The sequence below is a fragment of the uncultured Neptuniibacter sp. genome (genome assembly GCF_947498015.1).
Lineage (GTDB): Bacteria > Pseudomonadota > Gammaproteobacteria > Pseudomonadales > Balneatricaceae > Neptuniibacter.
Genome location: NZ_CANMIR010000005.1, coordinates 1 through 112110 on the forward strand (window position 1 = coordinate 1; position 112110 = coordinate 112110).

At 48.2% G+C, this 112110-nt stretch carries 121 protein-coding genes (1 of these 121 only partly in view); 90 read left to right on the top strand and 31 right to left on the bottom strand.

Annotation, left to right across the window (positions count from 1 at the left end):
* From Q0882_RS07555 to rplQ, 29 genes are all read left to right on the top strand, one after another.
* Positions 1 to 828: elongation factor Tu (locus tag Q0882_RS07555; RefSeq protein WP_299179646.1), on the top strand; the 828-nt coding region annotated here is incomplete at its 5' end.
* A 217-nt stretch (positions 829 to 1045) separates the two neighbouring features.
* Positions 1046 to 1357 (top strand): 30S ribosomal protein S10, encoded by a 312-nt coding sequence (rpsJ, locus tag Q0882_RS07560; protein WP_067984205.1) that lies wholly within the window; start codon positions 1046 to 1048, stop codon positions 1355 to 1357.
* Between the two features lie 120 nt (positions 1358 to 1477).
* Positions 1478 to 2116, top strand: coding sequence for a 50S ribosomal protein L3 (rplC, locus tag Q0882_RS07565; RefSeq protein WP_299179651.1), 639 nt, complete (start codon positions 1478 to 1480; stop codon positions 2114 to 2116).
* Between the two features lie 11 nt (positions 2117 to 2127).
* On the top strand, positions 2128 to 2733 hold the full coding sequence (rplD, locus tag Q0882_RS07570) for a 50S ribosomal protein L4 (protein ID WP_299179653.1): 606 nt from the start codon (positions 2128 to 2130) through the stop codon (positions 2731 to 2733).
* Positions 2730 to 3026 (top strand): 50S ribosomal protein L23, encoded by a 297-nt coding sequence (gene rplW, locus Q0882_RS07575; RefSeq protein WP_299179655.1) that lies wholly within the window; start codon positions 2730 to 2732, stop codon positions 3024 to 3026. Before rplD ends, rplW begins: the two co-directional genes overlap by 4 nt.
* Positions 3027 to 3041: 15 nt before the next feature.
* On the top strand, positions 3042 to 3869 hold the full coding sequence (gene rplB / locus Q0882_RS07580) for a 50S ribosomal protein L2 (protein ID WP_299179657.1): 828 nt from the start codon (positions 3042 to 3044) through the stop codon (positions 3867 to 3869).
* A gap of 12 nt (positions 3870 to 3881) precedes the next feature.
* A complete protein-coding gene (gene rpsS, locus Q0882_RS07585) occupies positions 3882 to 4157 on the top strand; it encodes a 30S ribosomal protein S19 (RefSeq protein WP_299179660.1) in 276 nt (91 codons plus the stop codon).
* Between the two features lie 11 nt (positions 4158 to 4168).
* Positions 4169 to 4498 carry a 50S ribosomal protein L22 gene (rplV, locus tag Q0882_RS07590; RefSeq protein WP_286241004.1) on the top strand — a complete coding sequence of 110 codons (330 nt, stop codon included), beginning with the start codon at positions 4169 to 4171 and terminating at the stop codon, positions 4496 to 4498.
* Between the two features lie 23 nt (positions 4499 to 4521).
* The gene (gene rpsC, locus Q0882_RS07595) at positions 4522 to 5202 is read left to right on the top strand and encodes a 30S ribosomal protein S3 (protein WP_299179663.1); all 681 of its coding nucleotides are present in this window, start codon (positions 4522 to 4524) and stop codon (positions 5200 to 5202) included.
* Positions 5203 to 5213: 11 nt separating this feature from the next.
* Positions 5214 to 5627: a 50S ribosomal protein L16 gene (rplP, locus tag Q0882_RS07600; protein ID WP_292949294.1), complete on the top strand. Its 414-nt coding sequence runs from the start codon at positions 5214 to 5216 to the stop codon at positions 5625 to 5627.
* Positions 5627 to 5818 carry a 50S ribosomal protein L29 gene (gene rpmC / locus Q0882_RS07605; RefSeq protein ID WP_299179666.1) on the top strand — a complete coding sequence of 64 codons (192 nt, stop codon included), beginning with the start codon at positions 5627 to 5629 and terminating at the stop codon, positions 5816 to 5818. Before rplP ends, rpmC begins: the two co-directional genes overlap by 1 nt.
* Before the next feature lie 2 nt (positions 5819 to 5820).
* Positions 5821 to 6084 carry a 30S ribosomal protein S17 gene (rpsQ, locus tag Q0882_RS07610; RefSeq protein ID WP_292949289.1) on the top strand — a complete coding sequence of 88 codons (264 nt, stop codon included), beginning with the start codon at positions 5821 to 5823 and terminating at the stop codon, positions 6082 to 6084.
* 73 nt (positions 6085 to 6157) lie between these two features.
* Positions 6158 to 6526, top strand: a complete 369-nt coding sequence (gene rplN, locus Q0882_RS07615; protein ID WP_007021360.1) for a 50S ribosomal protein L14 — start codon at positions 6158 to 6160, stop codon at positions 6524 to 6526.
* A 103-nt stretch (positions 6527 to 6629) separates the two neighbouring features.
* Entirely contained in the window at positions 6630 to 6944 is a 315-nt protein-coding gene (rplX, locus tag Q0882_RS07620; RefSeq protein ID WP_299179671.1) for a 50S ribosomal protein L24, read from the top strand.
* 14 nt (positions 6945 to 6958) lie between these two features.
* Positions 6959 to 7498, top strand: a complete 540-nt coding sequence (gene rplE / locus Q0882_RS07625; RefSeq protein WP_299179674.1) for a 50S ribosomal protein L5 — start codon at positions 6959 to 6961, stop codon at positions 7496 to 7498.
* Positions 7499 to 7510: 12 nt separating this feature from the next.
* Positions 7511 to 7816, top strand: a complete 306-nt coding sequence (gene rpsN, locus Q0882_RS07630) for a 30S ribosomal protein S14 (RefSeq protein WP_299179677.1) — start codon at positions 7511 to 7513, stop codon at positions 7814 to 7816.
* Between the two features lie 77 nt (positions 7817 to 7893).
* Positions 7894 to 8286 carry a 30S ribosomal protein S8 gene (gene rpsH, locus Q0882_RS07635; protein WP_299179680.1) on the top strand — a complete coding sequence of 131 codons (393 nt, stop codon included), beginning with the start codon at positions 7894 to 7896 and terminating at the stop codon, positions 8284 to 8286.
* An 11-nt stretch (positions 8287 to 8297) separates the two neighbouring features.
* The gene (rplF, locus tag Q0882_RS07640; RefSeq protein WP_299179682.1) at positions 8298 to 8831 is read left to right on the top strand and encodes a 50S ribosomal protein L6; all 534 of its coding nucleotides are present in this window, start codon (positions 8298 to 8300) and stop codon (positions 8829 to 8831) included.
* A gap of 13 nt (positions 8832 to 8844) precedes the next feature.
* On the top strand, positions 8845 to 9195 hold the full coding sequence (gene rplR, locus Q0882_RS07645; RefSeq protein WP_299179685.1) for a 50S ribosomal protein L18: 351 nt from the start codon (positions 8845 to 8847) through the stop codon (positions 9193 to 9195).
* Between the two features lie 11 nt (positions 9196 to 9206).
* A complete protein-coding gene (gene rpsE, locus Q0882_RS07650) occupies positions 9207 to 9707 on the top strand; it encodes a 30S ribosomal protein S5 (RefSeq protein WP_299179687.1) in 501 nt (166 codons plus the stop codon).
* A 6-nt stretch (positions 9708 to 9713) separates the two neighbouring features.
* Complete coding sequence (gene rpmD / locus Q0882_RS07655; RefSeq protein WP_067983812.1) at positions 9714 to 9893, top strand: 50S ribosomal protein L30; 180 nt, start codon at positions 9714 to 9716, stop codon at positions 9891 to 9893.
* Positions 9894 to 9909: 16 nt separating this feature from the next.
* Positions 9910 to 10344, top strand: coding sequence for a 50S ribosomal protein L15 (gene rplO, locus Q0882_RS07660; RefSeq protein ID WP_299179689.1), 435 nt, complete (start codon positions 9910 to 9912; stop codon positions 10342 to 10344).
* Positions 10345 to 11664: a preprotein translocase subunit SecY gene (gene secY, locus Q0882_RS07665; protein WP_299179692.1), complete on the top strand. Its 1320-nt coding sequence runs from the start codon at positions 10345 to 10347 to the stop codon at positions 11662 to 11664. It abuts the gene before it with no gap.
* 26 nt (positions 11665 to 11690) lie between these two features.
* On the top strand, positions 11691 to 11807 hold the full coding sequence (rpmJ, locus tag Q0882_RS07670; RefSeq protein ID WP_007021200.1) for a 50S ribosomal protein L36: 117 nt from the start codon (positions 11691 to 11693) through the stop codon (positions 11805 to 11807).
* Between the two features lie 145 nt (positions 11808 to 11952).
* Entirely contained in the window at positions 11953 to 12309 is a 357-nt protein-coding gene (gene rpsM, locus Q0882_RS07675) for a 30S ribosomal protein S13 (protein ID WP_299179704.1), read from the top strand.
* Between the two features lie 25 nt (positions 12310 to 12334).
* Positions 12335 to 12724, top strand: a complete 390-nt coding sequence (gene rpsK / locus Q0882_RS07680; protein ID WP_286240348.1) for a 30S ribosomal protein S11 — start codon at positions 12335 to 12337, stop codon at positions 12722 to 12724.
* A gap of 15 nt (positions 12725 to 12739) precedes the next feature.
* Positions 12740 to 13360: a 30S ribosomal protein S4 gene (gene rpsD / locus Q0882_RS07685; protein ID WP_299179759.1), complete on the top strand. Its 621-nt coding sequence runs from the start codon at positions 12740 to 12742 to the stop codon at positions 13358 to 13360.
* A gap of 24 nt (positions 13361 to 13384) precedes the next feature.
* Positions 13385 to 14389: a DNA-directed RNA polymerase subunit alpha gene (rpoA, locus tag Q0882_RS07690; protein ID WP_299179761.1), complete on the top strand. Its 1005-nt coding sequence runs from the start codon at positions 13385 to 13387 to the stop codon at positions 14387 to 14389.
* A gap of 39 nt (positions 14390 to 14428) precedes the next feature.
* The gene (rplQ, locus tag Q0882_RS07695; protein ID WP_299179763.1) at positions 14429 to 14818 is read left to right on the top strand and encodes a 50S ribosomal protein L17; all 390 of its coding nucleotides are present in this window, start codon (positions 14429 to 14431) and stop codon (positions 14816 to 14818) included.
* Positions 14819 to 14931: 113 nt separating this feature from the next.
* On the opposite strand, the gene Q0882_RS07700 is transcribed toward rplQ, so the two are convergent.
* Together Q0882_RS07700 and uvrA are read right to left on the bottom strand one after the other, a co-directional pair.
* Entirely contained in the window at positions 14932 to 15408 is a 477-nt protein-coding gene (locus tag Q0882_RS07700; RefSeq protein WP_299179766.1) for a hypothetical protein, read from the bottom strand.
* Positions 15409 to 15562: 154 nt separating this feature from the next.
* Positions 15563 to 18382: an excinuclease ABC subunit UvrA gene (gene uvrA / locus Q0882_RS07705; protein WP_299179769.1), complete on the bottom strand. Its 2820-nt coding sequence runs from the start codon at positions 18380 to 18382 to the stop codon at positions 15563 to 15565.
* Positions 18383 to 18555: 173 nt separating this feature from the next.
* Here uvrA and ssb point away from each other — a divergent pair, with 173 nt between their 5' ends.
* Both ssb and rfbD read left to right on the top strand, forming a co-directional pair.
* Complete coding sequence (ssb, locus tag Q0882_RS07710; protein ID WP_299179772.1) at positions 18556 to 19086, top strand: single-stranded DNA-binding protein; 531 nt, start codon at positions 18556 to 18558, stop codon at positions 19084 to 19086.
* A 5-nt stretch (positions 19087 to 19091) separates the two neighbouring features.
* Complete coding sequence (rfbD, locus tag Q0882_RS07715; protein ID WP_299179775.1) at positions 19092 to 20012, top strand: dTDP-4-dehydrorhamnose reductase; 921 nt, start codon at positions 19092 to 19094, stop codon at positions 20010 to 20012.
* On the opposite strand, the gene Q0882_RS07720 is transcribed toward rfbD, so the two are convergent.
* Positions 20001 to 20384 carry a SirB2 family protein gene (locus Q0882_RS07720; protein ID WP_299179778.1) on the bottom strand — a complete coding sequence of 128 codons (384 nt, stop codon included), beginning with the start codon at positions 20382 to 20384 and terminating at the stop codon, positions 20001 to 20003. The genes rfbD and Q0882_RS07720 overlap by 12 nt on opposite strands.
* A 115-nt stretch (positions 20385 to 20499) precedes the next feature.
* Between Q0882_RS07720 and moaA the strand changes: the two genes are divergently transcribed.
* The 7 genes from moaA (at position 20500) to Q0882_RS07755 (ending at position 25998) form a co-directional block, all read left to right on the top strand.
* On the top strand, positions 20500 to 21504 hold the full coding sequence (moaA, locus tag Q0882_RS07725; RefSeq protein WP_299179781.1) for a GTP 3',8-cyclase MoaA: 1005 nt from the start codon (positions 20500 to 20502) through the stop codon (positions 21502 to 21504).
* Positions 21505 to 21562: 58 nt separating this feature from the next.
* A complete protein-coding gene (gene moaB, locus Q0882_RS07730) occupies positions 21563 to 22099 on the top strand; it encodes a molybdenum cofactor biosynthesis protein B (protein WP_299179784.1) in 537 nt (178 codons plus the stop codon).
* 9 nt (positions 22100 to 22108) lie between these two features.
* Positions 22109 to 23329: a gephyrin-like molybdotransferase Glp gene (gene glp / locus Q0882_RS07735; protein ID WP_299179787.1), complete on the top strand. Its 1221-nt coding sequence runs from the start codon at positions 22109 to 22111 to the stop codon at positions 23327 to 23329.
* 80 nt (positions 23330 to 23409) lie between these two features.
* Positions 23410 to 24519 carry a 1-acyl-sn-glycerol-3-phosphate acyltransferase gene (locus Q0882_RS07740; RefSeq protein WP_299179790.1) on the top strand — a complete coding sequence of 370 codons (1110 nt, stop codon included), beginning with the start codon at positions 23410 to 23412 and terminating at the stop codon, positions 24517 to 24519.
* Between the two features lie 2 nt (positions 24520 to 24521).
* The gene (gene moaC, locus Q0882_RS07745; RefSeq protein ID WP_299179793.1) at positions 24522 to 25004 is read left to right on the top strand and encodes a cyclic pyranopterin monophosphate synthase MoaC; all 483 of its coding nucleotides are present in this window, start codon (positions 24522 to 24524) and stop codon (positions 25002 to 25004) included.
* Entirely contained in the window at positions 25001 to 25255 is a 255-nt protein-coding gene (gene moaD, locus Q0882_RS07750) for a molybdopterin converting factor subunit 1 (protein ID WP_299179795.1), read from the top strand. The genes moaC and moaD overlap by 4 nt, the downstream gene beginning before the upstream one ends.
* 2 nt (positions 25256 to 25257) lie before the next feature.
* The gene (locus tag Q0882_RS07755; protein ID WP_299179797.1) at positions 25258 to 25998 is read left to right on the top strand and encodes a 1-acyl-sn-glycerol-3-phosphate acyltransferase; all 741 of its coding nucleotides are present in this window, start codon (positions 25258 to 25260) and stop codon (positions 25996 to 25998) included.
* Between the two features lie 70 nt (positions 25999 to 26068).
* Here Q0882_RS07755 and fabB read toward each other — a convergent pair whose 3' ends face one another.
* Together fabB and fabA are read right to left on the bottom strand one after the other, a co-directional pair.
* Entirely contained in the window at positions 26069 to 27286 is a 1218-nt protein-coding gene (gene fabB, locus Q0882_RS07760) for a beta-ketoacyl-ACP synthase I (RefSeq protein WP_299179800.1), read from the bottom strand.
* A 146-nt stretch (positions 27287 to 27432) separates the two neighbouring features.
* Positions 27433 to 27948: a 3-hydroxyacyl-[acyl-carrier-protein] dehydratase FabA gene (fabA, locus tag Q0882_RS07765; protein WP_299179803.1), complete on the bottom strand. Its 516-nt coding sequence runs from the start codon at positions 27946 to 27948 to the stop codon at positions 27433 to 27435.
* Between the two features lie 131 nt (positions 27949 to 28079).
* On the opposite strand from fabA, the gene Q0882_RS07770 reads away from it, so the two are divergent.
* Entirely contained in the window at positions 28080 to 28694 is a 615-nt protein-coding gene (locus Q0882_RS07770) for a thiopurine S-methyltransferase (RefSeq protein WP_299179805.1), read from the top strand.
* Between the two features lie 46 nt (positions 28695 to 28740).
* On the opposite strand, the gene ispB is transcribed toward Q0882_RS07770, so the two are convergent.
* Positions 28741 to 29709: an octaprenyl diphosphate synthase gene (gene ispB, locus Q0882_RS07775; RefSeq protein ID WP_299179808.1), complete on the bottom strand. Its 969-nt coding sequence runs from the start codon at positions 29707 to 29709 to the stop codon at positions 28741 to 28743.
* A 244-nt stretch (positions 29710 to 29953) separates the two neighbouring features.
* On the opposite strand from ispB, the gene rplU reads away from it, so the two are divergent.
* From rplU to proB, 4 genes are all read left to right on the top strand, one after another.
* The gene (gene rplU / locus Q0882_RS07780) at positions 29954 to 30265 is read left to right on the top strand and encodes a 50S ribosomal protein L21 (RefSeq protein ID WP_007021223.1); all 312 of its coding nucleotides are present in this window, start codon (positions 29954 to 29956) and stop codon (positions 30263 to 30265) included.
* 26 nt (positions 30266 to 30291) lie between these two features.
* Positions 30292 to 30549, top strand: a complete 258-nt coding sequence (gene rpmA / locus Q0882_RS07785; protein WP_297308368.1) for a 50S ribosomal protein L27 — start codon at positions 30292 to 30294, stop codon at positions 30547 to 30549.
* Positions 30550 to 30688: 139 nt separating this feature from the next.
* Positions 30689 to 31888, top strand: a complete 1200-nt coding sequence (gene cgtA, locus Q0882_RS07790; RefSeq protein ID WP_299179813.1) for an Obg family GTPase CgtA — start codon at positions 30689 to 30691, stop codon at positions 31886 to 31888.
* Positions 31889 to 31941: 53 nt separating this feature from the next.
* Positions 31942 to 33066 carry a glutamate 5-kinase gene (proB, locus tag Q0882_RS07795; RefSeq protein WP_299179816.1) on the top strand — a complete coding sequence of 375 codons (1125 nt, stop codon included), beginning with the start codon at positions 31942 to 31944 and terminating at the stop codon, positions 33064 to 33066.
* A 72-nt stretch (positions 33067 to 33138) separates the two neighbouring features.
* On the opposite strand, the gene rpsT is transcribed toward proB, so the two are convergent.
* Positions 33139 to 33405, bottom strand: coding sequence for a 30S ribosomal protein S20 (rpsT, locus tag Q0882_RS07800; protein WP_299179819.1), 267 nt, complete (start codon positions 33403 to 33405; stop codon positions 33139 to 33141).
* A 173-nt stretch (positions 33406 to 33578) separates the two neighbouring features.
* Here rpsT and murJ point away from each other — a divergent pair, with 173 nt between their 5' ends.
* From murJ to Q0882_RS07825, 5 genes are all read left to right on the top strand, one after another.
* Positions 33579 to 35144, top strand: coding sequence for a murein biosynthesis integral membrane protein MurJ (murJ, locus tag Q0882_RS07805; protein ID WP_299179822.1), 1566 nt, complete (start codon positions 33579 to 33581; stop codon positions 35142 to 35144).
* A 104-nt stretch (positions 35145 to 35248) separates the two neighbouring features.
* On the top strand, positions 35249 to 36181 hold the full coding sequence (ribF, locus tag Q0882_RS07810) for a bifunctional riboflavin kinase/FAD synthetase (protein WP_299179825.1): 933 nt from the start codon (positions 35249 to 35251) through the stop codon (positions 36179 to 36181).
* A gap of 17 nt (positions 36182 to 36198) precedes the next feature.
* A complete protein-coding gene (gene ileS / locus Q0882_RS07815; protein ID WP_299179828.1) occupies positions 36199 to 39015 on the top strand; it encodes an isoleucine--tRNA ligase in 2817 nt (938 codons plus the stop codon).
* Positions 39015 to 39545, top strand: coding sequence for a signal peptidase II (gene lspA, locus Q0882_RS07820; protein ID WP_299179831.1), 531 nt, complete (start codon positions 39015 to 39017; stop codon positions 39543 to 39545). The genes ileS and lspA overlap by 1 nt, the downstream gene beginning before the upstream one ends.
* Positions 39542 to 39970: a peptidylprolyl isomerase gene (locus Q0882_RS07825; RefSeq protein ID WP_299179833.1), complete on the top strand. Its 429-nt coding sequence runs from the start codon at positions 39542 to 39544 to the stop codon at positions 39968 to 39970. Before lspA ends, Q0882_RS07825 begins: the two co-directional genes overlap by 4 nt.
* Before the next feature lie 4 nt (positions 39971 to 39974).
* Here Q0882_RS07825 and Q0882_RS07830 read toward each other — a convergent pair whose 3' ends face one another.
* Positions 39975 to 40397: a type IV pilin protein gene (locus Q0882_RS07830; RefSeq protein WP_299179835.1), complete on the bottom strand. Its 423-nt coding sequence runs from the start codon at positions 40395 to 40397 to the stop codon at positions 39975 to 39977.
* A 128-nt stretch (positions 40398 to 40525) separates the two neighbouring features.
* Here Q0882_RS07830 and Q0882_RS07835 point away from each other — a divergent pair, with 128 nt between their 5' ends.
* The 5 genes from Q0882_RS07835 to thiO are packed head-to-tail and all read left to right on the top strand — an operon-like array spanning position 40526 to position 46130.
* Positions 40526 to 41056: a GspH/FimT family pseudopilin gene (locus Q0882_RS07835; RefSeq protein WP_299179838.1), complete on the top strand. Its 531-nt coding sequence runs from the start codon at positions 40526 to 40528 to the stop codon at positions 41054 to 41056.
* Complete coding sequence (locus Q0882_RS07840) at positions 41050 to 41670, top strand: PilW family protein (protein WP_299179841.1); 621 nt, start codon at positions 41050 to 41052, stop codon at positions 41668 to 41670. The genes Q0882_RS07835 and Q0882_RS07840 overlap by 7 nt, the downstream gene beginning before the upstream one ends.
* A complete protein-coding gene (locus Q0882_RS07845; protein WP_299179844.1) occupies positions 41660 to 42904 on the top strand; it encodes a pilus assembly PilX N-terminal domain-containing protein in 1245 nt (414 codons plus the stop codon). Before Q0882_RS07840 ends, Q0882_RS07845 begins: the two co-directional genes overlap by 11 nt.
* A 10-nt stretch (positions 42905 to 42914) precedes the next feature.
* On the top strand, positions 42915 to 44996 hold the full coding sequence (locus Q0882_RS07850) for a prepilin-type N-terminal cleavage/methylation domain-containing protein (RefSeq protein WP_299179846.1): 2082 nt from the start codon (positions 42915 to 42917) through the stop codon (positions 44994 to 44996).
* A 48-nt stretch (positions 44997 to 45044) separates the two neighbouring features.
* Entirely contained in the window at positions 45045 to 46130 is a 1086-nt protein-coding gene (gene thiO, locus Q0882_RS07855) for a glycine oxidase ThiO (protein WP_299179848.1), read from the top strand.
* A 27-nt stretch (positions 46131 to 46157) separates the two neighbouring features.
* Here thiO and nadE read toward each other — a convergent pair whose 3' ends face one another.
* Together nadE and Q0882_RS07865 are read right to left on the bottom strand one after the other, a co-directional pair.
* Positions 46158 to 46991 carry an ammonia-dependent NAD(+) synthetase gene (nadE, locus tag Q0882_RS07860; protein ID WP_299179851.1) on the bottom strand — a complete coding sequence of 278 codons (834 nt, stop codon included), beginning with the start codon at positions 46989 to 46991 and terminating at the stop codon, positions 46158 to 46160.
* 100 nt (positions 46992 to 47091) lie between these two features.
* On the bottom strand, positions 47092 to 48030 hold the full coding sequence (locus Q0882_RS07865) for an outer membrane protein assembly factor BamD (RefSeq protein ID WP_299179853.1): 939 nt from the start codon (positions 48028 to 48030) through the stop codon (positions 47092 to 47094).
* A 150-nt stretch (positions 48031 to 48180) separates the two neighbouring features.
* Between Q0882_RS07865 and rluD the strand changes: the two genes are divergently transcribed.
* From rluD to Q0882_RS07920, 11 genes are all read left to right on the top strand, one after another.
* The gene (gene rluD, locus Q0882_RS07870) at positions 48181 to 49149 is read left to right on the top strand and encodes a 23S rRNA pseudouridine(1911/1915/1917) synthase RluD (RefSeq protein ID WP_299179855.1); all 969 of its coding nucleotides are present in this window, start codon (positions 48181 to 48183) and stop codon (positions 49147 to 49149) included.
* A 5-nt stretch (positions 49150 to 49154) separates the two neighbouring features.
* Complete coding sequence (gene pgeF / locus Q0882_RS07875) at positions 49155 to 49886, top strand: peptidoglycan editing factor PgeF (protein ID WP_299179858.1); 732 nt, start codon at positions 49155 to 49157, stop codon at positions 49884 to 49886.
* A gap of 17 nt (positions 49887 to 49903) precedes the next feature.
* Complete coding sequence (locus Q0882_RS07880; protein ID WP_299179861.1) at positions 49904 to 50530, top strand: M15 family metallopeptidase; 627 nt, start codon at positions 49904 to 49906, stop codon at positions 50528 to 50530.
* A gap of 273 nt (positions 50531 to 50803) precedes the next feature.
* On the top strand, positions 50804 to 51760 hold the full coding sequence (locus Q0882_RS07885; protein WP_299179865.1) for an ATP/GTP-binding protein: 957 nt from the start codon (positions 50804 to 50806) through the stop codon (positions 51758 to 51760).
* The gene (locus Q0882_RS07890) at positions 51757 to 52107 is read left to right on the top strand and encodes a hypothetical protein (RefSeq protein WP_299179868.1); all 351 of its coding nucleotides are present in this window, start codon (positions 51757 to 51759) and stop codon (positions 52105 to 52107) included. Before Q0882_RS07885 ends, Q0882_RS07890 begins: the two co-directional genes overlap by 4 nt.
* Before the next feature lie 98 nt (positions 52108 to 52205).
* Positions 52206 to 53162: an ATP/GTP-binding protein gene (locus Q0882_RS07895; RefSeq protein WP_299179871.1), complete on the top strand. Its 957-nt coding sequence runs from the start codon at positions 52206 to 52208 to the stop codon at positions 53160 to 53162.
* The gene (locus Q0882_RS07900) at positions 53146 to 53469 is read left to right on the top strand and encodes a hypothetical protein (protein WP_299179874.1); all 324 of its coding nucleotides are present in this window, start codon (positions 53146 to 53148) and stop codon (positions 53467 to 53469) included. Before Q0882_RS07895 ends, Q0882_RS07900 begins: the two co-directional genes overlap by 17 nt.
* Before the next feature lie 178 nt (positions 53470 to 53647).
* Positions 53648 to 56227, top strand: coding sequence for an ATP-dependent chaperone ClpB (gene clpB / locus Q0882_RS07905; RefSeq protein ID WP_299179877.1), 2580 nt, complete (start codon positions 53648 to 53650; stop codon positions 56225 to 56227).
* 156 nt (positions 56228 to 56383) lie between these two features.
* A complete protein-coding gene (locus Q0882_RS07910) occupies positions 56384 to 57157 on the top strand; it encodes a hypothetical protein (RefSeq protein WP_299179880.1) in 774 nt (257 codons plus the stop codon).
* Positions 57158 to 57315: 158 nt separating this feature from the next.
* Positions 57316 to 57996 carry a hypothetical protein gene (locus Q0882_RS07915; RefSeq protein ID WP_299179883.1) on the top strand — a complete coding sequence of 227 codons (681 nt, stop codon included), beginning with the start codon at positions 57316 to 57318 and terminating at the stop codon, positions 57994 to 57996.
* An 87-nt stretch (positions 57997 to 58083) separates the two neighbouring features.
* Positions 58084 to 58866, top strand: a complete 783-nt coding sequence (locus Q0882_RS07920) for a response regulator (protein ID WP_299179886.1) — start codon at positions 58084 to 58086, stop codon at positions 58864 to 58866.
* A 41-nt stretch (positions 58867 to 58907) separates the two neighbouring features.
* Here Q0882_RS07920 and Q0882_RS07925 read toward each other — a convergent pair whose 3' ends face one another.
* The gene (locus tag Q0882_RS07925; RefSeq protein WP_299179889.1) at positions 58908 to 59174 is read right to left on the bottom strand and encodes a hypothetical protein; all 267 of its coding nucleotides are present in this window, start codon (positions 59172 to 59174) and stop codon (positions 58908 to 58910) included.
* Positions 59175 to 59635: 461 nt separating this feature from the next.
* Between Q0882_RS07925 and Q0882_RS07930 the strand changes: the two genes are divergently transcribed.
* The 3 genes from Q0882_RS07930 (at position 59636) to Q0882_RS07940 (ending at position 62548) form a co-directional block, all read left to right on the top strand.
* Positions 59636 to 61357 carry an acetolactate synthase 3 large subunit gene (locus tag Q0882_RS07930; RefSeq protein WP_299179892.1) on the top strand — a complete coding sequence of 574 codons (1722 nt, stop codon included), beginning with the start codon at positions 59636 to 59638 and terminating at the stop codon, positions 61355 to 61357.
* Positions 61358 to 61359: 2 nt separating this feature from the next.
* Positions 61360 to 61854, top strand: a complete 495-nt coding sequence (gene ilvN, locus Q0882_RS07935; RefSeq protein ID WP_299179895.1) for an acetolactate synthase small subunit — start codon at positions 61360 to 61362, stop codon at positions 61852 to 61854.
* Between the two features lie 76 nt (positions 61855 to 61930).
* Positions 61931 to 62548, top strand: a complete 618-nt coding sequence (locus tag Q0882_RS07940) for a flavin reductase family protein (protein ID WP_299179898.1) — start codon at positions 61931 to 61933, stop codon at positions 62546 to 62548.
* Between the two features lie 72 nt (positions 62549 to 62620).
* Here the strand turns inward: Q0882_RS07940 and Q0882_RS07945 are convergent, their stop codons facing one another.
* The 4 genes from Q0882_RS07945 to Q0882_RS07960 form a co-directional block, all read right to left on the bottom strand.
* On the bottom strand, positions 62621 to 63784 hold the full coding sequence (locus Q0882_RS07945) for a cytochrome c peroxidase (protein ID WP_299179900.1): 1164 nt from the start codon (positions 63782 to 63784) through the stop codon (positions 62621 to 62623).
* 120 nt (positions 63785 to 63904) lie between these two features.
* Entirely contained in the window at positions 63905 to 64186 is a 282-nt protein-coding gene (locus Q0882_RS07950; RefSeq protein WP_297309876.1) for a peptidylprolyl isomerase, read from the bottom strand.
* Positions 64187 to 64420: 234 nt separating this feature from the next.
* Positions 64421 to 65254, bottom strand: a complete 834-nt coding sequence (locus Q0882_RS07955) for an NAD-dependent protein deacetylase (protein ID WP_299179902.1) — start codon at positions 65252 to 65254, stop codon at positions 64421 to 64423.
* 108 nt (positions 65255 to 65362) lie between these two features.
* A complete protein-coding gene (locus tag Q0882_RS07960; protein ID WP_299179904.1) occupies positions 65363 to 67540 on the bottom strand; it encodes a malate synthase G in 2178 nt (725 codons plus the stop codon).
* A gap of 268 nt (positions 67541 to 67808) precedes the next feature.
* Between Q0882_RS07960 and Q0882_RS07965 the strand changes: the two genes are divergently transcribed.
* Positions 67809 to 68780 (top strand): alpha/beta hydrolase, encoded by a 972-nt coding sequence (locus Q0882_RS07965; RefSeq protein ID WP_299179907.1) that lies wholly within the window; start codon positions 67809 to 67811, stop codon positions 68778 to 68780.
* Between the two features lie 35 nt (positions 68781 to 68815).
* Here the strand turns inward: Q0882_RS07965 and serA are convergent, their stop codons facing one another.
* From serA to Q0882_RS07980, 3 genes are all read right to left on the bottom strand, one after another.
* Positions 68816 to 70048 carry a phosphoglycerate dehydrogenase gene (gene serA, locus Q0882_RS07970; protein ID WP_299179909.1) on the bottom strand — a complete coding sequence of 411 codons (1233 nt, stop codon included), beginning with the start codon at positions 70046 to 70048 and terminating at the stop codon, positions 68816 to 68818.
* 231 nt (positions 70049 to 70279) lie between these two features.
* A complete protein-coding gene (locus Q0882_RS07975) occupies positions 70280 to 70561 on the bottom strand; it encodes a pyrimidine/purine nucleoside phosphorylase (RefSeq protein ID WP_299179911.1) in 282 nt (93 codons plus the stop codon).
* A 62-nt stretch (positions 70562 to 70623) separates the two neighbouring features.
* Positions 70624 to 71502, bottom strand: coding sequence for a LysR family transcriptional regulator (locus Q0882_RS07980; protein WP_299179914.1), 879 nt, complete (start codon positions 71500 to 71502; stop codon positions 70624 to 70626).
* Between the two features lie 91 nt (positions 71503 to 71593).
* On the opposite strand from Q0882_RS07980, the gene Q0882_RS07985 reads away from it, so the two are divergent.
* Genes Q0882_RS07985 through Q0882_RS08000 form a run of 4 tightly spaced genes read left to right on the top strand, consistent with a single transcriptional unit; the run spans position 71594 to position 74698 of the window.
* Complete coding sequence (locus Q0882_RS07985; RefSeq protein ID WP_299180476.1) at positions 71594 to 72799, top strand: MFS transporter; 1206 nt, start codon at positions 71594 to 71596, stop codon at positions 72797 to 72799.
* A 31-nt stretch (positions 72800 to 72830) separates the two neighbouring features.
* Complete coding sequence (locus tag Q0882_RS07990) at positions 72831 to 73493, top strand: fumarylacetoacetate hydrolase family protein (protein ID WP_299179917.1); 663 nt, start codon at positions 72831 to 72833, stop codon at positions 73491 to 73493.
* A 7-nt stretch (positions 73494 to 73500) separates the two neighbouring features.
* Positions 73501 to 74274, top strand: coding sequence for a DUF2927 domain-containing protein (locus Q0882_RS07995; RefSeq protein WP_299179920.1), 774 nt, complete (start codon positions 73501 to 73503; stop codon positions 74272 to 74274).
* Positions 74275 to 74284: 10 nt separating this feature from the next.
* Positions 74285 to 74698, top strand: a complete 414-nt coding sequence (locus tag Q0882_RS08000; RefSeq protein ID WP_299179923.1) for a CopD family protein — start codon at positions 74285 to 74287, stop codon at positions 74696 to 74698.
* Here the strand turns inward: Q0882_RS08000 and Q0882_RS08005 are convergent, their stop codons facing one another.
* The 9 genes from Q0882_RS08005 to Q0882_RS08045 form a co-directional block, all read right to left on the bottom strand.
* Positions 74699 to 75025 carry a hypothetical protein gene (locus Q0882_RS08005; RefSeq protein WP_299179926.1) on the bottom strand — a complete coding sequence of 109 codons (327 nt, stop codon included), beginning with the start codon at positions 75023 to 75025 and terminating at the stop codon, positions 74699 to 74701.
* An 80-nt stretch (positions 75026 to 75105) separates the two neighbouring features.
* Complete coding sequence (locus Q0882_RS08010) at positions 75106 to 75723, bottom strand: SCP2 sterol-binding domain-containing protein (RefSeq protein WP_299179928.1); 618 nt, start codon at positions 75721 to 75723, stop codon at positions 75106 to 75108.
* Positions 75724 to 75754: 31 nt separating this feature from the next.
* Positions 75755 to 76513 (bottom strand): bifunctional demethylmenaquinone methyltransferase/2-methoxy-6-polyprenyl-1,4-benzoquinol methylase UbiE, encoded by a 759-nt coding sequence (gene ubiE / locus Q0882_RS08015; RefSeq protein ID WP_299179929.1) that lies wholly within the window; start codon positions 76511 to 76513, stop codon positions 75755 to 75757.
* Between the two features lie 84 nt (positions 76514 to 76597).
* The gene (locus tag Q0882_RS08020) at positions 76598 to 76981 is read right to left on the bottom strand and encodes a DUF971 domain-containing protein (RefSeq protein WP_299179931.1); all 384 of its coding nucleotides are present in this window, start codon (positions 76979 to 76981) and stop codon (positions 76598 to 76600) included.
* Between the two features lie 14 nt (positions 76982 to 76995).
* Positions 76996 to 78330, bottom strand: a complete 1335-nt coding sequence (hslU, locus tag Q0882_RS08025; RefSeq protein WP_299179934.1) for an HslU--HslV peptidase ATPase subunit — start codon at positions 78328 to 78330, stop codon at positions 76996 to 76998.
* Between the two features lie 21 nt (positions 78331 to 78351).
* Positions 78352 to 78882, bottom strand: coding sequence for an ATP-dependent protease subunit HslV (gene hslV, locus Q0882_RS08030; RefSeq protein WP_299179936.1), 531 nt, complete (start codon positions 78880 to 78882; stop codon positions 78352 to 78354).
* Between the two features lie 165 nt (positions 78883 to 79047).
* Positions 79048 to 79680 carry an SPOR domain-containing protein gene (locus Q0882_RS08035; RefSeq protein WP_299179938.1) on the bottom strand — a complete coding sequence of 211 codons (633 nt, stop codon included), beginning with the start codon at positions 79678 to 79680 and terminating at the stop codon, positions 79048 to 79050.
* A gap of 4 nt (positions 79681 to 79684) precedes the next feature.
* Positions 79685 to 81370: an arginine--tRNA ligase gene (argS, locus tag Q0882_RS08040; RefSeq protein ID WP_299179940.1), complete on the bottom strand. Its 1686-nt coding sequence runs from the start codon at positions 81368 to 81370 to the stop codon at positions 79685 to 79687.
* A 135-nt stretch (positions 81371 to 81505) separates the two neighbouring features.
* Complete coding sequence (locus tag Q0882_RS08045) at positions 81506 to 83701, bottom strand: primosomal protein N' (protein ID WP_299179942.1); 2196 nt, start codon at positions 83699 to 83701, stop codon at positions 81506 to 81508.
* Between the two features lie 166 nt (positions 83702 to 83867).
* Here Q0882_RS08045 and rpmE point away from each other — a divergent pair, with 166 nt between their 5' ends.
* The 3 genes from rpmE (at position 83868) to Q0882_RS08060 (ending at position 86292) form a co-directional block, all read left to right on the top strand.
* Positions 83868 to 84083 carry a 50S ribosomal protein L31 gene (rpmE, locus tag Q0882_RS08050; protein WP_299179945.1) on the top strand — a complete coding sequence of 72 codons (216 nt, stop codon included), beginning with the start codon at positions 83868 to 83870 and terminating at the stop codon, positions 84081 to 84083.
* A 96-nt stretch (positions 84084 to 84179) separates the two neighbouring features.
* Positions 84180 to 84893 carry a thermonuclease family protein gene (locus Q0882_RS08055; RefSeq protein WP_299179947.1) on the top strand — a complete coding sequence of 238 codons (714 nt, stop codon included), beginning with the start codon at positions 84180 to 84182 and terminating at the stop codon, positions 84891 to 84893.
* A 151-nt stretch (positions 84894 to 85044) separates the two neighbouring features.
* Positions 85045 to 86292 (top strand): malic enzyme-like NAD(P)-binding protein, encoded by a 1248-nt coding sequence (locus Q0882_RS08060; protein WP_299179949.1) that lies wholly within the window; start codon positions 85045 to 85047, stop codon positions 86290 to 86292.
* A 69-nt stretch (positions 86293 to 86361) separates the two neighbouring features.
* Here the strand turns inward: Q0882_RS08060 and Q0882_RS08065 are convergent, their stop codons facing one another.
* Positions 86362 to 88719 carry a penicillin-binding protein 1A gene (locus Q0882_RS08065; protein WP_299179952.1) on the bottom strand — a complete coding sequence of 786 codons (2358 nt, stop codon included), beginning with the start codon at positions 88717 to 88719 and terminating at the stop codon, positions 86362 to 86364.
* 159 nt (positions 88720 to 88878) lie between these two features.
* Here Q0882_RS08065 and pilM point away from each other — a divergent pair, with 159 nt between their 5' ends.
* The 12 genes from pilM to can all read left to right on the top strand — a co-directional run bounded on the left by pilM (position 88879) and on the right by can (position 105087).
* A complete protein-coding gene (gene pilM / locus Q0882_RS08070; protein WP_299179955.1) occupies positions 88879 to 89940 on the top strand; it encodes a type IV pilus assembly protein PilM in 1062 nt (353 codons plus the stop codon).
* A 5-nt stretch (positions 89941 to 89945) separates the two neighbouring features.
* Complete coding sequence (locus Q0882_RS08075) at positions 89946 to 90494, top strand: PilN domain-containing protein (RefSeq protein ID WP_299179957.1); 549 nt, start codon at positions 89946 to 89948, stop codon at positions 90492 to 90494.
* Positions 90491 to 91087 carry a type 4a pilus biogenesis protein PilO gene (locus Q0882_RS08080; protein WP_299179959.1) on the top strand — a complete coding sequence of 199 codons (597 nt, stop codon included), beginning with the start codon at positions 90491 to 90493 and terminating at the stop codon, positions 91085 to 91087. The genes Q0882_RS08075 and Q0882_RS08080 overlap by 4 nt, the downstream gene beginning before the upstream one ends.
* Before the next feature lie 31 nt (positions 91088 to 91118).
* Complete coding sequence (locus tag Q0882_RS08085) at positions 91119 to 91655, top strand: pilus assembly protein PilP (RefSeq protein ID WP_299180481.1); 537 nt, start codon at positions 91119 to 91121, stop codon at positions 91653 to 91655.
* A 29-nt stretch (positions 91656 to 91684) separates the two neighbouring features.
* On the top strand, positions 91685 to 93775 hold the full coding sequence (gene pilQ / locus Q0882_RS08090; RefSeq protein WP_299179961.1) for a type IV pilus secretin PilQ: 2091 nt from the start codon (positions 91685 to 91687) through the stop codon (positions 93773 to 93775).
* 7 nt (positions 93776 to 93782) lie between these two features.
* Positions 93783 to 94313: a shikimate kinase AroK gene (gene aroK, locus Q0882_RS08095; protein ID WP_299180483.1), complete on the top strand. Its 531-nt coding sequence runs from the start codon at positions 93783 to 93785 to the stop codon at positions 94311 to 94313.
* Positions 94314 to 94323: 10 nt separating this feature from the next.
* Complete coding sequence (aroB, locus tag Q0882_RS08100) at positions 94324 to 95418, top strand: 3-dehydroquinate synthase (protein ID WP_299179964.1); 1095 nt, start codon at positions 94324 to 94326, stop codon at positions 95416 to 95418.
* A 26-nt stretch (positions 95419 to 95444) separates the two neighbouring features.
* Positions 95445 to 96962, top strand: a complete 1518-nt coding sequence (locus Q0882_RS08105; RefSeq protein ID WP_299179966.1) for an AAA family ATPase — start codon at positions 95445 to 95447, stop codon at positions 96960 to 96962.
* Between the two features lie 195 nt (positions 96963 to 97157).
* Positions 97158 to 101609, top strand: coding sequence for a glutamate synthase large subunit (gene gltB, locus Q0882_RS08110; protein ID WP_299179969.1), 4452 nt, complete (start codon positions 97158 to 97160; stop codon positions 101607 to 101609).
* Positions 101610 to 101692: 83 nt separating this feature from the next.
* Complete coding sequence (locus Q0882_RS08115; protein WP_299179972.1) at positions 101693 to 103114, top strand: FAD-dependent oxidoreductase; 1422 nt, start codon at positions 101693 to 101695, stop codon at positions 103112 to 103114.
* A gap of 129 nt (positions 103115 to 103243) precedes the next feature.
* Entirely contained in the window at positions 103244 to 104311 is a 1068-nt protein-coding gene (hemE, locus tag Q0882_RS08120; protein WP_299179973.1) for a uroporphyrinogen decarboxylase, read from the top strand.
* A gap of 47 nt (positions 104312 to 104358) precedes the next feature.
* A complete protein-coding gene (gene can, locus Q0882_RS08125; protein ID WP_299179974.1) occupies positions 104359 to 105087 on the top strand; it encodes a carbonate dehydratase in 729 nt (242 codons plus the stop codon).
* 47 nt (positions 105088 to 105134) lie between these two features.
* Here the strand turns inward: can and Q0882_RS08130 are convergent, their stop codons facing one another.
* Entirely contained in the window at positions 105135 to 106412 is a 1278-nt protein-coding gene (locus Q0882_RS08130) for an aminotransferase class I/II-fold pyridoxal phosphate-dependent enzyme (protein ID WP_299179975.1), read from the bottom strand.
* A 151-nt stretch (positions 106413 to 106563) separates the two neighbouring features.
* Here Q0882_RS08130 and radA point away from each other — a divergent pair, with 151 nt between their 5' ends.
* Positions 106564 to 107943 carry a DNA repair protein RadA gene (radA, locus tag Q0882_RS08135; RefSeq protein WP_299179976.1) on the top strand — a complete coding sequence of 460 codons (1380 nt, stop codon included), beginning with the start codon at positions 106564 to 106566 and terminating at the stop codon, positions 107941 to 107943.
* On the opposite strand, the gene Q0882_RS08140 is transcribed toward radA, so the two are convergent.
* The gene (locus Q0882_RS08140) at positions 107940 to 108323 is read right to left on the bottom strand and encodes a PilZ domain-containing protein (RefSeq protein ID WP_299179977.1); all 384 of its coding nucleotides are present in this window, start codon (positions 108321 to 108323) and stop codon (positions 107940 to 107942) included. The two genes, radA and Q0882_RS08140, sit on opposite strands and share 4 nt — an antisense overlap.
* A 216-nt stretch (positions 108324 to 108539) precedes the next feature.
* On the opposite strand from Q0882_RS08140, the gene Q0882_RS08145 reads away from it, so the two are divergent.
* Positions 108540 to 109634: a diguanylate cyclase gene (locus Q0882_RS08145; RefSeq protein WP_299179978.1), complete on the top strand. Its 1095-nt coding sequence runs from the start codon at positions 108540 to 108542 to the stop codon at positions 109632 to 109634.
* A 51-nt stretch (positions 109635 to 109685) separates the two neighbouring features.
* On the opposite strand, the gene ettA is transcribed toward Q0882_RS08145, so the two are convergent.
* Complete coding sequence (gene ettA, locus Q0882_RS08150) at positions 109686 to 111353, bottom strand: energy-dependent translational throttle protein EttA (RefSeq protein ID WP_299179979.1); 1668 nt, start codon at positions 111351 to 111353, stop codon at positions 109686 to 109688.
* Positions 111354 to 111762: 409 nt separating this feature from the next.
* Here ettA and glyA point away from each other — a divergent pair, with 409 nt between their 5' ends.
* A protein-coding gene (gene glyA / locus Q0882_RS08155; protein WP_299179980.1) for a serine hydroxymethyltransferase crosses the window boundary here: on the top strand, positions 111763 to 112110 show its start. 909 nt of this gene lie beyond the right edge of the window; the window shows 348 of its 1257 coding nt (coding positions 1-348); it begins with the start codon at positions 111763 to 111765; the stop codon falls past the right edge of the window.

Genomic DNA, 112110 nt, shown 5'->3' on the forward strand with positions numbered 1-112110 from the left:
GTATTCCTGAACAAAGCAGATCTGCTGGCTGAAGATTGTGGCGGTGCTGACTCTGAAGAATACGAAGAGATGCTTGAACTGGTAGAAATGGAGCTGCGTGAGCTTCTGGACCAGTACGAGTTCCCAGGTGATGACACTCCAATCATCCCAGGTTCTGCTCTGATGGCGCTGAACGGCGAAGACGACAATGAGCTGGGCACTACTGCTGTTAAGAAGCTGGTTGAGACTCTGGATTCCTACATCCCAGAGCCAGAGCGTGCGATCGACGGTGCATTCATCATGCCTATCGAGGACGTATTCTCTATCCAGGGTCGTGGTACTGTAGTAACAGGTCGTGTTGAGCGCGGTATCGTAAACGTTGGTGACGACGTAGAGATCGTAGGTATCAAAGAGACTACGACGACTACTTGTACTGGTGTTGAGATGTTCCGTAAGCTGCTGGACGAAGGTCGTGCAGGTGAGAACATTGGTGCGTTGCTGCGTGGTACTAAGCGTGAAGAAGTTGAGCGTGGTCAGGTTCTGGCTGCTCCAGGTTCTATCACTCCTCACACTCGTTTTGAGGGTGAAGTATACGTACTGTCCAAAGAAGAGGGTGGTCGTCACACTCCGTTCTTCAAAGGCTACCGTCCACAGTTCTACTTCCGTACAACTGACATCACTGGTGCATGTGAGCTGCCAGAGGGTGTAGAAATGGTAATGCCAGGTGATAACATCCAGATGGACGTTACCCTGATCAACCCAGTTGCGATGGAAGAAGGTCTGCGCTTTGCGATCCGTGAAGGCGGTCGTACAGTAGGTGCAGGCGTTGTATCTAAAATTGTTGAGTAATTAATACTCTTCATTGAAAAGCCCTCCTTGTGAGGGCTTTTTTGTGTCTGTAAAAGCTAATAATCGTAATGTAGCTCGTGTGCTGTGTAGTATTTGTACAAAATTTTACTGCTTGCTGTTGACCTCAGTGGTAGGTATCAGTAGAATTTGCGTCCCCCTGATATTAGGGGGAGGTCGGCTATGCCGTTAAATAATTTTTTGGAAATGTGTGATCGAAATGCAGAATCAGAAAATTCGTATTCGTCTGAAAGCCTTTGATCATCGCTTGATCGACTCTTCTGCGCAGGAAATCGTAGATACTGCAAAGAGAACTGGCGCTCAAGTACGAGGTCCGATCCCACTTCCTACCCGTAAAGAACGCTTTACCGTTCTGATTTCACCTCACGTGAACAAAGATGCACGTGATCAGTATGAAATCCGTACACATAAGCGTGTTCTGGACATCGTTGAGCCAACTGAAAAAACAGTTGATGCATTGATGAAGCTGGATCTTGCTGCGGGTGTTGAAGTGCAGATCAGCCTCGGCTAAAGGCAACTGCGCAGAATTAATTTTAATTAATGAAGCGCTTATTAAGTGTGGAATGCTCTGGAAAGGGCAGCCGTAGTGGGTAACAGCCCCGTACACAACTGGCAAGAGGTTTTAAAAGAAATGTCTGTAGGTCTTATCGGACGTAAAGCGGGTATGACTCGTGTCTTCACTGAAGACGGCGTATCCGTGCCAGTCACCGTCATCGAAGTGGAACCGAACCGTGTTACTGCTGTGAAAACAGAAGAAACAGATGGTTATGCAGCTATACAGGTTACTGTTGGAGCTAAGAAGGCAAATCGCCTTTCTAAGCCTGAAGCGGGTAACTTTGCGAAAGCAGGTGTAGAAGCGGGCCGTGGTTTGTGGGAGTTCCGCCTGTCAGGTGGCGACGAAGTCAACGTTGGCGAAGAGCTGACTGTTGCGCGCTTCGAAGCTGGTCAGAAAGTAGATGTAACGGGTCAATCCAAAGGTAAAGGTTTCCAGGGCGGCGTTAAGCGCTGGAACTTCTCCATGCAGGATGCGACTCACGGTAACTCTCTTTCTCACCGTGCTCCGGGTTCTATTGGTCAATGTCAGACTCCTGGTCGTGTTTGGAAAGGCAAGAAGATGGCAGGTCAGATGGGTAATGAGCGTGTGACCGTTCAGACCCTGGAAGTCGTTCGCGTTGATGCTGAGCGTAACCTGTTGTTGATCAAAGGTGCTGTTCCAGGCGCAACTGGCGGCGACGTAATCGTTAAACCAGCTGTTAAAGCTGGCGCCTAAGGGGGTTTGAAATGAATCTGAATTTAGCTGGAGCTAATGGTTCGGTTGAAGTTTCCGACCTGGCTTTTGGTAAAGAATTCAACGAGACGCTTGTCCATCAAGTTGTTACAGCTTACATGGCTGGCGGTCGTCAAGGCACTAAAGCTCAGAAAAACCGTTCCGCGGTTTCTGGTGGTGGTGCTAAACCATGGCGTCAAAAAGGTACAGGTCGTGCGCGTGCGGGAACAAGTCGTTCTCCAATCTGGCGTGCCGGTGGTGTAACTTTTGCGGCTCAGCCGCGTGACTACGCTCAGAAAGTAAATAAGAAAATGTACCGCGCAGCTATGCGTTGCATCTTCTCTGAGTTGGTACGTCAGGAACGTCTGGTTGTTGTTGAAGATTTCGCTCTGGAATCTCCAAAAACAAAACAGTTTGTGGCTAAGCTGAACGAGCTTGAGCTGACTAACGCACTGCTGATTACTGAAGATGTAGAGCAGAACTTGTACCTGGCTTCACGTAACGTTCCACACGTTGATGTTCGTGATGCTGCTGGTGTTGACCCGGTTTCCCTGGTTGGCTTCGACAAAGTACTGGTTACTGTTGCTGCTCTGAAGAAGATCGAGGAGAAGCTGGCATGAAACAGGAACGCATTTATCAAGTGCTGCTGGGTCCGCACATCTCCGAGAAAGCTACTATCGTAGCTGATGGTTCTCAGCAAGTTGTTTTCCGTGTGGCTAAAGACGCTACTAAACCAGAAATCAAACAAGCAGTTGAAGAGCTGTTTAACGTCAAAGTTAAAGGCGTAAACGTTCTTAATGCTAAGGGCAAAACCAAGCGTACACAGCGTGGTTTGGGCAAGCGTAGCGATGTGCGTAAAGCATACGTTGCTCTGGCTGATGGCTCTGAGATTGATTTCCTTGGTGGCGAGTAATAGAGGGTATATAAAATGGCAGTGACTAAAACTAAGCCGACCTCTGCTGGACGCCGTCATGTAGTTAAAGTTACTAATACTGAACTGCATAAAGGCAAGCCTCATGCAGCTCTTGTTGAAAAGAAAAGCAAGAGCGGTGGTCGTAACCACCACGGTCGCATCACGACTCGTCATATTGGCGGTGGTCACAAACAGCAGTACCGTATCATCGATTTCCGTCGTAACAAAGACGGTATTCCAGCGACTGTAGAACGCCTGGAATACGATCCTAACCGTTCTGCGCATATTGCACTTGTTGTATATGCAGACGGTGAGCGTCGTTACATCATCGCACCTAAGGGTGTATCTGCAGGCACTAAGATTATCTCTGGTGAGTCTGTTGATATTAAACCTGGTAATACTATGCCTCTGCGCAACGTACCAGTGGGTTCTGTTATCCACTGTGTTGAGTTGAAGCCTGGTAAAGGTGCACAGATTGCTCGTTCTGCGGGTACATCTGCACAGTTGGTTGCACGTGAAGGTGCTTACGCGACATTACGTCTACGTTCTGGCGAAATGCGCAAAGTGCTGGTCGAATGTCGTGCGACTCTGGGTGAAGTGAGCAACAGTGAACACTCCCTGCGTCAGCTGGGTAAAGCTGGTGCTACGCGCTGGCGTGGTGTTCGTCCTACTGTTCGTGGTGTTGCGATGAACCCAGTAGACCATCCACATGGTGGTGGTGAAGGTCGTACTTCCGGTGGTCGTCACCCAGTGACACCATGGGGTGTTCCGACTAAGGGTTATAAAACTCGTAAGAACAAGCGTACTGACAAGTTGATCGTACGCCGTCGTAACGCTAAGTAAGAGGATACAGCTGTGCCACGTTCACTGAAGAAAGGTCCATTTATCGACCTTCACCTGTTGAAAAAGGTAGAAGCTGCGATTGAAAGCAACGACCGTCGTCCAATCAAAACTTGGTCTCGTCGTTCTACGATCTTCCCGAATTTCGTAGGTTTGACAATTGCAGTACACAACGGCCGTCAGCATGTCCCAGTATTTGTTACTGAAGACATGGTTGGTCATAAACTGGGCGAGTTTGCCGTGACCCGTACTTACCGTGGTCACGTAGTAGACAAGAAAGCCAAGCGATAAGGAGTTAGATGATGGAAGTTGCCGCTAAGCACAAAGGCGCCCGCATCTCTGCACAGAAAGCACGTCTGGTTGCTGATCAGATCCGTGGCAAGTCTGTGGGTGAAGCTCTGAATATCCTGGCGTTTAGTCCTAAAAAAGGTGCGGCGCTTGTTAAGAAGGTACTGGAGTCTGCTATTGCTAACGCAGAGCATAACGAAGGTGCTGATATTGACGAGCTGCGCGTTTCAACTGTTTTTGTTGATGAAGCAATGACAATGAAGCGTATCAAGCCGCGTGCGAAAGGTCGCGCTGATCGTATTTTGAAGCGCTCCTGTCACATCACTGTAAAAGTGGCCGACTGAGCTGACTGCTAGGAGATTCCGTTATGGGTCAGAAAGTACATCCGACGGGTATTCGTCTCGGTATTGTCAAGGATCACACTTCTGTGTGGTACGCAGACAAGGGCGAATACGCAAGCAAGCTGCAGAATGATCTGCAGGTGCGTGAGTACCTGGATAAGCAGCTTGAGAAAGCATCTGTAAGCCGCATCGAAATCGAGCGTCCTGCACAGAATGCAAAGATTACTATTCACACAGCTCGTCCGGGCATCGTGATTGGTAAAAAAGGCGAAGATGTTGAGAAACTGCGTAACACTGTATCAGAGATGATGGGTGTTCCGGTTCATATCAACATTGAAGAAATTCGTAAACCAGAACTGGACGCGCGCCTTGTAGCTCAGGGTGTTGCCAGTCAGCTTGAACGTCGTGTTATGTTCCGTCGTGCTATGAAGCGCGCTGTACAGAATGCGATGCGTCTAGGTGCCAAGGGTATCAAGATTCAGCTGGGTGGTCGTCTAGGTGGTGCCGAGATCGCTCGTAGCGAATGGTATCGTGAAGGTCGTGTGCCATTGCACACCCTGCGTGCTGATATCGATTACGCTACATATGAAGCGCACACTACATACGGTGTGATCGGCGTTAAAGTCTGGATCTTCAAGGGTGAAGTTCTTGGTGGCATCGAACAGGTGCGCGCTGAGAAGAATGCACCTAAGAAGAAAGGTAAGTGAGGTAGACGTCGATGCTACAACCAAAACGTCTTAAGTTCCGCAAGATGATGAAAGGCCGCAACCGCGGTCTGGCACAACGCGGTAGCACTGTAAGCTTTGGTGAATTTGCACTGAAAGCGACCGGTCGCGGTCGCATCACTGCACGTCAGATCGAAGCAGCGCGTCGTACCATGACACGTCACGTTAAGCGTGGTGGTAAAATCTGGATCCGTGTTTTTCCAGACAAACCAATCTCCAAGAAACCGCTTGAAGTACGTATGGGTAAAGGTAAAGGTGCGGTTGAGTACTGGGTTGCTCAGATTAAGCCTGGTAAGGTTCTGTTCGAAATGAGCGGTGTACCTGAAGAGCTAGCTTCTGAAGCGTTCACCCTGGCTGCTGCTAAATTGCCTGTTGCAACAACCATTGTTAAACGGACGGTGATGTAATGAAAGCAACTGAACTACGTGAAAAGTCCGTTGATGAGCTGCAGCAAGAACTGCTGGGTCTTCTGAAGGAGCAGTTTAATCTGCGTATGCAGAAGACTACTGGCCAGTTGGCTCAGAATCATCTGCTAGGACAGGTTCGTCGCGATATCGCTCGTGTGAAGACAGTACTCAACGAAAAGGCAGGTAACTAAGTATGAGCGCCGAAAAACGTACTCGAACTGTTACTGGTCGCGTTGTTAGCGACAAGATGGATAAAACCATCACAGTTCTGGTTGAGCGCAAAGAGAAGCATCCGATTTACGGAAAATTCATGAAGCGCTCTTCTAAACTGCATGCTCACGATGAGAAAAATGAGTGTCAGCAAGGTGACCTGGTTACCATCGCAGAAACTCGTCCTCTGTCCAAGAATAAATCTTGGGCGCTTGTTCGTATTGAAGAGCGTGCAGCAAAGGTGTAAACTATTGCGCCTTTGCTCCATTAGCCGGTCCGTCCGTTTAACGGGCGGCCCCATAATGTTTTTGGAGTAGACCATGATTCAGACTGAATCTATGCTTGATGTCGCTGATAACAGCGGTGCTAAGCGAGTGCAGTGTATTAAGGTCCTGGGTGGTTCTCACCGCCGCTACGCTTCTGTAGGTGACATTATTAAAGTCACTGTTAAAGAAGCGATTCCTCGCGGTAAAGTGAAGAAAGGCCAGGTTCTTAACGCCGTAGTGGTACGTACCCGTAAAGGTGTTCGTCGTCCTGATGGCTCAGTAATCCGCTTTGATACAAACTCAGCGGTTCTATTGAACGCAAGTGACGCACCGATCGGTACTCGTATCTTCGGCCCAGTGACGCGTGAACTTCGCTCAGAGAAGTTCATGAAAATCATTTCCCTGGCGCCTGAAGTGCTATAAAGACTGAACATTATAAAAGTTCAGTTTATGTAAAAACGCTAACACCGGAAGGTGTTGGCGTTTTTGAGCATGAGAGGGTAGCAGGAAGCGATATAGGTAAATTATGCGCAAGATTAAACGTGACGATGAAGTAATTGTCATCGCAGGAAAAGACAAGGGCAAGCGTGGCACTGTCATGCGTGTTCTGAACGATCGACTGATCGTTTCTGGTATCAACATGGTGAAGAAGCACACTAAGCCGAACCCAATGCTGGGTAAAGCAGGTGGAATCGTTGAGAAAGAAGCAGCTATTGCTGTATCTAACGTAGCTATCTTCAACCCGCAGACTGGTAAGGGCGATCGTGTAGGCTTCAAAGTACTTGAAGACGGCACAAAAACTCGCATCTTCAAGTCTACCGGCGAAATCATTGGCGGATAAGGGGAGCAGATATCATGTCTAGATTAAAAGCGCTTTATAACGATTCCGTTAAGCAGCAGCTTAAAGATGAGCTGAACTGCCCTAACGTTATGGCTGTTCCACGCTTAACTAAAATCACTCTGAATATGGGTGTTGGTGAAGCGTTGGGCGATAAAAAAATGCTGGAAAATGCAGTTGCAGATATGACTGCTATCGCTGGTCAGAAACCAGTGGTTTGCCTGGCACGTAAATCTATCGCGGGCTTTAAGGTTCGTGAAGGCTGGCCTATTGGCTGTAAAGTAACACTGCGTGGCGAGCGTATGTGGGAGTTCTTGGATCGTCTGGTAGACATCTCTATTCCACGTATCCGCGACTTCCGTGGCCTGAACCCGAAATCTTTCGATGGTCGTGGCAACTACAGCATGGGTGTTAAAGAGCAGATTATCTTCCCTGAAATCGAATACGATAAGGTTGATAAACTGCGTGGTATGGACATTACGTTCACTACGACTGCTCAGAACAACGATGAGGGTCGTGCCTTGTTGGCTGCCCTGAACTTCCCGTTCCGTAAGTGATAGGCGTACATCATGGCTAAAGAATCAATGAAGGCACGTGAAGCTAAACGTGCAAAGTTAGTTGCAAAGTTCGCCGGTAAACGTGCTGAACTCAAAGCAATCATTAACAATCCTAACTCATCAGAAGACGAAGTTTGGGATGCGACTATGGCGCTGCAGAAGCTGCCACGCGACTCAAGCAAATCCCGTCAGCAGCGTCGTTGTCAGCTGACTGGTCGTCCACATGCTGTTTACCGCAAGTTCGGCATCTGCCGTAACAAACTGCGTGAAGCTGCAATGCGTGGTGATGTTCCAGGTTTGAAAAAGGCTAGCTGGTAATCCAGTTAGTAAAACGGTAAGCACGGCGGACAAGGCCTTCGGGTACCGCGTCGTGCTGCACAAGAGGAAGTAAATGCATGAGCATGCAAGATACTCTAGCGGATATGTTTACCCGTATCCGTAACGGTCATATGGCTGAAAAGCAGGCCGTATCTATGCCGTCTTCCAAAGTAAAAGTATCTATTGCCAAAGTTCTTAAGGACGAAGGTTACATCACTGACTACTCCGTAGAAGGTGACGTAAAACCGGTTCTGAACGTTGAGCTTAAATACTTTGAAGGTAAGCCGGTAATCGAAGAGATTAAACGCGTTAGTCGTCCAGGTCTGCGTATCTATAAGAACGCAAACGAACTGCCAAAAGTATCTGGCGGTCTGGGTGTAGCGATTATCTCTACCAGTAAAGGTGTAATGGCTGACCGCGCAGCACGTAGTGCTGGTGTGGGTGGCGAAGTAATCTGCACGGTATTCTAAGAGGTATTTCAATGTCACGTATTGCGAAAAGCCCCGTAGTTGTACCTGCAGGTGTCGAAATTAAGATTGATGGTCAGTCCATCAATGTTAAAGGTAAAAACGGTCAGCTATCTCTTGATGTGCACCCTTCTGTAGGTGTTGCACAGGAAGAAGATGGTCTGAAGTTCACCGCGCGTGAATCTTCAAAGCTGTCCCGTTCCCTGTCTGGTACTACTCGTTCTCTGGTTAACAACATGGTTGTTGGTGTTACTGAAGGCTTCAAGAAAACTCTTGAGCTTCAGGGTGTAGGTTATCGTGCTGCTGCTAAAGGCAACACTTTGAACCTGAACCTGGGTTTCTCCCACCCAATCGATTATGACCTTCCAGAAGGCATCAAAGCAGAAACTCCTAATGTAACTACTATCGTACTTACCGGTGCAGATAAGCAGGTACTAGGCCAGGTCGCTGCTGAGATTCGTGCGTTCCGTCCACCAGAGCCATATAAAGGCAAGGGTGTTCGTTATGCTGATGAGTATGTTCGCCGTAAAGAAGCGAAGAAAAAGTAAATAGGGCAGGGTTATGAACGCTAAGAAACAATCTCGTATTCGTCGTGCTCGCCGCTCCCGCCTTAAAATGCGTGAGTTAGGTGCAACACGTCTGTGCGTTACTCGCACACCGCGTCACATCTACGCTCAGGTTATCTCTGCAGATGGTGCAAAAGTCCTGGCGGCTGCTTCCACTGTAGAAAAAGATCTGCGTGAAGCTGCAGGTGGTAACGTTGCTGCAGCTGAAAAAGTTGGTGCGTTGATCGCTCAGCGTGCTAAAGAAGCTGGCGTATCTGAAGTAGCATTCGACCGTTCTGGTTATCAGTACCACGGTCGCGTTAAAGCTTTGGCTGATGCAGCCCGCGAAGGCGGCCTGGAATTCTAAAGGGATCGAATATGTCAAATCATGAACAGAAAGACGGCGATCTGCAGGAAAAGCTGGTTCAGGTTAACCGCGTCGCTAAAGTTGTTAAAGGTGGTCGAATCTTCGGCTTTACAGCACTGACTGTAGTTGGTGATGGTAAAGGTCGTGTAGGTTTCGGTCGTGGTAAAGCACGTGAAGTTCCTGCGGCTATTCAGAAAGCTATGGAACAGGCTCGTCGTAATATGGTTTCAGTTGAACTGAACGGCGACACACTGCAGTACCCAATCAAAGCACGTCACGGTGCTTCAAAAGTTTACATGCAGCCTGCATCTCAAGGTACTGGTGTTATCGCAGGTGGTGCGATGCGTGCGGTACTGGAACTGGCAGGTGTCCATAACGTACTGGCTAAGTGCTATGGCTCAACTAACCCGGTAAACGTTGTTCGTGCGACTGTTAAAGGTCTCGCTACAATGAAATCTCCGGAAGATGTTGCTGCTAAGCGCGGTAAGTCCGTAGACGACATTCTGGGGTAATCGACAATGGCTAAGACTGTTAAAGTAACATTGGTACGTAGCCCTATCGGTACTCTGCCTAACCACAAATTGTGCGTTAAGGGTCTGGGTCTGCGCCGTATTGGACACACAGTTGAAGTAGAAGATACTCCATCTGTACGTGGCATGATCAACAAAGTTAACTACATGGTTCGTGTAGAAGACTAATAAGGGAGTTCACAACATGCGTCTGAACACTCTGAGTCCAGCTGAAGGTTCTCGTAAAGCGGCTAAACGTGTTGGTCGTGGTATCGGTTCCGGTCTGGGTAAGACATGTGGCCGTGGTCACAAAGGTCAGAAATCCCGCTCTGGCGGTTCCGTAAAACCAGGTTTTGAAGGCGGTCAGATGCCTTTGCAGCGTCGTCTGCCAAAATTCGGTTTTACATCTCGTATTGCCCGTTACGTTACAGAGATTCGTCTGAACGAACTGGCTAAGATCGAAGCTGAAGTAATTGATCTGGATGCTTTGAAAGCTGCGGACATCATCAAGCAGGAAATCAAATCTGCAAAAGTGATTCTGTCTGGTGAGATCAACAAGGCTGTCACTGTAAAAGGTCTTCGTGTGACCAAAGGTGCACAGGCTGCTATCGAAGCTGCTGGCGGTAAAGTCGAGGCGTAAATGGCTAAAAAAGGACCAATACCGGCTGGTGTACAGAGCGGACTAGGTGAGCTTAAGTCTCGTCTAATCTTCGTTCTGTTGGCGATCGTTGTATACCGTATCGGTGCTCATATACCGGTTCCGGGTATCAACCCAGATCGACTGGCTGCATTATTCGATCAGAATCAGGGTACGATCCTGAGTCTGTTTAACATGTTCTCTGGTGGTGCGTTGGAGCGGATGAGTATCCTCGCACTGGGTATCATGCCGTATATCTCTGCATCGATTATTATGCAGTTGATGACGGTTGTTAGCCCTACATTGGCGCAGTTGAAGAAAGAGGGTGAGGCTGGTCGTCGTAAGATCAACCAGTACACTCGCTACGGTACTGTGCTTCTGGCTACTGTTCAGTCCTTCGGCATGGCTGTAGGTCTGGCAAATCAGGGTGTCGCTTTCAGCGCTGATATCAGCTTCTATTTCGTTGCTGTTGTTACTCTGGTTGCTGGCGCTGTGTTCCTGATGTGGCTCGGTGAGCAAGTTACAGAACGTGGTATCGGTAACGGTATCTCAATTCTGATCTTTGCCGGTATTGTGGCTGGGTTGCCAAGTGCAATCGGCCAGGCCTTTGAAGCAGCGCGACAGGGTGATCTTAATATCCTGGCGCTGCTGGCTATCGCATTCCTCGCGATTGCTACTGTCGGTTTTGTTGTGTTTATGGAGCGCGGTCAACGCCGTATCACCATCAACTACGCAAAACGCCAACAGGGTAATCGTGTGTTTGCGGCCCAATCAAGCCATCTGCCTCTTAAGGTGAATATGGCTGGGGTTATTCCGCCGATTTTCGCGTCCAGTATATTGCTTTTTCCTGCCTCAATGGGCCAATGGTTTGGTCAGACTGAAGGTATGGATTGGCTTCAGAATGTAGCATTAGCGCTTGGCCCAGGTCAGCCGCTTTACATTCTACTGTTCTCGATCGCTATTATCTTCTTCTGTTATTTCTATACTGCGATTGTTTTCAATCCTAGAGATGTAGCAGATAACCTGAAAAAATCAGGTGCTTTTATTCCAGGTATTCGTCCGGGTGATCAATCAGCACGTTACATCGATACCGTGCTGGGTCGGTTGACACTGTTTGGCGCGCTATACATTACCGCAGTATCTTTGATGCCGCAGTTTCTTGTTGTAGCCGCTAATGTCCCGTTTTACTTCGGTGGAACCTCGCTACTAATCGTCGTCGTTGTTGTGATGGATTTTATGGCGCAGGTTCAGTCTCATCTGATGTCACATCAGTACGAGTCCCTGATGAAGAAGTCTAATCTCAAAGGTGGCCGCGCGAATTAATGCGCCAAGGCTACATGGAGTAGATCATGAAAGTACGTGCATCTGTTAAGAAGATCTGTCGTAACTGCAAAATCGTTCGTCGTAACGGTTCAGTACGTGTGATCTGTAAAGTAGAGCCGCGTCACAAGCAGCGTCAGGGTTAATTTATCCTGATTTGGGCGTAGATGGCGTGCAACACTTGATTTAATTTTGATCAACGTGTAATATTGCGCGCCTTCTGCGAACAGAACAAATTTTTTATGGTGTTTGTTAATAGTTTCGAACACCTTTTATGAACGGAGTAAAAGAATGGCCCGTATAGCTGGCGTCAACATTCCTGACAATAAGCATGCGGTAATTTCTCTGACTTACATTTACGGTATTGGCCGCACGACAGCGTCCAGCATCTTAGATACTTGCGGTATTGCACCGACAACTAAGATTGCTGATTTGTCCGATGAGCAATTGGACATCGTTCGTGGAGAAGTTGCTAAATTTACTGTTGAAGGCGACCTGCGTCGTGAAGTTTCCATGAGCATCAAACGTTTGATGGATCTTGGTTGTTTCCGCGGCATTCGCCACCGTCGTAACCTTCCGGTTCGCGGTCAGCGTAGTAAAACAAACGCGCGCACTCGAAAAGGCCCGCGTAAGCCGATCCGTAAATAAGTGGTAAGCGATAGGAATTCCGAATATGGCAAAGCCAGGTAATCGCACACGCAAAAAAGTGAAGAAGCAAATTGCGGATGGGTTCGCCCACATCCACGCTTCTTTTAATAATACGATCATTACAATTACTGATCGACAAGGTAATGCTCTTTCTTGGGCAACTGCAGGTGGCTCCGGCTTCCGTGGTTCTCGTAAGAGTACACCTTTCGCTGCTCAGGTTGCGGCTGAGCGCGCTGGACAGGCTGCTTTAGAGTATGGCCTGAAAAACCTCGACGTATTTGTTAAGGGTCCTGGACCCGGCCGCGAATCTGCTGTTCGTGCACTGAACGCATGTGGCTACAAAATTGCAAATATCACTGACGTGACGCCAATCCCTCATAATGGTTGTCGTCCACCGAAGAAACGTCGCGTTTAATCTGGAGACGGTAATATGGCTCGTTATCTTGGACCTAAGTGCAAGCTGTCTCGTCGGGAAGGTACAGACCTTTTCCTGAAGAGCGGCGTGCGTGCACTGGACAGCAAGTGTAAAGCTGAGACTGTCCCTGGTGTTCACGGCGCTCGTCGTGGTCGGTTATCCGACTATGGCCTGCAGCTGCGTGAAAAACAGAAAGTTCGTCGTATGTACGGCGTGCTGGAACGTCAGTTCCGTAGTTATTATAAAGAAGCGGCTCGTCGCAGTGGTGCAACAGGTGAAAACCTTCTGCAGCTACTGGAAGGTCGTTTGGACAATGTTGTATATCGTATGGGATTCGGTTCTACACGTGCAGAAGCACGTCAGATCGTTTCTCACCGCTCCATCACTGTTAACGGCCAGGTTGTGAACATCGCTTCCTACCAGGTAAAAGCAGGTGATGTAGTTGCAGTACGTGAAAAGGCTAAGTCACAGTTGCGTATTAAAAGCGCTCTGGAACTTGCTGGTCAGCGTGCAGCAGTTGAGTGGGTTGACGTTGACGCTGCAAAAATGGAAGGCACATACAAGGCCACTCCGGAGCGTTCTGATCTGTCTGCTGATATCAACGAACAGCTGATTGTAGAGCTGTACTCGAAGTAATTTTAACTTTAATTTGGTGGAAATATGCAGCGTTCGGTAAATGAGTTTCTAAGTCCACGTCATATTGACGTACAGGAAATCAGCAAAACGCGTGCTAAGGTGACTCTTGAGCCACTTGAGCGTGGATTTGGCCATACGCTGGGCAGTGCATTACGCCGCATTCTATTATCTTCTATGCCGGGTTGTGCCGTAACAGAAGTTGAGATTGATGGCGTTTTGCATGAGTACAGCACAATTGAAGGTGTTCAGGAAGATGTAATTGAGATCCTCCTGAACCTGAAAGGGGTTGCAGTATTACTGCACAATAGTGATGAAGTAACCCTGACTCTGAGCAAATCTGAAGCAGGTCCTGTAACTGCTGGCGATATTCAACTGAATCAGGATGTTGAAATTGCTAACCCGGACCACGTTATTGCTCACCTTAACGAAGGTGCGAGTCTTAACATGCAGCTGACTGTAGGTCGTGGCCGTGGCTATGTTCCTGCTGATCTGCGTGTCTCTGATGAAGAAGAGACTCGTGCAATTGGTCGTCTACAGCTGGACGCAACTTTCAGCCCTGTACGTCGTGTTTCCTACGTAGTAGAAAGCGCACGTGTAGAGCAGCGTACTGATTTGGATAAACTGGTTATTGATATCGAATCTAACGGTACCATTGATCCAGAAGAAGCCATCCGTCGCGCAGCTACTATTCTTCAGCAACAGCTAATTGTATTTGTTGACCTTGAAGATGGTGCTGATCAGGCTAAGGATGAACCAGAAGAGCCGGAAATTGATCCGATCCTTCTGCGTCCTGTAGATGATCTGGAGCTGACTGTACGTTCCGCCAACTGTCTGAAAGCAGAGCAGATCTACTATATTGGTGATCTGATTCAGCGTACAGAGGTTGAACTGCTTAAGACTCCGAATTTGGGTAAGAAGTCGTTGACAGAAATCAAAGACGTGCTTGCATCTAAGGGCTTGTCCCTGGGTATGCGTCTTGAGAACTGGCCACCGGCTAGCCTTAAGAACGACGATAAAGTCGCTTCCTGATTCGGCGATAAACACTGACTGGTTTGGTAGGGATTTATCATGCGTCATCGTAAATCTGGTCGTAAATTAAGCCGTACCAGTGCGCACCGCAAAGCTATGTTTAAAAACATGGCAGTATCTTTGTTTGAGCACGAGTTGATTCGTACAACTCTGCCTAAAGCTAAAGAGCTGCGCGGCTATGCAGAGCCACTGATTACACTGGCTAAAAACGACACTGTTGCGAACCGCCGTCTGGCATTCGCACGCACTGGCAGCAAAGTAGCTGTTGGTAAATTGTTCAATGAGCTGGGCCCGCGTTATAACGCTCGTCCTGGTGGTTACGTTCGTATCCTGAAGTGCGGTTTCCGCCCAGGCGACAATGCACCAATGGCTTATGTTGAACTGGTTGATCGTCCAGCTGTTGAAGCTGAAGACGAAGCCGAAGATTAAGATTTCTTGATCATCAAAAAACCCGGCTTCGGCCGGGTTTTTTATTGCGTGTAATGTATACCGATTTGACTAAAGACTTCAGTTTTACAGCATACCGATTAAGTTTTGGATGATTACTTACACCAGCTAGGATCATCAGACCATGAATCGTTTTTATATCTTCTCTGCTCTAAATCAACAGCAACAATGCCTGTTTGATTCCTTCCATATGCTTTGACCGTACATCTTTCATTGGTAAAGGTGTAGGTCGCATAATATGCCGTGTTTGCTTGCGGCGTGAATGTACCGTAAAGATTGCAGTTTAGATTATTATGACGTTCAAGCGTAAAGGATGTAATCGAGAAAGATAATGGGGATTCTGACGATACTGCTAATTTTTGTTGCCCACCAGGTTGCATGAATCCAGCTATTTGCTTGCCCTTACAGCGTTCTGCATCTTTATATATGTGAATCAATGCAACTTTCCCATCTCCTTCAATCTTTGATCTCTCGTATTGCAGAATGAGTGACGCGTTGCTATTTGACGGAGCTAGATATTTCACGGGTTTGGCGGTAGTAATACACCCTGTTAGGGTGACGGTTAAACACAAGGCTGGTCTCCTTTTCATTTCATGATGTCATTACGACTTTCAGCATGAGTCTGGAAAACAGCTCAGTGTATGTTCCTGGCTGACATTGCTCTAAGTAGTGATATGGTGCGCAACTCTCACGTCAGCCAGTTACGTTTGGCGTTTAGTAGGGCTGTTAAAGCATGCTGCGTAAAAACCTGCCTGTATGAGATTCTTGTGATTGAGCAACCGTTTCCGGTGTCCCTTCAGCAATGATCTGCCCACCTTTGATACCACCTTCGGGACCCAAGTCGACAATCCAGTCTGCGGTTTTGATCACATCTAAGTTGTGTTCAATCACAACAATGGTATTGCCGTGGTCTCGGAGGCGGTTAAGGACATTCAGAAGTTGCTGAATATCGTAAAAATGGAGCCCTGTCGTTGGTTCGTCCAATATATATAAGGTTTTACCTGTGTCGCGTTTGGACAGTTCTTTAGCTAGTTTTACACGTTGAGCCTCACCGCCTGAGAGTGTTGTAGCAGCTTGCCCTAAGCGTATATAGGAAAGGCCAACATCAATTAATGTTTGAAGGCGTCGTGCAAGGGCAGGTATCGCATCAAAAAAGGTGCGCGCATCTTCAACGGTCAGGTTAAGCACTTGATGGATATTCTTGCCTTTATACTTAATCTCAAGGGTTTCACGGTTATATCGCTTTCCTTTACAAACATCGCAAGGGACGTAGATATCTGGAAGGAAGTGCATCTCAACCTTTATAACCCCATCACCCTGACACGCTTCACAGCGCCCACCTTTAACATTGAAGCTGAAACGTCCAGGTTTATATCCTCGCGAACGCGCTTCCTGCGTACCCGCAAATAGTTCTCTTACAGGGGTGAAAATCCCAGTGTACGTCGCCGGGTTGGATCGTGGGGTTCTACCGATTGGGCTCTGGTCGATATCAATAACTTTATCAAAGTGGTTTAGACCCTTGATCTCTTTATACGGTGAGGCATCAAGTGTGGTTGCATTATTAAGCTCGGTTGCTGCCACTGGATAGAGCGTGTTGTTAATCAGAGTGGATTTACCTGAGCCTGATACGCCTGTGATGCATGTGAGCAGGCCTACAGGAAGCCTTAAATTAACGTCGTTCAGGTTGTTACCTGTAGCACCTTCTAATTCTAGCCAGCGTTTAGCATCGGGCTGATTTCGTTGGCTTGGTATCTCTATCTTTTTAATCCCACTTAGGTACTGCCCTGTGATGGATTCAGGGTTATTCATTACCGCTTGCGGCTCGCCAGCCGCTATGACTTCTCCTCCATGTACCCCGGCTCCTGGTCCGATATCGATAACATAGTCTGCAAGACGGATCGCATCTTCATCATGTTCAACCACGATCACGGTATTACCCAGATCTCTAAGATGGACGAGTGTTTTAAGTAAGCGCTCATTATCCCGCTGGTGCAGGCCGATTGAGGGTTCATCGAGTATATACATAACACCGACAAGACCAGCGCCTATCTGGCTTGCTAGGCGGATACGCTGTGCTTCCCCTCCCGATAATGTATCTGCATTACGTTCAAGTGATAGATACTCCAGACCAACATTGACGAGGAAAGCCAGGCGTTCGCGGATCTCTTTGAGTATCTTTTCAGCGATTTCACCCTGTTTTCCAGTTAGATGAAGCTGGTTGAAATAATCAAGGCTCTCTCCAATTGGTTTGGTAACAATCTGAGGGAGTGTATGTTCATTGATATAAACGTGACGAGCATCTCTACGCAGCCGGCTCCCCTTGCACGATGGGCAGGGTTGCATATTCAGGTATTTGGCCAGATCTTCACGAACGGTGTCTGATTCTGTTTCTCTGTAGCGCCTTTCAAGGTTATTGAGTACACCTTCAAACGGATGCGCTTTATTTATGATGTCTCCACGATCATTCAGGTACCTGAAGGTTACTGCCTCTGAACCGGTACCTTTCAGAATCAACTGTTGATGCTCTTTAGATAGCTCGTGGAATGGGCTATCCATACTAAAACCATACTGTTCGGCAACCGCCTTCAGCTGTTGGTAGTAGTAAAGGCTCCTTCGATCCCATCCTCGTATTGCCCCCTCTGAAAGTGTCAGTTTGTCATCATGCACCACTTTTGTAGGGTCAAAATATTGCTTTACACCCAGGCCATCACAGCTTGAACAGGCTCCATGGGGGTTGTTAAACGAGAACAGGCGCGGCTCTAATTCCTGAATACTATGGCCGCATTGGGGGCATGCGAATCGTGCCGAGAAGATCAGTTCATTCTGCGCTTCATCCATATGGGCGACTTTGGCAATACCATCAGTCAAATTGAGTGCTGTCTCAAATGATTCTGCTAGGCGGGTTTGAAGATCTGGGCGAACTTTAAATCGGTCAATGACTACTTCGATATCGTGCTTCTTGTTTTTATCGAGCTCAGGCGGAGAATCCAAATCCACAACGATGCCATTAATGCGGGCGCGTATAAAACCCTCTGCTCTTAAATTATCAAACGTATGTAAGTGCTCACCTTTTCGACCTTGTACGACAGGTGCCAGTAGCATCAATTTACTTCCTTCTGGAAGTGCTAGTACCTGATCAACCATCTGGCTGATAGTTTGTGCGGCAAGTGGTAGATCATGGTCAGGGCAGCGCGGCTCACCTGCACGAGCAAATAACAGTCGCAAATAATCGTAAATCTCCGTGATGGTGCCAACGGTTGAGCGTGGGTTATGCGATGTTGATTTCTGTTCAATTGAAATGGCAGGTGAAAGCCCTTCGATATGATCTACATCTGGCTTTTCCATCATGGAAAGGAACTGTCTTGCATAAGTAGACAGGGACTCTACATAACGGCGCTGACCCTCCGCATATAGTGTATCAAAAGCTAATGATGATTTTCCCGATCCTGACAGGCCTGTAATGACGATCAGCTTATCCCGTGGAATTTCTAGATCGATATCTTTGAGATTATGGGTGCGGGCACCTCTGACCAGAATCTTATCCATGTTGCCTCAGATGTAGAAAACAAAACGTATCATTATAAAGACTTTTCATGATGCCTGTAGTGATATATTCATGACGTAACTTTGCTATGGGACTGAATAGAATCGCATGGTAAGCTTTGCGGTAATACACACGGTATGAATATCGCTGTGTGAAGCAATTTCTGGAGAAAAAAATGGCACGTGGTGTTAATAAAGTAATTTTGGTGGGTAATCTGGGTAGTGACCCGGAAGTACGTTATATGCCGAATGGCAACGCAGTGACTAATGTCACGATCGCGACCTCTGAATCCTGGAAAGACAAACAGACAGGCCAGCAGCAGGAACGTACTGAATGGCATCGTGTCGTGTTCTTTAATCGCCTGGCCGAGATTGCGGGCGAGTATATGAAAAAAGGTGGTAAGGTCTACGTCGAGGGTTCGCTACGTACTCGCAAGTGGCAGGATCAGAGTGGTCAGGATCGTTATACCACTGAGATTGTAGCCAGTGAGATGCAACTGCTCGATAGCCGCGGTGGAAATGATGGTGGTTATCAGCCTCAACAGGGTGGTTATGCGCCTCAGCAAGCGGCTGCTCCCCAGATGGCCCCAGCGCAGCAGCAAGCCCCTCAGCAGATGCAGCAGCGCCCTGCGCCCGCACCGCAACAGGCTCCTGCCGGTCAGCCTGCAGCAGGGTTTGATGATTTCGATGATGATATCCCGTTCTGATTCGAATGGATGTAGAACTACTCCTCAAGCCAGTTAAGATTCTGATTACCGGTGCTCATGGTCAGGTGGGCACCGCGTTGGCACGATTGGCTGAACACGATGATTTTTTTCAGATCATCGCCTTAGATAAATCTAAGTTGGATATTACAGACGTTGCCCAGGTTCAAGAGCAATTGGCTGAGTATCTGCCCGACTATGTCGTCAACTGCGCTGCGTTTGATCATATCGATGAAGCGGAACATAAATCTGAGTTATGTTATGCAGTTAACTGTACAGCCGTAGAAACGCTTGCACTGGCGTGTGGCGATCTATCGATACCGATGTTTCACCTTTCTACTGACTACGTATTCGATGGTCACTATGCCAGTGGCTATGCTGAGGAGGATGAAGTTGCTCCGCTTGGTGTTTACGGTGACAGTAAGTGGCAGGGTGAGGAACGCTTACGTCAGGTATTACCCAAGCATATTATTCTCAGGGTTAGCTGGCTGTTTAGTGAGCAGGGGAATAATTTTGTTCTTCGTACCCTTGAATCTGCTCGCAGCCAGAAAGAGTTATCTGCGGTGAGTGACCGCCGTGGTTGCCCAACTGCAGCATCAGATGTGGCTCGTGTGATTCTTGCGATGTTGAAGCAGATTCATAACGGTGCAGATGCATGGGGTACCTACCACTATTGTGGAGCAGAGATCACCAATCGCTATGATTTTTGTAAGGAGATCCTCATCGCGGCTGGAAGTTATGAAAATTTTGAGGTCGAAAAATTAGTCCCAATCTCAAGTAAGGATTATGTGACCGAAGCACAGCGCCCCAATACTTCCGTGCTAACCTGCAAAAAACTACTTAGCGTGTTTGGTATCAGGCAAAGAGCTTGGCGGCAGGAGCTGCAGTGGTTGATGCGACTCATCTACCAGCAGGACTCAGGTCGTTAACCAAGGCGTGGCTGAATGGTTAATGGCAACCAGTACGATGTAGGCAAAGCAGACCAGTGCTGCTGCAAATGCCATCAGCTTAACCGGTTTGCTTCTTGCGCGTTTAATGACCATGGTGCCAAAACCGATATAGGCGAATAAAGCGATCACCTTTGCGGTTAGCCAGTGGTCAATAAAAGGGTATTGTCTGAGTAAAACTGCCAGTGTGATCGCGCTTGCTAACAGAACAGTGTCAATTACATGCGGTAAGATCTTCACCCAGCGCTTTTCCAACTGGGCCGGATAGTATAGAGCCCATACCCCCCGAATTAAGAAAAATCCCAAGCTTAAAACGATACTTGTCAGGTGAATGTGTTTGATTGCCAGATACATAATTTTCACTTTTCATGGAGCAGTTGGGAAGGAGAGTATACCTGTTGCGCAAGGCATTTTATGCTATTTTAGGGTTTCCTTTATTAAGTTTTGTGCGTTAATGCACACTTTTTGTATGTCTGATAATAAAAATAAAAGCCATTCATTGACCGATCGCTACGGTCGCACTGTCGATTATATTCGGCTCTCTGTGACCGACCGATGTGATTTTCGCTGCGTTTACTGCATGGGCGAAAATATGAAATTTTTACCCCATGAACAAGTGCTTACGCTGGAAGAGTTGGAGCAAGTGGCTGCGGCATTTGTTGGACTGGGCGTGCGGAAAATTAAGCTCACAGGCGGAGAACCGCTGGTCCGTCGTGATGTTATCAAACTGATTCAATCTCTGGGGCAGCTTGATGCTGAGCTATCGATTACAACAAATGGTTCTCAACTGACAGAGATGGCTCCAGCTCTCAGACAAGCTGGAGTGAACCGTCTCAATATCAGTATCGATAGTCTGCAGGAGAGTCGCTTCAGGGAGATGACCCGTATCGGGAAATTACCTAAGGTTCTCGCAGGTATTGATGAGGCGATTGTTCAGGGCTTTGATCGTATCAAACTTAACGCGGTGATTATGAAGGGGCGGAATGATGATGAGATTCTGGATCTGGTACATTTTGCCCGCGAGAAAGGTGTTGATGTTAGCTTTATTGAAGAGATGCCATTGGGTGTAATTTCAGAGCATGATCGTGCTGATGTTTATTGCTCAAGTGATGAGGTTAAAGCGGTCATTGAATCACACTATCCTCTCCATGCGACGACAGAAAAAACTGCTGGCCCATCCCGTTACTATCGCATGAGTGATTGTGAATCCCGGGTGGGTTTTATCTCTCCACATAGCCATAACTTCTGTTCTGAATGTAACCGTGTGCGGGTGACGGTAGAGGGCAGGTTACTTCTCTGTTTAGGCAATGAACATTCAGTCGACCTTCGTGAAACATTAAGAGCGTTTCCCAATGATCAATCTCGGTTACAGGATGTGATTGTTAAGGCGATGGATCTTAAACCGGAAAAACATGAATTTGACCTAGAAGATGAACCACAGATCGTCCGTTTTATGAATATGACTGGCGGATAACTCGTGGTACTCAGTTGTGGATAACTTAGTTAATACCCCGAAAGAATAAGGAATACCCATGTCCCATACGCCAAATGATGCGGATTTCGTGCCGCTGAATATTGCGGTTCTAACTGTTTCAGATACGCGCACATTAGAAAATGATACCTCGGGTCAGACCCTGGTTGATCGGCTTCAGGCAACAGGTCATCAGTTGGGGGCTCGTGAGATCGTTATAGATGATGTCTATCAGATGCGGGCTGTCGTATCACAATGGATCGCAGATCCTGGTATTCATGTCATTATTACAACGGGGGGTACCGGTTTCTCCGGTAGGGACTCAACTCCTGAGGCGATGGCTCCGCTGTTTGATAAAACTATTGAGGGATTTGGTGAATATTTCCGCCATGTGTCTGCCTCACAGATCGGTACATCAACTATCCAGTCTCGCGCACTGGGCGGTCTTGCTAACGGTACAGTTATTTTCTGCCTTCCAGGTTCGACAGGGGCTTGTCGGACGGGATGGGATGAGGTTATTGCTGAGCAGTTAGATCACCGTCACCGTCCTTGTAATTTTGTAGCAATGATCATGAAGCATCTTTCAGATAACCGTTAGGGAAAGATTATGGCTGGATGTGATAATCAGCAGAGTTTGATCCCTTTTGAGAGTGCGTTGAGTCTGTTGCTGGAAACTGCGGAAACCTCACTCATAGTGGAAACGGTACCGCTGGAGGCGGCTGTTGGTCGTATTCTGGCTGAATCACCCGTGGCTAAGGTGGCTGTTCCTCCTGCAGATAATAGTGGGATGGATGGTTATGCAGTCAATACCGCTGACCTCAGCAGTGTTGCTCCTACGCAGCTTCCAGTGAGTCAGCGTATTCCAGCCGGTACTGCCCCAATGGGTTTAGTCTCAGGGAGTTGTGCGCGTATCTTTACCGGAGCTGAGATTCCAGAGGGCGCTGATGCTGTGGTGATGCAGGAGGATGTTGAGCTGCTGGAAAATGACGTCCTATTTCCCGCTGCGATCAGAGCGGGCGCGAATATTCGTCGTGCCGGTCAGGATATAAAGTCCGGTTCTCAGTTGTTTGCCTTAGGTGTCAGGTTGCAGCCAACTGATCTGGGTGTGCTGGCCTCTGCTGGGTTGGCCAAAGTGAGTGTCTATCGCCGGCTTAAGGTTGCAATTATGTCGACCGGCGATGAGCTGGTAGAGCCTGGGAATGCCCTGAGTGCCGGGAAGATCTACAACTCCAATCGATATATTCTGCAAGGCCTGTTGCGCAAGTTGGGGATGGACGTAATTGATATGGGGCGAGTTGAGGACAGTGCTGTTGCGACACAGGAGGCACTGAGGCGGGCGGCTGAAACCTCTGATGTTATTGTTAGTACGGGGGGAGTCTCTGTCGGAGAGGAGGATCATGTTAAATCTTCAGCTGAGGCACTGGGCTCGCTCAAACTATGGCGGGTCGCAATTAAGCCGGGCAAGCCGGTCGCATATGGCGAGGTTCTAGGAACTCCATTCATAGGTCTGCCGGGAAATCCTGCTTCTACATTAGTGACCTTCTGCCTGTTGGCAAGGCCCTTTTTAATGAAGCTGCAAGGCGCGGAGTATAAGCCTCCATTGAAACTTATTGTCGCTGCTGGGTTTAGTCGAAGCCGGGTAATGAAACGGCAAGAGTATCTTCGGGTTCGAGTTGAAAGTGATCGGTTGGTTCCTTATGTAAATCAAAGTTCCGGGGTGCTCTCATCAGCCAGTTGGGCGGATGGTTTGGCAGTTATACCGCCCGGAATTGTGGTATCAGAGGGAGATCCGCTAGGGTTTATTCCTTTTTCAGAGCTTCTAGGGTAATACCTCCTAATTTCTCTGCATTCAGCATAGGAAAACGGTAAAATAAGGGCTTATTTTTAAGAACTGTTTCCGAGGAACGAATGTCAGAGCAGCAGGACCCGTACAAAGAGATCAGGCCCTACAATGATAGTGAAGTCGCAGATACACTGACCAACATTCTCCATAATGATGAGTTTTTAACTGCGGTCACCCGTTATCAGTTCCCTAAGATGGCAGCTCGCTTTGGTTGGCTGCTAAAACCATTTGTTCGTATAGCGCTCGCGGCAAAGGTTGGTGAAGTAGACAGTATCTATGATTTTCAGATGCTGGTGGCGAACTACATGAAGAAAATGATCGCTCGTACTACAACGAAACTGAGTTGTAGTGGTATTGACCTGCTGGATCCTGAAGAAGCCTATCTGTTCATCTCGAATCACCGCGATATAGCGATGGACCCCGCTTTTGTGAATTGGGTACGTCATCAGTACGGCATGGATACAGTCCGAATTGCCATTGGTGATAATCTGTTACAAAAGCCCTATGTCTCTGACATCATGCGTCTGAATAAAAGTTTTATCGTCAATCGCTCCGCTACCGGGCGCGAAATGATGAAGGCGCTGACACAACTATCCTCTTATATTGATCACAGTATTCAGAGTGGTCAGTCCATCTGGCTGGCGCAACGGGAAGGGCGGGCCAAAGATGGCAATGATGCTACGGATCCTGCGCTGCTCAAAATGCTCTATATGGCTCACCGAAAAGCGCGTAGCTTTGCTGAACAAGGTAAGCGCTTGAATATCGTACCAGTCTCTATCTCCTATGAGTACGATCCTTGTGATTACCTGAAAGCTAACGAGTTATATGCAAAAGCCACTGAAGGTGGTTATGAGAAAGCGCAATTTGAAGATATCTCCAGCATCGTTAAGGGAATTACCGGTGATAAGGGCCATGTTCACATCGCTTTTGGTGATCCGATTGAGGATGATTTTGATAGTCCTGAAGCATTGGCTGAAGAGATCGATCGCCAGATTATCTCCAATTATTATCTCCACCCTTCTAACCTTTTGGCTGCCGGTCAGGATGGCGAGATTAGTTCTGAACAGCGCGAAGGATTTGAATCCCGTTTAGCGAGTGTGAGTGAGGGCGCTCGGGATATCTTGCGCCAAATGTACGCTAACCCTGTTGCGAATCAGAAAAATTTGCAGGAGTAATTATGAGTCAGTTAACGCATCTGGATGATCAGGGGCATGCCAATATGGTGGATGTCTCCGAGAAAGCGGTCAGTTTTCGCGAGGCAACGGCCTACGCTGAGGTGCAGATGCAACCTGCAACCCTAAGCTTAATTACCGAGGGTGGGCATAAAAAAGGGGATGTACTGGCGGTGGCGCGTATTGCGGGCATTCAGGCTGCAAAAAGAACCAGTGAGTTGATTCCATTGTGCCACCCGCTCATGCTGAGCAAAGTAGCCGTTGAACTGCAGCCAGATGAACAGCGTTCCTTGATTGCAATTACTGCAACCTGCAAGCTTTCCGGACAGACCGGTGTTGAGATGGAGGCCTTAACGGCGGCTTCGGTGGCTGGCCTGACAATTTATGATATGTGTAAGGCCGTGGACAAAGGCATGGTGATCAGTGCAGTTAAATTGCTGGAGAAAAAAGGTGGCAAAAGTGGCCACTGGAAGGTGGAGGAATCGTGAATATTAATGTTGTTTATTTTGCCAGCCTTCGTGAACGGTTAGGTCTATCAGAAGAGCAGGTCGAAATTTCTGGTGAGGTGACTGTGGCTTCCCTGATCGATCTTCTGGTCGAACAGCATGGGGATAAGTGGTCTGAATTTCTACGTGAGAGTCAGGTGCTGGTGGCGGTTAATCAAGAGATGGTAGAGCGGGATCAGATGCTCTCTGGTGACGATGAGGTGGCTTTTTTTCCACCGGTGACAGGAGGGTGAGTATGTCTCAGAAACGGGCAGGTCTAGGGCATAAAATACGTGCTGGGATCTATTATCTTGGATTTTATCCGTTGACGATTGTGCACGCCTCACTGAGTCTATTGTTATCGCCGCTGATGAATTTCCAGCAGCGCTTTCGGTTTGTCACCTTGATCAATTACTTCTATATCTTCTGGTTGAAGCTATGTTGCGGAGTAGGGGTAAAGGTTTCAGGGAGAGAAAACCTTCCCAAAGAGGGAGCCTATGTTGTCGTTGCGAACCATCAGAGTGAGTGGGAAACGCTGTTTTTACAAACCTTAGTTCGCCCACAATGCACTGTATTAAAAAAGGAGCTGTTGAAAATACCTTTCTTCGGTTGGGCGCTAGGCTTGTTGAACCCGATTGCTATCGACCGCAGTCAGCGCCGAGGGGCTCTGAAACAGCTGCTGACTGAAGGAAAATCACGATTGCAGGATGAGATTCCGGTGATTATCTTTCCTCAAGGTACGCGAGTGCCTGTGGGTAAAATGGGTAAGTTCAATAAAGGCGGTGCGATGCTGGCGTTGAGCGCGGGTGTCCCTGTGGTGCCAATGATCCATGATGCGGGCCTTTACTGGCCAGGTAAAAGTTTTGCGAAATTTCCAGGCACTGTTCAGCTTCATGTGGGAGAGCCTATCCCTGTTGAGGGGCGAAGTGTAGATGAGATTCATGCCGATATGGTTGACTGGTTGGAAACGCATATGAAGCAGTTAGAGATTGCATAAGGTTTCCTGCGGTAGAGCAGGCATTAAAAAACCGCCATATGGCGGTTTTTTTATTAGGTGAGGTAACAGCTTAGCTATCTAGCTTTTCGAAAACCAGGGTGCAGTTAGTACCACCGAAACCAAAGCTGTTAGACATAACACGCTTCAGGTCTACATTTTCCTGTTTCTCAATCGCAATCGGCATACCTTCTGCGTCAGCATCAAGTTCATCGATGTTTGCTGAGGCTGCGATGAAGTTATTTTCCTGCATAAGCAGAGAGTAAACCGCTTCCTGAACACCCGCAGCACCCAGAGAGTGACCAGACAGAGACTTGGTGGATGTTACGGTTGGCATGTCACTGCCAAACGCTTCTTTCATCGCTTTCAGTTCCTGCATATCACCTGCTGGTGTAGAGGTCCCGTGTGCGTTGATATAATCGATCTTACCATCAACAGTTGCCATCGCTTGCTTCATGCAGCGTGCAGCGCCTTCGCCTGAAGGAGCAACCATGTCGTAACCGTCAGATGTTGCGCCGTAGCCAACCAGCTCAGCGTAGATCTTAGCGCCACGAGCTACAGCGTGCTCGTACTCTTCGATAACCAGAATGCCTGCGCCACCAGAGATAACAAATCCGTCTCGGTTAGCATCGTATGCGCGGGATGCTTTTTCTGGGGTCTCGTTGTATTTGCTGGAGAGTGCGCCCATCGCATCAAACATCGCAGTCTGCACCCAGTGCAGCTCTTCACCGCCACCGGCAAACACGATATCCTGTTTGCCCAGTTGGATCTGCTCAGCAGCGTTGCCGATACAGTGTGCACTGGTCGCACATGCGGACGTGATGGAGTAGTTAACGCCCTTGATTTTGAAAGGGGTTGCAAGACACGCAGAGACAGTAGAACCCATTGTGCGAGTAACACGGTAGGGACCTACACGCTTAACACCCTTCTGACGAGTGATGTCCGCTGTTTCTACGATGTTGTCAGCAGATGCGCCACCAGAGCCTACAATCAGGCCGGTCCGCTCGTTGGATACCTGATCTTCAGCTAAGCCTGAGTCAGCGATCGCTTCCTGCATTGCGATGTAAGTGTATGCTGCTGCATCACCCATGAAACGTAACAGTTTACGATCGATCTTCTCAGAGAAATCGATATCAATGCTGCCGGCTACCTGGCTACGGAAACCGCGCTCTTTGTAATCTTCCTGGAACTTGATTCCAGAACGACCCTGCTGCAGTGATTCCAGAACAGCTTCTTTATCTGTACCCAGACAAGAAACGATCCCCATACCAGTAACAACAACGCGACGCATGTGCTTCTCTCTCTTTTTCTAAATTGAGGTGCTTATTTTCCGTGAATCCTGAGCGTTTTGCTACCTGAATCGTGAAAAACAGCGTGGAAAATATACGAAAGGCCCTGAAATCAGAGCCTTAGTAGTTCATAAATCCCGATTAAGGATTAGAAATTATCAGTGGAAGTGAACAGGCCTACGCGCAGGTCTTTAGCTGTGTAGATCTCACGACCGTCAACAGACATGCTGCCATCAGCGATACCCATAACCAGCTTGCGCTCAATTACGCGTTTGAGCTGGATGTGATAGGTCACTTTTTTCGCGTTTGGCAGAACTTGGCCAAAGAACTTAACTTCTCCAGAGCCCAGGGCGCGTCCACGGCCAGGATTGCCTTTCCATCCCAGATAGAAGCCAACAATCTGCCACATCGCATCAAGTCCAAGGCAGCCAGGCATAACAGGGTCTTCTTCAAAGTGACAGCCAAAGAACCAAAGGTCGGGATTGATATCGAGCTCGGCGATAATCTCGCCCTTGCCGAATTCGCCACCGTCTTCAGTGATTTTCAGGATGCGATCCATCATCAGCATATTGCCAATTGGCAGACGCGCATTGCCAGGTCCAAACATGTCGCCGTGGCCGCAAGACAGCAGCTCATCGCGATTAAAAGAGGAAGGTCTTGTCATTAGCTTCTGTTTATCCGGGTTTTTTTATAAGTAAAAATATCGCGCAATTATACAGACTTAAGGGCCTCTAGGCACGATCTGTGTCATATTAATTGAGCAAAATGTTTACGACTTAGGGTGTAATGGGCGTTATGGAGCATGATTTTTGGCATCAGCGTTGGTCTGAAGGGCGAATTGGTTTTCATCAGGCAGAGGTCAATACCTTCCTGAAAGATTATTGGTCGCAGTTAGAGTTGGGTGGGCAAGGGGGCGTTTTTGTGCCTCTTTGCGGTAAAAGCCGGGATATGCTCTGGCTGAAGGAGTTGGGCCATGATGTGCTGGGTGTTGAGTTAAGCAGGGAAGCCTGTGAATCGTTTTTCGCAGAGATGGGTGCGGTAGGCAGTGTGGAGCGGAGGGAGGCTTTTGGGGCGCATTACAGCGAGGGTATTACGCTGTTATGTGGAGATTTCTTTGCATTATCAGAGTATGAGCTGAACGCGGTGGTAGCAGTTTATGATCGTGCGGCTTTGGTTGCACTGCCTGAAGAGATGCGAAAGAGATACGCGGTTCTGCTCAACCGGATTTTACCCAAAGGTGTAAAACTATTGCTGGTGACGCTGGAATTCGATGCGCTCACCGGTCCCCCTTTCAGTGTTTCCGAGACTGAGGTGAGGACGCTTTTTTCGCAACGTTTTGATATTCAGCGGCTGGGCTCGGGTTGTGATGGTGATAAGACTGAGGTTGTGTGGCTGTTAAGGGATAAATAGGAAAGGTGATCAGTACCTGAGTGCAACAGGTACTGATCTGATTAGCTTAGCTTTTACGTTTGACGGCCAGATGCGCAAGTTGAATTAAGGTTTCTTTAAAGGAGCTGTCGCTGAGTGCATTCAGTGCGTCAATTGCTTTGTCTGCTTCTGCCTGGGCCTTCTGTTGAGTGTACTCTATGGCGCCAGTGTCTTTGACAATATCAAGAATTGGCTGGAGGTCATCGAGGCCGCCCTTACGAATGGCCTGGCGAACAAGTTGGCGCTGCTCTTCTGTGCCTGCCCGCATGGCATGGATCAGTGGGAGGGTCGCTTTCCCCTCTGCGAGGTCATCACCGACATTTTTTCCCATCTCTTCAGCGGTCGAGAGGTAATCCATCACGTCATCAATGAGCTGGAATGCTGTTCCCAGATGTAACCCGTATAGACGGAGGCCTTCGCGAACTTCGCTGTCTGTATCTGCAAGAATGGCTCCCGCTTCTGTAGCGGCTTCAAATAGCATGGCCGTCTTACCCAGAATCACCTGCATATAAGCGTCTTCAGTGGTATCGGGGTTGCGGGTGTTCAGTAGCTGGAGAACTTCTCCCTCTGCGATGATATTAGTTGCATTGGAGATGACGTTCATGATCTCCATTGAGCCGATCTCGACCATAATCTGAAAGGCTCTGGAGTAGAGGAAGTCGCCTACCAGTACACTCGGAGCATTACCCCATTTTGCATTGGCAGTATCTTTTCCTCTGCGCAGCTCGGAGTTATCCACAACGTCATCATGCAAAAGTGTAGCGGTGTGGATGAATTCAATAATGGCTGCCAAGGAGATATGGTTCTGTCCCTGATAGCCAGCGGCATTAGCTGCAAGGAGTACCAGCAGAGGGCGTATACGCTTACCACCACTTTCAACAATATAGTGGCCAATTTTCTCCACCAGAGGAACATTGGAGCCGAGGTGATTGATGATGTAATCATTGACGGCTTCAAATTGGGGCTCTACTACGGGGTTGAGTTGGTGTGGCTGCATAATGATGACTGCTGTCTGACAAATTTTATAATGTAAGCGCGAATGCTAGGGGGCAGGTAAGTGACTGTCAAGAAATGAACACAAGGCGGTACATCACCCTAGTGGATTAAAGTTGTGCTGTATTGGGGTTTGCTATATAATCGCGCGCCCTGACCCATCCAATAATGGCTCCCTACCATATGGTGAAACCATTAGAAGTAGGCCTTTTTCATAGTAGCTGGGTGGGCAAATAACGGAGATTAAAATGTACGCAGTAATCGTAAGCGGTGGTAAACAGTACCGTGTCCAGGAAGGTGAAACCCTTAAACTGGAAAAACTGCAGGCTGAAGCGGGCGCAAACGTTGAGTTTGACCGTGTTCTGCTGGTTGGCAACGGCGATGACATCAAAATTGGTGAGCCTGTTGTAGATGGTGCTAAAGTGACTGCTGAAGTTGTTCAGCACGGCCGCGCGAAGAAAGTTGAGATCATCAAATTCAAGCGTCGTAAGCACCACATGAAACGTCAGGGCCACCGTCAGTGGTTTACTGAAGTTAAAATTACTGGCATTTCTGCCTAATATTAACCGAGTTAGGAGTTAGATAGATGGCTCATAAGAAGGCTGGTGGTTCTACTAAGAACGGTCGCGATTCCGAATCGAAACGACTGGGCGTCAAGCGCTACGGTGGTCAGGCAGTTATTGCTGGTAACATCCTGGTTCGTCAGCGTGGTACTAAATTCCACGCAGGTGAGAACGTAGGTTGTGGTAAAGACCACACTCTGTTTGCAAAAGCAGACGGCGTTGTTAAATTTGAAGTTAAAGGCCCGCAGAAGCGTCAGTACATCTCTGTAGTTGATGCATAAGCGAAAGCTTTAAGCTTCTAAAAAGCTCCGCCAAGGCGGAGCTTTTTTGTTTATGATTTATAGGGAATCTACCAGTAAGTTTTGCTTGTGCTCAGAGCTTTCTTGTAGATTCCCTGATGGTGATTTTTGGGGAGATTAAATGAAATTTGTCGATGAAGCAGTCATCACGGTGGAAGCCGGCAAGGGTGGCAATGGTTGCATGAGCTTCCGGCGCGAGAAGTATATCCCTAAGGGTGGGCCTGATGGGGGTGACGGTGGCGATGGTGGTTCTATCTTTTTTGAAGCAGATGAGAACCTGAATACGCTGATCGATTATCGTTTTACGCGTCATTATAAGGCTGATAATGGTCAGTCTGGTATGGGGCGAAACTGCACCGGTGCAAAAGGTGAGGATCTTGTGCTGCGCGTTCCGGTCGGCACAACGATTATAGATACTGATACGGATGAGGTTTTAGCTGATTTAACAGCAATCGGTCAGGTAGAAAAAATTGCTCAGGGTGGATTTCATGGGCTAGGAAATACCCGTTTTAAGAGCAGTGTAAATCGTGCGCCGCGACAAACAACAAAGGGTTCTTTTGGTGAAACTCGTAATCTGAAGCTGGAGTTGAAGGTACTGGCTGATGTTGGCCTGCTGGGTCTGCCTAATGCTGGCAAATCCACGTTGATTCGAGCGGTATCAGCGGCTAAACCGAAAGTGGCAAATTACCCATTCACAACGCTGGTGCCGAATCTGGGTGTTGTGCGCATCGAGAAGCACCGCAGTTTTGTAATTGCTGATATTCCGGGGATTATCGAGGGTGCTGCTGAAGGTGCGGGTCTGGGCATTCGTTTTCTTAAGCATCTGGCGCGTAACCGTATTCTGCTACATCTTGTCGATATGGCGCCCTGGGATGAGGTAACACCTGCTGAGGCAGCGACAGTTGCAGTGGGTGAGTTGGAGAAATTTAGTCCGACTCTGGCAGATCAGCCTCGTTGGCTGGTGCTTAATAAGTTGGATATGGTTCCTGAAGAGGAACGAGAAGAGCGCTGTCAGGCGGTGATAGATGCGCTGGACTGGCAGGGGCCGGTTTACAAAGTGTCTGCCCTGGGTCAGCAGGGTACGGATGAGATGATGCGTGATATTCAGGCCTTTCTTGATCAGCGCCTTGAGGCGATTGAGGAGGATCCGTCAATTCTTGAGCGTGAGCAAGAGCTGCGTGAGCAGGTGGACGCTGAGGCGCGTGAGCGTATAGAGCAGATGCGTGCAGAGATGCGTGCTCGGAGAGAAAAGGATGACCTGGATGACGACGACTTCGATGACGATGATTATGATGTAGAGGTTGAGTGGGTTCGCGAGTAATTCGTGATGCTTTTTGTGTTGAGCCTTGCAGTTGGGTGGCAGAGGTAGAGTAAGTGGCAGTAGGTAGGGATAAGCTAAAACGCAGCAAGCGTTGGGTGGTGAAGATTGGTAGTGCGCTTCTGACGAATGATGGTCAGGGCTTGGATCTTCAGGCGATCAGCCGTTGGGTTGATCAGATTGCCGCTCTTAAAGCGTCAGGCCTTGAGGTAGTGCTGGTCTCATCAGGTTCAGTTGCTGAAGGGATGTCGCGCTTGGGCTGGAATAGTCGCCCCCATGAGATATATAAGCTTCAGGCTGCCGCTGCTGTGGGTCAGATGGGGTTGGTTCAGGCGTATGAAGCAAACTTCAGGCGGCATGAAACTCATACGGCTCAGATACTGCTGACTCATGAGGATCATTCGAATCGTAAGCGTTATCTGAATGCGCAGGCGACGCTGCGTACCCTGCTTGATATGGGTGTTGTGCCCGTCGTTAACGAGAATGATACGGTGGTCACCAAAGAGATTCGTTTTGGTGATAATGATACTTTGGGAGCGTTGGTGGCCAACCTTGTGCAAGCTGATGCGCTGATACTTCTGACAGACCAGCAGGGCTTGTTTACGGCAGATCCGCGGCATGACCCTGATGCGGAGTTAATATCCGAAGCTCGCGCTGGAGACGAAGCGTTAGCTGCAATGGCTGGTGGCGGAGGTAAGCTGGGTCGAGGTGGTATGGCCACGAAAGTGCGAGCAGCAAAGCTGGCAGCGCGCTCAGGAGCTGTAACCATGATCGCTAGCGGTCGTGAAGAGGATGTGCTGCTGCGCTTGCGTGATGCGGAGCAGCTGGGAACGCTGCTGGTGCCAGAGAAAGGGCCTATGGTTGCCCGCAAGCAGTGGATTGCTGGGCATCTTCAGGCGCGTGGAAACCTTGTGCTTGATGAGGGTGCTGTGAGGGCGCTGCGTGAACGTGGTAAAAGTTTGCTGCCTGCAGGTGTGCGAAGTGTGAGTGGGGATTTCTCGCGTGGTGAGATGGTGATTCTGAGTGATGAGCTAGGTCGGATTGTTGCGCGGGGTCTGGTGAATTATGGTGTTGAGGATGCCGGGAAAATTATTGGGCGTCCAAGTGGTGAGATCGAATCTGTGCTTGGCTTTATGGGTGAAGAGGAGTTGGTTCACCGGGATAACCTGGTATTGGCGTAGGTTTGAATAGTAGGGCTGAATAGCAAGCATAAAAAAACCGGCCATGGCCGGTTTTTTTATGCTTGGCTGTGCTTATGCAGCCATGCCAGCAATCTGCTTGCTCAGGCGGCTCTTAGTGCGGGCAATCTTATTCTTGTGGAAGATGCCTTTGGATACAGAGCTGTCCAGAATTGGCTGTGCAGTTTTGAATGCTTCCTGTGCAACAGCCTGATCGCCAGCTTCTACAGCAGCGACTACTTTTTTGATGTAGGTACGTACCATGGAACGCAGGCTAGCGTTATGCTGGCGACGCTTCTCTGCCTGGCGAGCACGTTTACGAGATCCTGCGGAATTTGCCACAGTCCGGCTCCTTAAATTTAGTTAATCATATTTTGGCGGAGTGCCAAAAAATTAGAGGCGAGATTATTCATATTTGTGCGGCTGCTGTCAATAAAACAGCAGAAATTTTCTTGTTTAAGCATTAATATGCCTCTTCTCATGAGCCATATTCATAAACTATCGGATTAAAAGTCGTGTCAGAACAACAGTCAAAAAGCGGTAAGTCTGTAGGATTGTTGCGATCGAGCGCCATCGTAGGGGTGATGACGATGTTATCTCGGGTGCTTGGGTTGGCGCGAGATGTCGTGGTGGCGAGTTATTTTGGAGCCAGTGGCAGTGCAGATGCCTTTTTTGTGGCCTTTAAAATACCCAATTTTCTGCGCCGTTTGTTTGCAGAAGGTGCGTTTTCTCAGGCATTTGTGCCTGTGTTATCGGAGTATCGCAGTCAAAGGGATCTAAAAGCGGTTCAACAGCTGGTCAACTATGTCGCCGGAACTCTGGGGAGTGTGTTGATCGCAATAACCGTTCTGGCAGTGGTTGGTGCACCCATGCTAACGGCTATGTTCGCGCCCGGTTTCTATATGGGGGATACGGCGAAATTTGAGCTGGCTGCAGAGATGCTTCGGATTACATTTCCTTATCTTCTGTTGATTTCGCTGACTGCGTTTGCTGGTGCGGTGCTGAACAGTTATGAGCGTTTTGCGATCCCGGCCTTTACGCCGGTGCTTTTGAATATCTCGTTGATCTGCTCTGCTATTTTCCTCAGTCCGTTGTTTGATCCGCCGGTGCTGGCGTTGGCCTGGGGAGTAATGATTGCTGGGGTTGTTCAGCTGGTTTTTCAGCTGCCCTTTATGGCTCGAATCCATCTACTGCCAAGGCCTGCCTGGGGGTGGAAGGATGAAGGCGTACGCAGAATTCTGAAGCTGATGGTTCCGGCCCTGTTTGGGGTTTCGGTTACACAGATAAACCTTCTGCTAGATACTGTGCTCGCTTCATTCCTGCAAACCGGCAGTGTGTCGTGGTTGTATTACTCGGACCGTTTGGCAGAGCTGCCGCTGGGAGTGTTCGGAATAGCTATCGCAACGGTGATTCTTCCGAGCCTTTCTCGCAAGCATGCAGAGCGTACCGGTGAACAGTTCTCTTCGACTCTAAACTGGGCGATGCAGATGGTTATGTTGATCGGTATTCCTGCCGCGGTGGCGCTGTTTGTTCTGGCAGAGCCGATGCTGATCACATTGTTCCATTATGGCGCGCTGACGGAGCGCGATGTCATGATGGCTTCTATGAGTTTAAGGGCCTATTCTTGTGGGCTACTGGCTTTCATGTTGATCAAGGTTTTGGCAACAGGTTACTTCTCGCGGCAGGATACTAAAACGCCGGTCAAAATTGGTATTCAGGCTGCTGTGGCAAATATGGTGTTCAATCTGATACTGATCGGACCGCTGGCGCATGTAGGGCTGGCTGCGGCAACAGCAATGTCGGCTTTTCTGAATGCAGGATTGCTTTTGCATGGTTTGTTGAAGTCAGGAGTGTTCTCCTGGGCGGCTGGCTGGTGGAGTCAGCTGTTACGCATGCTGATTGCAAACCTGTTGATGGGTATCACTATATTCTGGTTGATGGCTCCGGGCGCTGAGTGGTTGCAGATGGGGCTCTGGCAGCGAATTGGGGAGATGTCTCTGTTGGTCGTAACCGGGGTTCTGGTGTATGTGGTCGTGATGATTGTGTGTGGTCTTCGGGTTCGTCATTTACGTCATGGCTAAACTATTTTGCTGATCCGTGAATTAGGGTGTTTCTCAGCTCTACAGGTTGGGTACTATCTGAGCTATAATGCCGCGTTTATTTTTGGTGATGGCATAACTACCTGATGGAACTGATTCGCGGATTACATAACCTGCGTGAAAAACACCGGGGTTGCGTAGCAACGATCGGGAATTTCGATGGCGTCCATCTCGGGCACCGTCAGGTTCTGGCTCAGGTGAAAGCCAAATCAAAAGAGCTGGGGCTGCCCTCAGTCGTAATAACATTTGAACCGCAGCCTCAGGAGTTCTTTGCGGGCTTGAATGCCCCACCACGTTTAACTCGTTTCAGTGAAAAATATCGTCTGCTGCAGTCAGAAGGCATTGATCGGCACCTCTGTCTGACTTTCAATGACCGCCTGAGGGCGATGACAGCGGAGCAATTTGTTGAAGAGCTTCTCCTTCGTGGCCTTGCTGTTAAGCATTTCGTGGTGGGTGATGACTTTCGCTTTGGCTGTGATCGTTCAGGTGACTATGCGATGTTACGCGCGGCCGGTGAAACGCATGACTTCACAGTCGTTAATACAGAAACTTTTCTGAATGCGTCTGAGCGTGTTAGCAGTTCTAGGGTGCGGCGGGTGCTCGAACAAAATGATCTTGATGCTGCTGCTGAGTTGCTCGGTCGAAGATATACGGTGAGTGGGCGCGTAATGCATGGGCAGAAACTGGGCCGTCAGCTTGGCGTGCCGACGGCTAATGTCAGGATGCATCGTTTCCCATGTCCTCTACGGGGTGTCTATGCTGTCGAGGTAACAGGGCGAGGCTTAAGCTGCCGGGGTGTCTGTAATGTGGGGTTGCGACCGACCGTTTGTGGACAGCAGCCTGTATTAGAAACCCACCTTTTTGATTTTGATGAAGATATTTATGGCCAGTTGCTCACTGTTGAATTTAAGCGATTTATTCGCGACGAGCGTAAATTTGACGGTATAGACCAGCTGAAAGAACAGATTTTTAAAGATATTGAAGAAGTGCGGGCCTATTTCTCCCGTACCAGTCGTTAATTCGGAACTTAAAAACCATGACCGATTACAAAGCAACACTGAACCTTCCGGAAACAGCTTTCCCAATGCGAGGCAATCTGGCTCAGCGCGAGCCACAGATGCTGAAAGATTGGCAGAAAATGGATCTGTACCAGAAAATTCGTGAAGTGAGTGCTGGCCGTAATAAGTTTACGCTGCACGATGGCCCTCCCTATGCCAATGGTGATATTCACATTGGTCACGCGGTTAATAAGATTCTGAAAGATATAATTATCAAGTCCAAAACCATGAGTGGTTTTGATGCACCCTACGTACCGGGCTGGGACTGTCATGGTCTGCCAATTGAGCACAAAGTAGAGACTAAACACGGCAAAGCGGGTGTGAAACTTTCCCATAAGGATTTTCGTCAGAAGTGCCGCGACTATGCTGCTCGTCAGGTTGAAGGTCAGAAGAAAGACTTTATCCGCTTAGGCGTGTTTGGCGACTGGGATAATCCCTATCTGACGATGAACTTCGATACCGAAGCGAACATCATTCGTGCGCTGGGTAAGATTGCTGAAAATGGGCATCTGGTAAAAGGTTTTAAGCCGGTTTACTGGAGTGTTGTGGGTGGCTCAGCTTTGGCAGAAGCGGAAGTTGAGTATCAGGATAAGACTTCGACAGCTATTGATGTTCGCTTTACGCCGGTTGATCAAGAGGGTTTCCTGGCAAACTTTAATGAGCTGTCCGGTGAGGGTGAAGCGTCCGTAATTATCTGGACAACAACGCCTTGGACCCTGCCATCCAATCAGGCGGTGTCGCTGGGTGGTGAGCTGGATTATGTACTGGTGCAGCTGGATCTAGGTTTGGGCGCTGAGCGCATCCTTCTGGCTGAAGGGCTGGTTGAAGATGCGATGAAGCGTTATGGCGTTGAAGAGTACAGCATCGTGGGTCATTGTCAGGGTCTGGCACTTGAGAATGTTGCGCTTCAGCATCCGTTCTATGAGCGTACTGTCCCAGTCATTCTGGGCGATCATGTCACTCTGGATGCAGGTACCGGTGCAGTCCATACAGCACCAGACCATGGTGTGGAAGATTTTGAGGTTGGCCGTAAGTACGGTATCGGCACAATGAACCTGGTGAATGCTTCCGGTGTGCTAGGTGAGGGTGCTGGCGTATTTGCCGGCGAGCATGTTTACAAGGTGGATGATAAAGTTGTCGCTCTGCTGACCGAGAATAACAAGCTGGTGCTGGAGCACAAATTCCAGCATAGCTACCCGCATTGCTGGCGTACTAAAACGCCGTTGATCTACCGTGCGACGCCTCAGTGGTTCGTTAGCATGGAAGAGAAAGGTCTGAAAAAAGACGCTCTGGATGCGATTAAAGGTGTGGAATGGTTCCCAGGCTGGGGCCAGAACCGTATCGAAGCGATGGTTGAGCAGAGCCCTGACTGGTGTGTTTCCCGTCAGCGTACCTGGGGTGTACCGATTGCCCTGTTTATCCATAAAGAAACTCAGCAACTACACCCGAATACGCCTGAGCTGATCGAGAAGGTTGCTCTGGAAGTTGAAAAAGTAGGCATGGATGCGTGGTTTGATCTGGATGCTAACGAACTGTTGGGTGATGAAGCGGATCAGTATGAGAAAGTCACTGATACGCTGGATGTGTGGTTCGATTCCGGTGTTACTCACTATTCAGTCATCGATCAGCGTGACAATCTGGAGTTCCCGGCCGATATGTATCTGGAGGGTTCTGACCAGCATCGCGGCTGGTTCCAGTCTTCGTTGAAAACGGGTATCGCAATCAAAGGTTGTGCGCCATATAAGCAAGTATTGACTCACGGCTTCACCGTTGATGGTCAGGGCCGCAAGATGTCTAAGTCTGTGGGTAACGTGGTTGCGCCGCAGGAAGTGATGAATAAGTACGGTGCGGATATTCTGCGCCTATGGGTGGCTTCAACCGACTATAGCGGAGAGATGACTTGCTCCGATGATATTTTGAAGCGTGCGGCTGATGCGTATCGACGTATCCGAAATACAGCTCGCTTCCTGTTGGCAAACCTGAGTGGTTTTGAACCAACAGAGCATATGGTAAAGCCAGAAAGTATGGTGGCGCTGGATGCGTGGGCGGTTGACCGTGCGGCACGCTTGCAGGATGAGCTGGTTGAGCACTATAACCAGTATGAGTTCCTTCAGGTATTCCAGAAAGTGTCCCATTTCTGCTCACAGGATATGGGCGGTTTCTATCTGGATATCATTAAGGATCGTCAGTACACCGCTGCGACAGACTCACAGGCACGTCGCTCTGCGCAGACTGCGCTTTATCATATCGTTGAAGCGCTGGTTCGCTGGATTGCACCGATCTGTAGCTTTACTGCAGATGAGATCTGGAAAACTCTAGCGGGTGAGCGTTCAGTATCTGTTCACCTGGATACCTGGTATGACGGGCTGGTTAAGCTGCCTGAAAGTAGTGAGCTGGATACTGCATTCTGGGAGCAGATTATGTCTGTGAAAACAGCTGTGAATAAACAGCTGGAGGAGCAGCGTAATACCGGCAACGTAGGTGGTAGTCTGGAGGCTGAAGTGACTCTGTACTGCGATGACGCGCTACTGGCACTTTTGAGTAAGTTGGGTGATGAGCTGCGCTTTGTTCTGATTACATCTAAAGCAGCTGTAGCGCCGATCTCTGATGCTGAGGGTGCGGAAGCTACGGACCTTGAAGGATTGCAGGTAAAAGTTGCTAAGAGTGATGCTGAAAAATGCCCGCGCTGCTGGCACTATAGCAAGGACGTTGGTCAGAGTGCTGATAATCCAGAGCTTTGTGGCCGTTGCGTAGAAAACGTAGAGGGTGAAGGCGAAAGTCGCGAATTTGCATAATGTCTGATCTTTCTGAAAACCAAAAACCAGATCAGGGTCACTGCCTGATCTGGGGATGGCTCTCCCTACTGATTGTATTGCTTGATCTGGGATCAAAGCAGTTAGCTGTTAATTACCTGCAATACGGTGATCCAAACCCAGTCATTCCGTTTTTTGATCTGACTTTGCTTTTTAATACCGGCGCCGCGTTTAGCTTTCTCTCAGAAGCGGGGGGGTGGCAACGTTGGTTTTTTGTGCTGATTGCGGTTGTTGTCAGTGTTGTGCTGGTGGTGTGGCTGCGACGTACGCCGCGTATCCATTGGTGGTTGGGGTTAGGACTGGCACTGATTTTAGGTGGAGCCATCGGTAATCTCTATGACAGAGCAGTGCAGGGCTATGTGATTGATTTTATCTCTCTGCATTATGGGGATTACTATTTCCCTGCCTTCAATCTGGCGGATACCGCGATCACTATCGGTGCTTTCATATTAATTCTGGATATGTTGTTCCTTGAGAGGAAGCGTAGCCACTCACAAGAGAAGAGTGAATGAGTAAATTAATTGGGCCGGGTAAAACAGTCACCCTGCATTTCGCAATCAAATTCGAAGATGGCCAGATTGTGGACTCAAACTTTGACGGCGAACCCGCTACATTTACCGTAGGGGATGGTAACTTGCTGGAAGGGTTCGAAAAAGCTTTGTTCGGTTTAGAGGAAGGTACGCAACACGTGCTGAAGATCCTTCCCGAAAATGGTTTTGGAATGCCCAACCCAAGTAATATTCAGAATATCCCTCGGAGTCAGTTTGAAGGTATGGAGCTGGAGCAGGGGCTGGTCATCTCATTTGCAGATGCAGCCAACGGAGAGTTACCCGGCGTGATCGCCGAATTCGATGATAAGATGGTCTCCGTTGACTTTAATCACCCTCTGGCGGGCAAAAATATCCTGTTTGAGGTGGATATTATCAGCGTTGGTTGATGGGTTAATTCTTCCAGCAAGCCGCAGGTGTTTGGTTGTTAGCTTCATCTATCTCTAATGGGGAGCAGGCTACACCTCCCTCTGTATCGTCTGCTTGAGGTGTTCCGGCGATAACTGTAGCGGTAACCGTGTAAGTATTGGCCGCTCCTGAGGTAGTTATGTTGTAATAGGTACTGGCAGCTAGACCAAGGTTTGCGGCGGCAAGTGATGCGGCTGAAGGGGAATAGGTATTGTTGTAGCTTCGATAGCGTTCCTGTTTTAGCTGGGCATCAAGTAACAACGATTGAGCATCTACGCGTCGGGCTTCTTTTACGTAGTCTTGATATGCGGGATACGCAAATAAAGTTATGATGCCAACAATTGCTACAACAATCATGACTTCGATAAGAGTAAAACCATTTTCGTTACTTTTCACTTTATATTCCATCACTGCTATCCTTAGGTGTAGAGTAAGTATTAAAGATGTAGTATTCCAAGTCTAGAAAATTATGACGTAATTGCCTTTCAGAAAACGGTGAGGGGTGGTTATGTCATTTGTGGTTAAAAGGAACGTAGATGTTGATAGGGACTAAACAGCAAGGCGTTACTTTGCTCGAGCTGTTAATCACAATAGTTGTTTTAACTATCGTGGCAACGATAGGTGTGCCAGGTCTTTTTGATCATATGGATAAAAGGCGTATTGATGGCGCCGCACATACTTTCCTTTCTGATGTCCAATATGCCCGCGCAGAAGCGCTGAAACAAAGCGAGACGATCTATATCGAGGTAGACACTGCCGACTGGTGCTACGGAATTACTGATTCCGCTTCAGCTGCTACCTGTGATTGCTCTGCTGGAACCGGGTGTACGGTCAATGGAGTGGATCATTACACTTCTTCTGATAGTTTCCCTAATGTTACCTTCGCTTCATCGTTGGCCGGATCAACTATTACTTTTGATCCTGTAAGGGGCACTATAGGTCCAAGTGGATCTTTGTTCTTTTCTTCTACAAAAGGGACCTCTGCGCTCAGGGTAATTTTGAGTCCATTAGGCCGGGCTAAGTTGTGTGCAACATCAGGCTCATCTTGGGGGTATAACGAATGTTAAAACGCCAGCAAGGCCTAACGCTCATAGAGATGATGATAGCACTGGTGCTATCTACGCTGGTCATGGGCATTGTGATCTCAATGTTTACCTCTTCAATTGGTGGTCATGCGCAGGCCATCAGAACTATGCGACTGAATCAGGATCTTCGTATTGCAATGGATATGATGGTCAGGGATATACGACGTGCCGGATATTGGAATGGATCCAATCCTGCCAGCAATCCGCATGCATCAGCTATTAGCGGAAACATCCCTGTCGGTGTATTTGGGAATTGTGTGATCCTAAGTTATGACTTGGATGAAGATGGGAGCGCAGGTGTTGAGGAGTTCTTTGGTTATCGTCTCAATGGTGATGATCTTGAGACAATAGCATTAAATGCACTGGCATCTGGAGCCGATTGTAGTACACCTGCTGCGTCATCTTGGAATGATTTAACTGATGAAGAAACGGTAACCATCAATAGCTTAACATTTGTGACCTATCCGGCAACGGCGGCCTCTTTTGCTGCCGCTAGCAACCGTACGATTACAATTACTTTAGATGGCTCCTCGAGTTTGGATGCTAATATCAGGACGGTGCTCACAGATGAGGTGAGGGTTCGTAATGAGCTATAAAAACAGATCGTTGAATATGCGTACATTGGGCCAAAATACAAAACAATTTGGTGCAGCAACACTTTTGGTGACGGTGGTGCTGTTGGCAATGATCACTCTGGTATCAATCTATATTACGAAGATAGGCCTACTGGAATCGAGAACTGCAGCTAATGCTAATCGTGCTAAGGAAGCGTTGCATAATGGTCAGGCAGGGTTGGATTATGGTGCTCTCATGTTTTTGGATCAAGGAACTAGCTGGGCAGATGGAACCATATATCCGGTTCCAATGGCTAATGGGGCGAGTGTTGCTGTGCGAGGGGTTATCAATAGTGACATCGTTACGATTCAGGCGATTGGCGAATCATTAGATCAAACAGGTTCCGCGAATGTTTCTGAAGGGTACGGGCGTTTTCCCTTAGTCGCTTTTGGTGAGCTTCCCCCTTTGATGAGTAATGGTAACTTTCCTCCTAGCGGTACATTCTCTATTGTGGCAAACCCTAATGGTGGAGGGACAGGGGTGCCGGTCTCTGCATGGGTGAACCAGGGAACCACAACGGGAGGTGCATCTTGGCAGACCTGTAATATGGATGAGTTCCTCTATGAAGGGAATAATAGCACGGAGACCAAAATAACCCATTCTGATGGCTTTATACAGTGTGATGACTGTCGATGCCAGCAGGCAGATAATACAATTTGCGAAGCTGGGGATGTATCGGACCCGTCAGAATGCGTAGATGTTGTAGAGGATACGGGGATACCCGATGTATTCCAAAATACTTTTGGGCATCCCGGAACAGATTGGGTGACATTTAGGGATAGTTATGCCAATCAAATGAGCTGTGCAGCGCTGAATGCTCTAGGTGCGAATGCAGGTAGTGTGTTTGCGAGTGGAGAGTTGCCATTGATCTGGGTGGAGGGCAATTGTTCCCTCGATAGCGTGGGTAGTTATGATTCACCAGTTATTATTGTCGTGCATGGTGACCTGACAATTAATGCGAATCAGAAAGTTTTTGGGATTGTATTCGCATTTTCAGATACTTACACAGTCTCTCCTGTTGAAGATTTCGAACTCAAGATTAATGGCAGTCCGACAGTTTATGGTGTGATTTTAGTTAATTCTGATGTAAATCTCCCCAATGGTAGTTTTACCCTTGTTTATTCCCAGAATATTCTCGAGAAATTATCAAATGTCGCCGGTAATGAATTCTTTGGGATTGGACGTAGGGCAGGTAGTTGGACGGATTTCAACTAGGTATTGAATTATGAAAATGAATAGTATGAAAAATCGTAGTTCTGCAGGCTTTACCCTGATAGAGGTTCTACTGGCTCTCGTGGTTGCAGTTGTGGGCATTCTGGGAATGATTCAGCTGTCATCAGTATTTCTTCAGACCGCATCTGAATCGGATCGGCGGGCAGTAGCAACGACAGTTGCTGAGCAAACATTAGAGAACTTGAGAGGCTTTGATAATCTTTCAGGAAGTACGGCAGGACAGTCATACTTTTCAGATATTTCGAGCTCATCTACAGCGGTATCAGTCAACTCTGGATTGTCGACGTATGATTTCAATGTTGCCTGGAATGTGACGGATTACACCGTTTCAGCAGGAACACCTTCAGCAGGTGTTAGTGGTCCTCTTTACAATGTCTATAAAGATGTGACAGTAACGGTGAGTTGGACGGAGCCCACAAATGGGAATGTGCAGTTATCTTCGATCATTGCTGGTATCGATCCTAATGCATCAGCTTTAGCTCTGAATGATACGTCCTTAGGGGGATCGACCCCTGAAGTTGAATATAACCCGGGTGTTGCTCCTGATGTAATCGCAATAGATGTGGCAGATGGAAAGTTGAAAGAGACGACAAAGCCACTGCCAGAAGTGGCTAATAAAAGCCAAAGTACTCAAGTCCGCTTTGAAACAATTACTTATACGGATACAAATACAGAGGTCCAACTGATCCAAGAGGACTTTGTTACCGTTAACTGTCGATGCATTTTAGATACTGATTTAGGGGTGGGTATTTCACCTGCTTATCAAAAATTTATTGATGCTGATACTCCCTTGATCGAGGTTTTAGGAGGTGTTGTCAGTGCAGCGAGGGGAACAGAAGCCAGTATCGGGGGTGGTAAAAGTCAGTCAGATTTTTGTGGGCGTTGCTGTGCCTATCACCATGATTCAGCTTCATCGAATGTAAAATATAGTCCGTATGCGGGAACAGCTTCAACTGGAGGCGAAAGTGACGGTATTGACCATCCACATTATAAAATAGCTGATGCGTCAAGTGATCCAATTCTGCTAGAGGAAGCTGGTGACGGGGATGAATACCTTGAAGCTTGTCGATTTAAACGAATAGACGGTATATATCGTTTGGTTCAGGATTGGAATCTAAGGGCAGTGAATGTATTTCCAAGTACCTATTTGGCAAGTGTCGCGGGAAGTGGCTTAAGTGATTACAAAGAGTATGTGAAAGATTATGTTAAGGCTCAGATTTTTAATGTTGATCTGGCAGCGTCGGCGTCATCGGTCTCTGTTCCTACACTGACAACTAGTCCATCCTTGACCCTGACTTTATCTGATGATGATGAATCTATTTCTCGATCATTATATCTAGATAATATCCAATCAGTTGATGGCTTGGCAGATTATCTATTGACACTAAGTGCAGCTTCCATAGCTGAAGATACCTGGTTGGAATTTGTGCCTTTTAATGAGGTGAATACAACTCAACTAAGTTATTGGAGTGAGGCTGATCCTGCAACCGCAACTGTGACGAATCAAACAATTGATTCAACCTACAACCGTGGATTGATTGAGGCTGTGGCAACAGGCACTACGTCAGTGACAGCTTCAATGGCACAGGGTAATACCGGGATTTTGGGGAATACATACAATGCAGAAAATGATTACCCTGGTTGGCAAAACCATATTACGGATATCAGTGGTGGGCGTGACTGGATAGGCGGGGCTTATAATCCTCTGCCTGTAGTTGTATCTGGGGCCTCAGGTAGTGGCACTACATACACCGCCATCATATCAGGTAATGTTACTTTTTATGGGCAGGATAATTTAGCAACCCCTACCTGCGGTTCTTCTACAGGGCATGGCGCGAATTTAACGATGACGTATGTTAGTGGTACCGATCCTTATTATTACACCTACAGTTGTGTGATAGGGCCCGTCACAACGGGGGATTTATATGAGGCTGCGATCTCCGTTTCAGTCAATGGGCAGAAAGCAATATGTCCGTCAGGGCAATTTAAAACTTACACTTTTGGTCCTACTAACGTGACTTCTTATTCCAATAATGATTTCGTAGTAGGTAAGAAAGTAGCTAATTGCCCGTAGCTTTATATGATCTGTTTATACGTTGTGTGATTGTATTACAGGGGTTAGATGGAAGATTACCTAGTTATTGGTGCCGGTGTTATCGGTATGATGCTGGCCCGCGAGCTTTCGCAGGCGGGAGCAAATGTTACTGTTCTGGATCGCAAGGCTTGTGCTCAGGAGTCCTCCTGGGCGGGTGGTGGGATTGTTTCCCCTTTATATCCCTGGCGCTACCCTGAGGCAGTAACTCAGTTGGCGACATGGTCCCAGAGTAGTTATGTGCACCTGGCACAAGAACTCATTGAAGAAACCGGATATGACCCTGAACTGAGGCAGAAGGGGATGTTGATGGTTTCAGTAGATGATCAGAAGAAAGCACTCGACTGGGCGCAAAAATTTCATCGCCCTTTGCGTAAAGTTGATGCGGATTTTCTCTATCAGAAAGAACCTAATCTGAAAGCGGGATTAACAGAAGGACTATGGATGCCGGAAGTTAGCAGCATTCGTAATCCTCGGTTAGGTCGCTCCCTTCGTGAAAGTTTGTTGCAAAATCCTCGTATCAATCTGCTGGAACATCAGGAAGTGACAGCGATTGAGACTGATGGAGAGGTCGTGACTGGGGTGAGAACCTCGCAGGGTACCTTTTCAGCCGGTCAGGTGGTTATTGCGGGCGGTGCCTGGAGTGCGGAACTTTTACAGTTGGTGGGTAGAACACTGCCGGTTGAGCCGGTTCATGGGCAGATGATGCTGTTTAAGGCAAAGCCGGGTTTGGTAAACAGAGTTGTACTCAAGGATGGACGCTACGTGATCCCGCGTAGTGATGGGCGCGTATTGGTAGGCAGTACCCTTGAGCATATTGGGTTTGAAAAGCGGACGACAGAAGAGGCAGCCAAGTCGCTTTATGAGACCGCTTTAGATATTGTGCCTGTACTGTCAGAGTATCCGATAGAGCATCACTGGTCGGGGTTAAGGCCGGGTTCCCCGGAGGGAATTCCCTATATTGGCCAGGTCACCGGTTATCGCAACCTTTATATTAATGCGGGTCAGTATCGCAATGGTTTGGTACTGGCGCCGGCTTCAACCAGGTTGTTGGCGGATATCCTGCTTAAGCGTGAAACGATTATCTCACCTGAGCCTTACCGCATGGATAGATAATAAAAAGGCCGCAATCTGCGGCCTTTTTTAATCATACAGGGTTGGGATAGGGGTGCGTTTATGCTGAGTTCTCAGGTAGATACTTGTGAGCTTCTCTGTGACCTGAGCTTCTACAGCTTTACCCTCTAAGAAATCGTCAATCTGATCGTAAGTGAGTCCTAAGGCCTGTTCATCAGCCTTCTGCGGCTCTAAACATTCAAGATCTGCAGTGGGTGTTTTCTCAACCAGAAGGGCGGGTGCGCCGAGTGCTTTGGCAATTTGTCTGACCTGACGCTTACTTAAGCCAAATAGTGGAGCCAGATCACATGCACCGTCCCCCCATTTGGTATAAAAGCCGGTGATGTTTTCGGCAGAGTGATCGGTTCCCAGTACTAAGGCGCCAACAATCCCCGCAACTTCATACTGTGCAATCATCCGTGCACGCGCTTTGACGTTGCCCTTGGCAAAATCGACTGCGGCTTCTGATGCGGTATTTAGATGAGTATTCAGGAGGGATGAGAGGACCTCTCCATGCATCCCTTCGACACTGGGTTTTACATTGACCGTAATGTTGTGGCTAGGTTGGATGAAGCTCAGAGCGGTTTGGGCATCCTCTTCATCCTGCTGGATACCATAGGGCAGTCTCATCGCAATAAACTGATAATGGGCTTCATCAGCTTCCTGGTTGAGCCCGTCAACAGCCAGCTGGGCTAGTCGACCACAGGTCGAGGAATCCACCCCTCCGCTAATTCCCAGCACCAGTGATTTCATACCTGATTTTTTTAGGGTGTTTTGAATAAAGAGGATCCGGCGTTCAATCTCGTAAGCAGGATCAATTTCAGGTAAAACCTTCATCTCTTTAATGATTGCTTCTGCCTGCATCGTTCATCTCTCAAATTATCTTTTGGGTCGCTAATCTGTTGGGTAGCACAGTGAACATGGGGTAAATGAAAAAAGGCACCTTAGGGTGCCTTATAATCGCTTACTGTGAATCACGCTTTTCGTTCTCATCGTCATCAAATGCGCCGAAGGTGATTCGACTGAAGAGAGAACGTTCAGGTGCTGGTGCACTACTGCCCATCCGTACGGGGGTGGTCACTGGAGGTTCCTTGTTATCGCTGAACAGATCAAAGGTGGCAGCATCAAACAGAGTCTTCTCCCCTTTAAAGATCGGTGTGTATTGATAATCAGGGTAGTTGGCCTGTAATACAGATTGTGCATCGGCCGCCAGATCTTGCTGACCTAAGTGTGTATAGGCTTCAACCATGACCGCAAGGGCATCCGGTACAGCGGGTGTCTCCTGCATGTTTTCGATCACATAGCGGCCACGGTTAGCCGCAGCCATGAAAGCTTCACGCTGGATATAGTAACGTCCCACATGCACTTCATACGCGGCCAGACGGTTTTTGAGGTAAACCATACGCTTCTGTGCATCAGGGGCATACTGACTTTCTGGATAGCGGTTAACCAGTGTAGCGAAGCTTTCAAAGGAGTCGAGTGCGGCACCAGGATCTCGTTGGGTCTCATCAATCGGCAGGTACTGAGTGATCCAGGAGATATCCTGTTCAAATGCAGTCAGCCCCTTGAGATAGTAGGCATAGTCAATATTGTCATGATTAGGGTGCAGTCGGATAAAACGATCAGCAGAAGCACGGGCAGCTTCCGGTTCATAGTTGTTGAAATATGCGTAGATCAGTTCCAGTTGCGCCTGTTCTGAGAAGCGACCGAATGGATAACGCGCTTCCAGTAGTTGCAGCTTTTCAATGGCAAGGTCATAGTTGGATTCATCCATGGCCGTCATCGCTTCATCGAATAACTGCTGCTCCGGCACATCAGGATATTTTTCAACATCCTCAAACCACGAGCAGGCTGCTGTCATTATGCAGAACAGAGCGATAACGAGAGTCTTGGTAATACGCATCTTTATTTTTATCCCGGTGTAGTCTCCGGCCTGAACAGTTATACTGAACGCACAGAGGCTAAATGCAATTTAACGGCCTATTTAAACACAACTGATTGGGCCTGTTAACAGACCCGGACGTAACAATTCACAAAGTTCTGACAGGTTCTGATGTCTGACCAAATACAACTAGAAGCACAAGTCGATGAAAGTCTGGTAGGCAAGCGGCTGGATCAAGCTGTAGCCCAGCTGTTTCCTGATTTCTCTCGCTCTCGTCTGCAGGGATGGATAAAGGATGGTTCCCTGAAAGTGGATGGCGAAGCGAAACGCCCCCGTGACAAATTATTAGGGGGAGAGCGTATCGAGATCGATGCCGAGCTGGAGGTGATCGAAGATCACAAGCCCCAGGGTATTCCGTTGGATATTGTTTATGAGGATGAGCATATTCTCATTATTAATAAACCGGCGGGTTTGGTGGTTCACCCTGCTGTTGGTCATCGGGATGGTACCCTGCTCAACGCACTGCTGTTCCATTGCCCTGATATCGCTCAGGTTCCACGTGCCGGTATTGTTCATCGTCTTGATATGGATACAACCGGGCTTATGGTTGTTGCTAAGACGATCGCAGCGCAGACAGAGCTGGTGGATCAGCTGCAGGAGCGCTCTATGGGGCGTGAGTATGAGGCGATCGTTCACGGTGTAATGACCGGCGGTGGCATTGTTGATGAGCCGATGGGACGGCACTCTAAAAACCGTCAGAAGATGGCGGTTGTGGGGGTGGGTAAAGAAGCGGTCACTCACTATAGAATACTGAAAAAGTTCAGGGCTCATACACATATCCGACTGAAGCTGGAGACCGGACGAACTCACCAGATTCGTGTCCATATGGCACATATTAATTACCCTTTGATTGGTGATCAGATGTATGGCGGTCGTTTTAGACTGCCTAAAGGGTGCAGCGATGAGATGATTGAAGCGTTGCGTGATTTCAAACGGCAGGCGCTGCACGCTAAAAAACTGGAGCTATGGCATCCCCATACAGGGGAACAGATGTCCTGGGAAGTGGATCTTCCTGATGATATTCAGCATCTATTGGGGGTCCTTGAACAAGATGCGGCTCAGCAAGAGAGTGAGGTGTAATCCGCGTGGAATTTATCACTGCTAATTGGGATGCGCCTATACGGGTAAAAGCGGTGACAACGACGCGGTCGGGTGGTTTCAGTACAGGGGGGTACGCGGGGCTCAATCTGGGGGATCATGTACAGGATCACCCAGAGATTGTTTCTCAAAATCGTGCCCTGTTACTCGCTGAACTGGGTTTGGAGCGTCAACCCCAATGGCTAAACCAGGTCCACGGTACCTGTCTGGTTAAGGCTAGCGATGATGGTTCAGTGCCAGAGGCGGATGCTTGCTGGTCAGATGAGCAGGGACTTGCCTGCATCGTGATGACGGCGGATTGCCTGCCGGTTTTCTTTGCCGATGATCAGGCTAAACAGGTGGCCGTTGCTCATGCCGGTTGGCGGGGGTTGCTTGATGGTGTTGTGGAGAAAACGCTGGAAATTTTTGCTGATCCAGCAAAGGTGCATGTCTGGCTTGGCCCAGCGATCGGTCCAGATGCCTTTGAGGTAGGTCCAGAGGTGCTGGATTCTTTTACTCGTCAGATGCAACAAGCCGATTCAGCATTTACCCCTGTTCCTGATACACCGGAAAAGTATATGGCTGATCTGTATGCTTTGGCGCGATTAAAGTTAGAGCAGCAGGGGGTGGTGCATATCAGCGGTGGGGATCTGTGTACCTATACGGATTCTGAACGTTTCTACTCCTATCGACGAGATGGGCAAACAGGGCGAATGGCCAGCTTGATCTGGATCGAGTAAGTAATAGGGATAACGAATTGAAAAAGCACGCAGCGTTGCCTGACTTTTTTGTTGATCTGCACGACATCGATGCTTCGATCCGGTTGGATATGAAGTATTTTACCGGGGATAACTTTGTAGGTGCTGTGATCAATGGGTATCTGGCAGAACGCTGCCTGCTCACGAAGCCTGCGGCTCTGGCGCTGCAACGCGTGCAACATCAATTAAATACATTTGGCCTTGGCTTAATGGTATTTGATGCATATCGCCCCCAAAGGGCTGTTGATCATTTCATCGAGTGGTGCGGTTCTCCGGGTGAATGCCCTACACAAGGCCGGTTTTTTCCGGGGCTAAACAAGAAAGATCTCTTTAATCAGGGGTATCTGATCAAGCACTCCAGTCATTCGCGTGGAAGCACTGTGGATCTGACAATTATTGATCTTGCGGATGGTTTACCGCTTGATATGGGGACCGAATTTGATTTCTTTGGCCCTGAATCCTGGTTTGACTATGAGCATCTGTCCGGCCAGGTGCGTGCGAACCGACTCTTGCTGCAAACCGTGATGATGCAGCATGGTTTTGTCCCTTTTCATCAGGAGTGGTGGCACTTTACTCTGGATGGTGAACCCTTTACCGATCAGTATTTTGATCTGCCGATTACTTGATGACCCCCTAGGTTATAAGAGGCTTTTTTGCTGAAAAGAACATTCAAAAATATTGATTTGGTTCATATCAAGGCGGTTGTAACGAGTTGAAGTTTATTAACAGGGTTGCAACTTGTAGGGTTTAGGCTAAGAATTACATTTACCCCAAACGTATATCCCGCTTTAGTATGTGCCGTATCAACTCAGCGCGGTTGCGGCTTCAGGAAGCGTTGCTTTCTCAAGGAATAGATAGTCCATTGCCTTACAGACGTAAGATGCAATGAGGGATTTAGAATGTCAGATTATAAAGTTCTTTTCACAGGGTCTGTGTGCTCAGGTAAAACCACAGCGATCAAATCGTTGAGTGATATCGAAACAGTCGATACTGATGCCAGCGTGAGTGACTCAGCAATACGGCGTAAGCAAAAAACGACCATTGCGATGGATTACGGTGTTTTGGACCTCTCCGAAACTGCTCGGTTGCATCTCTACGGTACCCCCGGGCAGGAGCGCTTTAAATTCATGTGGCAGCTCATGATGAGCGATCTGGTCCATGATGCTGAGGGGCTGGTGCTGCTGGTCGATAACACCCGAAATGATCCCTTCAAAGATATCCGCTTCTATGTTGAAGAGTTCAGAGACTTTATTGTTCGTCGCCGATTGATCATAGCGGTGACTCATTCTGATGAGCAAGCCGATCCTGATTATGATTTCTATATGAATGAACTCAAATCGATGGGTTTGTTTACCACCGTTTTATTTATTGATGCGCGTGACCCCTCCTCTGTATTAAATGTAGTTAAAGAGCTGGTAGGGCTACGAGAGCGGGACATAGATTGGAAAACCCTCGAGGAGCGCTTGGCGGTTAACAGCACCATGCCGAATGCAAATGAGGACGAAGATGATGATAGCCCAATCGAGAAAGTATCTCTGCTGGATGCAGCGATGAATACTCGTGGTATTACCGGGGCAATGCACCTTGGGCCTGATCGCAAGGTGATCAGTTCAAACGTGGAGAACAATCAAAACAAGGAGTTGTTAAAGTCTATGGTTAATCTGGTTGCTGCTTTAGAAAACAAAGCTGCCTTTATGGGGCATATAGATGATCTGGTGTTGTGTGGTCCTCAGCAGGAAACCTTATCGGTCTTCGTGGAAAAGGAACAGGCACTGGGTTTATGTTCCGATAAAGAGCTCAGCATCACCGTCGTTAAACAACAGGCATCAGACCTTCTGCAGTGGAGCCGTCAATGATTGAGCTGCTCGATAAAGTAGATAAGCCCAATGTGATAGAGAATAGTTGCTTGCTACAGGGTAAAGAGGTGTTGGCTTCATCGTTTACCCCAGATAAAAAAAATCATGAAACCATCGCCAAGCAAGCATTCAATTATGTGTTCCTGAATGTTGCCAGAATGAACGCGAAGCATAACGAAGCGCATCTGGAAATTGGTGATAAGCGCCTGAGTGGTTTTATATTAAAGCCTGAACTTGTCTTGGTGTGTATGTCCGATAAAGCGTGCAATATAGCATTGGTTCGGGATCATGTTGCTGAAGTTAAGAAGCTCTTTCTGCAGGAGCAGGTGAACAGGATGTTGGCCTGATCAGGCGGCGACAACGAAAGCTGTGAGGCAAGTAAATTGATGAGTAGCGATAAATTTATTGGCGAGATGATAACTGATGTTCGAACAGGGAAGTGCATATGAAGGATCATAAAATCCTGTTTACCGGAGCGGTCTGTGCTGGCAAGACAACCGCGATTCGGTCGCTAAGTGATATTGAAACACTGGATACAGATGCCAAAGCCAGTGATGTTACGGTCAGACGTAAAAAAAACACAACTATCGCCATGGATTACGGTGTCTTGGAGTTGGCGCAAGACTCTCGCGTGCATCTATATGGCACGCCAGGCCAGGAGCGTTTCAGTTTTATGTGGGAGATGCTGGCCAATCAGTTTGCCCATGATGCTATCGGCCTGGTTCTGCTGGTGGACAATACGAGGAAGGATCCTTTCCGAGATGTCCGCTTCTATGTGAAAGAGTTCGGTGAATATATTCGTAAACGCCGCTTGATCATCGCTGTTACACACTCAGATATTGAACCCAACCCTGGCTATAACGACTATCTGGCGTGTATACGTGAGTTGGGGCTGATGGCTACAGTGATGTTTGTCGACGTACGCAACCCAAAAACGGTGCTGAGTATTGTTGAGGAGCTGATTTCAGCGGTTGAGCTAGAGATCAATTGGGCTGAGGTGGGTGAACGCATACTGGACCATAATGGTTTTTCGCTCGATTTCTATAAACCGATCTATGAAGAAACACTGCTGGATGCAGCCATGAACAAACGTGGCATTCTGGGAGCGATGCACCTGGGGGCAGAGCAAGAGGTACTCAGCTCAAATATTGATGAACAACAAAGCGTTGCCCTTCTGAAAAGCATGCACAAACTGTCCTCTGCGATTGCACAGAAATCTGAATTGGTAGGCGAGGTGAGTAATATTGTTGTTGGGGGACCAGCAGTGAGGACTTTATCGATGTTTTCTGACGATGATCAGGCGCTCTGTTTATGTTCGGAGCGCGATGTCTCATTGCCTGTTTTGAAGCAACAAGCCAGCGATCTTTTGCAGTGGAGTCGAGAAAATGACTATTTGGCATGAGATGGCAGAGCAGCGGTTGCTGCAGTATGGATGCGTTCTTGATAACGGAGAGGTCAAGCACTCCTCATTTCCCAGCGAGTACCGCAAACACCTAGCCGTTGCCCGGCAATCCCTGATCTATATTTTTAAGAATGTAGGTAAGCATGTGGATGGCTATGATGAGGCTCATATGGAGGTGGGTGATACACATTTTAGTGGCTATCTGATCGATGAAAACCGGATACTGGTCTGTCTGTGTGCAGCTGAGACTAATCAGCATGATGTCAGGGCGTTCATTGAGAGCAATAAACAGCGTTTCTCTTCATAGGGCTGTTTTATTGGTTCTGTAGGTTTGATTTATATAAGAAATTGCTAATTTTATGCCCGCAGCACTTGAAGCGGGCAGTTTTTACCCCCATACCTCTGTTGTAACGCGAAATCATCAAACCCCGCAGTCGGCCAAGCAGGCAATTCAGGCGGGTAAGTGAACGCTTTGTGGAGGTTATATGCGCCCAGATAAATTTACATCCAAACTTCAGGAAGCGCTGGCTGATGCACAGTCGTTGGCGGTAGGCCTGGATCATAACTACATCGAACCCATTCATCTCTTAAGTGCACTACTGGATCAGCAGCAAGGCTCATCTATCCAGCTATTATCACAGGCAGGAGCGGATAGTGCTCGTTTAAAGGCTGCGGTCGAGAGATCACTGCAGCAACTTCCGCGAGTTCAGGAGCCTGATGGTGAGATCAGACTGTCGCAGGATGTCGCACGAATTTTCAACAAAACCGATAAGATCGCCCAAAAAAGGGGAGATCAGTTTATAGCCAGTGAGTTGATTCTGCTGGCTATGGTCGATGACAAATCAGATGCGGGTAAGGCGCTGCGAGAAGCTGGAATTAACGCACAGCGGCTGGAAGCGGTCATCAATCAGGTCCGAGGAGGTGAGTCAGTGCAGGATCCGAATGCAGAAGGTAATCGTCAGGCTTTGGCTAAATATTGTATCGACCTGACCGAGCGGGCGGAGTCTGGAAAGCTTGATCCGGTCATCGGTCGGGATGATGAAATTCGTCGCACCATTCAGGTATTGCAGCGTCGTACGAAGAATAATCCTGTTCTGATCGGTGAACCTGGAGTGGGTAAAACCGCGATTGTGGAAGGGTTGGCTCAACGTATCGTGAACGGTGAAGTACCGGAAGGGATCAAGAATAAAACGGTTCTCTCCCTGGATATGGGGGCTTTAATTGCCGGTGCAAAATTTCGGGGTGAATTTGAAGAGCGGCTGAAGGCTGTTTTGAATGAACTTTCGAAGCAGGAAGGACAGATTATCCTGTTTATTGATGAGCTTCATACCATGGTTGGCGCGGGTAAAGGCGAAGGGGCCATGGATGCAGGGAATATGCTGAAACCAGCGCTGGCACGCGGTGAGCTTCACTGTGTTGGTGCAACTACGCTGGATGAGTACCGACAGTATGTTGAGAAGGATGCTGCGCTTGAGCGTCGTTTTCAAAAAGTTATCGTTGATGAGCCGGATGAGGAGTCCACGATCGCAATTTTGCGAGGCCTGAAAGAGCGATATGAGGTGCATCATGGTGTGGATATTACCGATTCTGCCATCATCGCCGCAGCCAAACTTTCACAGCGCTATATCACGGATCGGCAGCTACCGGATAAAGCGATCGATCTTATAGACGAGGCCGCATCCAGAATCCGTATGGAGATGGATTCCAAACCGGAAGATATGGATCGCCTGGAACGTCGTTTGATTCAGTTCAAAATGGAGCGTGAGGCACTGAAGAAAGAGAAAGATTCAGCAGCGCAGCAGCGATTACAAGAGCTGGAAGAAACGATCAGCCGTGTCGAGAAGGAGTTCTCTGATCTGGATGAGGTCTGGAAAGCGGAGAAGTTATCGCTTCAGGGTTCCCAAAAGATTAAGGAGGAGCTGGATCAGGCGCGTATAGAGCTTGAAAAGCATACCCGAGCAGGCGATCTTCAAGAGATGTCCAAGCTGCAGTATGGACTGATTCCTGAGTTGGAAAAACAGTTGCAGGCAGCCTCAGAGGCAGAAGAGAGCGGAGCACAGGAAACCAAACTACTGCGTAATAAGGTTTCTGAAGAGGAGGTTGCAGAGGTGGTCTCCCGCTGGACTGGCATCCCGGTTAGCAAAATGCTGGAAGGGGAGCGTGACAAGCTCTTGCGTATGGAGGAGGCTCTGCATGAAAGGGTGGTAGGCCAGGAGGAGGCTGTTACCGCCGTATCTAATGCGGTACGTCGTTCCCGTGCCGGCCTTGCCGATCCGAATCGCCCCAACGGCTCATTCCTGTTTCTGGGGCCGACAGGGGTGGGTAAAACGGAGTTGTGTAAAGCGCTTGCCAGCTTCCTGTTCGATACAGAAGAAGCGATGGTCCGGATCGATATGTCTGAGTTTATGGAGAAGCACTCTGTGGCTCGACTGATTGGTGCTCCTCCGGGATATGTTGGTTATGAAGAGGGGGGCTACCTGACAGAAGCTGTCAGACGTAAACCGTACTCTGTGCTGCTTTTGGACGAAGTGGAAAAAGCCCATCCGGATGTGTTTAACATTCTGTTGCAGGTGCTGGAGGATGGGCGCCTCACTGATGGTCAGGGGCGCACGGTTGATTTCCGCAATACTATTGTGGTGATGACCTCTAATCTGGGCTCGGATCTGATTCAGAATTTCAGCGATGATGATGACTACCAGTTGATGCATGCGGCCGTGATGGATGCCGTTGGAAACCATTTCCGACCAGAGGTGATCAACCGTATTGATGAGGTTGTGGTCTTCCACAGTCTGAAAAAAGGGCAGGTTGCCGGCATTGCAGGCATTCAGTTGCAACGGCTACAGAGCCGTCTGGCTGAGCGGGATCTTGAGCTGACACTCACCTCTACTGCGATGGATAAGCTGGTGGATGTAGGGTTTGAGCCAGTGTATGGGGCCCGTCCACTTAAACGTGCAATCCAGCAGTGGATCGAGAATCCCTTAGCGCAGGAGATTTTATCTGGACGATATACAGCCGGAGATGAGATCGCCGTTGATGTGGAGCAGGGTGAGTTTACCTTCCGTTAAGAGTTGATTTCAGACAAACCTGGAAGGCTGTTGGCATCCGCTAACAGCCTTTTTCTTTTGAGAGTACGAGTAATTAAAACGGCTGTTTGAGTTTTGGTGGGTGAATGTTATTCTGTTGATTACTGAAGGGGCGTTCAGATTTGAGGCAGGTGGTTATTGGGTAATAAACCGGGGTTAGTTGCACTGTGTTTTGTGGTTCTGTCGCTATGTGGATTACAAGCTCAGGCTAAATTGACTGCATCGCCAGCGGCTGAGCAAAGCTTGCTGAAAAACGAACGGTCTTTCTCCGCTTTCAACGGAGTGGAGGTCCGTCCTCTAACCCTTAACCTCTCTGCGAATGGACGCTTTAGTCCCTATACGGATTACCTGATCCCCTTACTGACGACATTGTCTGAGCAATCGCTCTATCGTATCAAGAACGGCCGGAACCTGTTGAGAAGCTACCACTATAAGGGACGGATCTATTCACCGGATAAGCAGAAAACAGTGCTTTCAATGCAGGATTCCCGCTCCTCTCGCTGGGGGTACGTGATTACAAGCATTGGGCGTCAGGGTGTTGCTAATGCTTTTATGTTGGAGCGTGAGAACGGTGAGCGCCAATATGCATTAGTCATTAAGCAGATGAAAATCTGCCTTGTCAGCCAGGCTCGATCTGCACCCGTCTGGCGTTCAGGTCAGTGGTCATTTTCTCAGCAACCTGGTTATTTTGAATGCTCAGGTTCAACTCGTAGTAGCTTCTTTAGGGTCTCTTCTGGATTTCCGCAGAAATTAGGCCCCTACTACAGTGATACAGACACGCTGCTGGTATTTGACCGCTCAGATCAGCTGAAAAGTATGGCGAGAGCGCTTAAGGAGCAGTTTCCCCAACTAAGTTTTCCAAAAGTGTTGAATCTCCCAACCGCTGTACAGCGGTATGTCCAGCTAAATTAGCTCATCTTTTCTTCGTTAAATGTCGCTCCATCTTCTTTTTTGCTATCAATCTGCTCTGTAGGAAAGAGTGGAATAAGTTTCTCCAGAAAATTCGACTTACTAATAACAGGGTAAATCGGGTAAGCTTCTGTTAAATGAGAAAAAAATGAGGGATTAGAATGCGCATTTGGCTGCTGATATTTGTCACGCTGTTAGCGGGTTGTGCGGGGCAGGCTCCTGTTGTGAAACCGGAAGCACCTAAGCTGGTCGATCGTGTCGAACCGATCGCTATCTCCCTGCCTCAACAGTATCGCTTCTCCGCATATCCCGATTATCTGAGCCCTCTCTTGGAAAACCTGACACAGGAGTCGGTTTATACTCTGATCAACCCTCGGTTGCTGAACGGGCAGTATCAATTTTCCCATGAAGTGACTTCTACTGACCCGCGAAAAACGGTCTATGCCTATCGCAATGATGGAGGTCAGTGGGGATATGTGACGACTGGGATTGGACGTAACCCGGTTGCTAACGCTTTTATCGTTGAGAAGCCGGCTCTGGGGTTGGCTTACGCATTGGTGTTAAAACAGTTGAAGGTCTGTTTTGTCACCCAGGCTAATGGCGTGCCGCAATGGTCCGGTGCTAAATGGCGTTTCCCATCCCAGCCCGGTTATTTTGAATGTACCGGTATGACCAATAAAAATATTTTCCGTTTAGGTACCGGAATGCCTTTAGCGCTTGGGGTTTATTACGGTGAAAAGGATACGGTGTTTCTCTTTCGAACCCAGGGGCAGCTACAGCAGGTCTTATGGGCGTTAAAACGTCAATTTCCTACAATCGTGATTCCAGTAATAGACCGATAAGCTAGATCTTGCTAGCGTATTAGTGATAGATCTATGACGTATTGAATAGATGACAGTGGAACCAAACAGAAGTACCTGAGGACCCTCATGAGCCAGATTAAAGTCCTGATTGTTGATGATGCGCGTTTTATTCGTGACCATGTTTCTCGTATTGTAAAAGAACATTTCCCTGAATATCAGATTGATTCCGCTGAAGATGGAGAAGCGGGCCGGGCTCAAATGAGCAAGGAGGAATATGATCTCGTACTCTGCGATTGGGAGATGCCCGGGCTTTCTGGATTGGAGTTGCTGCAGTGGGCAAGGCAGCAGTCACATTACGTAGATATCCCGTTTGTTATGGTGACCAGCCGTGGAGAGCGTGATTACGTATTGCAGGCGATTCAGGCAGGTGTGAATGACTATATGGGTAAACCTTTTGAAGACCAGCAACTGGTTGATAAGGTTAAAAAGTATATCGGTAAACGCATCGAAACGAGCGCCGATTCTCGCCGTAAAGCGGCACAGATGCTAGCTGCGGGTAAAACTGCGGCGGCGAAGAAAAATACAAAGAAACCTAAAGGTCTGGCGCAACTGCGTGTCTCGGCGGGGATGTTACGTTGTGCGATCAAAGAGATAACGTTGCAGGCTGTTTCGGTCGTAGTTAAGCGGGAAGATGGGATTCCTCATCTTCTTGAACAGGTGGTTGTGGATATAGAACAGGCATCGGGCGGGAGTGTTGCTCAGATGAATGGCTTTATCAGTGGGTTGCAGGTAAATGAGAAGAGCCTTCAATCCACCTTTGTCACTGTGGATGTCCAGTTTGTGGATAACGACCCCTCTAAGTTAGAGGTGTTGACCGGTTTCATCGCCGGGCTTAGTAAAAAAGGATAGATTTAAGGCTGCATTTGCAGCCTTTTTTATGCCTGGCACTCTTAGTAGAGTGCCTGCTCATCTTTGATCACTTCGAGCAGAACCTGAAGGAAAAGGCGATCTGCTTCACTGTGCTCAATCGGGATCTTAATATTGGTGGTCGCCGATAACTTATCCGCGATGACTGTCTCTGCATGTTCATCATTCAGGTGTTCACGTGCTATCTCAAGCGCTTTCTCACAAATATCCGGTTCAACCAGAACCTTGCGGATGAATGACATCAGCTCGTTAATGACACGCTCTTTGTTTTTAATCTCAGCGATACTCATAGGGATCTCCTGTAAAGGTATATTCAGAGCCAGTTTTGGGTTGGTTGCTGGCTCTAACCTGAGTTATGTATGACAAAACTATAACCCGATCCTCTGAATGAGAATAGGTTTTGTAGCAGATCCCTGACAATGCCGCAGGTGCAATATGTTTTTGTTGAAAAAATAAACGTCTCTTGCGACAATTACCGCCTCGAATTTTGAGGCCTTGAGTGTGTAGGTAACCCCGAAACTCAGGGAGACAGCTTTCTGAGGGCCGTTTCTCAAAGGTCTGTCGGTTGGGCGATCCCCAGCTCCGGCACACACCCGAACGTGAACCTGCAGCTCTACCCCTGGAATGGTTCAGAGTGAGACCGCTAGAGATTCAACAAATTTTGTCTGGTACAGGCACGTTCAACGTTACAGAAACAAAAACTGTTAATTTCGTCAGTGATGAGCACTGACGTCGTTAGAGGGTGATAAAAGTGGAATTACTTTCAGGCGCAGAGATGGTTGTTCGCGCGCTTCGTGATGAAGGCGTTAAATATATCTACGGCTATCCTGGTGGAGCACTCCTCCACATCTACGATGCGATCTTTACGCAGGATGAAGTCGAACACATTCTGGTCCGCCACGAACAGGCTGCCACACATATGGCAGACGCGTATGCGCGAGCTACCGGTAAAGCGGGTGTAGCGCTGGTAACTTCAGGTCCTGGTGCAACCAATGCCGTAACAGGTATTGCGACTGCATATATGGATTCAATCCCGATGGTTGTTATTACAGGTCAGGTTATGTCACACCTGATCGGTGAAGATGCCTTTCAGGAAACCGATATGATCGGTGTCTCTCGTCCTATCGTTAAGCACAGTTTCAGTGTTCAACGTCCGGAAGAGATTCCAGAGATCATCAAAAAAGCGTTCCACATCGCTGAAAGCGGTCGTCCGGGTCCGGTTGTCGTCGATATTCCTAAAGATATGACTACGCCGACCGAACGCTATGAATATGAATACCCTAAGAGCGTTAAAATGCGCTCCTATAATCCGATCATGAAAGGTCACACCGGACAGATCAAAAAAGCTGTGGATATGTTGCTGGCCGCTAAACGGCCGGTTATCTATGCCGGTGGTGGTGTCATCATGGGTGATGCCAGCGAGCAGTTGACTGCCTTGGCACGTGAACTGGGTTATCCGGTAACGAATACCCTAATGGGTCTGGGCGGATATCCGGGCACAGATAAACAGTTTATCGGTATGTTGGGGATGCATGGTAGCTATGAAGCTAATATGGCGATGCATCACAGTGATCTGATTCTGGCGGTCGGCGCACGTTTTGATGATCGCGTGACCAATGGTACTGACAAGTTCTGCCCAACAGCCAAAATCGTACATGTTGATATCGATCCGGCTTCGATCTCCAAGACGATTAAAGCAGATGTGCCGATCGTAGGTCCGGCTCAAGCTGTTTTGAAAGAGATGCTGGATCAGCTTCATGCTGCAAAGAAAGCTCCTTGTGCGGATAGCTTAAAAGCGTGGTGGGAGCAGATTGAAGAGTGGCGTGGTCGTCATGGTGGTCGTTTTAAAACTGACGACTCTGAGCTTATGAAGCCTCAGCAGGTTATCGAGATGCTGAGCAAGGTCACCAACGGTGATGCTTATGTGTGCTCCGATGTTGGCCAGCACCAGATGTTCGCTGCACAGTATTACAAATTCAACAAACCCAACCGTTGGATCAATTCAGGCGGTCTGGGCACAATGGGATTTGGTCTGCCAGCTGCGATGGGTGTAAAACTTAACTTCCCTGAAGAGGAAGTGGTTTGTGTTACCGGTGAAGGCAGTATTCAGATGAATATTCAGGAACTGTCGACGATCAGCCAGTACGATATTCCAGTGAAGGTTATCTGTTTGAATAACCAGTCTCTGGGTATGGTACGCCAGTGGCAGGACATGAACTATGAGTCTCGCCATTCTCAGTCTTACATGAAGTCTCTACCTGACTTTATGAAGCTGGTTGAATCTTACGGTCATGTGGGTATCAAAGTTGAACGCTATGAAGATCTGGAAGGCGCAATGCGCGAAGCATTTGCACTGAAAGATCGCATGGTATTCATGGATATCGCGGTTGATCCGTTTGAGCACGTTTATCCGATGCAGGTACCTCGTGGCTCTATGCGTGACATGTGGCTGAGTAAAACGGAGAGAACATAATCATGCGTCATATAATTTCGGTATTGATGGAAAATGAGCCTGGTGCTCTGTCCCGTGTTGTTGGCCTGTTCTCTCAGCGTAACTTCAACATTGAATCTCTCACCGTTGCGCCGACTGAAGATGAGACACTCTCTCGTCTGACAGTGACTACGGTGGGTGATGATCGTGTCGTTGAGCAGATCACTAAGCAGCTGAATAAGTTGATTGACGTGGTAAAAGTGGTTGACCTGACTGAGGGTGATCATCTTGAGCGTGAGTTGATGATGATCAAGATGAAGGCAAACAATGGTACGGTGCGTGCTGAGATTAAGCGTACTGCGGATATATTCCGTGGCACCATCATCGATGTAACGCCCAACACCTTTACCGTTCAGTTGGTGGGCTCAAGCAGTAAGCTGGATGCATTCATTGAGGCGTTAGGCACTTCGAATATTATGGAAGTGGTTCGCTCAGGTGTATCGGGTATTGCCCGGGGTGAGAAAGTTCTGACTCTGTAAGTCGAACTCTCCCTGTGAGATCATAAGCCGCGCACTGGAAACAGTGGGCGGCTTTTTTGTGTCTGAGGAGATAGATGTGATTTTAGAAATGTCCGAAATGAGTAAGCTTCAGGCTTACCACACTTTGACACAGGTTGTGGTACCCCGTCCCGTAGCCTGGGTTTTATCTGAGAACGGTACCGGTGATTACAACCTGGCACCTTTCTCCTTTTTCTCTGTGGTATGCAGTGACCCTCCCGTCATTATGATCTCTGTGGGTGCAGCAAAACCGGATGGGAGTGAAAAAGATACCTATCGGAATATTATCGGGCAGGAAAAGTTTGTTATTCATATTGCAGGGTCTGATCTGGCGAACGAAGTCACCCAAAGTTCTGCGTCACTTCCTCACGGCCAATCTGAAATTGCGCATTGTGGCCTTGAACTTGTTGAGGTTGAGGGCTTTGCTCTGCCGCGGGTAAAGGGGCCGAAAATAGCTTTGGCCTGCTCCCTATATCAGCATCAGGAAGTAGGTAACAGTAACCAGCACCTGATCTTTGGTGAGATCGAAAAGGTATGGGTCGATGAGTCAGCGGTCACTGAAGATGAGAAAGGCCGTATGAAGATCGATGCAGCGAGTGTTGATCCCCTCGGAAGGCTGGGCGGAACTGAGTATCAAACCTTTGGCGAGGTTATTTCGATCCCTCGGCCGGCTTAATCTCGTTGTTGGCAGCTAGCCAGAGAGCAGATCTGGAGCAAAAGGCATCACGCCTTTTGCTCAACTCGTTCACTATTGATCCAGCAGGTGTTCATAGCGCTTGTCTGTTAAGGTTTTCATAAAGGCTACCAGAGCATCGATTTTTTGCTCTTTCAGAGCAGGGCCCGTTTCCAGCTCTTTCAACGAAATATTTTCTTCAACTTCAGGTTTCCCCCAAGGTCCCCCTGTTTCAGGGTTGATCTGACGCTGATCACTGCGGCTGTTGTATTTGTCGTAGAACAGAACAACTGTTCTCAACTCTTTGAAGACACCATTGTGCATATAGGGGCCGGTGACCGCGATATTCCTTAAGGTTGGTACCTTAAATTTACCGGCGTGCTCAGGAGTAGTCACTTGAGGATGGTTCAACAATCCCAGATCTTTTTTCGATATATCGACCCCATTTTTTTTGCGGCCGGCAATATTGGTTGGGATGCCTATGTTGTGGTACTCGTAGTTCGTAAATGTCTCTTGGGCGTGACGTTGTGATCTGTTTAGCTGGTGGCATAGATGACAGTTGGTAAACTGTTGCGAGAAGAATAGGGTACGGCCCAGCTCCTCCTGTTTTGTCATCGTGTATTCACCACGAAGATAGCGATCATATTTTGAATCAAAAGGGGCAAATAACTCGGTGCGTTCAAAATGAGCAATACTATCAGCCATCGCGGCATATGCTTTAGCACTATCAGAGAAGATGGATTCACCGTAAAGCGCTTTAAATGAACGGATATAGAGAGGGTTTTCTCTCAAGCGATCAACGGCAGCGTGCTTAGAGGGTAGTCCCATCTCTACCGGATTCAGTGGTGGCCCACCTGCCTGTCCTGTCAGGTCTGATGCGCGACCGTCATGAAACTGTCCGCCCACATATTCACCCTCACCGTTGAGATGAAACTCTGGACTGAACATGGCGTACGTGGCTGTAGGGGTATTTCGGTCACCGAGAGATTGACCATCATCTCCTAATGAGAAGGCACCTTCGACACCATTATCGCGTGGATCTACAAAGCCATGAGTGGGGGAGTGGCAGGTGGCGCAGGCTTGAGTTCGATTCACTGAGAGGTTTGTGTCGAAGTAAAGTTGTTGGCCCAGTTGCGCTTTGCTTAATGTTGTCAGAGATGTGTGATTTTCATTTTTTGTGCAGGCACCGAGAAGCACAGAGGTGAGAACAAAACTAAGTTTGATAGATTTTGAAATCATTTTCGTTCGCCTATGAGAATTTAGCGCATAAGTTAATGAGAATGATTATACATAACTGTTTAATGAATAGCTTGATAGTGGTCAAGCTTTCGAGTGCATGTAATGTTTAGGAGGACGCAACTATTTACGGTAGATGGTTTCGATCAGGTGCCAGCCAAAACGAGTTTTTACGGGGCCATGGACGACATGTAGAGGTTTTTTGAAGACAACATCTTCAAACGGTTTAACCATCTGACCACGACGGAACTCACCTAGATCACCAAAACGTTTTCCAGAAGGGCAGAGGGAATATTTTTTAGCAAGTTTGCCAAAATCATTTCCCAGTTTTAAACGTTTTTTGAGCCTTTCAGCTTCATCACGGGTTTTAACAAGAATATGTCTGGCGCAGGCTCGGTTAGCCATCGGGTTACTCCAAGTATAAAAGGTGATTCTACCTCAGCAGGGTTGTCCATATAAAGAAGAGCGTGTATGTCACAGTGCCGAATAGATCTGTGAACTGAGTTTAGGGGTCTATGGGAGCACTCAATAGCACTGGATTTGATGTTTGAAAAGGGGATGCAACTACGGGGCTAGGCAGTTGAATCCGACTGCTGATGACGAACTCTTTTTTATGATGATAGCGATGGTTGCAGTTGCTTAGTCGTTTGGTTGAATCTGCTGCAATGCTTCCGTCAGTGTCTCTGCAATTGGGGCATCCAGTTTCAGGTCCAGTAATGGATCTGCGCGGGTGACCCCCAGATTCAGGGCGCAGATCGGTTTGCTCCAGTCATGTGCTTTCTTGCAGAAACGAAAGCCGGAATAGACCATCAATGAGCTACCAACTGTTAGAAGCGCATCAGCTTGTTCCAGTTGGTCTAGTGCTGAAAAAACCGATTCTTTAGGAACGTTATCCCCGAAATAAACTACATCCGGTTTCAGGACGCCGCCGCAGCTTTCGCAATCTAATACCTTAAAGGTGTTGAAGGCTTCTGTTTCCAGATCCGCATCACCGTCGGGGCGAGCTACCGCCTCGGTGATTGTAAATTGTGGGTTTTGTTGAGCGATCCGCTCATGAATTTTGATTCGATTGTATCTACGTTCGCAACTCATGCATCGAACCTGATCTGATCTGCCATGCAGATCTAGTACGCTTTGGCTGCCTGCACGTTGATGTAGTCGGTCAACGTTTTGCGTGATTAGCAGTCGGATATAGCCCATCTGCTCCAGTCGGGCGAGAGCGAAGTGAGCGGGGCCCGGTTGTGCATCGCGTATTAGCGGCCAGCCTATCAGGCTTCTGGCCCAGTATCGCTGCCGGGCGTAGTGACTTTCCATAAACTCTTTATGCTGAACCGGAGCAGAGTGCTGCCAATCCCCTTTTTGATCACGATAAGCGGGAATACCTGAATCTGTACTCACACCTGCGCCTGTGAGAACGACCAGATTTGGATGGCTGTGGATAAATTCAGCCAGAAGCTCAGCGGGTGAGGCCATAGGGTGCCCTGCATTGATGGAGTCAGTTGTAGTGTACCTAAAACAAAAAAGCCGTGCTTAAGGTAAGCACGGCTTTTTACGAGGTGTAGACTGAATCAGATCTGTAGATCAGGCACCGAATTTAGCTTTTGCTTCGATACGGCGGCGGTGTAGAACCGGTTCAGTATAACCATTGGGTTGGACGCAGCCCTCGATGACCAACTCGCAAGCCGCAGCGAACGCAATGCTGTCATCAAAGTTAGGCGCCATCGGGCGATACAGAGGATCGCTGGCGTTCTGACGGTCAACAATCGCGGCCATACGTTTCATCGTCTCCATGACCTGTTCCTCTGAGCAGATGCCGTGACGCAACCAGTTCGCGATATGCTGGCTGGAGATACGCAGTGTTGCACGATCTTCCATCAGGCCTACATCATTGATATCAGGAACTTTAGAACAGCCTACACCCTGATCGACCCAGCGTACTACATAGCCCAGGATACCCTGTGCGTTGTTGTCGAGTTCCTGCTGGATCTCTTCAGCGGTCCAGCTTGGGTTCGGCTCAACAGGCACTGTCAGAATGTCGTCTAGATTAGCACGATCACGTACCTTCAGTTCGTCCTGACGGGCAAACACGTCTACCTGATGGTAGTGAGTAGCGTGCAGTACTGCAGCGGTCGGAGATGGAACCCACGCCGTGTTAGCACCTGACATTGGATGGCCAATCTTAGCTTCCAGCATGTTTGCCATCTGGTCAGGGATAGGCCACATACCTTTACCAATCTGTGCGCGGCCCTGTAGACCACAGAGTAGACCGTTATCCACGTTCCAGTTCTCGTAAGCCCCGATCCAGGCAGCGGCTTTCATATCGCCTTTGCGGATCATCGGACCCGCTTCCATGGAGGTATGGATCTCATCGCCGGTACGATCAAGGAAGCCAGTGTTGATGAAGACAACACGCTCTTTAGCAGCACGGATACACTCTTTCAGGTTCACCGTCGTACGGCGTTCCTCATCCATGATCCCCATCTTCATGGTGAAGCGTTCCAGTCCCAGCACATCTTCGATACGGCCGAACAGCTCGTTAGCAAATGCAACCTCTTCAGGTCCGTGCATCTTAGGCTTAACGATATAGGTTGAGCCTGTCACGGTATTGCTGTACTTGCCGTTGCCCTTAATGTCATGGATAGAGATCAGGGTTGTGACCATGCCATCCATGATGCCTTCAGGAACTTCGTTACCCTCTTTGTCCAGAATCGCTTCGTTGGTCATCAGGTGACCTACGTTACGAACGAACATCAGACTACGACCTTTCAGGGCCAGAGAGGAGCCGTCGAGAGCTGTGAATTCACGATCACCGTTAATGGTACGTGTGAACGTTTTACCGCCTTTACTCACCTCTTCAGTCAGGTCGCCTTTCATCAGGCCTAACCAGTTGCGGTAGATAACGACTTTATCAGCACTATCAACGGCTGCGACAGAATCTTCGCAGTCCATGATGGCGGTCAGGGCAGCTTCCATGACGATATCTTTGATGCCTGCAGCATCATCTTTACCAATCTGGCTGCTACGGTCGACCTGAATTTCAAAGTGCAGGCCGTTGTTGACCAGCAGAATAGATTCGGGAGCGGACTGATCGCCATTGAAGCCCACCAGTTTTTCAGCATCGGCTAATGTGGTGGTGCTGCCATCTTTCATCGTTACAGCTAATGCGCCTTCAGCGATGCTGTAACCGGTAGAATCTTTGTGTGAACCTGCGGTCAGTGGTGCGGATTGATCCAGGAAGTCACGGGCGGCTTCAATTACTTTTGAACCGCGGACAGGGTTGTAGCCAGCCGTTTTCTCTGCGCCATCTGCTTCAGAAACTGCGTCAGTGCCATACAGCGCATCATACAGGCTACCCCAGCGTGCATTGGCAGCGTTTAAAGCAAAGCGTGCATTCATAACAGGCACAACCAACTGCGGGCCTGCCATCGTTGCCATTTCAGGATCAACATTAGCTGTAGATGCTTCGAAATCTTCGCCTTCTGGCAGAAGGTATCCGATCTCGCTCAGGAAGCCTTTATATGCATCCAGATCAAATGCCTGACCCTGACGCTCTTGATGCCATGCATCGATCTGCGCCTGTATTGAATCACGTTTTGTCAGCAACTCACGGTTTTTTGGTGCCAGATCATGAACAATAGCATCAAAGCCTGCCCAGAACTGTTCACTGGAAACGCCAGTGCCTGGCAGAGCTTCATTGTTAACGAATTCGTAAAGAGCCTTTGCAACCTGCAGGCCGCCACTCTGTACCCTTTGACTCATAATAAAATGCCCCAGTTATATATTCTGTCAGTTCAGGTGCGAGGCAACCGTGAACCGAATGATTAGTTGCTGCAGTATTGGGTAGGCAGCAATCTTTGTGCAATGCAACAGTAGCGCAATGCTATTCAATTGTCGCCCAACTCGACCCAAAAGTATGATAACCAAGCCTTATGTTCGCTATAAGCTGAGCGAATACTGTAGGGTTTGACTAGAGTTAAGGGTATGAATTGAATGTGTTTCTGTCGGGTAATCGGTCAGAGGAGTGCTGATGTTTGACCGTGATTGTCTAGTTAAAGGCCTGCCTCTGTATAAGGCTGCGCTTCCAGGGATACCCTGTCAAAATGCCAGAGGGTATCTGGCACATTATGCACTTCTCGAACTGGCGGAATCATCTGAGTATCGAATCGGCCGGATGGTGTTAGATGAGCTTTCTGTAACCTTACAGAGCTTCGCGCATACTGATGACAACCATAGTCGGGGAACGGTTGTAATTGTTCATGGCTATATGGACCATATGGGGCTCTACCAGAAGCTGATCACGACCCTGTATAAAACAGGATATGATCTGCTCTGTTACGATCTCAGCGGTCATGGGCTTTCCGATGGTAATCCCCTTGCCGTGGATGATTTTAAACACTACGCAACGCAACTGTCTGAATTGATCTCTAAAGTAGGGCCTTCACTGAACGGGCCATTACATATGATTGGGCAGAGTACCGGAGCTGCTGTATTGATCGCTCATCAGCTACTTTTCTCCAGTCAATCGATGCCTCAACAGGGGGTGCAAGTGATGTTGGCGCCACTGATTCGCCCGAATTTATGGCGATCGATTAAACGTAAGTTCAGTCTGTTGAAATATGTCCTCAAACGGGTCCCGCGGCAGTACAGTCAAAACTCACATGATGCTGCTTTCATCCGCTTTATCGAGGAGAGGGATAGTTTGCAGCATCGACAGATTCCGGTTAGCTGGATCGGGGCAATGCTATCCTGGGGTGACTGGGTAGAGCAGCATCCACCGGTGAAGGGAAGGGTGTATATGATTCAGGGCACCGACGACAGCACGGTGGACTGGCAACATAATCTGGGTGTGATGGGGCGGTTGTACCCAGATCTGGATCTGACCCTGATCGAACAGGCTAAACACCATCTTGTTAATGAGAGTGATCGTTATCGGTTACAGGTGTTTCAGAGAATATTGCAGATTCTGGCTGAGTGGGAAAACAAAAACGGGCAACCTTAGGCTGCCCGCTTCAGTGATAAGTCCTTAAGGGCTTATCAGAACAGACGGCGGCAACGAATAGTGCCATCGATCTGTTTCAGGTTCTGCAGTGCTACTTCAGAGCAATCTGCATCAACGTCAACCACTACATAACCAACCTTATCATTGGTCTGCAGGTACTGACCGCTGATGTTCACGCTGTTTTCAGAGAACACGGTGTTAATCGCGGACATGATGCCCGGCACGTTGTTATGAACATGTAGCAGACGGTGAACGTTTGGATGCTCAGGCAGTGCAACTTCAGGGAAGTTAACGGAGGTAATAGAGGAGCCGTTATCACTGTACTTGATCAGTTTTTCCGCCACTTCATAACCGATGTTTTCCTGCGCTTCCATAGTGGAACCGCCTACATGCGGTGTCAGAATCACATTGTCGAACTCGCGTAGAGGCGAGATAAACTCATCGTTGTTGGTGCGTGGCTCAACTGGGAAAACGTCAACGGCTGCACCGAGAAGGCGGCCTGAACTCAATGCACTACATAGCTCATCAATCACCACAACCGTACCGCGAGCTGCGTTTATGAAGATAGAGCCCTGCTTCATCTCTGCAAACTGAGCTTCACCCATCATATCTTTTGTTGATGGTGTTTCAGGCACATGCAGGGAGACGATATCGCTGATATTGAGTAGCTCTTTGAGCGACCCTACCTGTTTCGCATTGCCCAAAGGCAATTTTGTCACCACATCATAGAAGTACACATCCATGCCTAGGGACTCTGCGATTACGCTCAGCTGTGAACCGATGCTGCCATAACCTACAATGCCCAGCTTCTTACCACGGATCTCATATGAGTTCTTAGCTGATTTCTGCCATTCGCCACGGTGTGCTTTAGCGTTTTTCTCTGCAACACCGCGAAGAAGAAGAATCGCTTCCGCGATTACCAGTTCTGCCACTGAGCGTGTGTTAGAGAAAGGCGCGTTGAACACGGCAACGCCGCGCATCGTAGCAGCTTCCAGATTGACCTGGTTTGTTCCGATACAGAAGCAACCAACAGCAACCAGTTTCTCAGCTGCTTCGAAGACGTCAGGTGTCAACTGCGTACGGGAACGGATGCCGATAAAGTGAACATCTTTAACGCGTGCGATCAGCTCTTCTTCAGGCAGGGACCCTGTCAGAAATTCGATGTTGGTGTAACCATTCTGATTAAACGTGTCCACCGCAGACTGGTGTACACCTTCCAGCAGCAAAATCTTAATTTTGCTTTTATCAAGAGAGGTTGTTTGGCTCATGGTGTGCAGCTCTTTATTTGTGTGGTCATATCCTAACAAGGGGCGCCACAGGTTTAATCGCTAAAAATAAAGCGCGAATATTATCACAGGCAAAGTTGAAAAGGATGAATGTTCTATACAGATTGGTGGAAAAATATTCATCTTCAGATGAGATCTGCTGTAGATGCGCTGAGGAGCTATTCCAGAGCTTCAGTTAAAGCGCAGAACCTCTGGAATATGGAAGCGGAGTGATTAGCTATAGAAGCAGAGGTAAGCGGTTGGCTGTTCTACTTTAAGCTGGAAGCTTTGATTGGCTGCTACCTTAAACTCTGTACCTGTTGGGTAGGATTGGAAAGCATCTGAACCAGGTAGTTTCACGATCAGTTCACCGCTGACTACTTTCATCAGTTCATCTTCACTGGTGCCAAACTCATACTCACCTGGCGCCATGACACCAGAGGTGACTTTGCCTTCACTATTCTCAAAGCCGATGGATTTTACTTTGCCTTCAAAATATTCATTTACATTCAGCATTATGTGATCTCCTAAAATTTGCGCGAATCATAAAGTTAAAAGCAGATCGCTGCAAATTAACGTTACTTCGGTTCGCTATGTTCAAGTAGAAACTCCACAAATGTCATGTTGGCCTGTGAGAGATAACCCTCTTTTCGCCATGCGATCGACAGATCCAGCCATACCGGAGTCGCAAAAGGTCGCGCGACAAGCTCAGGATCATCAAGGATTGTCATCTCAAGAAGGGTTGAGATAGCGAAGCCCTGCTTAACAATTGATTTGATCAGGGGGATCAGATTGGTTTCGAAGTTAATCTTTGGTGTTATCTCGGCCTCTTTTGAAAGTTGATCCACCACGTTACGGTGGAAATAGCCGCTGTTGAACATCACCAGATCTTCAGCAAAGAACTGTTCACTGCTGATATTTTTCTGCCTTGCAAAAGGGTGATCGGTGGGGCAGATCACCATCATCTGTTCCCTAAGGAATACCTGATGTTGCAGTGTTGCAGGCATGGATTGGTCGACAATGACCGCCAGGTCCAGCTCTCCACTCTCCAGTAGTTGCTGTAGCTTGCTGGAGCCACCATCAATCACTGAGAGATTGAGTTGCGGGTATCGTTCTCTGAAGGCCATCAATAGCGGAGGGAAGTGGTAAGACCCCAGCATACTGGGGATACCCACCCGTACTTCGCCTCGCAGCAGGCCTTTGAGTTCCTGCATCTCGAGTAGGGCATCTTCGGTGGCCTGAAGAATACGCGCGGCATGTTTATACAGTTGTACCCCTTCATCCGTCAGGCTTATGGAGCGGTCTTTACGGTGAAATAGGGTGAGTTCCAGCTCCACCTCAAGGTTTTTGATCGCCATGCTGATCGCCGGTTGCGCAATGTGCAGCCGGGCAGCTGCTTGAGTAAAGCTGTTCAGGTCGGCGACCGTTTTAAAGTATTTCAGGTGTTTGATATCCATGCATAAGATTTTCTTATGAAATCCATAATAAGTATATATTTTTATGATCGCCTCTGGGCTGATACTCTCCCAGCCTCTAGTGAGGTGTATGATGATTGAATCTGGATCTAAACAGTTTTGGCGTGCAACATTGGCATTGAGTTTGGGCTCATTCATGATTTTTACCAATGTATATGTGACCCACCCTCTGCTGCCTATGCTGGCCTCTGAATTTCAGATTTCCGCTCTGCAGGCCGGGTTGAGCCTTACGCTCACGACATTAATGCTGGGCTTTTCTCTGCTTCTGTTCGGCCCTCTTTCTGATGCTATCGGTCGCACTCGACTGATGATTGGCAGTATGTGTGGTGTGGTGCTATGCAGTTTTCTGCTCTCTCAGGTGGAACAGTTTGAATGGCTCCTTCTGCTCAGGGCTGTACAGGGGGTCTGTCTGGCTGGATTACCTGCAATAGCGATTGCATATTTGGGAGATGAGTTCAGTAACCGAGCCCTGGTAGCAGCTGTCGGGATCTACATTAGTGGTAATACGCTGGGGGGGATCGGTGGACGCCTTCTGGGAGGTTTTATCGGTGAATGGTTAGGTTGGCAAGCGGCCTTTGCTATCACAGGTGTTTTAGGCACCCTGTTGTTGACCCTGTTTGTCTGGCTTCTGCCTGAGTCCCGGCAGTTTAAAGCAAGGCCCCTCCAGCCTAAGGGGATGCTGTCGGATATCATCGAACATCTGAAGAACCCCATGCTGATGCTGGCGTACCTCATTGGTGGTCTTAATTTTTTCATCTTTATCAATCAATACAGTTATGCGACATTTTTATTGTCGGAGGCGCCTTATAACCTGCCTGCAAGCCTGTTAGGAATGTTGTTTTTGACCTATCTCAGCGGTACGTTGGGGTCAGCGATATCAGGGCGTATTGCGCAAAAAATGCCTCAGCCTGCGGTGATAGCAAGTGGCGTTGTGTTGATGATGGTAGGGAGTGCTGTCACTCTGACCGGCTCAATCGTAGGGATCATATTGGGTTTTCTGATCAATGCGTTTGGGTTTTTTGTGGCCCACTCTTCTGCCAGTAGTTGGGTGAGTCATACGGCGCGACATGCTCGTGCAACAGCCTCTTCGCTCTATCTGGTTTTTTATTATCTGGGTGCCAGCACAGGTGGTTTTTATCTTGATCCTTTCTGGCAGTTGGCAGGCTGGAATGGGGTGATTGTCGGATCCTTTCTGGTGCTCTGTGTCACTCTGTCGCTCTCGCTGCTTCTGCTCAGAAGAAAGTTAAATTTTCTGGAGCCCTCCAGGGCAGCCAGTTAAACTGCAGCTATCGAAAGCATAAGGAGTAGGTATGGGGTATCAGCATCAATATATCGATGGCTCTATGGTCGGTCTGCCCACGGGTAAGGTGATCTGTGTGGGGCGTAACTATGCAGATCACGCGGCAGAACTAAACAATCCGATCCCAACGGAACCGATGCTGTTTATTAAGCCTGCGAGCAGTGTGGTTGATCTGGCGAAGCCTTTTTCTGTTCCTCAAGGCCATGGCAGTGTTCATTTCGAGACTGAGATGGCTATTCTGATCGGTCAGCCTTTAAGTCATGCTTCGGAGGCGGAGGTTGAAGAGGCGATTATCGGTGTGGGTGTCGGGTTGGATCTGACCCTGCGCGATCTTCAAAGTCAGTTGAAAGAGAAAGGCCACCCTTGGGAAAAGTCTAAAGCATTTGATGGTGCTTGCCCGCTGTCAGCTTTTGCGCGTCCGGAGGTCTTTCCAGATCTGCAGGATGTCGATCTGCGTCTAACGGTAAATGCAGAGATCAGGCAGCAGGGGAATAGCCGCTATATGTTGAATCAGGTGATTCCGCTGATCAGTTACAGCAGTGAATTCTTCACGCTGGAACCGGGAGATGTTGTGATGACCGGTACCCCGGCAGGGGTGGGGCCGGTTGTCGCAGGTGATCAACTTAAGGTTGAACTGTCTGATCGGATCGTTGTAACAACAGAAGCGGTTTGAGCTAAGGATGCTTTCCTCTCGAATCATCCTATTTCTTTTTATGACCATTGCGGCAGGAGCTGTCTACGGGCAATCCTGGCATAATCCAAAGTTCCTCTTGACTGCGTTTCAGGAGGTTGCGCTTAAAAATGAATACGCTTCTGGGGGAGGGTATGTGCGCCGCTGGGAGCAGCCGGTCAGGGTGTGGATCGATCATCAGGTGGCTGACAGGGCACTGCATACTGAGCTGGTTTCAAAACACATAGAGCATCTGTCCGAGATCACCGGACTCTCTATTATATTGGTACAGCAGAGAGCAAAATCTAACCTCCAGATCATGTTTACCCGACAATCAGCCTGGGCTCATCAGGTTGAAAGCATGTTTGGTTCAGCTGCGAAAGGTGTGGTGCATGGTGCTGTCTGTATGGCCAATATCCGAGAAAATAAACAGCATGAAATTGTCCAGGCGGGCATTATTATCCCCGTCGATCAGGCGCGGATGCATGGCAAACTTGTCAGCTGCGTTGTCGAGGAGTTAACTCAGGTCTTAGGGCTGCCAAACGACTCTGAGCGGGTATACCCTTCGATCTTTAATGACAAAACGCCTGATGTACTTTTGACCGGATTGGATTATCTGCTGTTAAAAATGCTTTATCACCCCAAACTCCATTCCGGAATGGATTCCGAGCAAGTTTCAGCACAGTTGCAAACAGTTATTCGCCAGTGGCAGAGTGCGGGTACAATTGCTACCGCCAGCCGCGATGTGAAAAGTGGTCAGCTCTACACTCTTTTGGGATATTAGGATTAGTTCTATGTTATGGATTAAAGCGTTCCATATATTGGCAATGACCAGTTGGATGGCAGGAATCTTCTACCTGCCGCGTATTTTTGTGCATTACGTTGAAGGTCGAGAGGCGGGGCAGGATGTCGCGCGTTTAGAGATTATGGCGGGTAAGCTCTATGGCTTTATGAGCATTATGGCCCTGTTTACATTAGCTTTGGGGCTTTGGCTCTGGCTGGGGTACGGTTTCAGTGGTGGTTGGCTACACGCTAAGCTGGCGTTTGTCCTGCTTCTGATCGGTTACCACTATTGGTGCAAAGCCTACCTGACAAAGATGCGCGCAGGGGAACTGGATAAAAGTGGGCGTTATTTCCGCCTGTTTAACGAGCTTCCGCTGCTGATCTTTATCCCTATTTTGATCTTTGTCGTGGTGAAACCTTTTTAATCACGAGGCCAGAGATTGGCGTAGTTGCTTGATCTTCTCCTCGGAGTAGTCGATATCTATCTGGATCTGTTTGTCAGTTTTTCTGCGTCCTAACGGCTTGGCGGACCGCTTGCCGTTACGCTGCTGTTCTGGAGGGCGTTGGTTGCGTCGACGATCAACGATTCGACGTCGTCGGTCTCTGCCTTTGTAGCCTTCAGCTTGGTGGATGGCGAGCCAGTCCTCAGCATGTGTCAGGGTTGGGAGATCGGGACTGACCTTTTGGTTGGTTTCATCTAGCCAGTAATAGATAACCTGAAAATCTTCGAAATCTTTAACAAGTTTTAACATGGAGCCTACGGAGTATATTACTTCAAAGGTGGGCGAATTACGGGGCGCAATGTACTAAATTTTGACCGGATAAGATACTGCTATTTTGATGAGGTAACCGCATTTGAAATTCGAGCTGAGAGGCGGTCTACCCTTTCCTGCAACTGATCAATCTCGTCAAAAAAGTGCTCAGCCTCTGGGCGGGTTGGGATTAGTCGGGCCTCCTCTTTCATATATTCATCTAGATTGAGGATCAGGCTGTCAGCTGTATTTTTATACCATTGTGCTTTCCAGTGGGTATAGAGTGCAACCTGGTGTGCAGGTAATTCACCGATAATCTCACTGAGCATCGCTTCCCAGTCGATACGGGCGTCAGCGACAATCTCCTGAAAACGAGTTGCTAAAGTACTATCCCCCGATATCCGAATCGTTTTTCCGAACATAGCATCAGCCTTGTCCTGACTGCTGAGAAGTGTCAGGAAATCCGCGACTGTACCCGACAGCGTGGTTTGAGGCTGATTGTTATAGATCGACTGAATCTGTAGCCCGTCGGTATGAGGAAGCAGATAGATCTTGAGAGCAGGGGAGGTGAGTTCAATCTCGATCACCTGGCCGTTCAGGGTTGCGAGGTGCTGCAACGTGACCGGGTCTCTGCGCAACAGTTGGTTGCAGACCTCTTCAGCTGTCGTGAATAGTCCCGCTTTCAGCATCTCGATCATCGCTTTTTACCCTTTGTTGTGGAGTGATCGATTATGGTTTGATGCCTGTATGCAATGCGACGATGCCGCCGGTCATATTCTGGTACTTACAGTTGGTCAGGCCTGCATTCTGCATCATCGACTTCAGTGTTTCCTGGTCAGGGTGCATACGGATCGACTCAGCCAGGTAACGATAGCTATCCGCATCACCGGCAATCATTGAACCCATCTGAGGAAGGATATTGAATGAGTAAAAATCATAAGCTTTGGTAAGTAACGGGTTATCCGTTTTGGAAAATTCCAGCACCATCAGCTTGCCGCCTGGCTTTAATACCCGGGCCATAGAGCACAGCGCTGCGTCTTTATCTGTCACATTACGCAGACCAAAGGCGATGGTTATGACATCAAACGTGTTATCTGGAAAGGGCAGGGCTTCGGCGTTGGCCTGAACAAATTCGACATTGCCGGTGACTCCTTTATCCATCAGTTTGTCACGGCCTACTTTAAGCATCGAATCATTGATATCTGCAAGCACTACCTTTCCGGTCGGACCAACCAAGCGGGAGAAACGCATGGTTAGGTCTCCGGTGCCGCCGGCTATATCCAGAATGGTCTGGCCGCTACGGACACCGCTCTGCTCAATCGTGATCCGTTTCCACAGGCGGTGTACACCGCCAGACATTAGGTCGTTCATCAGGTCATATTTGCCAGCGACGCTGTGGAAAACATCGGCAACACGTTGCACTTTCTCCTCTTTTTTGACGTTTTCGAAGCCAAAGTGAGTGGTGTTGTCGTTGTGTTGGTCAGTCATGTGGAGATGTCCTGAGTCTGTTCTTTAAGTGGATAGGCAGATTGTACCGGTAAGGCAGAGGCTTGTCTTGGTTCTGCAGATGAATCAGCCTCGGTCGATCGCAATCAGGCCGCCATCCCGGTTCGCACCGGCCTCAGCCAGCTTTTGCAGATATAACTGCCAATAGTGGTCGTGATTTGTTGCCAGATCATAGAGACAATCCCATGTATAGATTCCGCTATCATGACCATCATCAAATACGATTTTGAGAGCATAGTTGCCGCTGGGAACAAGTTCCTTGATTCCAACCAGCTTTTTTCCGGTTTGAAGTACACCGTTACCTATCCCATGACCTCGTACCTCCGCAGAGGGGGAGTGAACACGGAGATACTCTGCTGTTAACTCATAAGAACCTTCAGGGTAGCTTAACTCCAGCGTACGCGATCTCTTATGCAGCTTTATCTGTGTGGGTAACGGTGCAGTTGACATATAACTCTCCGGATTTAGAGGATGTAATGGCTCAGATCTTCATCCTGGCTTAGTTCGCTGAGCTGCTGATCAACGAACGCTTTGTCCACAATGATGGTCTGTCCTGAGCAATCGGATGCGGCAAAGGAGAGTTCTTCAAGTAGGCGTTCCATCATGGTATGCAAGCGACGGGCGCCAATATTTTCAGTGCTTTCATTCACCTCAAATGCCAGCTCAGCAATGCGGTGGATCCCTTCGTCAGCGAACTCGACAGTGACCCCTTCAGTGTTCAGCAACGCTTTATACTGTTCGGTCAGGGAGGCGTTAGGTTCTTTCAGAATTCTTCTGAAATCATCAGGTGTCAACGCGTTGAGTTCTACGCGGATTGGCAAACGGCCCTGCAGCTCGGGGATGAGGTCAGAGGGTTTAGACAGATGGAATGCACCGGAGGCAATAAACAGAATATGGTCTGTTTTGATCATGCCGTATTTGGTGCTAACGGTGCAGCCCTCAATCAGAGGAAGGAGATCACGCTGAACGCCTTCACGGGATACATCTCCGCTGCTGTTTGAACCACCTTTGCAAACTTTGTCGATCTCATCGAGGAAGACGATGCCGTGTTGCTCAACCAGTTCAACAGCTCTCTGTTTTAGTTCATCTTCTTTAACCAGATTTGCCGCTTCTTCATCGGCAAGCATCTTGAAAGCATCTTTAATTTTCAGACGGCGGCTCTGTTTCTTTCCACCGCCCATACCGGAAAACATGCTTTGTAGCTGGTTGGTCATCTCCTCCATGCCTGGAGGGGCCATGATCTCTACCCCAACCTGCGGTTGTGAGACTTCGATATCGATCTCTTTGTCATCCAGTTGGCCTTCGCGAAGTTTCTTACGGAATACCTGGCGGGTAGCGCTGTCTTCGCGAGGCTGCTCTGCTTCACCAAAACCGGCCTGTCGTGCGGGAGGTAATAGGGCGTCAAGAATGCGCTCCTCAGCGGCCTCCTCTGCGCGGAAGCGAACTTTTTCCATCTCCTGCTCGCGCAACATTTTGATCGACATGTCGACAAGATCGCGAATAATAGTTTCAACATCGCGCCCTACATAACCCACTTCTGTGAACTTTGTGGCTTCCACTTTAATGAAAGGAGCGTTGGCGAGTTTTGCCAGGCGTCGAGCGATTTCGGTTTTACCAACGCCGGTTGGACCGATCATCAGGATATTTTTTGGGGTGACTTCGACACGCAGCTCTTCGTTAAGCTGCATGCGTCTCCAGCGGTTGCGAAGGGCAATTGCGACGGAGCGCTTGGCTTCATCCTGACCGATAATATGGCGATCCAGCTCGGAAACGATTTCACGTGGGGTCATATTGGACATAGGGAAACTCCTTAAGCTGGATTAAACGGCTGAGTCGAGTTCTTCGACGGTCAGGTTGTCATTGGTAAATACACAGATACCTGCTGCGATATGCAGGCTTTTTTCAACGATCTCTTTAGCACCAAGTTCGGTGTTGTCAGTCAGTGCGCGGGCGGCTGCCAGTGCAAAGTTGCCCCCTGAGCCGATAGCGATCACACCGTCTTCAGGTTCAATTACATCGCCGCTCCCTGAGATCAGGTAGGTCTTCTCCTTATTGGCAACCAGCATGAGCGCCTCAAGTCGGCGTAAAACGCGATCACTCCGCCACTCTCTTGCCAGATGGATGACCGCATTCACAATGTTGCCCTGGTGCTTCTCTAGCTGAGCTTCAAACAGATCTCTGAGAGTGATGGCGTCTGCGGTAGATCCCGCGAATCCTGTAATGACATCATGTTTGTGCAGCACGTTAACTTTTTTAGCGCTGCCTTTCATGACAGTGTTACCCAGTGATACTTGACCATCGCCACCTACGACGACTTTGTCACCACGACGTACCGATACAATCGTTGTCATTAAGCTGCTCCTGAAAAGGGCGTTTGTAAACAGGCCGGTCATGAAACGATGAAGCATGGCGCTGTTTGTTTAGGGTTTACAGGAAGATGGTGACTTTGCGATGAATTTCAAGGCGTATATATGAAAAAGCCCGCTAAAAAGCGGGCTCAAAATAGCAGTCTGGTGCTACTGCTTAATTCGAAGAGGCTGGATGTTTTTCTGGACCAGTTTGTCGTAGGCTTTTGACAGGCGAGAGCGGTTGTCAAAAGGTCCGGTTCTCACCCGGTACCATGTGGAGCCATCTTTGCTGGTGCTGGGGCTGGTGTGTACATTTGGAAGCCCCATCAGGATCAGTTGTGCTCGCATCCGTTCAGCATCGGCTTTGATCTTGAAGGACCCAGCTTGTAGCAGATAGCTGTGTTGCGATTTGGCATCTTTAGGGGTGGATTTGTAAGCATCGACCTGAGAAGTCTCAACCTCGCTTTTTTCCAGCATCTCGTAGAACTCAAAACGCTTTTTGTCTTGGTTCTCAGCAGATTTCTCAACCACGGCTGGCTTGGGAACCGGCTTCTTTGGTTGTGGTTTATGGATCTCCTGCTTGCTGATGGAGCTGATCGGAGTATCTACTTTTTCCGGGGTTACTTTGGTTAGGTGGTAGAGCCCGTAGCCCAAACCTCCAAGTAGCAGCAGGGTGATTGCTAGCAGTCCGGTAGGAAAGCTTTTTTTCTTCTGTACCGGTGGCTTTTTCGCAGCAGGTCTGGCGCGGCTGGCTGATGCTTTGCCGCGCTTGTTCTTGGCGTAGTCCTTCCTGGATGCCATGGGGTTACATCTGCTCCGGTGCTGAAACGCCAAGTAAATCTAAGCCATTTGCCAATACGTGTCGAACGGCGACCGCCAGAGTCAGACGGGCATTACGCAGATCTGCGCTCTCAACAAGGGTTTTCTCTGAGTTGTAATAGGTGTGGAAATCTCCCGCCAGGTCACGCAGGTAGTTGGCTATCTGATGTGGCTCGCGGGTCGACGCTGCATTTTTGACGACCTCAGGATAGCGCCCAAGATTAATAACCAGATTTTTCTCAGATTCCAGCTCCAGGTGGTCCAGGGCTGCGATACCTGTAGCCTCATCCCACTCTAGGTTATTCTCGCTAAGTTTGCGGAAAATGGAGCAGACACGCGCGTGGGCATACTGGATATAGTAAACAGGGTTATCTGCGGATTCTGAGCGGGCCAGGTCAATATCGAATGTCAGATGGCTATCTGATTTTCGTGCGGCCAGGAAATAGCGGGTTGCATCGCGACCGACCTCTTCAATCAGATCACGAAGAGTAACGTAGCTGCCTGCTCGTTTTGAAATTTTAACCTCTTCACCGCCTTTCATGACGGTGACCATCTGATGCAGAACGTAGTCAGGCCATCCTTGTGGGATATCTGCTTTCAGCGCCTGCAGTCCCGCACGAACACGGGTAATGGTGCTGTGGTGATCTGCACCCTGCTCATTGATGACGGTATTAAACCCGCGCTGCCATTTATTAAGGTGGTAGGCCACATCCGGGACGAAATAGGTGTAACCGCCATCCTTTTTGCGCATAACGCGGTCTTTATCATCCCCGAAATCAGTGGTGCGCAACCATAGTGCACCCTCTTGCTCATAGGTAAAGCCATTCTCGATCAGGGTTTGAACCGCTGATTCCACTTTGCCTTCAGAGTAGAGAGATGATTCCAGGAAATAGACATCGAAATCGACCGCAAATGCTTTGAGGTCAAGATCCTGTTCGTGGCGCAGGTATGCGACAGCGAAATGGCGAATCGCTTCAAGGTCTTCAGCATCTTTCGTTCCCGTGAAAGACTGGTCTTCTGATTTGACGGTATCGCCACGCATGAAGCTTTCCGCAAGGTCGATTATATAACCACCGCGGTAGCCATCTGCTGGCCAGCTTGGGTCGTCAGGCGTTAAACCTTTACAGCGAGCCTGGACAGACAAAGCCAGATTGTTGATCTGTTGTCCTGCATCGTTGTAGTAGAACTCACGGGTTACCTCCCAGCCATTGGCTTCCATCAACCGGCAGAGACAGTCACCAACTGCGGCGCCACGTCCATGGCCGATATGCAGCGGGCCAGTTGGGTTAGCGGAGACAAACTCGACCTGAGCTTTACGTCCTGCTCCGTCATTATTGCGACCATAGTTCCCTTTCTCTTCGAGAATGGTTTTTACCAGGCTGCTGGTAGATGCACCGCTAATAAAGAAGTTGATAAAACCGGGGCCTGCGATCTCTGTGCGTTTTAGATTGTCAGACTGGGGTAGGGCAGCAACCAGTTTTTCGGCTAATTGGCGTGGATTTGATCGGGCGGGCTTTGCTAGCGTCAAGGCTATGTTGGAAGCGTAATCGCCATGACTTTTGTCACGGGTGTTTTCAACCATGATCTTCGGTTGCACATCTTCAGGCAGAGTGCCGTTTTCAATCAGTGTGTGTAGTGCGGATTCGATCAGCTCTGCAATAATCTGTTTCATTCGTGTACGTATACCGTTAGGAGTCAGTCGGTGAGCCCGAGGACCTGAATTGGATTCAGTGAAAGTGGCCCTGAAAGAACCGCGTATTATCCCTGTAAAAGTCTGTCTTGTTAAGAGCTAGTGGGTGTGAACTGCTTAAAAAGTATCCGTAGGATCAACATCGATCGACCAGCGTACTTTTCGGGCTTCCCTGTTTTGCTCAAGGTACCAGCAAAGATTGGCCAGTAACTGATGCAGGGATTTGCGATTTTGTGCGTAGATCATCAGTTGAGCGCGATGCATTCCGGCCCGCTTCTCCATCGGGGAGGGGAAGGGACCGATCCAACTGACATCGTGAGGTAACAGCATATCCTCTTCGAGTTGTTGACGTAGGGCTCCTAAAAATGCTTCCGCCCTGCCTTTGTGGGGTGTTTCCGCTCTCAACAGCGCGTAGTGACTAAATGGTGGAAGCTGCGAAATTTTTCGGTGGTGGAGCTCTTCTTGGGCAAAAGCGCTGTAGCCATGTTCTATCAGCGTCTGCAGCGTTGGATGGTCGGCATGGTAAGTTTGCATCCATACTTTACCTGGATGATCTGCACGCCCTGCACGTCCTGCTACCTGTAGTATTAACTGAGCAGTTCGCTCCATTCCTCTGAAATCGGCGCTGAAGAGGCCGGCATCAGCATTGATAATGGCGACCAGAGTGACTTTAGGGAAGTGATGTCCTTTGGCTAGCATCTGGGTGCCTACCAGAATACATGGTTCTCCCGTGTGCACCTGGGTCATGATCTCATGCATCGCATTTTTGCGCTGAGTACTGTCCCTATCGACTCGGATGACCGGGAATTTGGGGAAGAGTTGCTGTAATGCTTGTTCGCTACGTTCCGTTCCGACCCCAACTGGCTGCAGTTGGTCACTGTTACATTCAGGACAGTGGTGTGGGATGCCTGATTGTTTGTCACAGTGATGGCAGTGCAGGTGTGGCGGCCTCTGGTGCAGTGTCATATGCGCATCGCAGCGGGTGCAATCTGCGATCCAGCCGCAGTCATGGCAGGTCAGTGTTGGCGCAAAGCCTCTGCGATTAAGAAAGATCAGAACTTGGGTGCCGCTTTCGAGATGCTCTTTTATCTCGTTTATTAATAACCCTGAGAGTCCATCTTGTAGTTTCTCCTGGCGTATATCTAAAAGGCGAAACTCAGGGGGAGCTGAATTACCAGCGCGTTGTGTCAGCTTTGACCAGTGGTAGCGACCCTCGATCGCATTATGTAACGTTTCAAGCGAAGGGGTGGCGCTACCCAGTAGAATTGGGGTCTTTTCATCACGGGCTCGCATCACTGCAAGATCTCGAGCGGAGTAGCGAAATCCATCTTGTTGCTTAAATGATGGATCGTGTTCCTCATCGATGATAATGATCCCGGGTTTATGGAGGGGGGTGAAAATTGCCGAGCGGGTACCGATGATGATTCTGGCTACCCCTTCTCTGGCTTGTAGCCATGCATCAAGGCGTTGCCGGTCACTCATGTTGGAGTGGAGGGCAACAACCGGCATATTAAAGCGTTGTCTGAATCTGCTTACAGTTTGGGGAGTGAGTCCGATCTCGGGTACCAGCAGGAGGGCCTGTTTACCTTCGAGAAGGACCTTCTCTATTGCCTGGAGGTATACTTCAGTTTTGCCAGAGCCGGTAATGCCTTCAAGGAGGTGGATGGCAAAGCCTGGGCTCTGGTTTACTTGCTCCAGACAGCTCTTCTGTTCTGCATTGAGAGTGAGGCCGGCTTCATGAAGAGCCTCTTGGCTACTCTGTTTATGCTGCCGTTGGAAGGATTCTGCCAGACCCTTCTCCTCCAAAATGCTGAGAGCCGAAATCTGGCCGCCTTCCGCCTTGATTGCATCGGTACTGATGCCTGATGGGTGCTCTATTAAAAGTTGTAGAAGCTCTTTTTGTCGGGATGCATTTGCTTTTAATTGCGAGAGTGAAGCCTCCTCAGAGGCTTTCCATAGGAATTCGTGCTGGTATTCACAAGGGTGGCCTTTTCGGAGAAGAACAGGTAACGCTTGCTGGAGAGCATCCCCTTCCGGGTGCTGGTAGTAGCTAGCAGCCCAGCGGGCAAGTTTTAGAAGATGGAGGGGGAGCGGTGGAGTAGAGTCCAGAATCTCGGTCGCTGATTTGAGCTTGGAGGAATCAAAGTCGCTTTCGCTCGGTAGCTCCACCAAAATGCCGATAAGCTCACGTCGACCAAAAGGCACTCGTACGCGTACACCCACGGTAAGCTGGTCTGTTTCGATGCCAGCAGGGGGGTGGTAATCGAAGAGTCGGCGTAATGGGCTTGGGATCGCGAGTCTTAAAATTGTCATTTAGTTTTTGTTGCTCATTATTTAAGCGGTTTTTGAGTTGCTAAGCTTTATCGGCATGCGTATAATTCGCCGCCTACTTAACGAGCCGGTGTCATTACCGGTAGTTTAAATCAATGCGGTGCCTGGCAGAAGATCAGGTGGCGGCATGAATATAAAGAGGCTTATCATGAAACCTGGTATCCATCCGGAATACACAGAAATTTCCGCTACTTGTTCTTGCGGAAACGTTGTTAAAACCAAGTCTACTCTTGGTAAAGATATTCACTTGGACGTTTGCTCCGCTTGCCACCCTTTCTACACGGGTAAGCAGAAAGAAGCGACTTCTGGTGGTCGTATCGATCGCTTCAACAAGCGTTTCGGTTCTCGTGGCCTGAAAAAATAAGTGATGTCGCATTTGCGAATTCTGAAAAAGGCGCTTCCATTATGGAGCGCCTTTTTTCTTTTCTGGGGCGAAATAGTGTTAGCAGGTGATTGTTCTGTGCCTGAGAATGCTGAGCTTGTACAGATCGCACATGTTTATGATGGTGATACTGTGCTATTGGATGATGGTCGTCGACTTCGTCTGATCGGGATGAATACCCCAGAGTTGGTCAGAAAGGGGAAGCAGGATGAGCCTTATGCCAGAGAGGCTGCGGTTTTTATCTCTCGGCTCCTTAAATCGGGTGACCTGCGGTTAACCTTAGGGTCTGAGCAGCAAGACCGCTACAAACGCTGGCTCGGACATCTTTTTGTTGATGGATCTTTGGTGTCAGAGAAGATGGTTTCTGAAGGGCTCGCCTATTCAATATCTATCCCGCCAAACCTTAGATTTTCAAGATGTATCAAGAGCGCAGAAGCGGTAGCACGCGCTAAGAAGAGAAACCTTTGGGAAGATCGTCCCTGGGTTGATGTGAGAGCTCTGGCTGGTGATCTGTCAGGTTTCAGGTTACTTCGTGGGCGCATTAGAGCGGTCAAAGAAATTGAGAAGGGATACCTACTGGATCTCGATGGGCGTTTAGCCGTTTTTATTGATCAAACCATAGCTCAAGGTCTGTGCAGTATTGAAGGGGTCGATGAACTGTCTGGATTGGTGGGTGAAGAGGTGTATTTAAGAGGTTGGATTCGCACCAAGGTCTCTAAAAAAATCACCGATGCGTTGTCTTGGTCTATGAAGCTGACGCATGTGGATCATATTTCGATTATTAGAAGATAAGTCTGAATGCACCGCTTTGGCACCATTTTTTTAGTTCTTTAGGCTTATCGGTCAGAAAAAAAGCCTGTTGAACGATTCTGGCAGTTGTTCGAAATAACCCTTTTCTATATAGTTCTTTGTTCGACTTTTTAACTAGATTGGAACAGCAGCTATGTCTGATGATATGAAACAAGCCGCTCTTGATTACCATGAGTTTCCACGTCCAGGTAAAATCAGCGTGGAGCTGTCTACACCAGCTGAGTCTCAGCTTGATCTTTCTTTGGCTTATAGCCCGGGTGTAGCTGAGCCGGTTCGTGAAATCGCAAAAGATCCAGAAAATGCGTATCGCTATACAGCAAAAGGTAACTTGGTTGCCGTTATCTCTAATGGATCTGCAATTTTGGGTCTGGGTGACTTGGGCCCGTTAGCTTCAAAACCAGTGATGGAAGGTAAATCGTTACTGTTTAAACGCTTTGCTGGTCTGGATTCAATCGATATCGAAGTAGACGCTGAAAGTCCACAGGCATTTATCGATACGGTCGCACGTATCGCAGATACCTTTGGTGGTATCAATCTGGAAGATATTAAAGCACCTGAGTGTTTTGAGATTGAGCGTACACTGATTGAGCGCTGCAGCATTCCGGTATTCCATGATGATCAGCACGGTACAGCGATTGTGACGGCTGCCGGTATGATTAACGCGCTTGAAATTGCTGGTAAAAAACTGGATGAGGCATCTATCGTATGTCTGGGTGCAGGTGCGGCAGCTCATGCTTGCATGAAGCTTCTGGTTAACATGGGCGCTAAAGTAGAGAATATCTACATGATTGACCGTACCGGTGTGATTCACTCTGGTCGTGACAATCTGACTCCAGAGAAAGCAGCATTTGCATCAGAAACGGATAAGCGCACACTGGATGATGCAATTGATGGTGCTGACGTATTTGTTGGTCTGTCTGGTCCGAACCTGCTATCAGGTGAGCAACTTTCCAAGATGGCTGCTAACCCGGTTGTATTTGCGTGTGCAAACCCTGATCCGGAAATTCGCCCTGAATTGGCGCATAAGACTCGCGATGATGTGATCATGGCAACAGGTCGTTCTGATTTCCCTAACCAGGTTAATAACGTACTTGGCTTCCCGTTCATCTTCCGTGGTGCGATGGATGTTCGTGCTACTGCAATTAATGAAGAGATGAAGGCTGCTGCTGTTCGTGCGTTGGCCGATCTGGCTAAAGAGCCTGTAACTCAGGAAGTACTAGATGCTTATGGTCTGGATTCGCTGGAGTTTGGTCCGGGTTATATCATTCCAAAGGCAACAGATTCCCGTCTGCTGGGTGCTGTGTCGACAGCTGTAGCGCAGGCTGCTATCGATACTGGTGTTGCGCGTCTGCCGCTGCCAGAGAGTTACCCGCTGTCTTAAGGGTGATTTTGATCTTAAAAAACCGGCTTAGTGCCGGTTTTTTTGTGTCTGAAAAGTTTGGATTTGGGCTTAGAACAGCTCTTCTGCTGAGTTGCTTTTGCTGATGCTGGTGGGGGCGGCATACCCTGTTGGTACATTTTCCTCTCTAAAGTATTCATATACCGCATCGGCTTGCCCTGGGTAAGCAAGTTTGCCGCTGCGCGGATCGATCTTCACATTGACGATCCCTTCAGGTGGGATGGGTGCGTTTTCCGGTTTTTCTTTGAGTGCTTCGCGCATGAAATCGATCCAGATTGGTAGTGCGGCTGTACCACCAAATTCTCTTCTTCCTAGAGTGGTGGGTTGGTCAAAGCCTACCCAGGCCGTCGCTACATAGTCCTGGTTAAAGCCAGAGAACCAGGCGTCTTTTTGATCATTGGTGGTGCCTGTTTTCCCAGCTATATCATTCCGCTTAAGTACCTGTGCCTTTCGGCCAGTGCCTTGTCGAATAACGTCCTGCATGATGTTGTATGTCAGGAATACAACCTTTTCATCGTAGATCCTGGGGGCGATTGTATCGACTGAAATGGCTTCTGGGTCGCACTCTTTGCAAGCTGTTTTGGGGTGGGCAGTAAAAAGCAGCTCCCCATTAGGGTTTTCGATCCGGTCAATAAAATAAGGCGTCACCTTAAAGCCGCCGTTAGCGAAGGTTGCATACCCTGTTACCAGTTGTAAGGGCGTCACATCAGCGCTACCGAGTGAGAGAGAGAGGTTATTAGGTAGTTTGTCTTTGTCGAAACCCGCAAGGTGAAGATAGTCTTGGGCTGTATCAATTCCGATCGAGCGAAGTAGGCGGATTGAAACCAGATTTCTGGATTTATAGAGTGCTTCCCTCAGTCGGGTAGGACCGTAAAACTTCCGGCTATAGTTTTCAGGGCGCCAGTTGCCTTCCAGGTTTTTGTCGTGGAAAACAATAGGGGCGTCGTTGATTAAGGATGCAGGGGTGTAGCCTTTGTTCAGAGCTGCTGCGTAGATGAAAGGTTTGAAGTTTGATCCCGGTTGGCGAACGGCCTGTGTGCTGCGATTAAATTTATTATGTGTGAAGTTAAATCCACCTACCAATGAGACGATCGCTCCATCCTGGGGTGCCAGTGATACCAGAGAGCCCTGCACTTTAGGAATCTGGGTCAGATGGGCTATGTTGTCCTTGAATCTAATGCGAATCAGGTCGCCAACCTGCACTACATCGGATGCTTTTTGTGGCGCTTTGCCGGTGCGGTTAACCGAGATGTGTTTTTTTGCCCATGAGAGACCTTCCCATGTCAGATCGGTTTTTTGGCCATCTTTCAGTAGTAGGGTCGCTGATCTGTCGGAGATGGATAGAATCAGAGCAGGTTCCAGGACACCATAGCTGATGACTTTGTTAAGTTTTTGGGATAGTTCAGCTTCGGTTAGGCCTTTAAGGTCCCATTGCGCTTCGGGGCCAAAATACCCATGGCGTTCGGTGTAGGCTATCAGGCCATTGGAAACAGCGTTGTTCGCGGCTTCCTGCAGTGGGCTTTGAATTGTGGTGTAAACCTTGTAGCCGTCTGTGTATAGCTCTTCGCCGTAGATGTCATAAAGCTCCTTGCGGACCATTTCTGCGAGATAGAAGGCTCTGAGCTCAATCTCTTTTGAGTGGTACTTGGCGGTGACGGGGGCGTTTGATGCTTCTTCTAGCTCTTGGTCGTTAATAAAACTTAGCGAATGCATTCGCTTTAATATCCAGTTTCTACGTTCAATTGCACGAGATGGATTTGTGATTGGGTTATAGGCAGAGGGGGCTTTAGGGAGGCCTGCGATCATGGCGAATTGAGAAAGGCTCAAGTCTTTCAGATTCTTGCCGTAATAGACATTAGAGGCTGCCTGAATGCCATAAGATCGGTGACCAAGGTAAATTTTATTGATGTAGAGTGAAAAGATCTCTTCTTTACTGAGTTCCTGTTCAATTTTTAGGGCGAGCAGAATCTCCATGAATTTTCGAGTGAATGTGCGCTCGCGTGTCAGGAAGAAGTTTTTAGCAACTTGCATTGTGATGGTGGAGCCGCCGCTTTGTATCCGTCCAGTTGTGGCAAGTTGGAAGGCTGCTCGGGTCAGTCCTTTGATATCGATACCAAAATGACTGAAGAAACGACTATCTTCGGCTGCAGTTAATGCGTGAATAAATTGAGGCGGGATCTCTTCAAAACGGACAGGGGTGCGTCGCTTTTCACCGAACTCAGCGATAAGCTTTTTGTCCTTGGAATATATCTGCAGAGGCGTCTGTAGATGAATGTCACGAAGTGTCTCAACTTTGGGGAGTTGAGGCTCAAAATATAAATATGCGCCTGTAATTGCTGCAGAGCAAAGAAGGAAACAAAAAATACCTAATTTAAACAAAAGTTTGAAAAGCGAAATCATAGCTGACATGCTAGTCTTTGACAGTAAAAGAGAAAGAAGGGTCTATTATATAGACAGGTTGCCATCAAGCTCTAGCGTATATTGAATTTAAAATGGTTTAATAACTGTTAGATATATCCTAGAGTATGATATGCAGATTAACGCAGCATTAAGTTAGGGAAATAATTTGTGTTTGGCTTATTGGGGAACAAGTCGAGTAGCTTAGTAGGGCTGGATATTGGCTCTTCATCGGTAAAGCTGGTTGCTCTGTCAAAGAGTGGTCATGGATATGCATTGGAGGCATACGCTGTTGTTTCTTTGCCCCCCACTGCAGTTATAGATGGTAATATCCAAGATGTGGGCGAGGTTGCTGGAACGATTGAGAAAGCAATCAAAGTGGCTGGTGGCAAACTGGGTGCTGCTGTGGCTGCGGTTCCTGCATCCGCTGTTATTACTAAGCGAATTGAGATGAGTAATGCTTTCACTGAGTTTGAGTTGGAAGACCAAATTAAAGTGGAAGCGGATCAGTTTATACCATATCCACTAGATGAGGTTGCACTTGATTTCGAGGTGCTTGGTCCGGTGGAGGGTAGTGATAGTTTAAACCAAGTCATGTTAGTCGCCTGTAGGCGAACAGATGTAGATCAGCGTGAAGATGCTATCAGCGCATCCGGAATGCAGTGTCAGATTGTGGATGTTGATACATTCGCGGTCGAGCGCACATTTCCCTTAATGGCTTCGAGTGAGCAAAATCCAGAAAGTTTAGTGGGTGTTGTTGATATCGGTGCAGCTACTCTTACGCTTAATGTGTTTAAAGAAGGCGAGATCGTTTATAGCCGGGAGCAAGCGTTCGGTGGTAACGATCTTACAAATTCTATTCATCAGCAATATGGCATGAGTATCGAGGAAGTTGAACAGGCTCTTCGCCTGAATGAACTTTCATCGGAAATTGCTGAGATGGTCGTGCTTCCATTTAGGGGAACTGTTGCACAGCAGGTTTCTCGTTCTCTTCAGTTTTTCTATTCATCAGGAGCTCATGGCGAGCTTTCTTCGCTTTACCTTTCGGGTGGTACAGCTTCAATTGATGGGTTGGCCAACCAGCTTTCAGAGGAGTTGGGCATCACTACACAGATGGCGAATCCATTTGTAAATATGTCTGTTGAATCAAGAATTAATCGTTCGAGGCTGGAGCGCGATGCGCCCTCATTAGTTAAAGCATGCGGCCTCGCAATGCGTGGATTAGAGGACTAAGGGCTATGGCTACGATTAACTTAAGGCCCTGGCGTGAAGAGCGGGCTAAGGAAAGGCAACAGAAATTCGGTATTAATCTTTTCGTATCAGCGGTTGTGGCTGTTGGTATAGTTCTGGCGGTAGGTTATTACTACGACCTAATGAAAGACCGGCAGCTAGAGAGGAATAATTATTTAAGAGCTGAGGCCAAAAAACTTGATAAGCAGATCGCAGAGATCAAAAAGCTTAAGGCAAAGCGCGCAGCGCTACTTGAAAGATTGACTGCGATCCAGGATCTTCAGGGTTCAAGGCCGCTAATTGTCAGGAATTTTGATGAGCTTGTCAGAGTTTTGCCAGATGGAGTGCACTACTCTTCTATTGATAGGAAAGGTGAAAAAGTAGCTATTAGTGGTCGCTCCACTGATAACTTAGAGGTCTCCGCTTTGATGCGTAGCATTGATCAGTCTATCTGGTTTGGTGAGCCAGCGTTGAGTAGTGTTGGTGGAACGCAGAACAAAAAATCATTCAAATTGTCAGTGCCTTTGGTCAAGCCTAAAAAGGAGGATGAGCAGTGAGCGTTTTTCATGATGCTTTTAAAGGGTTTGATCCGAATAGCCTTGATGTTTCAACAGCAGGTAATTGGCCAATTGGGGTCAAAATAGTAAGTTATGTATTGTTGATGGCAGTCATAGTAGTTGGTGGTTGGTATTACTACGCAACTGATAAAAAGGTCAATTTAGAAAGGGAAGTGGCCAAAGAAAAGGGTCTTAAGGATTCTTTTCAAAATAAAGCGTTTCAGGTAGCGAACCTTGAAGCGTTGAGAAAACAGATGGCAGATGTTGAAGAAAAATTTTCCGAACTTCTCAAGCAGCTGCCTACAGATAAGGAAGTGCCCGGACTGTTGGATGATATTACCTTGATAGGCACAGATAGTGGTTTGAATATTGGCTCTATAGGTCTTGCTTCGGAACGAAAACAAGAGTTTTATGTGGAACTGCCTATAAATATTTCAGTACAGGGGTCATATCACCAGATAGGGCAATTTGTAAGTGGTATTGCAGCCCTCCCAAGAATTGTTACTTTGCATAATTATTCCATTAAACCTACTAAAGGTGAGGTTTCTATGAGTATTAGTGCTAAGACATACCGATATGATGATGAGCAGTGAGGGCGTCAGGATGATATATAAATTAAGGTTAATGCCCCTTGCTTTGATTATCTTGATTCTCAGTGGGTGTGTTGATTGGGTAGACGAAACATCAGATCTTAAAAGGTTTGTTGCGGATGCCCAGAGAGCACCAGGAGGACAGATTGCTCCTTTGCCTGAGTTTAAGCCTTACCACAGCTTTGTCTACAAAGGGGCCTCAATGCGAGACCCTTTTAAGCCTCTATTGCCAATCGTTGATGATGAACAAGATAATGCATCATTAGGGGCATCAAATTCTGATATCAAACCGGACGAAGCTCGGGATAAAGAGTACCTAGAGTCCTTCGCGATAGATCAGTTGGTAATGGTCGGTACAATCACCAAAAAAGAGGGTGATGAGCTTTGGGGGTTGATTAAGGACGGGAATTCAGAAATTCACCGTGTACATGTGGGGAGCTACATGGGACTTGACTATGGTGAAATTGTAGAGATGTCTGAAAGACAGATAGAGCTTGTAGAAATAGTTTCAAATGGTCGCGGTGGTTGGATGAAAAGACCACGTAGCCTTGCCTTGGAAGAGCAGGAATAAGGGATAAAACAGTGATGATACAGGTCCCCATGATTACAGACGTAAAAGCGTACATTAAAGCAAAAAGCCATTTTTTATGTATGCTTTTTTTAGGTCTGACACTGTCGGAGTGGGCGGCAGCAGAAGTTTTAATGAAAAATGCAAATTTTGTATCGCTTCCTGGAGGTAAGGTCGAGCTGAGGTTTGATTTTGAGTCGGCACCGCCAGAACCGCAAGCATATATGATCAATCAACCCGCTAGATTAGTTATGGATCTTTGGGGGGTCGAGAGCGACCTAAAAAGCCGTTCTATTGATGTTAAAACTGGTGGTGTAGATGCAGTTGATTTCGCACAGGCGGACGGACGGTTGAGAGTTGTAACGAGTCTGTATGAAGCTTCTGGGTACAAGACTTATACAGAGGGGAATAGTCTCTTTGTTGTTATTGGTAATAAGCAGTCAAGCTTATCCGTGCCGGTTGCTGCAAAAGATGGTTTGGTAACTGCTAAACCTAAGAGCGGAATTGCTACAGTATCTGATCGTACTAAAGTGAGCGGTATTGACTTTGAACGGGTTGAAGGTGGTGTTGGTCGGGTTACGATTACTCTATCTGATGATAAGGCGGGTGTAGATATTCAGGAAGAGGGTAGTAATGTCGTTGTAAACTTGGTTGGTGCTCAATTATCAAGGGCGCTCGAACAACGAGTAGATGTGCAAGATTTCGTTACACCATTGATGTTTATCGACTCAATGGCCAATGGTGGTAATACCAGTATTCTTTTAAAACCAAGTGCAGAACCATATGAATACCTAGCCTACCAGACTGATAATCAGTTGGTTCTTGACTTTAAACCACAATCTGCTGCGCAGAAAAGTGAACGAGAGAAGGATCTCTTCCCATTTGGTGGAGAGCCTATCGACCTAAACTTCCAAAATGTAGAGCTGAGATCTGTCCTGCAGATTATTGCGGAAGTTGCAGAGTTGAACTTGGTAGTGAGTGATACAGTTAGTGGCAATATTACACTTAGATTAAAGAATGTCCCATGGGATCAGGCTTTAGATATTATTTTGAAAACAAAAGGTCTGGATCAGCGTACAGTTGGTAACGTACTACTAATCGCGCCGGCATCAGAAATTGCAGCTCGTGAAAAACAGGAGCTAGAAAATTCAAAGCAAGTGGAACAATTGTCCCCCTTAAGAACAGAGTTTATTCAGGTCGATTTTCGAAAAGCCTCTGATATGATGAAAGCGATGCAGGAGGCTAAAATCATCACCAGTGAGCGTGGTTTCATCATGGCAGATGATGAAACAAATGTGCTGATGATTAGAGATACCGATAAAGCGATTTCTGAAGTTCGTAAGACACTGAAGAAATTTGATGTTGAAGTAGAGCAGGTGTTGGTTGAGGCGCGACTGGTTAATGCAACGTCAAATGTAACTAAAGATCTTGGTGTTAAATGGGGCTTTGGGTATAACGATGTTGATAATGGAGAGGGATGGATCGTAAACCGTGATATTGGGTCAATTGATTTTGGCTCACCTCCTACTGCAGCAGGTTTGCAGGTTGATTTGGGGGCAACAGCACAGAACGCAGGTGCTATTGCTATTGGCTTTAAACCAGGGACGAGTAGTTTGTTAGCTTTGGAACTTTCCGCTTTGGAGTCAGATGGTAAAGCGGAAATTGTATCTCAGCCTAAAGTGATGACTACGAATGGTAAGCCTGCGTTAATTCAATCAGGGTCGGAAATTCCTTTCCAGACGGTTGAAGAAGGCGAGGTGAACATTGAATTTAAAGATGTTGTGCTTAGCCTCGATGTAACTCCGCGTATTAATCCAGGTGATCGAATCGCTTTAGATCTTGAAATTAAGCAGGATTCCATAGGTCAAGTGTTGCCAAATGGTGAGATAAGTATCGATAATAACGAGCTCAAAACATCAGTAGTGGTGCCGGATGGTCAGACTATTGTTCTTGGTGGTGTGTTTAAAAACGAAACCAGTGAGACAGTCAATAAAATACCATTGTTAGGTGACCTGCCAGTGATGGGTGCGTTATTCCGTAATAAAGAAAACCAGTCTGAGAAAACTGAGCTGTTGATATTTATTACACCTAAACTGGTAAGAAACTCGCTTAGATCGCAGTAGTGGTTTTATCGAATTGAATATATTTCTTATTGGGCCTATGGGAGCTGGCAAAAGCACCATAGGCCGTTTGCTTTCGCAGGAACTTAAACTCGAATTCCTAGACTCTGATCGCGAGATTGAAGCACGAGCGGGTGCAGATATTCCGTGGATTTTTGATGTTGAAGGAGAGGATGGTTTTAGAGATCGCGAAGAGTCTGTTATAGCAGAGTTGAGTGACAGGAAGTCGATCGTGCTGTCGACCGGTGGTGGTGCAGTCAAGCGTCTGACAAACAGAACTTGTCTGCAGGCAAACGGGACTGTGGTATATCTTGAAACATCGGTTGAACAGCAGTTGGATAGGACATCCCGGGACAAGAACCGCCCATTGCTTCAAACAGAGAATCCTCGAGAGGTTCTGGAAACACTTATGGCGGAAAGGCATCCGCTTTACCTAGAAGCCGCTGATATTATTGTCAGAACTGATAAAAGGCATCCTCGTGCAGTTGCAAATGAAATCATAAAGCAATTGAGAGCAAGCTCCCCTCTAGAATCTGAATAGAATCCTTAGTATGCAAAAATTGAAAGTTGAACTTGGTGACAGAAGTTATCCAATTTATATTGGTCAGGGATTGCTGGATAAGGGGTTGTTAGTACCTTATATAAAAGGGTCTCAGCTCCTGATTGTTACTAATGAAACAATTGAGCCTTTGTATCTTGAGCGTTTAAAAGCCACTATTCCATCTCATTTCAAAGTGGGCACAGTCGTGCTGCCGGATGGTGAGCGTTATAAAGATCTAAATCAGATTAATACCATTTTTGATTCGCTATTGGATGGTCAGCATAACCGAACCACAACACTGGTCGCTTTGGGTGGCGGTGTGATCGGTGATATGACCGGTTTTGCTGCAGCCTGCTATCAGCGTGGAGTGAATTTCATTCAGATTCCAACAACGCTATTGTCTCAGGTTGATTCCTCTGTGGGAGGAAAAACTGGGGTTAACCATCCAAAAGGGAAGAATATGATTGGGGCCTTTCATCAGCCTCAATGTGTCATTATTGACACGGATGTTTTGGGGACTCTGCCAGAAAAAGAGCTTTCTGCGGGTATGGCTGAAGTTATCAAATATGGTTTGATTTACGATGAGGCCTTTCTTTGTTTCCTTGAAGATCATATTGATGGCTTGATGGGGTTGCAGCCGGAGTTATTAGAGCAGGCGATCTATCGTTCATGTGCAATCAAAGCTGAAGTGGTAGCTCAAGATGAAAAAGAGGCTGGTATTCGTGCGTGGCTCAATTTAGGGCATACCTTTGGGCATGCGATTGAGACATCTGAAGGGTATGGGGCATGGTTGCATGGAGAAGCTGTTGGGGCTGGAACTATGATGGCTGCAGATCTTTCATGCCGGTTGGGCTGGATCTCAGGTAAAGATGTGCAGCGTATAAAGTCAATATTAGAAGCGGCAAATTTACCTGTTTATCCCCCTGAAACGATCTCATCTGATCAGTTTATTGAGTTAATGTCTGTAGATAAAAAAGTGATTGATGGGAATATCAGATTGGTGTTGCTAGAAAAAATAGGTATGGCAACAGTGACTTCTGATTTTGATGCAGCTTTACTCAAAGAGACTCTGAAAGCAGGGAAAAGTCTTGGGCAGTGCTGTTGAATAGAAATTCTTTGTTATGAAGCAAAATGAAACCTAATATCTACTTCGAACCACCAAGTCGACTCCAATTACTTGACAAGCTCAAGCACTGGGTTAGGTTTTCTGATTTTTTGTTGGTTATCTCCGGAGAAAGAGGATCAGGCAAAAGTACACTGCTTTCTCAGTTGCTGCCTGAGCAAGGTGATACCACACTTGTTGCTTGTCATGTCTGTTCAGAGCTGGAACTCAATGAGCAAGTGCTACTTGAGCATTTGTCATCTCAATTCCCATCTCATGATGAAGTAGATCGGGCTTTTTCAGATAAATTACACGCCTTTAGTGCGCAGCTGAAAGCGGTAAGTTCCGCTGGGCAAAAGTGCCTCATCATTATCGATGATGCTGAGCAGTTAACCGATAATGCCCTTAATCTTCTAATTAATCTTCACGCTTCGGGCGCTCAGCTGGTTTTAATATCTGGGGAGTCGTATGCCGAGAAAGTTCTGGGTTCAGAGCTGGTCAAGCATATGGAGGGAAGGGTTCACCATATTGAAATTCCAAGTATGACTCGTGAAGAGTCATATGAGTATCTGCAGATCTGCCATCCTGAACTTTCAACGTTGCCCGAAAAGCAAAAGAGGGAGCTGGTTCAGTTGGGGGATGGTATGCCCGGTCGAATTGAGACGCTGTTGGCTGGTGGTAAGGTTATTAGCTCTAAGGCTTCAAAGAAAAAAACAGCATTTCCGCTACCTGGTATCCATATGCTTGGGATCGGGTTTGTTTTAATGGCGATCGTAGCGCTCTCTTTATGGCAGTTTATGCCAGAAAAAGCTGTGGTGGATGAGTTGGAGATCACCGAGCGAGTGTCAGTTCCCTTGCCTGTGCCTGCTGAGAATGAAGCGGAGGTTGTAACTGTCACCCCTGCTACTGAACCAGTGGCCACAGAAGCAGTTGAGGGCGCTGAGCAGTTACAAGATAAGGCGTTAGATGAGAATGCATTAGCTGAAAAAATAAAGGCAGATCTGGCGGCTCGCCTGAAAGAGCAAGAAGCTAAGATTGAAGTTGAGCAGGAGCGGTTGGCGGAGGATTCAGCGCCAGTTAGTGCTCCTGTGGCTTCGGCTAAGACAGTTGTTGTGGAGCCATCTCCATCTGTAGTTGCGGCAAGTAAAAAACAGAGCTCAATTAGTAATAAAGAAGAGATTGTTCTGTCGGTAAATCGCAACCCAACCGTTAAAGAGGTTGAGCCTGCTGCAAAAGGTGTCGATGTTTCTTCTGATGAGAAGGATTTACTTTCCTGGTCATCAAGTGACTATACATTGCAGATGTTAGGGGCCAGATCCGAAGAAAGTGCCTTGGGTTTTGTTAAGTCACAGCAGGAGCCGGATAAGTTCTACCTATTTTCCACCGTATATAAAGGAGCGCCTTGGTTTGTCGTGGTTTATGGGCAATATGCTAACCGGGATCTTGCAAATGCTTCTATCAAAAGGTTGCCTGCTGCTCTTAGAAAGGTGCGTCCATGGGCAAGAAGTGTCCAAGGTGTGCAAATAGATATACGCAAGAAAAAATAGTTTTAAAACAATTGGTTGCGTGTGTTGTTTGGTGCTTGAATACCCTTTTTTCCTCCTAAGTTAACTGTTTGAAATTTGTCCCAAACCTCCCTGGCGTGTAGAATAGCTGTCCCTTTTTGCTGAGTGGCGCATATATTGCAGCAAAAAGAATTATTAAGATATTGATTTTTAAGTATTTTTAAGTGGGAATGGCTTATGAGCAAAGGTCTTTATCGCCCCGGTGAGTTCAAAGATAACTGCGGCTTTGGCCTTATGGCACACATGCAAGGCCAGGCAAGTCACGATCTTCTGGAAAAGGCGATCGAAGCACTTGCGTGCATGACACACCGCGGTGGTATCGCTGCCGACGGAAAGACAGGCGACGGTTGTGGTCTGTTAATGCAGAAGCCTGATGGCTTCTTACGTGCTGTAGCGCAGGAAGAACTAGGCGCCGAACTGGGCGAATTTTATGCGGTAGGTATGGTTTTCCTACCACGCAGCCAAGCAGATGCTGGCAAAGCGCGTGACGCGGTTGATGCGGCAATTAGAAATGAAGGTTTGGGTGTGGCTGGTTGGCGTGTGGTGCCAACGGATGATGCCTGCCTCGGTCCTATTGCTAAAGATACACTGCCCTTGATTGAGCAGGTATTCATCACTTCGGATGGTAAGAGTGAGCGAGAACTGGCTATTAGCTTGTTCGTTGCGCGCCGTAAAGCCGAAATCGCAATGGCTGCGGAAGAAGATTTCTACATCTGTAGTTTCTCAGACAAGGTTATCTCTTATAAGGGACTGACCATGCCGGTTGACCTGCCAGTCTTCTATAAAGACTTGGCAGATCCGCGATTGGAAACTGCGGTATGTACCTACCATCAGCGATTTTCTACTAACACTGCACCGCGTTGGCCTCTGGCTCAACCATTCCGCTTCTTAGCTCATAATGGTGAGATTAATACTGTTGAGGGTAACCGTAACTGGGCGAAAGCACGTGCTAGTAAGTTCGCTACTAAGCAGCTACCAAACCTTGACGAGTTGCAGCCGATTGTAAATACGACAGGTTCTGATTCGTCCAGCATGGACAATATGCTGGAGTTCCTGTTGGTAGGCGGTATGGATATCTACCGTGCTGTTCGTATGATCGTTCCACCAGCTTGGCAGAATGTTGATACGATGGATGCGGATCTGCGTGCATTCTATGACTACAACTCTATGCACATGGAGCCATGGGATGGCCCTGCGGGAATGGTTATGACAGATGGTCGTTTTGCTGTCTGTATGCTAGACCGAAATGGTTTGCGCCCGTCTCGTTGGGTTATGACCAAGCAGGGATATATCTGTACGGCTTCTGAAATCGGTGTCTTCAGCTATCAGCCTGAAGATATTGTTGCTCAGGGGCGTGTCGGACCAGGTCAGATTCTGGCTATTGATACTGAAACAGGCGATGTGCTGCATACTCGTGATGTGGATAATCGTCTGAAATCTGCTCAGCCGTATAAAAAATGGTTGAGAGAGAACGCTCTGCGTCTTGAGCAGACTATGAGCCTCGACGAAGAGTCTAAATCATTCCGCGAAATGTCAGCGGATGAGATTAAGACCTATATGAAGATGTTCCAGGTCACTTTCGAAGAGCGAGACCAGATTCTGCGTCCACTTGGCGAAAGTGGTATGGAAGCGATCGGTTCTATGGGTGATGACAAGCCAATGGCTGTTCTGTCTCATCGTGTACGCTCGATCTACGATTACTTCCGTCAGCAGTTTGCTCAGGTAACCAATCCACCGATCGACCCGTTGCGTGAAGCGATTGTGATGTCGTTGGAGACATGTATCGGTGCTGAGCGTAATGTCTTTGAAGAGACGCCGGAACATGCCCGTCGCGTTATTCTGACAACGCCTGTACTCTCTGCCAGCAAATTTAATCGTTTGCGTGATAATCAGGAGCAGGGTTTCGACGTTGCTCAGATCGATCTGAATTATGATGCTGCGACGCAGTCGCTCGAAAGCGCTATCGAAGGTATTGCAGATCAGGCAGAGCAGGCTGTACGCGATGGTAAAGTCATCCTTATTCTTACAGATGCAGGTATTGCGCGTGGTAGTTTGCCAGTTCATGCTGCATTAGCGACCGGTGCTGTTCACCATCGCCTGCTCGATAAGGGGTTGCGTAGTGATGCGAATATCGTGGTAGAGAGTGGCACCGTCCGTGACCCTCATCATTTCGCTGTTCTATTTGGGTTTGGTGCAACAGCAGTATATCCATATCTTGCATACCGTGTACTGAATGACCTTTGTGCGGCAGGAGAGATCCAGATTGATCCTCTGCAGTCTCATGAGAACTACCGCAAAGGGATTAACAAGGGCTTGATGAAGATCCTGTCTAAGATGGGTATCTCCACAATTGCCTCCTATCGCGGTGCGCAGTTGTTTGAAGCGATCGGCCTGAGTTCGGAAGTTGTTGATCTCTGCTTCAAAGGTGTGACCAGCCGAATTGAAGGTGCACGCTTTGAAGACTTCCAGTTTGAACAAGGCTTGCTGGCTAAGGAAGCCTGGACTGCGCGCAAGCCTATTCAGGCTGGTGGCTTGTTAAAGTATAAGCATGACAGCGAGTATCACGCATACAACCCGGACGTTGTACGTACTATTCATGAAGCGGTAGAAACCGGAAGTCAGGATGCGTATCAGCGCTATGCTGACCTGGTTAATAACCGTGGATATGCGACCCTGCGTGACATGTTAGGTCTGCGTAAAGATGTGAAATCTATTTCAATCGATGAAGTTGAGCCGATTGAAAATATCTTCCCTCGCTTTGACTCGGCGGCGATGTCTCTGGGTGCTCTTTCACCTGAAGCGCATGAAGCATTGGCTGTTGCCATGAATGAGCTGGGCGGGCGCTCTAACTCTGGCGAAGGTGGTGAAGATGAGGCGCGTCATGGCACCATGAAGCGTTCTAAGATTAAACAAGTGGCTTCAGGACGTTTTGGTGTAACCCCAGAATATCTGTCTAACGCAGAAGTTATGCAGATTAAGGTTGCTCAGGGTGCGAAGCCGGGTGAAGGTGGGCAGCTACCAGGTGGTAAAGTTAATAGCCTTATTGCCCGACTACGCTACTCTGTCCCTGGTGTTACGCTAATTTCGCCACCACCGCATCATGATATCTATTCGATTGAAGATCTGGCGCAGCTGATCTTCGATCTTAAGCAAGTTAACCCTGAAGCGCTGGTATCCGTAAAACTGGTATCACGCCCAGGTGTAGGTACGATCGCTTGTGGTGTAGCCAAAGCATATGCTGACCTGATCACCATTTCGGGTTATGACGGCGGTACAGCGGCGTCACCTATGACCTCTATTCACTATGCGGGTTCCCCTTGGGAGCTGGGTCTGGCAGATGCGCATCAGTCTCTACGTGGTAACCAGCTACGTGGCTCTGTTCGTCTACAGACGGATGGTGGTTTGAAAACAGGTCTGGATGTTATTAAGGGCGCTATTCTGGGTGCTGAAAGCTTCGGCTTCGGAACCATGCCTATGGTAGCCCTGGGTTGTAAGTACCTACGCATTTGTCACCTGAATAACTGTGCGACCGGTGTTGCCACTCAGAATGATAAGCTTCGAGAAGAGCATTTCCGTGGCACAGTTGAGATGGTTAAGAACTTCTTCCGATTTGTCGCTCAAGAGACGCGTCAACTGATGGCACAGTTGGGTGTGCGCACAATGGAAGAGCTGGTGGGTCGTGTTGATCTGCTGGAGGTACTTGAGGGTGAAACTTCACGTCAGAAGAATCTGGATCTGTCTCCGATTCTGGCATCTGCTGGTGAGGAGTTCCCTAATACATGTCAGGTTGAACGCAACGAGCCATATGATACGGCAGAGCTGAACACTCAGATGATTCAGCTCGCACAGGCTGCAATCGAAGGTAAGCAGGGCGGTGAATGGGAGTTAACCATTACCAACTGTGACCGTTCTGTAGGTGCGCGTACCTCCGGTGCTATTGCAAAAGCGCATGGCAACCTGGGTATGAATGACAAGCCGATCACCTTTAAGTTCAAAGGGCACGCAGGTCAATCTCTGGGTGTTTGGAACGCGGGCGGACAGAATCTGTACCTTGAAGGTGATGCTAACGATTATGTTGGTAAAGGTATGGCTGGCGGTAAGATTGTTATCCGTCCATTTGATGAAGTTACATTTAAATCAAATGAAACTTCTATCATGGGTAATACCTGTTTGTACGGCGCTACTGGTGGTAAGTTGTTTGCTGCGGGTCAGGCGGGTGAGCGTTTCGCTGTCCGTAACTCCGGTGTACATGCCGTTGTCGAAGGAGCGGGTGACCACTGCTGCGAATATATGACAGGTGGTATGGTGACTGTCCTTGGTCCGACTGGCTATAACTTCGGTGCAGGTATGACCGGTGGTTTTGCTTATGTGTTGGATTTGGACAACAGCTTTGTGGATAAGTACAACCACGAGCTGGTAGAGATTCAGCGCATCCACACTGAAAATATGGAAGCTTATAAAAATCATCTGCGCTCAGTGATCATCGAATTCACTAAGGAAACAGGTAGTGCTTGGGGTCAGGAGATTGTTGATAATCTTGATGACTTCATCGGTAAGTTCTGGCTGGTTAAGCCTAAAGCTGCAAGCTTGAATGACCTGTTGGTAAATATCCGTACGCGCCCTGAGTAACAGAGTGTACGTAAAGCAGATGAAGAGTAATTTGCAGCTGCCTTAGCCTTGTTTAAGGTAGCTGCCATTAAGAGGTGAGGATTATGGCTGACCGTTTAAATAACGATTTTCAGTTCCTCGATGTAGGCCGCAAAGGGCCTCAGAAAATTGATGCACAAGTTCGCAAGCAGGGGTTTGGTGAGATTTATGAGCCCTTTGAAAAAGAGAATGCATCTGAACAGTCACACCGTTGCTTAGAGTGTGGTAACCCATACTGTTCATGGAAGTGCCCAGTGCATAACCACATTCCGAACTGGCTGAAGCTGATTTCGGAAGGCAATATTATTGAAGCCGTAGAGTTGAGCCACCAGACTAACTCTCTACCTGAGGTGTGTGGTCGGGTTTGTCCACAGGACCGCTTATGCGAGGGGGCTTGTACCCTGAACGATGGTTTTGGGGCTGTGACAATCGGTTCGGTTGAAAAGTACATCACAGATACCGCCTTTGCGATGGGGTGGAAGCCTGATATGTCTCAGGTGCCACAAACCGACAAAAAGGTTGCAGTCATTGGAGCGGGTCCTGCTGGCTTGGCTGCTGCAGATATCCTAGTCCGTAACGGTGTTAAGCCTGTTGTGTTTGACCGTAATCCTGAGATCGGTGGACTGCTGACTTTTGGTATTCCAGAATTTAAATTGGAAAAGGATGTAATGTCTCGTCGCCGTGAAGTGTTTACGGAGATGGGAGTTGAATTCCAGTTAAATACGGATGTCGGTAAAGATGTTCAGATGCAGGATCTCATCGATCAGTATGACGCTGTTTTCCTGGGAATGGGTACTTACACCTACATGAAAGGTGGTTTCCCTGGAGAGGAGCTGGATGGCGTTTACGATGCTCTGCCTTTCCTGATCTCCAATGTGAATAACTGCCTGGGATTCGATCAGGATGAAAACGGTTTCATCGACATGAAGGGTAAAAAGGTTGTTGTTCTCGGCGGTGGCGATACTGCGATGGACTGTAACCGCACCTCTATCCGTCAGGGTGCTGACTCAGTAATCTGTGCGTACCGTCGTGACGAAGCGAACATGCCAGGCTCTAAACGAGAAGTAGAAAATGCTCGTGAAGAGGGTGTGCAGTTCCAGTTTAACCGTCAGCCTGTCGAAGTTGTGGGTGAAAACGGTAAAGTTACGGGTATCAAGGTCGTCAGCACTCAGATGGGTGAACCTGATGAGAATGGTCGCCGTCGTGCAGAAGTGGTTCCTGGCTCTGAGGAAGTACTAGAAGCAGATGCGATTCTGGTTGCATTTGGTTTCCGTCCAAGTCCAGCGCCATGGTTCGCCGATTTCGGTATCGATCTGCACGAAGATGGCCGGGTCAAAGCGCCTGAGCAGCATGCCTACCCATTCCAGACAACCAACGAGAAAGTGTTTGCCGGTGGTGACATGGTTCGTGGTTCTGATCTGGTGGTGACAGCGATAGCTGAAGGCCGTAAGGCGGCTGAAGGGATTCTTGACTACCTGGAAGTATAATCCGGTACATTGATATTAAAGGCCGCCTCAGCGGCCTTTTTTATGGTCTAAAGAGGGCACGCATTTCTGTGCAGAAATCGCTAGAATATGCGCAATTTATTTTTGACTGAACAGATGGCTGAATAACCCATGGCTGAATTAAAAAATGATCGTTTTTTGCGTGCGCTATTGCGTGAACCTGTAGATGCAACACCGGTATGGATGATGCGACAGGCGGGGCGTTACCTTCCAGAGTATCGTGAAACACGCGCACAGGCTGGCGACTTTCTGAGCTTGTGTAAAAATAAAGAGCTGGCATGCGAAGTGACGATTCAGCCTTTAGAGCGTTATGACCTGGATGCCGCTATTCTTTTCTCTGACATTCTTACAATCCCTGATGCGATGGGGTTGGGATTGTATTTTGAAGTGGGTGAAGGCCCTCGATTCAAAAAGATTATCCGCACCGAGAAGGATGTGGCTGATCTGCCTGTTCCTGATGCGGCGAAAGATCTTGATTATGTGATGAATGCGGTTAAAGAGATCCGTCGTGAACTCAATGGTCGTGTTCCTCTGATCGGGTTCTCTGGTAGTCCGTGGACGCTGGCAACCTACATGGTTGAAGGTGGATCCAGCAAGGATTTCCGTCATATAAAACAGATGATGTATGCCACACCAGAAATCATGCACGCGTTGCTTGATAAGCTGGCTCAATCAGTCACAACCTATCTGAATGAACAGATTCTAAGCGGTGCTCAGGCTGTTCAGATCTTTGACACATGGGGTGGTGCACTCAGTGGTCCATGTTATGAAGAGTTCTCGCTTAAATACATGAAACAGATTGTGGATGGTCTGATTCGAGAGCGCGATGGGCGTAAGGTCCCTGTTATTCTCTTTACCAAGAATGGCGGTCAGTGGTTGGAAAAAATGGCGGAAGCCGGTTCAGATGCGCTAGGACTGGACTGGACAACTGATATAGGCAATGCACGTAACCGCGTTGGCGATAAAGTTGCTCTGCAGGGTAATATGGATCCGAGTGTGCTATATGCGCCGGCTAGCCGTATTGAGCAGGAGGTTGAATTTATCTTGGGCCAGTACGGTCATGGTGCAGGTCATGTATTTAACCTGGGCCATGGTATTCATCAGTTTGTGGACCCGGCTCAGCCGAAAGCATTTGTCGATGCGGTGCATGAATTAAGCGCCAAGTATCATCAATCCTGAAATCTTATATAGAGGGCGATTGCCCTCTTTTTGCAAAAGTAATAACCATGAAAAGGCTAACAGAATTACTAGAAAAGAATCGTGAATGGGCGGATAAGATTAATCAGGAAGATCCGCTTTTTTTCGAAACCTTAGCGCAGCAACAGGCGCCTGAGTATTTGTGGATCGGCTGCTCCGATAGCAGGGTTCCCGCCAATGAGATCGTTGATATGCTGCCCGGTGAGCTTTTTGTCCACCGAAATGTGGCCAACGTTGTCGTACACACCGATATGAACTGTCTCTCGGTAATACAGTACGCTGTAGAGGTGCTCAAAGTTAAACATATCATGGTCGTTGGGCATTATGGCTGCGGAGGTGTTGCGGCTTCCATCGAACAAGAAGCGCATGGGTTGATCGATAACTGGCTGCGGAATATTCGCCGTGTTTTCCAGAAGCATAGTGATTTTCTCTCCGTCTGGGATCACTCTCATCAGCAGTTGGATCGTCTGTGTGAGCTCAATGTAATTGAGCAGTCAGTCAATGTCTGTGAAACCACCATTGTTCAACAAGCTTGGGAGAATGGTCAGGATCTGACCGTTCATGGTTGGATCTATGGATTGAGTGACGGTCTTGTTAATGATCTTGAGTTCAATGCGTCAGGAATCGCCGAGGTAGAGGAACAATATCAGTTGGCGATGAGCAAGATGAATAAGCTTCGAGAGTTGGCTGAGGCATCTGATAAAGGGCAGCAGAGTCCCCGAAGCCTCTGGGATAAGGTTAAGTCTATCTTCAACTAAAAAAGGCCGCATTGAATGCGGCCTTTTTGCTGTATTAAGCAGAATAATTACTGTTTGACAGCTGCCAGAGCCTGGTCAAGATCGGCCAGAAGGTCATCAATATGTTCAATACCGACCGATAAGCGAACCATCTCAGGTGACACGCCCGCAGAGGCAAGCTCTTCATCGTTTAGCTGACGGTGAGTTGTCTCGGCTGGAATGGAAGCAAGAGATTTACAATCACCAATATTGACCAGTCTCAGGAAGATCTGCAGTGCATCGTAGAACTTACGTGTACCTTCACGACCTGATTTTACGCCAAAGCTGAGGATGCCAGAGGCTTGGCCGTCCATATATTTTTTCGCAAGGGCGTAGTCTTTGTGGCTTTCCAGGCCAGCATATTTAACCCATTTGACCTCTTCATGGTTTTCCAGGAACTGAGCAACTTTCTGTGTGTTCTCATTAATGCGTTCCATGCGCAGCGCAAGTGTTTCCAGCCCCTGAAGCAATAAGAATGCGTTCATCGGGCTGAGGGCTGCACCCATATTGCGCAGTGGAACTACTCGGCAGCGACCAATAAAGGCTGCTGGACCAAAAGCTTCAGTGTAAACAACGCCGTGATAAGAGACATCAGGAGTATTGAGCAGAGGGAAACGTTCAGCGTTGTCAGCCCAGGGGAAGTTACCTGAATCGATAATTACGCCACCAATGGAATTGCCGTGTCCGCCAATATATTTTGTAGCCGCCTGCACGACGATATCTGCGCCATGTTCGATTGGGCGCCACATTGCCGGGCTGGGCACTGTGTTGTCTACAATTAGTGGAATCCCGTTGCGGTGTGCAACTTCAGCGAGCTTTTCAATATCAGCAATTCCGCCGGATGGGTTACCAACTGATTCACAGTAAATACCTTTTGTACGTTCATCAATCTGAGCTTCAATCGCAGCAAAATCATCTTTATTGACGAAGCGGCATTCGATGCCCTGTCGTGGAAGAGTGTGTGCGAACAGGTTGTAGGTGCCACCGTAGAGTTCGCTGGTTGAGATAAAGTTATCCCCAGTTTCTGCCAGTGTCTGGATGGTGTAAGTGATCGCGGACATACCAGAGGCGACAGCCAGAGCAGCGATACCGCCCTCCATCTCAGCAACGCGTTTTTCCAGAACGTCAGTCGTTGGATTCATGATGCGTGTATAGATGTTGCCTTGTACTTTCAGGTCAAACAGATCGGCACCATGTTGAGCATCATCAAAGGCATAGGATGTAGTCTGATAGACCGGTACAGCAACTGATTTTGTGGTTGGGTCTGGCTCGTATCCACCGTGGACTGCTACGGTTTCCAGTTTCATATGACATCTCCTTTGATGTTCGGGAATACCCTGAATATTTTTTGTTAGAGGGTCGATTGTAGTCCAATCATAAAATAAAAAAAGAGCTGTAGGTTATAAGGTTTAGGTTGGGTAGAATTTATCGGATCAGGAACCGGTTCGGAGTGACTTAATGGCGCGGCAGAAAACAGCCTACGTATGTAATGACTGTGGAGCAGATTATACCAAGTGGCAGGGGCAGTGTACCGCTTGTAACGCCTGGAATACCCTAGCTGAAGTTCGTTTGGCGTCAGCTAAAACAGCCTCAAGTGAGGCGCGAAATGTCAGATTTGATGGCTATGCCGGCGGTGCGGGTAAGCAAGCGGTTGTCAATCTGTCGGATGTCGCTTTGGAGGCGATGCCGCGTTTCTCATCCGGGGCGGGCGAATTGGATCGTGTGCTTGGTGGTGGATTGGTGCCTGGTTCTGCGGTCTTGATGGGGGGGCATCCTGGTGCAGGTAAAAGTACCCTGTTGTTGCAAACTATGTGTTATCTGGCTGCGCAGATGCCGGCGCTATATGTTACGGGGGAGGAGTCTTTGCAGCAGGTTGCCATGCGGGCTAACCGTCTGGGGCTGCCGACAGATAAGTTGAAGATGTTATCTGAAACCAGTGTTGAGACTATCTGCGATGTTGCACAGCAGCTGCAGCCGAAGGTAATGGTGATCGATTCGATTCAGGTTATGCACATGGCTGAAGTTCAGTCTGCACCGGGGTCAGTGTCTCAGGTAAGAGAGTCTGCAGCGTATCTGACTCGATATGCTAAGCAAACGGGAACGGTGCTGTTTCTCGTTGGTCATGTCACCAAAGATGGCAGTTTGGCGGGACCTAAGGTGCTGGAGCATATGATCGACTGCTCTTTACAGCTTGAAGGATCATCAGACTCTCGTTTCCGTACCCTTCGTTCTCACAAAAACCGCTTTGGTGCGGTGAATGAGCTGGGGGTCTTTGCGATGTTGGAGCATGGACTGAAAGAGGTTAAAAACCCAAGCTCTATTTTTCTTAGTCGGGCAGAAGGCCCGAGCCCCGGTAGCGTAGTCATGGTGGTATGGGAGGGGACCCGTCCTCTCTTAGTTGAAGTGCAAGCATTGGTTGATCAGTCACATATGAATAATCCAAGGCGCGTGGCGGTCGGGTTAGAGCAGAATCGGATGGCGATGCTGTTAGCTGTACTTCATCGTCACGGTGGTTTGATGACGGGTGATCAGGATGTTTTTGTCAATGTGGTGGGAGGGGTCAAAGTACTTGAAACCAGCGCGGACCTTGCATTGTTGATGGCTGTTGTATCCAGTTTTCGTGATCAATCATTACCGCATGATCTGATGGTGTTTGGTGAAGTGGGTTTGTCCGGTGAGATCCGCCCGGTCCCCAATGGACAGGAGCGAATCCGTGAGGCGGCGAAGCATGGCTTTAAGCGCGCAATAGTTCCTAAAGGGAATGTGCCTAAAGAGTCGTTACAGGGAATGCAGATTGTACCGGTGACGACCCTTTCAGAGGCATTAGAAGCGCTTTAGTTGGTGGGCTTGTCTACAAAAAGGTGGTCAAGTTCCCGTTCGAGTAGCTCCTCATCGCCCAGATTCAATTCGACCAGACGGCGCAATAGTGTCAACGAATCCAGATCAAGATTTTCGATCAGGAAGCCATATTCCTGTGCCTGATCATGGGCTAAGGTGCAGGGGGTTCTTATGGTGATGTCGTCACCGAGAAGGTGGATGACGGCAGTAACCTGATCGCCTTTTTTAAAAGGTAGAGTCTGATCAGATTTAACCAGAATGCCATTAAACGAGATGTCATGTAGCTGAACATCCCAGCTTCCCCCTTCACTAACCAGCTCGGTTTTTGCATCAAAGTCGATACGTGTAAAACGGCGGCGTTCAATCTCTGTGTTTGTCACAATGCAGGTTCCTGTTATTTAACAGTTGCTTGACCATCTTAGTATAGACCGCAGACTAAAATAAACAGCCAAGCTTAAATTTGTACTAGGCTTATGCATGCTTGCAAGCATTTTTTAAACAAGGTTTGTTGTGAAGTCTGAGCTGAATCAACACCTTTTTATCCAAAAAACGATAGTATTTAACACCCTAACAATAATAACGAACCGAATACACTTATGCTTTTTGATACTCTGCTTGATCTCTCTAGTGGGCGTCGTCACTCACGTTATTTTAATCAGACGCGTAGTCACTATCTCTACCGACGTATACGTGTTATCGCACTTATATTGGCGCTGATTCAGCCAGCCTGGCTGTTGGTTGATCTTATCCTACTGCCGGAAGATATGGTGCAGTCAATTATGATTGCGAGGGGCAGTGCCGCGTTCGCCTGCCTGCTGCTGGCAGTATCCAGCTACAAACGCTACAGCTTAAAGTTGGCACAGTTGCGTCTGGTGTTGCTGGTTCTGATTTTGTCTGTGTTTCAGACCATATCAAGTTCCCTGCTGATCGCCGAAGGTTATTCCACCTCGGTAGCGGGATATCACTTCTTCCCCTTTATGATCATCACGATGATGGCCATTTTTCCGCTGTCTATTCTGGAGGTGGTAGGGTTTACCTGTTTCATATTGGCGATAGAGCTGGTGACTCAGTTTTTTCGTCAGACCGTGGGGATGGTTGGTTCTGTGAATAACCTGTGGCTGCTCACTGTGTTGGGTGGGATTGCGGGTTGGGCGGCAGTCAATCAGTTGAATATGTTGTTGGGGCTTTATCGTCAGGCGACACGGGATCCGCTCACCGGTCTGTCCAACCGCAGGCAGGCGATGGATCAGCTGTCTGGAGATATCAATTTAAGCAGGGAGCAGCAGCAACCGCTGAGTGTTCTGCTGTTTGATCTGGATAAATTTAAAAGTTTCAACGATACCTATGGTCATGCTGCAGGTGACATTGTCTTGCAGCGGTTCGCCAAGGTGATGCGTCGTCAGGCGCGTAAGCGTTTAGATCTGGTCTGCCGTTATGGGGGTGAAGAGTTTCTGATGGTTCTGCCGGGCATGGATCGACAGCAGGCGGGTGAGGTAGCGGAGCGCATCAGATTGGCTTGTCATGATGAGCAGATTAAAACCCCATCTGGGGAATCTATAGGGTTCTCAACCAGTATCGGTGTGGCTGAGCTGGAGGAGCAGGACTCGATTGATTCTCTTTTGCAGCGCTCGGATGATGCGTTGTATGAGGCTAAAGGGCTTGGCCGAGATCAGGTGAAGATCGCTGCATAAATCATAAAAAAGCCGAGGCATCTGCCTCGGCTTTATCAGGTAGCGGTTTATTTATCCCAGATCTGTCATACGCTTGTACTTGATACGCTCTGGCTGATGTTCTTTGCCGTAGCGGCGCTTGTAGTCAGCCTGGTACTCAGTGTAGTTTCCTTCGAAGAACTCAACCTTCGATTCGCCCTCATATGCCAGCATATGCGTACAGATACGGTCAAGGAACCAACGGTCATGGGAGATCACTACTGCGCAGCCAGGGAATGCAAGCAGTGCTTCCTCCAGTGCACGAAGTGTTTCGATATCCAGATCGTTGGTCGGCTCATCAAGTAGCAGTACGTTGCCACCCTCTTTCAGCAGTTTGGCCATATGCAGACGATTACGCTCACCGCCCGATAGGTCCTTAACGAATTTCTGCTGATCACCGCCCTTAAAGTTGAAGCGCCCACAGTAAGAGCGAGATGGTGTGGTGTAGTTACCGACAGTGATCATATCCTGGCCATCTGACAACTCTTCGAAAACAGTTTTGTCACCATTCAGATCACGCGACTGATTAACGTATGCAAGTTGTACCGTTGAACCGATCTCGATCTCACCCGCATCAGGTTGTTCTTCACCTGCAATCATACGGAACAGTGTGGATTTACCCGCACCGTTACCGCCGATGATGCCGACAATAGCGCCCTGAGGAATGGAGAAGCTAAGATTCTCAAAGAGTACCTTGTCGCCGTAAGCTTTGCTGATGTTCACCGCATCAATAACCTTGTCACCAAGACGGGGTCCTGGTGGGATGTAGATCTCCTGAGTCTCGTTGCGTGACTGGAACTCTTTGGAGTTCATCTCTTCAAACTGCTTCAGACGTGCTTTCGATTTTGACTGACGGCCTTTAGAGCCTTGGCGAACCCACTCAAGCTCAGAAGCGACGGATTTACGGTGAGCAGCTTCCTGTTTGGCTTCCTGCTCCAGACGAGCCTCTTTCTGCTCCAGCCACGAGGAGTAGTTGCCTTCGTATGGTATGCCGCGACCACGGTCTAGTTCCAGAATCCAACCAGCTGCGTTATCGAGGAAGTAACGGTCATGGGTGATTGCTACGACAGTGCCCGGGTATTCCTGAAGGAAGCGCTCAATCCAGGCGACTGACTCCGCATCCAGATGGTTGGTAGGCTCATCCAGCAGCAGCATATCTGGTTTGTCCAGAAGCAGGCGACAGAGAGCGACACGGCGCCGCTCACCACCGGACAGGTGCTTAACTTCAGCATCCCAGGCTGGCAGGCGCATCGCATCGGCTGCACGCTCCAGTGCTGTATCCAAATTGTGGCCATCTTTCGCCTGAATCAGGTTTTCGAACTCGGCCTGCTTCTTGGCTAGCTCATCAAAGTCTGCATCTGGCTCTGCATATGCAGCGTAAACAGCTTCCAGGCCATCCAGTGCTTCTTTTACATCGGAAACCGCTTCTTCAACGATCTCGCGTACGGTCTTTGTTTCATCCAGCTCAGGTTCCTGAGGCAGGTAGCCAACATTGATACCGGGCATTGGACGTGCTTCACCGATAATATCAGTATCAAGTCCAGCCATGATTTTGAGCAGGGTTGATTTACCCGCGCCGTTTAGACCCAGTACACCGATTTTGGCACCGGGAAAGAAGGAGAGAGAGATATCTTTTAAAATTTCGCGTTTAGGTGGAACGACTTTGCCAACGCGATTCATGGAGTAAACGTACTGAGCCATGCAGTAACCTGTCTTGTATGTCAGAAATTAATAGAGTGATTTTAGCTGAAAGCGACTATCAATGGCTATCTCGATCCCAATCAATCTTGCAGGGAGGCATGAGTGCAAACTGGTTTAGGTTTTAAATTAAAGCTGCCGGAATCTGGTACATAACGGCCTAAAAGACTCCGGGTTTAAGTTGAGTTGCTTTAGAGAGCCGAGATAAAGCCAGAGAGGAAGCTGAAGGCTTAATTAATTGAGTAAAATTGAAGCAGTTTTGAGGCGGTTTCAAGTGTAACCCCGAAGATGTTTCGCTATAATACGCGCTTTCCCAATTCCCACATGGTTCTACGCTGGAAATATCTGGCGGCTCTGCCGTTATTTTGCAGCTGAACAGGGTCCACATTGTATTCAGGGGACAGAAAATCCAATGTTTAGCAAAGATATGACTATCGCCGATTTCGACGCTGATCTGTGGTCTGCCATGCAGGCTGAAGCTGTACGTCAGGAAGAGCACATCGAACTGATCGCGTCTGAAAATTACACAAGCCCTCGCGTGATGGAGGCTCAGGGTTCTGAGTTGACCAATAAATACGCTGAAGGTTACCCAAGTAAGCGCTACTACGGCGGTTGTGAGCACGTTGACGTAGTTGAAGATCTGGCGATTGACCGTGCTAAAGAGCTGTTTGGTGCAACTTACGCAAACGTTCAGCCTCACTCCGGTTCGCAGGCAAATGCTGCTGTATACATGGCGCTATGTAAGCCGGGTGATACGGTT

Excerpts from the sequence above, each read along its gene's own strand:
- pilQ (WP_299179961.1), top strand. The coding sequence starts at position 91,685 with ATGATTACAGACGTAAAAGCGTACATTAAAGCAAAAAGCCATTTTTTA.
- rplP (WP_292949294.1), top strand. The coding sequence starts at position 5,214 with ATGCTACAACCAAAACGTCTTAAGTTCCGCAAGATGATGAAAGGCCGC.
- rpmE (WP_299179945.1), top strand. The coding sequence starts at position 83,868 with ATGAAACCTGGTATCCATCCGGAATACACAGAAATTTCCGCTACTTGT.
- Q0882_RS08145 (WP_299179978.1), top strand. The coding sequence starts at position 108,540 with ATGCTTTTTGATACTCTGCTTGATCTCTCTAGTGGGCGTCGTCACTCA.
- ribF (WP_299179825.1), top strand. The coding sequence starts at position 35,249 with ATGGAACTGATTCGCGGATTACATAACCTGCGTGAAAAACACCGGGGT.
- nadE (WP_299179851.1), bottom strand. The coding sequence starts at position 46,991 with ATGCAGGCAGAAGCAATCATTAAAGAGATGAAGGTTTTACCTGAAATT.
- serA (WP_299179909.1), bottom strand. The coding sequence starts at position 70,048 with ATGAGCCAAACAACCTCTCTTGATAAAAGCAAAATTAAGATTTTGCTG.
- Q0882_RS08035 (WP_299179938.1), bottom strand. The coding sequence starts at position 79,680 with ATGGCATCCAGGAAGGACTACGCCAAGAACAAGCGCGGCAAAGCATCA.
- moaC (WP_299179793.1), top strand. The coding sequence starts at position 24,522 with ATGAGTCAGTTAACGCATCTGGATGATCAGGGGCATGCCAATATGGTG.
- rplR (WP_299179685.1), top strand. The coding sequence starts at position 8,845 with ATGAACGCTAAGAAACAATCTCGTATTCGTCGTGCTCGCCGCTCCCGC.
- rpmA (WP_297308368.1), top strand. The coding sequence starts at position 30,292 with ATGGCTCATAAGAAGGCTGGTGGTTCTACTAAGAACGGTCGCGATTCC.
- rplE (WP_299179674.1), top strand. The coding sequence starts at position 6,959 with ATGTCTAGATTAAAAGCGCTTTATAACGATTCCGTTAAGCAGCAGCTT.
- Q0882_RS07975 (WP_299179911.1), bottom strand. The coding sequence starts at position 70,561 with ATGCTGAATGTAAATGAATATTTTGAAGGCAAAGTAAAATCCATCGGC.
- Q0882_RS08060 (WP_299179949.1), top strand. The coding sequence starts at position 85,045 with ATGTCTGATGATATGAAACAAGCCGCTCTTGATTACCATGAGTTTCCA.
- moaB (WP_299179784.1), top strand. The coding sequence starts at position 21,563 with ATGTCCCATACGCCAAATGATGCGGATTTCGTGCCGCTGAATATTGCG.
- Q0882_RS07840 (WP_299179841.1), top strand. The coding sequence starts at position 41,050 with ATGTTAAAACGCCAGCAAGGCCTAACGCTCATAGAGATGATGATAGCA.
- rpsC (WP_299179663.1), top strand. The coding sequence starts at position 4,522 with ATGGGTCAGAAAGTACATCCGACGGGTATTCGTCTCGGTATTGTCAAG.
- rplO (WP_299179689.1), top strand. The coding sequence starts at position 9,910 with ATGCGTCTGAACACTCTGAGTCCAGCTGAAGGTTCTCGTAAAGCGGCT.
- ubiE (WP_299179929.1), bottom strand. The coding sequence starts at position 76,513 with ATGACTGACCAACACAACGACAACACCACTCACTTTGGCTTCGAAAAC.
- rfbD (WP_299179775.1), top strand. The coding sequence starts at position 19,092 with ATGGATGTAGAACTACTCCTCAAGCCAGTTAAGATTCTGATTACCGGT.
- secY (WP_299179692.1), top strand. The coding sequence starts at position 10,345 with ATGGCTAAAAAAGGACCAATACCGGCTGGTGTACAGAGCGGACTAGGT.
- Q0882_RS08010 (WP_299179928.1), bottom strand. The coding sequence starts at position 75,723 with ATGATCGAGATGCTGAAAGCGGGACTATTCACGACAGCTGAAGAGGTC.
- glp (WP_299179787.1), top strand. The coding sequence starts at position 22,109 with ATGGCTGGATGTGATAATCAGCAGAGTTTGATCCCTTTTGAGAGTGCG.
- Q0882_RS07900 (WP_299179874.1), top strand. The coding sequence starts at position 53,146 with ATGACTATTTGGCATGAGATGGCAGAGCAGCGGTTGCTGCAGTATGGA.
- Q0882_RS07895 (WP_299179871.1), top strand. The coding sequence starts at position 52,206 with ATGAAGGATCATAAAATCCTGTTTACCGGAGCGGTCTGTGCTGGCAAG.
- ileS (WP_299179828.1), top strand. The coding sequence starts at position 36,199 with ATGACCGATTACAAAGCAACACTGAACCTTCCGGAAACAGCTTTCCCA.
- Q0882_RS07985 (WP_299180476.1), top strand. The coding sequence starts at position 71,594 with ATGATTGAATCTGGATCTAAACAGTTTTGGCGTGCAACATTGGCATTG.
- rpmC (WP_299179666.1), top strand. The coding sequence starts at position 5,627 with ATGAAAGCAACTGAACTACGTGAAAAGTCCGTTGATGAGCTGCAGCAA.
- Q0882_RS07720 (WP_299179778.1), bottom strand. The coding sequence starts at position 20,384 with ATGTATCTGGCAATCAAACACATTCACCTGACAAGTATCGTTTTAAGC.
- ilvN (WP_299179895.1), top strand. The coding sequence starts at position 61,360 with ATGCGTCATATAATTTCGGTATTGATGGAAAATGAGCCTGGTGCTCTG.
- rpsE (WP_299179687.1), top strand. The coding sequence starts at position 9,207 with ATGTCAAATCATGAACAGAAAGACGGCGATCTGCAGGAAAAGCTGGTT.
- rplC (WP_299179651.1), top strand. The coding sequence starts at position 1,478 with ATGTCTGTAGGTCTTATCGGACGTAAAGCGGGTATGACTCGTGTCTTC.
- Q0882_RS08130 (WP_299179975.1), bottom strand. The coding sequence starts at position 106,412 with ATGAAACTGGAAACCGTAGCAGTCCACGGTGGATACGAGCCAGACCCA.
- Q0882_RS08085 (WP_299180481.1), top strand. The coding sequence starts at position 91,119 with ATGCCCCTTGCTTTGATTATCTTGATTCTCAGTGGGTGTGTTGATTGG.
- rpsJ (WP_067984205.1), top strand. The coding sequence starts at position 1,046 with ATGCAGAATCAGAAAATTCGTATTCGTCTGAAAGCCTTTGATCATCGC.
- rplW (WP_299179655.1), top strand. The coding sequence starts at position 2,730 with ATGAAACAGGAACGCATTTATCAAGTGCTGCTGGGTCCGCACATCTCC.
- Q0882_RS07920 (WP_299179886.1), top strand. The coding sequence starts at position 58,084 with ATGAGCCAGATTAAAGTCCTGATTGTTGATGATGCGCGTTTTATTCGT.
- Q0882_RS07965 (WP_299179907.1), top strand. The coding sequence starts at position 67,809 with ATGTTTGACCGTGATTGTCTAGTTAAAGGCCTGCCTCTGTATAAGGCT.
- aroB (WP_299179964.1), top strand. The coding sequence starts at position 94,324 with ATGCAAAAATTGAAAGTTGAACTTGGTGACAGAAGTTATCCAATTTAT.
- Q0882_RS08020 (WP_299179931.1), bottom strand. The coding sequence starts at position 76,981 with ATGTCAACTGCACCGTTACCCACACAGATAAAGCTGCATAAGAGATCG.
- rluD (WP_299179855.1), top strand. The coding sequence starts at position 48,181 with ATGTCTGACCAAATACAACTAGAAGCACAAGTCGATGAAAGTCTGGTA.
- Q0882_RS07740 (WP_299179790.1), top strand. The coding sequence starts at position 23,410 with ATGTCAGAGCAGCAGGACCCGTACAAAGAGATCAGGCCCTACAATGAT.
- rpmJ (WP_007021200.1), top strand. The coding sequence starts at position 11,691 with ATGAAAGTACGTGCATCTGTTAAGAAGATCTGTCGTAACTGCAAAATC.
- clpB (WP_299179877.1), top strand. The coding sequence starts at position 53,648 with ATGCGCCCAGATAAATTTACATCCAAACTTCAGGAAGCGCTGGCTGAT.
- Q0882_RS08045 (WP_299179942.1), bottom strand. The coding sequence starts at position 83,701 with ATGACAATTTTAAGACTCGCGATCCCAAGCCCATTACGCCGACTCTTC.
- Q0882_RS08115 (WP_299179972.1), top strand. The coding sequence starts at position 101,693 with ATGGCTGACCGTTTAAATAACGATTTTCAGTTCCTCGATGTAGGCCGC.
- fabA (WP_299179803.1), bottom strand. The coding sequence starts at position 27,948 with ATGACAAGACCTTCCTCTTTTAATCGCGATGAGCTGCTGTCTTGCGGC.
- hslV (WP_299179936.1), bottom strand. The coding sequence starts at position 78,882 with ATGACAACGATTGTATCGGTACGTCGTGGTGACAAAGTCGTCGTAGGT.
- rpsN (WP_299179677.1), top strand. The coding sequence starts at position 7,511 with ATGGCTAAAGAATCAATGAAGGCACGTGAAGCTAAACGTGCAAAGTTA.
- rplB (WP_299179657.1), top strand. The coding sequence starts at position 3,042 with ATGGCAGTGACTAAAACTAAGCCGACCTCTGCTGGACGCCGTCATGTA.
- Q0882_RS08000 (WP_299179923.1), top strand. The coding sequence starts at position 74,285 with ATGTTATGGATTAAAGCGTTCCATATATTGGCAATGACCAGTTGGATG.
- fabB (WP_299179800.1), bottom strand. The coding sequence starts at position 27,286 with ATGCGTCGCGTTGTTGTTACTGGTATGGGGATCGTTTCTTGTCTGGGT.
- Q0882_RS07955 (WP_299179902.1), bottom strand. The coding sequence starts at position 65,254 with ATGGCCTCACCCGCTGAGCTTCTGGCTGAATTTATCCACAGCCATCCA.
- Q0882_RS07850 (WP_299179846.1), top strand. The coding sequence starts at position 42,915 with ATGAAAATGAATAGTATGAAAAATCGTAGTTCTGCAGGCTTTACCCTG.
- Q0882_RS08075 (WP_299179957.1), top strand. The coding sequence starts at position 89,946 with ATGGCTACGATTAACTTAAGGCCCTGGCGTGAAGAGCGGGCTAAGGAA.
- Q0882_RS07835 (WP_299179838.1), top strand. The coding sequence starts at position 40,526 with ATGTTGATAGGGACTAAACAGCAAGGCGTTACTTTGCTCGAGCTGTTA.
- ispB (WP_299179808.1), bottom strand. The coding sequence starts at position 29,709 with ATGCAGCCACACCAACTCAACCCCGTAGTAGAGCCCCAATTTGAAGCC.
- Q0882_RS07950 (WP_297309876.1), bottom strand. The coding sequence starts at position 64,186 with ATGGCTAACCGAGCCTGCGCCAGACATATTCTTGTTAAAACCCGTGAT.
- Q0882_RS08105 (WP_299179966.1), top strand. The coding sequence starts at position 95,445 with ATGAAACCTAATATCTACTTCGAACCACCAAGTCGACTCCAATTACTT.
- ettA (WP_299179979.1), bottom strand. The coding sequence starts at position 111,353 with ATGGCTCAGTACGTTTACTCCATGAATCGCGTTGGCAAAGTCGTTCCA.
- Q0882_RS08005 (WP_299179926.1), bottom strand. The coding sequence starts at position 75,025 with ATGTTAAAACTTGTTAAAGATTTCGAAGATTTTCAGGTTATCTATTAC.
- rpmD (WP_067983812.1), top strand. The coding sequence starts at position 9,714 with ATGGCTAAGACTGTTAAAGTAACATTGGTACGTAGCCCTATCGGTACT.
- cgtA (WP_299179813.1), top strand. The coding sequence starts at position 30,689 with ATGAAATTTGTCGATGAAGCAGTCATCACGGTGGAAGCCGGCAAGGGT.
- gltB (WP_299179969.1), top strand. The coding sequence starts at position 97,158 with ATGAGCAAAGGTCTTTATCGCCCCGGTGAGTTCAAAGATAACTGCGGC.
- Q0882_RS07755 (WP_299179797.1), top strand. The coding sequence starts at position 25,258 with ATGTCTCAGAAACGGGCAGGTCTAGGGCATAAAATACGTGCTGGGATC.
- rplF (WP_299179682.1), top strand. The coding sequence starts at position 8,298 with ATGTCACGTATTGCGAAAAGCCCCGTAGTTGTACCTGCAGGTGTCGAA.
- rpsD (WP_299179759.1), top strand. The coding sequence starts at position 12,740 with ATGGCTCGTTATCTTGGACCTAAGTGCAAGCTGTCTCGTCGGGAAGGT.
- rpsM (WP_299179704.1), top strand. The coding sequence starts at position 11,953 with ATGGCCCGTATAGCTGGCGTCAACATTCCTGACAATAAGCATGCGGTA.
- rplQ (WP_299179763.1), top strand. The coding sequence starts at position 14,429 with ATGCGTCATCGTAAATCTGGTCGTAAATTAAGCCGTACCAGTGCGCAC.
- Q0882_RS07990 (WP_299179917.1), top strand. The coding sequence starts at position 72,831 with ATGGGGTATCAGCATCAATATATCGATGGCTCTATGGTCGGTCTGCCC.
- lspA (WP_299179831.1), top strand. The coding sequence starts at position 39,015 with ATGTCTGATCTTTCTGAAAACCAAAAACCAGATCAGGGTCACTGCCTG.
- moaA (WP_299179781.1), top strand. The coding sequence starts at position 20,500 with ATGTCTGATAATAAAAATAAAAGCCATTCATTGACCGATCGCTACGGT.
- rplX (WP_299179671.1), top strand. The coding sequence starts at position 6,630 with ATGCGCAAGATTAAACGTGACGATGAAGTAATTGTCATCGCAGGAAAA.
- Q0882_RS07770 (WP_299179805.1), top strand. The coding sequence starts at position 28,080 with ATGGAGCATGATTTTTGGCATCAGCGTTGGTCTGAAGGGCGAATTGGT.
- can (WP_299179974.1), top strand. The coding sequence starts at position 104,359 with ATGAAAAGGCTAACAGAATTACTAGAAAAGAATCGTGAATGGGCGGAT.
- ssb (WP_299179772.1), top strand. The coding sequence starts at position 18,556 with ATGGCACGTGGTGTTAATAAAGTAATTTTGGTGGGTAATCTGGGTAGT.
- Q0882_RS07830 (WP_299179835.1), bottom strand. The coding sequence starts at position 40,397 with ATGGAATATAAAGTGAAAAGTAACGAAAATGGTTTTACTCTTATCGAA.
- Q0882_RS07915 (WP_299179883.1), top strand. The coding sequence starts at position 57,316 with ATGCGCATTTGGCTGCTGATATTTGTCACGCTGTTAGCGGGTTGTGCG.
- radA (WP_299179976.1), top strand. The coding sequence starts at position 106,564 with ATGGCGCGGCAGAAAACAGCCTACGTATGTAATGACTGTGGAGCAGAT.
- Q0882_RS07980 (WP_299179914.1), bottom strand. The coding sequence starts at position 71,502 with ATGGATATCAAACACCTGAAATACTTTAAAACGGTCGCCGACCTGAAC.
- Q0882_RS07890 (WP_299179868.1), top strand. The coding sequence starts at position 51,757 with ATGATTGAGCTGCTCGATAAAGTAGATAAGCCCAATGTGATAGAGAAT.
- rpsK (WP_286240348.1), top strand. The coding sequence starts at position 12,335 with ATGGCAAAGCCAGGTAATCGCACACGCAAAAAAGTGAAGAAGCAAATT.
- rplV (WP_286241004.1), top strand. The coding sequence starts at position 4,169 with ATGGAAGTTGCCGCTAAGCACAAAGGCGCCCGCATCTCTGCACAGAAA.
- rplD (WP_299179653.1), top strand. The coding sequence starts at position 2,128 with ATGAATCTGAATTTAGCTGGAGCTAATGGTTCGGTTGAAGTTTCCGAC.
- Q0882_RS07825 (WP_299179833.1), top strand. The coding sequence starts at position 39,542 with ATGAGTAAATTAATTGGGCCGGGTAAAACAGTCACCCTGCATTTCGCA.
- rpsH (WP_299179680.1), top strand. The coding sequence starts at position 7,894 with ATGAGCATGCAAGATACTCTAGCGGATATGTTTACCCGTATCCGTAAC.
- Q0882_RS07865 (WP_299179853.1), bottom strand. The coding sequence starts at position 48,030 with ATGCGTATTACCAAGACTCTCGTTATCGCTCTGTTCTGCATAATGACA.
- hslU (WP_299179934.1), bottom strand. The coding sequence starts at position 78,330 with ATGTCCAATATGACCCCACGTGAAATCGTTTCCGAGCTGGATCGCCAT.
- thiO (WP_299179848.1), top strand. The coding sequence starts at position 45,045 with ATGGAAGATTACCTAGTTATTGGTGCCGGTGTTATCGGTATGATGCTG.
- rplU (WP_007021223.1), top strand. The coding sequence starts at position 29,954 with ATGTACGCAGTAATCGTAAGCGGTGGTAAACAGTACCGTGTCCAGGAA.
- Q0882_RS07885 (WP_299179865.1), top strand. The coding sequence starts at position 50,804 with ATGTCAGATTATAAAGTTCTTTTCACAGGGTCTGTGTGCTCAGGTAAA.
- rplN (WP_007021360.1), top strand. The coding sequence starts at position 6,158 with ATGATTCAGACTGAATCTATGCTTGATGTCGCTGATAACAGCGGTGCT.
- Q0882_RS07945 (WP_299179900.1), bottom strand. The coding sequence starts at position 63,784 with ATGATTTCAAAATCTATCAAACTTAGTTTTGTTCTCACCTCTGTGCTT.
- rpoA (WP_299179761.1), top strand. The coding sequence starts at position 13,385 with ATGCAGCGTTCGGTAAATGAGTTTCTAAGTCCACGTCATATTGACGTA.
- Q0882_RS08065 (WP_299179952.1), bottom strand. The coding sequence starts at position 88,719 with ATGTCAGCTATGATTTCGCTTTTCAAACTTTTGTTTAAATTAGGTATT.
- Q0882_RS07960 (WP_299179904.1), bottom strand. The coding sequence starts at position 67,540 with ATGAGTCAAAGGGTACAGAGTGGCGGCCTGCAGGTTGCAAAGGCTCTT.
- uvrA (WP_299179769.1), bottom strand. The coding sequence starts at position 18,382 with ATGGATAAGATTCTGGTCAGAGGTGCCCGCACCCATAATCTCAAAGAT.
- Q0882_RS07925 (WP_299179889.1), bottom strand. The coding sequence starts at position 59,174 with ATGAGTATCGCTGAGATTAAAAACAAAGAGCGTGTCATTAACGAGCTG.
- hemE (WP_299179973.1), top strand. The coding sequence starts at position 103,244 with ATGGCTGAATTAAAAAATGATCGTTTTTTGCGTGCGCTATTGCGTGAA.
- Q0882_RS07995 (WP_299179920.1), top strand. The coding sequence starts at position 73,501 with ATGCTTTCCTCTCGAATCATCCTATTTCTTTTTATGACCATTGCGGCA.
- argS (WP_299179940.1), bottom strand. The coding sequence starts at position 81,370 with ATGAAACAGATTATTGCAGAGCTGATCGAATCCGCACTACACACACTG.
- rpsQ (WP_292949289.1), top strand. The coding sequence starts at position 5,821 with ATGAGCGCCGAAAAACGTACTCGAACTGTTACTGGTCGCGTTGTTAGC.
- Q0882_RS07845 (WP_299179844.1), top strand. The coding sequence starts at position 41,660 with ATGAGCTATAAAAACAGATCGTTGAATATGCGTACATTGGGCCAAAAT.